The 115343-nt window shown below is 65.2% G+C and carries 104 protein-coding genes, 3 tRNA genes and 1 pseudogene (2 of these 108 only partly in view); 78 read left to right on the top strand and 30 right to left on the bottom strand.

The genetic code is table 11. The features are described from left to right. The 5 genes from BKA03_RS12655 to BKA03_RS12635 form a co-directional block, all read left to right on the top strand. Positions 1-935 carry the 3' portion of a carbohydrate ABC transporter permease gene (locus BKA03_RS12655; RefSeq protein WP_238579367.1) on the top strand. It extends 34 nt beyond the left edge of the window, so 935 of the gene's 969 nt are visible here — the last part of the coding sequence; the start codon falls outside the window, past its left edge; it ends in the stop codon at positions 933-935. After that, the gene (locus BKA03_RS12650; RefSeq protein WP_062074256.1) at positions 935-1789 is read left to right on the top strand and encodes a carbohydrate ABC transporter permease; all 855 of its coding nucleotides are present in this window, start codon (positions 935-937) and stop codon (positions 1787-1789) included. Before BKA03_RS12655 ends, BKA03_RS12650 begins: the two co-directional genes overlap by 1 nt. Then, a complete protein-coding gene (locus tag BKA03_RS12645; protein WP_062074255.1) occupies positions 1786-3795 on the top strand; it encodes a beta-galactosidase in 2010 nt (669 codons plus the stop codon). The genes BKA03_RS12650 and BKA03_RS12645 overlap by 4 nt, the downstream gene beginning before the upstream one ends. A 234-nt stretch (positions 3796-4029) precedes the next feature. Then, entirely contained in the window at positions 4030-4284 is a 255-nt protein-coding gene (locus tag BKA03_RS12640; RefSeq protein ID WP_152649468.1) for a hypothetical protein, read from the top strand. A 3-nt stretch (positions 4285-4287) separates the two neighbouring features. Next, entirely contained in the window at positions 4288-4560 is a 273-nt protein-coding gene (locus BKA03_RS12635) for a phosphoribosyltransferase family protein (protein ID WP_062074254.1), read from the top strand. Here the strand turns inward: BKA03_RS12635 and BKA03_RS12630 are convergent. After that, on the bottom strand, positions 4557-5291 hold the full coding sequence (locus tag BKA03_RS12630) for a hypothetical protein (RefSeq protein ID WP_062074253.1): 735 nt from the start codon (positions 5289-5291) through the stop codon (positions 4557-4559). The genes BKA03_RS12635 and BKA03_RS12630 overlap by 4 nt on opposite strands. 134 nt (positions 5292-5425) lie before the next feature. Here BKA03_RS12630 and BKA03_RS15390 point away from each other — a divergent pair, with 134 nt between their 5' ends. After that, positions 5426-5653: an FMN-binding negative transcriptional regulator gene (locus tag BKA03_RS15390; RefSeq protein WP_274518616.1), complete on the top strand. Its 228-nt coding sequence runs from the start codon at positions 5426-5428 to the stop codon at positions 5651-5653. After that, a complete protein-coding gene (locus BKA03_RS12625) occupies positions 5650-6099 on the top strand; it encodes an FMN-binding negative transcriptional regulator (RefSeq protein ID WP_274518615.1) in 450 nt (149 codons plus the stop codon). The genes BKA03_RS15390 and BKA03_RS12625 overlap by 4 nt, the downstream gene beginning before the upstream one ends. Here BKA03_RS12625 and BKA03_RS12620 read toward each other — a convergent pair. Together BKA03_RS12620 and BKA03_RS12615 are read right to left on the bottom strand one after the other, a co-directional pair. After that, complete coding sequence (locus BKA03_RS12620; RefSeq protein WP_062074252.1) at positions 6096-6758, bottom strand: potassium channel family protein; 663 nt, start codon at positions 6756-6758, stop codon at positions 6096-6098. The two genes, BKA03_RS12625 and BKA03_RS12620, sit on opposite strands and share 4 nt — an antisense overlap. Continuing rightward, entirely contained in the window at positions 6751-8133 is a 1383-nt protein-coding gene (locus BKA03_RS12615; RefSeq protein WP_062074251.1) for a TrkH family potassium uptake protein, read from the bottom strand. The genes BKA03_RS12620 and BKA03_RS12615 overlap by 8 nt, the downstream gene beginning before the upstream one ends. Positions 8134-8365: 232 nt before the next feature. Here BKA03_RS12615 and BKA03_RS12610 point away from each other — a divergent pair, with 232 nt between their 5' ends. The 3 genes from BKA03_RS12610 (at position 8366) to BKA03_RS12600 (ending at position 11543) form a co-directional block, all read left to right on the top strand. After that, positions 8366-8545: a helix-turn-helix domain-containing protein gene (locus BKA03_RS12610; RefSeq protein ID WP_238579383.1), complete on the top strand. Its 180-nt coding sequence runs from the start codon at positions 8366-8368 to the stop codon at positions 8543-8545. A 62-nt stretch (positions 8546-8607) separates the two neighbouring features. Next, the gene (locus BKA03_RS12605; RefSeq protein WP_005504750.1) at positions 8608-8706 is read left to right on the top strand and encodes a 30S ribosomal protein bS22; all 99 of its coding nucleotides are present in this window, start codon (positions 8608-8610) and stop codon (positions 8704-8706) included. A gap of 1316 nt (positions 8707-10022) precedes the next feature. Then, the gene (locus BKA03_RS12600; protein ID WP_306457110.1) at positions 10023-11543 is read left to right on the top strand and encodes a replication initiator; all 1521 of its coding nucleotides are present in this window, start codon (positions 10023-10025) and stop codon (positions 11541-11543) included. Positions 11544-11872: 329 nt separating this feature from the next. Here the strand turns inward: BKA03_RS12600 and BKA03_RS12595 are convergent, their stop codons facing one another. Continuing rightward, positions 11873-13975 (bottom strand): GmrSD restriction endonuclease domain-containing protein, encoded by a 2103-nt coding sequence (locus BKA03_RS12595; protein WP_062074248.1) that lies wholly within the window; start codon positions 13973-13975, stop codon positions 11873-11875. Positions 13976-14093: 118 nt separating this feature from the next. Between BKA03_RS12595 and BKA03_RS12590 the strand changes: the two genes are divergently transcribed. The 8 genes from BKA03_RS12590 (at position 14094) to BKA03_RS12555 (ending at position 22305) form a co-directional block, all read left to right on the top strand. Next, positions 14094-14167, top strand: a tRNA-Thr gene (locus tag BKA03_RS12590). 541 nt (positions 14168-14708) lie between these two features. After that, positions 14709-15284, top strand: a complete 576-nt coding sequence (locus BKA03_RS12585; protein ID WP_062074247.1) for a PadR family transcriptional regulator — start codon at positions 14709-14711, stop codon at positions 15282-15284. After that, positions 15284-16021 carry an ABC transporter ATP-binding protein gene (locus tag BKA03_RS12580; protein WP_062074246.1) on the top strand — a complete coding sequence of 246 codons (738 nt, stop codon included), beginning with the start codon at positions 15284-15286 and terminating at the stop codon, positions 16019-16021. The genes BKA03_RS12585 and BKA03_RS12580 overlap by 1 nt, the downstream gene beginning before the upstream one ends. A gap of 59 nt (positions 16022-16080) precedes the next feature. Beyond that, on the top strand, positions 16081-18774 hold the full coding sequence (locus tag BKA03_RS12575) for an ABC transporter permease (protein ID WP_062074245.1): 2694 nt from the start codon (positions 16081-16083) through the stop codon (positions 18772-18774). 297 nt (positions 18775-19071) lie between these two features. Next, the gene (locus tag BKA03_RS12570) at positions 19072-19383 is read left to right on the top strand and encodes a hypothetical protein (protein ID WP_062074244.1); all 312 of its coding nucleotides are present in this window, start codon (positions 19072-19074) and stop codon (positions 19381-19383) included. Continuing rightward, complete coding sequence (locus tag BKA03_RS12565; protein WP_062074243.1) at positions 19380-19916, top strand: hypothetical protein; 537 nt, start codon at positions 19380-19382, stop codon at positions 19914-19916. Before BKA03_RS12570 ends, BKA03_RS12565 begins: the two co-directional genes overlap by 4 nt. Then, entirely contained in the window at positions 19913-20725 is an 813-nt protein-coding gene (locus BKA03_RS12560) for a metallophosphoesterase family protein (protein ID WP_062074242.1), read from the top strand. Before BKA03_RS12565 ends, BKA03_RS12560 begins: the two co-directional genes overlap by 4 nt. Positions 20726-21228: 503 nt before the next feature. Further along, complete coding sequence (locus BKA03_RS12555; RefSeq protein ID WP_062074241.1) at positions 21229-22305, top strand: hypothetical protein; 1077 nt, start codon at positions 21229-21231, stop codon at positions 22303-22305. Here BKA03_RS12555 and BKA03_RS12550 read toward each other — a convergent pair. Further along, positions 22272-23852, bottom strand: a complete 1581-nt coding sequence (locus BKA03_RS12550) for a hypothetical protein (RefSeq protein ID WP_062074240.1) — start codon at positions 23850-23852, stop codon at positions 22272-22274. The genes BKA03_RS12555 and BKA03_RS12550 overlap by 34 nt on opposite strands. 319 nt (positions 23853-24171) lie before the next feature. Between BKA03_RS12550 and BKA03_RS12545 the strand changes: the two genes are divergently transcribed. The 5 genes from BKA03_RS12545 (at position 24172) to BKA03_RS12525 (ending at position 33632) form a co-directional block, all read left to right on the top strand. Next, entirely contained in the window at positions 24172-25248 is a 1077-nt protein-coding gene (locus BKA03_RS12545; RefSeq protein WP_062074239.1) for a DUF4062 domain-containing protein, read from the top strand. A gap of 1767 nt (positions 25249-27015) precedes the next feature. Continuing rightward, positions 27016-27627, top strand: coding sequence for a helix-turn-helix domain-containing protein (locus tag BKA03_RS15860; RefSeq protein ID WP_369345558.1), 612 nt, complete (start codon positions 27016-27018; stop codon positions 27625-27627). 639 nt (positions 27628-28266) lie between these two features. Next, positions 28267-30267 (top strand): site-specific DNA-methyltransferase, encoded by a 2001-nt coding sequence (locus BKA03_RS12535; RefSeq protein ID WP_193745829.1) that lies wholly within the window; start codon positions 28267-28269, stop codon positions 30265-30267. Beyond that, positions 30264-32849 carry a DEAD/DEAH box helicase gene (locus BKA03_RS12530; RefSeq protein ID WP_062074236.1) on the top strand — a complete coding sequence of 862 codons (2586 nt, stop codon included), beginning with the start codon at positions 30264-30266 and terminating at the stop codon, positions 32847-32849. The genes BKA03_RS12535 and BKA03_RS12530 overlap by 4 nt, the downstream gene beginning before the upstream one ends. 225 nt (positions 32850-33074) lie before the next feature. After that, positions 33075-33632: a hypothetical protein gene (locus tag BKA03_RS12525; RefSeq protein WP_062074235.1), complete on the top strand. Its 558-nt coding sequence runs from the start codon at positions 33075-33077 to the stop codon at positions 33630-33632. Positions 33633-34063: 431 nt separating this feature from the next. Here BKA03_RS12525 and BKA03_RS12520 read toward each other — a convergent pair whose 3' ends face one another. Beyond that, positions 34064-34930 (bottom strand): Ltp family lipoprotein, encoded by an 867-nt coding sequence (locus tag BKA03_RS12520; RefSeq protein ID WP_083971157.1) that lies wholly within the window; start codon positions 34928-34930, stop codon positions 34064-34066. A gap of 206 nt (positions 34931-35136) precedes the next feature. Here BKA03_RS12520 and BKA03_RS12515 point away from each other — a divergent pair, with 206 nt between their 5' ends. After that, positions 35137-35832: a hypothetical protein gene (locus tag BKA03_RS12515; protein WP_152649465.1), complete on the top strand. Its 696-nt coding sequence runs from the start codon at positions 35137-35139 to the stop codon at positions 35830-35832. On the opposite strand, the gene BKA03_RS12510 is transcribed toward BKA03_RS12515, so the two are convergent. After that, positions 35829-36341, bottom strand: coding sequence for a hypothetical protein (locus BKA03_RS12510; protein WP_062074232.1), 513 nt, complete (start codon positions 36339-36341; stop codon positions 35829-35831). The genes BKA03_RS12515 and BKA03_RS12510 overlap by 4 nt on opposite strands. Positions 36342-36409: 68 nt before the next feature. Between BKA03_RS12510 and BKA03_RS12505 the strand changes: the two genes are divergently transcribed. Continuing rightward, positions 36410-36838: a hypothetical protein gene (locus tag BKA03_RS12505; RefSeq protein WP_152649463.1), complete on the top strand. Its 429-nt coding sequence runs from the start codon at positions 36410-36412 to the stop codon at positions 36836-36838. Between the two features lie 16 nt (positions 36839-36854). Here the strand turns inward: BKA03_RS12505 and BKA03_RS12500 are convergent, their stop codons facing one another. Beyond that, entirely contained in the window at positions 36855-38291 is a 1437-nt protein-coding gene (locus BKA03_RS12500) for an ApeA N-terminal domain 1-containing protein (protein WP_062074230.1), read from the bottom strand. 286 nt (positions 38292-38577) lie between these two features. On the opposite strand from BKA03_RS12500, the gene BKA03_RS12495 reads away from it, so the two are divergent. The 3 genes and pseudogenes from BKA03_RS12495 to BKA03_RS15740 all read left to right on the top strand — a co-directional run bounded on the left by BKA03_RS12495 (position 38578) and on the right by BKA03_RS15740 (position 41478). Further along, on the top strand, positions 38578-39165 hold the full coding sequence (locus tag BKA03_RS12495) for a recombinase family protein (protein WP_062074229.1): 588 nt from the start codon (positions 38578-38580) through the stop codon (positions 39163-39165). A gap of 444 nt (positions 39166-39609) precedes the next feature. Further along, a pseudogene (locus BKA03_RS15855) lies at positions 39610-40374 on the top strand (zinc-ribbon domain-containing protein); the annotation flags it as partial. A 45-nt stretch (positions 40375-40419) separates the two neighbouring features. Next, positions 40420-41478 (top strand): zinc-ribbon domain-containing protein, encoded by a 1059-nt coding sequence (locus BKA03_RS15740; protein WP_238579366.1) that lies wholly within the window; start codon positions 40420-40422, stop codon positions 41476-41478. Positions 41479-41738: 260 nt separating this feature from the next. Here BKA03_RS15740 and BKA03_RS12485 read toward each other — a convergent pair whose 3' ends face one another. From BKA03_RS12485 to BKA03_RS12475, 3 genes are all read right to left on the bottom strand, one after another. After that, complete coding sequence (locus BKA03_RS12485) at positions 41739-42956, bottom strand: tyrosine-type recombinase/integrase (protein WP_062074227.1); 1218 nt, start codon at positions 42954-42956, stop codon at positions 41739-41741. A gap of 317 nt (positions 42957-43273) precedes the next feature. Next, the gene (locus tag BKA03_RS12480; protein WP_062074226.1) at positions 43274-44287 is read right to left on the bottom strand and encodes a zinc-dependent alcohol dehydrogenase; all 1014 of its coding nucleotides are present in this window, start codon (positions 44285-44287) and stop codon (positions 43274-43276) included. Between the two features lie 108 nt (positions 44288-44395). Next, positions 44396-45223, bottom strand: a complete 828-nt coding sequence (locus BKA03_RS12475; RefSeq protein WP_062074225.1) for an HAD family hydrolase — start codon at positions 45221-45223, stop codon at positions 44396-44398. A gap of 92 nt (positions 45224-45315) precedes the next feature. On the opposite strand from BKA03_RS12475, the gene BKA03_RS12470 reads away from it, so the two are divergent. From BKA03_RS12470 to BKA03_RS12435, 8 genes are all read left to right on the top strand, one after another. After that, positions 45316-45579, top strand: a complete 264-nt coding sequence (locus BKA03_RS12470) for a glutaredoxin family protein (protein ID WP_062074224.1) — start codon at positions 45316-45318, stop codon at positions 45577-45579. 10 nt (positions 45580-45589) lie between these two features. Continuing rightward, a complete protein-coding gene (locus BKA03_RS12465; RefSeq protein ID WP_062074223.1) occupies positions 45590-46207 on the top strand; it encodes a histidine phosphatase family protein in 618 nt (205 codons plus the stop codon). Then, positions 46204-46860: a TlpA family protein disulfide reductase gene (locus BKA03_RS12460; RefSeq protein WP_083971151.1), complete on the top strand. Its 657-nt coding sequence runs from the start codon at positions 46204-46206 to the stop codon at positions 46858-46860. The genes BKA03_RS12465 and BKA03_RS12460 overlap by 4 nt, the downstream gene beginning before the upstream one ends. After that, a complete protein-coding gene (locus tag BKA03_RS12455; protein ID WP_062074425.1) occupies positions 46860-47630 on the top strand; it encodes a cytochrome c biogenesis CcdA family protein in 771 nt (256 codons plus the stop codon). Before BKA03_RS12460 ends, BKA03_RS12455 begins: the two co-directional genes overlap by 1 nt. Further along, the gene (gene resB / locus BKA03_RS12450; protein ID WP_062074222.1) at positions 47627-49297 is read left to right on the top strand and encodes a cytochrome c biogenesis protein ResB; all 1671 of its coding nucleotides are present in this window, start codon (positions 47627-47629) and stop codon (positions 49295-49297) included. The genes BKA03_RS12455 and resB overlap by 4 nt, the downstream gene beginning before the upstream one ends. After that, on the top strand, positions 49294-50361 hold the full coding sequence (gene ccsB / locus BKA03_RS12445) for a c-type cytochrome biogenesis protein CcsB (protein ID WP_238579365.1): 1068 nt from the start codon (positions 49294-49296) through the stop codon (positions 50359-50361). Before resB ends, ccsB begins: the two co-directional genes overlap by 4 nt. Before the next feature lie 40 nt (positions 50362-50401). Beyond that, on the top strand, positions 50402-51538 hold the full coding sequence (locus BKA03_RS12440) for a glycosyltransferase family 4 protein (RefSeq protein WP_062074220.1): 1137 nt from the start codon (positions 50402-50404) through the stop codon (positions 51536-51538). A gap of 274 nt (positions 51539-51812) precedes the next feature. After that, the gene (locus BKA03_RS12435) at positions 51813-52064 is read left to right on the top strand and encodes a DUF4229 domain-containing protein (RefSeq protein WP_062074219.1); all 252 of its coding nucleotides are present in this window, start codon (positions 51813-51815) and stop codon (positions 52062-52064) included. A 66-nt stretch (positions 52065-52130) separates the two neighbouring features. On the opposite strand, the gene BKA03_RS12430 is transcribed toward BKA03_RS12435, so the two are convergent. Both BKA03_RS12430 and BKA03_RS12425 read right to left on the bottom strand, forming a co-directional pair. After that, the gene (locus BKA03_RS12430; protein WP_062074218.1) at positions 52131-53003 is read right to left on the bottom strand and encodes a 1,4-dihydroxy-2-naphthoate polyprenyltransferase; all 873 of its coding nucleotides are present in this window, start codon (positions 53001-53003) and stop codon (positions 52131-52133) included. Further along, complete coding sequence (locus tag BKA03_RS12425) at positions 53003-54046, bottom strand: AMP-binding enzyme (RefSeq protein WP_062074217.1); 1044 nt, start codon at positions 54044-54046, stop codon at positions 53003-53005. Before BKA03_RS12425 ends, BKA03_RS12430 begins: the two co-directional genes overlap by 1 nt. Positions 54047-54079: 33 nt before the next feature. Between BKA03_RS12425 and BKA03_RS12420 the strand changes: the two genes are divergently transcribed. Further along, entirely contained in the window at positions 54080-55144 is a 1065-nt protein-coding gene (locus BKA03_RS12420) for a DUF3048 domain-containing protein (protein ID WP_083971148.1), read from the top strand. Between the two features lie 55 nt (positions 55145-55199). Here BKA03_RS12420 and BKA03_RS12415 read toward each other — a convergent pair whose 3' ends face one another. Beyond that, positions 55200-56141 (bottom strand): 1,4-dihydroxy-2-naphthoyl-CoA synthase, encoded by a 942-nt coding sequence (locus BKA03_RS12415; RefSeq protein WP_062074215.1) that lies wholly within the window; start codon positions 56139-56141, stop codon positions 55200-55202. A gap of 55 nt (positions 56142-56196) precedes the next feature. On the opposite strand from BKA03_RS12415, the gene BKA03_RS12410 reads away from it, so the two are divergent. The 3 genes from BKA03_RS12410 (at position 56197) to BKA03_RS12400 (ending at position 59671) form a co-directional block, all read left to right on the top strand. Next, the gene (locus tag BKA03_RS12410) at positions 56197-57108 is read left to right on the top strand and encodes an o-succinylbenzoate synthase (protein ID WP_062074214.1); all 912 of its coding nucleotides are present in this window, start codon (positions 56197-56199) and stop codon (positions 57106-57108) included. Continuing rightward, complete coding sequence (gene menD / locus BKA03_RS12405) at positions 57105-58772, top strand: 2-succinyl-5-enolpyruvyl-6-hydroxy-3-cyclohexene-1-carboxylic-acid synthase (protein WP_062074213.1); 1668 nt, start codon at positions 57105-57107, stop codon at positions 58770-58772. Before BKA03_RS12410 ends, menD begins: the two co-directional genes overlap by 4 nt. A 122-nt stretch (positions 58773-58894) precedes the next feature. After that, the gene (locus tag BKA03_RS12400; RefSeq protein WP_062074212.1) at positions 58895-59671 is read left to right on the top strand and encodes a PDZ domain-containing protein; all 777 of its coding nucleotides are present in this window, start codon (positions 58895-58897) and stop codon (positions 59669-59671) included. Here the strand turns inward: BKA03_RS12400 and BKA03_RS12395 are convergent. Then, on the bottom strand, positions 59668-60933 hold the full coding sequence (locus BKA03_RS12395) for an isochorismate synthase (protein ID WP_062074211.1): 1266 nt from the start codon (positions 60931-60933) through the stop codon (positions 59668-59670). The two genes, BKA03_RS12400 and BKA03_RS12395, sit on opposite strands and share 4 nt — an antisense overlap. An 85-nt stretch (positions 60934-61018) precedes the next feature. Between BKA03_RS12395 and BKA03_RS12390 the strand changes: the two genes are divergently transcribed. The 17 genes from BKA03_RS12390 (at position 61019) to BKA03_RS12310 (ending at position 79806) form a co-directional block, all read left to right on the top strand. After that, the gene (locus BKA03_RS12390) at positions 61019-62314 is read left to right on the top strand and encodes a geranylgeranyl reductase family protein (RefSeq protein WP_308477979.1); all 1296 of its coding nucleotides are present in this window, start codon (positions 61019-61021) and stop codon (positions 62312-62314) included. Between the two features lie 19 nt (positions 62315-62333). Beyond that, positions 62334-62693, top strand: a complete 360-nt coding sequence (locus BKA03_RS12385; RefSeq protein WP_083971142.1) for an NADH-quinone oxidoreductase subunit A — start codon at positions 62334-62336, stop codon at positions 62691-62693. Between the two features lie 7 nt (positions 62694-62700). Beyond that, positions 62701-63252 (top strand): NADH-quinone oxidoreductase subunit B, encoded by a 552-nt coding sequence (locus tag BKA03_RS12380; protein WP_062074209.1) that lies wholly within the window; start codon positions 62701-62703, stop codon positions 63250-63252. Beyond that, positions 63249-63956: an NADH-quinone oxidoreductase subunit C gene (locus tag BKA03_RS12375; RefSeq protein WP_083971140.1), complete on the top strand. Its 708-nt coding sequence runs from the start codon at positions 63249-63251 to the stop codon at positions 63954-63956. Before BKA03_RS12380 ends, BKA03_RS12375 begins: the two co-directional genes overlap by 4 nt. Before the next feature lie 9 nt (positions 63957-63965). Beyond that, positions 63966-65318 (top strand): NADH-quinone oxidoreductase subunit D, encoded by a 1353-nt coding sequence (locus tag BKA03_RS12370; protein WP_062074208.1) that lies wholly within the window; start codon positions 63966-63968, stop codon positions 65316-65318. Beyond that, the gene (gene nuoE / locus BKA03_RS12365; RefSeq protein WP_083971138.1) at positions 65315-66022 is read left to right on the top strand and encodes an NADH-quinone oxidoreductase subunit NuoE; all 708 of its coding nucleotides are present in this window, start codon (positions 65315-65317) and stop codon (positions 66020-66022) included. Before BKA03_RS12370 ends, nuoE begins: the two co-directional genes overlap by 4 nt. Beyond that, positions 66019-67392: an NADH-quinone oxidoreductase subunit NuoF gene (gene nuoF, locus BKA03_RS12360; RefSeq protein WP_062074207.1), complete on the top strand. Its 1374-nt coding sequence runs from the start codon at positions 66019-66021 to the stop codon at positions 67390-67392. Before nuoE ends, nuoF begins: the two co-directional genes overlap by 4 nt. Continuing rightward, entirely contained in the window at positions 67389-69896 is a 2508-nt protein-coding gene (locus BKA03_RS12355; RefSeq protein ID WP_062074206.1) for an NADH-quinone oxidoreductase subunit G, read from the top strand. The genes nuoF and BKA03_RS12355 overlap by 4 nt, the downstream gene beginning before the upstream one ends. After that, positions 69893-71266: an NADH-quinone oxidoreductase subunit NuoH gene (gene nuoH, locus BKA03_RS12350; protein WP_062074205.1), complete on the top strand. Its 1374-nt coding sequence runs from the start codon at positions 69893-69895 to the stop codon at positions 71264-71266. The genes BKA03_RS12355 and nuoH overlap by 4 nt, the downstream gene beginning before the upstream one ends. Continuing rightward, positions 71259-72008, top strand: coding sequence for an NADH-quinone oxidoreductase subunit NuoI (nuoI, locus tag BKA03_RS12345; RefSeq protein ID WP_083971136.1), 750 nt, complete (start codon positions 71259-71261; stop codon positions 72006-72008). Before nuoH ends, nuoI begins: the two co-directional genes overlap by 8 nt. Beyond that, positions 72008-72757: an NADH-quinone oxidoreductase subunit J gene (locus tag BKA03_RS12340; protein WP_062074204.1), complete on the top strand. Its 750-nt coding sequence runs from the start codon at positions 72008-72010 to the stop codon at positions 72755-72757. Before nuoI ends, BKA03_RS12340 begins: the two co-directional genes overlap by 1 nt. Then, positions 72754-73053 carry an NADH-quinone oxidoreductase subunit NuoK gene (nuoK, locus tag BKA03_RS12335; protein WP_062074203.1) on the top strand — a complete coding sequence of 100 codons (300 nt, stop codon included), beginning with the start codon at positions 72754-72756 and terminating at the stop codon, positions 73051-73053. Before BKA03_RS12340 ends, nuoK begins: the two co-directional genes overlap by 4 nt. Positions 73054-73056: 3 nt before the next feature. Further along, positions 73057-74934, top strand: a complete 1878-nt coding sequence (gene nuoL, locus BKA03_RS12330) for an NADH-quinone oxidoreductase subunit L (RefSeq protein ID WP_062074202.1) — start codon at positions 73057-73059, stop codon at positions 74932-74934. A 3-nt stretch (positions 74935-74937) separates the two neighbouring features. Further along, entirely contained in the window at positions 74938-76422 is a 1485-nt protein-coding gene (locus BKA03_RS12325) for an NADH-quinone oxidoreductase subunit M (RefSeq protein WP_062074201.1), read from the top strand. Beyond that, entirely contained in the window at positions 76419-78005 is a 1587-nt protein-coding gene (nuoN, locus tag BKA03_RS12320) for an NADH-quinone oxidoreductase subunit NuoN (RefSeq protein ID WP_062074200.1), read from the top strand. The genes BKA03_RS12325 and nuoN overlap by 4 nt, the downstream gene beginning before the upstream one ends. A 5-nt stretch (positions 78006-78010) precedes the next feature. After that, positions 78011-79006, top strand: a complete 996-nt coding sequence (locus BKA03_RS12315; protein ID WP_062074199.1) for a polyprenyl synthetase family protein — start codon at positions 78011-78013, stop codon at positions 79004-79006. A 116-nt stretch (positions 79007-79122) separates the two neighbouring features. Then, positions 79123-79806 (top strand): O-methyltransferase, encoded by a 684-nt coding sequence (locus BKA03_RS12310; protein WP_062074198.1) that lies wholly within the window; start codon positions 79123-79125, stop codon positions 79804-79806. A 262-nt stretch (positions 79807-80068) separates the two neighbouring features. Here the strand turns inward: BKA03_RS12310 and rarD are convergent, their stop codons facing one another. The 8 genes from rarD to BKA03_RS12270 form a co-directional block, all read right to left on the bottom strand. Continuing rightward, complete coding sequence (gene rarD / locus BKA03_RS12305; protein ID WP_062074197.1) at positions 80069-81040, bottom strand: EamA family transporter RarD; 972 nt, start codon at positions 81038-81040, stop codon at positions 80069-80071. A gap of 78 nt (positions 81041-81118) precedes the next feature. Continuing rightward, complete coding sequence (locus BKA03_RS12300; protein ID WP_062074196.1) at positions 81119-81997, bottom strand: ABC transporter permease; 879 nt, start codon at positions 81995-81997, stop codon at positions 81119-81121. Then, positions 81984-82760: an ABC transporter ATP-binding protein gene (locus BKA03_RS12295; protein ID WP_202965706.1), complete on the bottom strand. Its 777-nt coding sequence runs from the start codon at positions 82758-82760 to the stop codon at positions 81984-81986. The genes BKA03_RS12300 and BKA03_RS12295 overlap by 14 nt, the downstream gene beginning before the upstream one ends. A gap of 26 nt (positions 82761-82786) precedes the next feature. After that, positions 82787-84232 carry a sulfate adenylyltransferase subunit 1 gene (locus BKA03_RS12290; protein WP_083971134.1) on the bottom strand — a complete coding sequence of 482 codons (1446 nt, stop codon included), beginning with the start codon at positions 84230-84232 and terminating at the stop codon, positions 82787-82789. Beyond that, positions 84232-85161, bottom strand: a complete 930-nt coding sequence (gene cysD / locus BKA03_RS12285; RefSeq protein WP_062074194.1) for a sulfate adenylyltransferase subunit CysD — start codon at positions 85159-85161, stop codon at positions 84232-84234. The genes BKA03_RS12290 and cysD overlap by 1 nt, the downstream gene beginning before the upstream one ends. Continuing rightward, positions 85143-85871, bottom strand: coding sequence for a phosphoadenylyl-sulfate reductase (locus BKA03_RS12280; protein WP_083971132.1), 729 nt, complete (start codon positions 85869-85871; stop codon positions 85143-85145). The genes cysD and BKA03_RS12280 overlap by 19 nt, the downstream gene beginning before the upstream one ends. Continuing rightward, on the bottom strand, positions 85868-87622 hold the full coding sequence (locus BKA03_RS12275) for a nitrite/sulfite reductase (protein ID WP_373366735.1): 1755 nt from the start codon (positions 87620-87622) through the stop codon (positions 85868-85870). The genes BKA03_RS12280 and BKA03_RS12275 overlap by 4 nt, the downstream gene beginning before the upstream one ends. Before the next feature lie 268 nt (positions 87623-87890). Further along, the gene (locus tag BKA03_RS12270; RefSeq protein WP_083971129.1) at positions 87891-88949 is read right to left on the bottom strand and encodes a phospholipase D-like domain-containing protein; all 1059 of its coding nucleotides are present in this window, start codon (positions 88947-88949) and stop codon (positions 87891-87893) included. Between the two features lie 352 nt (positions 88950-89301). Between BKA03_RS12270 and BKA03_RS12265 the strand changes: the two genes are divergently transcribed. From BKA03_RS12265 to BKA03_RS12230, 8 genes are all read left to right on the top strand, one after another. Then, positions 89302-90672, top strand: coding sequence for an FAD-dependent oxidoreductase (locus BKA03_RS12265; RefSeq protein ID WP_062074192.1), 1371 nt, complete (start codon positions 89302-89304; stop codon positions 90670-90672). Between the two features lie 216 nt (positions 90673-90888). Beyond that, positions 90889-91767 (top strand): zinc metalloprotease HtpX, encoded by an 879-nt coding sequence (gene htpX, locus BKA03_RS12260; RefSeq protein WP_062074191.1) that lies wholly within the window; start codon positions 90889-90891, stop codon positions 91765-91767. Positions 91768-92052: 285 nt separating this feature from the next. Next, positions 92053-93030 carry an FKBP-type peptidyl-prolyl cis-trans isomerase gene (locus tag BKA03_RS15600; protein ID WP_179398092.1) on the top strand — a complete coding sequence of 326 codons (978 nt, stop codon included), beginning with the start codon at positions 92053-92055 and terminating at the stop codon, positions 93028-93030. Between the two features lie 118 nt (positions 93031-93148). Continuing rightward, positions 93149-93224 (top strand) — tRNA-Ala (locus BKA03_RS12250). A 445-nt stretch (positions 93225-93669) separates the two neighbouring features. Further along, the gene (locus tag BKA03_RS12245) at positions 93670-94620 is read left to right on the top strand and encodes a hypothetical protein (protein WP_152649462.1); all 951 of its coding nucleotides are present in this window, start codon (positions 93670-93672) and stop codon (positions 94618-94620) included. A 130-nt stretch (positions 94621-94750) separates the two neighbouring features. Next, positions 94751-95767, top strand: a complete 1017-nt coding sequence (locus tag BKA03_RS12240; protein ID WP_062074188.1) for a DUF1648 domain-containing protein — start codon at positions 94751-94753, stop codon at positions 95765-95767. Between the two features lie 16 nt (positions 95768-95783). Further along, on the top strand, positions 95784-96143 hold the full coding sequence (locus BKA03_RS12235; RefSeq protein WP_062074187.1) for a GntR family transcriptional regulator: 360 nt from the start codon (positions 95784-95786) through the stop codon (positions 96141-96143). A gap of 130 nt (positions 96144-96273) precedes the next feature. Further along, positions 96274-97008 carry an SDR family NAD(P)-dependent oxidoreductase gene (locus BKA03_RS12230; RefSeq protein WP_238579364.1) on the top strand — a complete coding sequence of 245 codons (735 nt, stop codon included), beginning with the start codon at positions 96274-96276 and terminating at the stop codon, positions 97006-97008. Positions 97009-97024: 16 nt separating this feature from the next. Here the strand turns inward: BKA03_RS12230 and ocd are convergent, their stop codons facing one another. Together ocd and ddaH are read right to left on the bottom strand one after the other, a co-directional pair. Next, positions 97025-98059, bottom strand: a complete 1035-nt coding sequence (gene ocd, locus BKA03_RS12225; protein WP_062074186.1) for an ornithine cyclodeaminase — start codon at positions 98057-98059, stop codon at positions 97025-97027. Continuing rightward, positions 98059-98919 carry a dimethylargininase gene (ddaH, locus tag BKA03_RS12220; RefSeq protein ID WP_062074185.1) on the bottom strand — a complete coding sequence of 287 codons (861 nt, stop codon included), beginning with the start codon at positions 98917-98919 and terminating at the stop codon, positions 98059-98061. Before ddaH ends, ocd begins: the two co-directional genes overlap by 1 nt. Positions 98920-99041: 122 nt before the next feature. On the opposite strand from ddaH, the gene BKA03_RS12215 reads away from it, so the two are divergent. Further along, positions 99042-99479, top strand: coding sequence for an Lrp/AsnC family transcriptional regulator (locus BKA03_RS12215; RefSeq protein ID WP_062074419.1), 438 nt, complete (start codon positions 99042-99044; stop codon positions 99477-99479). Between the two features lie 28 nt (positions 99480-99507). Here BKA03_RS12215 and BKA03_RS12210 read toward each other — a convergent pair whose 3' ends face one another. Together BKA03_RS12210 and BKA03_RS12205 are read right to left on the bottom strand one after the other, a co-directional pair. After that, the gene (locus BKA03_RS12210) at positions 99508-99648 is read right to left on the bottom strand and encodes a hypothetical protein (RefSeq protein WP_179398091.1); all 141 of its coding nucleotides are present in this window, start codon (positions 99646-99648) and stop codon (positions 99508-99510) included. Between the two features lie 67 nt (positions 99649-99715). After that, a complete protein-coding gene (locus tag BKA03_RS12205) occupies positions 99716-101197 on the bottom strand; it encodes a dolichyl-phosphate-mannose--protein mannosyltransferase (protein WP_062074184.1) in 1482 nt (493 codons plus the stop codon). 68 nt (positions 101198-101265) lie between these two features. On the opposite strand from BKA03_RS12205, the gene rsmI reads away from it, so the two are divergent. After that, entirely contained in the window at positions 101266-102105 is an 840-nt protein-coding gene (gene rsmI, locus BKA03_RS12200; protein ID WP_062074183.1) for a 16S rRNA (cytidine(1402)-2'-O)-methyltransferase, read from the top strand. 6 nt (positions 102106-102111) lie between these two features. On the opposite strand, the gene BKA03_RS12195 is transcribed toward rsmI, so the two are convergent. Further along, on the bottom strand, positions 102112-104091 hold the full coding sequence (locus BKA03_RS12195; protein WP_062074182.1) for a DUF7937 domain-containing protein: 1980 nt from the start codon (positions 104089-104091) through the stop codon (positions 102112-102114). Positions 104092-104307: 216 nt separating this feature from the next. Between BKA03_RS12195 and metG the strand changes: the two genes are divergently transcribed. The 5 genes from metG to BKA03_RS12170 all read left to right on the top strand — a co-directional run bounded on the left by metG (position 104308) and on the right by BKA03_RS12170 (position 109760). After that, entirely contained in the window at positions 104308-106101 is a 1794-nt protein-coding gene (metG, locus tag BKA03_RS12190) for a methionine--tRNA ligase (protein WP_062074181.1), read from the top strand. 10 nt (positions 106102-106111) lie between these two features. Further along, the gene (locus BKA03_RS12185; RefSeq protein ID WP_062074180.1) at positions 106112-106963 is read left to right on the top strand and encodes a TatD family hydrolase; all 852 of its coding nucleotides are present in this window, start codon (positions 106112-106114) and stop codon (positions 106961-106963) included. Between the two features lie 168 nt (positions 106964-107131). Beyond that, entirely contained in the window at positions 107132-107923 is a 792-nt protein-coding gene (locus tag BKA03_RS12180; protein WP_062074179.1) for a G5 domain-containing protein, read from the top strand. Positions 107924-107928: 5 nt separating this feature from the next. Continuing rightward, complete coding sequence (gene rsmA / locus BKA03_RS12175) at positions 107929-108801, top strand: 16S rRNA (adenine(1518)-N(6)/adenine(1519)-N(6))-dimethyltransferase RsmA (protein ID WP_062074178.1); 873 nt, start codon at positions 107929-107931, stop codon at positions 108799-108801. Next, on the top strand, positions 108798-109760 hold the full coding sequence (locus BKA03_RS12170; RefSeq protein ID WP_062074177.1) for a 4-(cytidine 5'-diphospho)-2-C-methyl-D-erythritol kinase: 963 nt from the start codon (positions 108798-108800) through the stop codon (positions 109758-109760). Before rsmA ends, BKA03_RS12170 begins: the two co-directional genes overlap by 4 nt. Positions 109761-109776: 16 nt before the next feature. Here BKA03_RS12170 and mscL read toward each other — a convergent pair whose 3' ends face one another. Both mscL and BKA03_RS12160 read right to left on the bottom strand, forming a co-directional pair. After that, positions 109777-110145 (bottom strand): large conductance mechanosensitive channel protein MscL, encoded by a 369-nt coding sequence (gene mscL, locus BKA03_RS12165; protein WP_062074176.1) that lies wholly within the window; start codon positions 110143-110145, stop codon positions 109777-109779. Positions 110146-110241: 96 nt separating this feature from the next. After that, positions 110242-110844, bottom strand: a complete 603-nt coding sequence (locus BKA03_RS12160) for a TetR/AcrR family transcriptional regulator (protein ID WP_062074175.1) — start codon at positions 110842-110844, stop codon at positions 110242-110244. A 96-nt stretch (positions 110845-110940) separates the two neighbouring features. Between BKA03_RS12160 and BKA03_RS12155 the strand changes: the two genes are divergently transcribed. From BKA03_RS12155 to BKA03_RS12130, 6 genes are all read left to right on the top strand, one after another. After that, positions 110941-111012 (top strand) — tRNA-Gln (locus BKA03_RS12155). A 63-nt stretch (positions 111013-111075) separates the two neighbouring features. Beyond that, entirely contained in the window at positions 111076-112638 is a 1563-nt protein-coding gene (gene glmU, locus BKA03_RS12150; protein WP_062074174.1) for a bifunctional UDP-N-acetylglucosamine diphosphorylase/glucosamine-1-phosphate N-acetyltransferase GlmU, read from the top strand. After that, the gene (locus BKA03_RS12145) at positions 112635-113615 is read left to right on the top strand and encodes a ribose-phosphate diphosphokinase (protein WP_062074173.1); all 981 of its coding nucleotides are present in this window, start codon (positions 112635-112637) and stop codon (positions 113613-113615) included. The genes glmU and BKA03_RS12145 overlap by 4 nt, the downstream gene beginning before the upstream one ends. A 159-nt stretch (positions 113616-113774) precedes the next feature. Further along, entirely contained in the window at positions 113775-114377 is a 603-nt protein-coding gene (locus BKA03_RS12140) for a 50S ribosomal protein L25/general stress protein Ctc (RefSeq protein WP_062074172.1), read from the top strand. An 88-nt stretch (positions 114378-114465) separates the two neighbouring features. Continuing rightward, the gene (pth, locus tag BKA03_RS12135) at positions 114466-115053 is read left to right on the top strand and encodes an aminoacyl-tRNA hydrolase (RefSeq protein WP_062074418.1); all 588 of its coding nucleotides are present in this window, start codon (positions 114466-114468) and stop codon (positions 115051-115053) included. Between the two features lie 186 nt (positions 115054-115239). Further along, positions 115240-115343 carry the 5' end (the start) of an HAD family hydrolase gene (locus tag BKA03_RS12130; protein ID WP_257020135.1) on the top strand. It continues 649 nt past the right edge of the window, so 104 of the gene's 753 nt are visible here — the first part of the coding sequence; its start codon is at positions 115240-115242; its stop codon lies off the right edge, out of view.

Genomic DNA, 115343 nt, shown 5'->3' with positions numbered 1-115343 from the left:
GCACGAAGAATCAAGGTAGGGCCTTGGTGCGGCGGCGGCAACGCCGCCGCCGCACCAAGGCGCCCTACTTTCTCGTCGCTCCCGCGCTCATCCTGTTCATTCTGTTCACCGTGATCCCGATCGGATACGCGATCCGTGAGAGCCTCTACGCGCAACGCGTCACCGGGGGAGGCGTGCTCGGCACGCGTACGACGGTATTTGTCGGGTTCGAGAACTACATCAAGGTGCTGACCGATCCGCAGATGCTCTCGGGACTCAGGCACGTCCTCATTTTCGGCTTCATTGCCGTTCCGGCCACATTGGGGCTCGCGCTTCTCTTCGCACTCTTGCTTGACACTCCAGGAGTAAGGCTCACGCGCTTCGGGCGGACCAGCATCTTCGTGCCATATGCGGTGCCAGGAGTCGTTGCCGCCCTGCTGTGGGGATTCATGTATCTTCCGCGCACGAGTCCGTTTTCATACATCACAGAGCATCTGGGACTCGGGACCATCCCCTTTCTTGAATCGGGATACATCTACTTGTCCATGGCGAACATCTCCATCTGGGGCGGCGTCGGATTCAACATGCTCGTGATCTTCACGGCACTCCAGGGCCTGCCGCGAGAGCTCATCGAGGCTGCGCGTCTTGACGGCGCTACCGAGGTAGGCATCGCCTTTCGCGTCAAGATGCCGCTCGTTCGGCCAGCGCTGATCCTCACGAGCGTCTTTGCTTTGCTCGGCGCGATCCAACTGTATGGCGAGCCGATCATGCTGAAGCCACTCACCACGAGCATCAGCGATACGTGGACGCCCCTGCTGACCATCTACCGCAACGCCTTCCGGCTCGACAACCTCAACGAGGCCGCCGCCGCGTCGGTTGTGCTCGCCGTGGCCATCATCTTCGTGTCCATCGCGGTGCTCCAGGTCGTGCGCGTGAACGCTCGCAGGGGGATGTGATGGCCAACAACGAACCAGCGAGTCTCAGGCGCATCAAGATCATTCCGACCGGCATCCTCGTCATCGGCGCGATCTACTGCCTGATCCCCGTGGCATGGGTCTTCGTTGCCGCGTCGAAGGCGCCCAACGAGTTGTTCAACTCCTTCACGTTTGCACCAGGCTCCGGACTCGTCCACAACTTCAAGGCGCTCTTCGCCTTCAGCGACGGCGTCTATGGCAAGTGGGCGCTCAACTCCCTGCTGTACTCCGGAGTCGGCGGTGCCCTCTCGACCCTCATCTCGGCCGCCGCGGGATACGCCATGGCGAAGTTCAACTTTGTGCTGGGACGGGTCTTCCTTTTTACGCTCTTGGGCGGACTCCTTATTCCTGGTATTACCTTGGCGATTCCGCAGTACCTGCTCATGTCCGATCTGAACTTGGCCGGAACTCGTTTGGCGGTGCTGCTTCCCGTGCTTATCACGCCGTTCGGAATCTATCTGTGCAAGGTATACGCAGACGGCGCCGTTCAGCAGGAAGCGCTCGAGGCCGCGCGCATCGATGGCGCGTCAGAGTGGCGCATCTTCCGCAGCATCGCTATGCCGCTGATGCTTCCCGGCATGGTCACCGTGTTCCTCCTGCAATTCGTCGGAATCTGGAACAACTTCCTACTTCCGTACATCATGCTGTCGGATTCGTCGACATTCCCGCTCACCGTGGGACTGAACTCATTGCTCGAACGAGGGTCAGGTTCGCCCTCGCTGTACTCGCTCGCGATCATCGGCGCAGCCGTCGCGATCATTCCCCTCGTGGCGTTGGTGCTGTTCTTGCAGCGCTACTGGCGCCTCGATCTCATTGCCGGAGGAGTTAAAGGATGACCTGGTCGCACAGCGACAATGCATGGCCGACAAACGGATTGAGCTACGGAGGTGATTACAACCCAGAGCAATGGGACCGCGACACGTGGCGCGAAGACATGCGCCTCATGAAGGCTGCGGGAGTCACGATGGTGTCCCTGGGCATCTTCTCGTGGGGCCTCCTCGAGGTGGGCGAAGGGCACTACGACTGGGAGTCGATGGACGAGATCGTCGACCTCCTCGGCGAGCACGGCATCGCGATCGATATGGCGACCCCGACGGCCGCGCCTCCCGCGTGGCTTCTCGACAAGCACCCGGAGATCTTGCCGGTCGATCAGGACATGCAACAGCATTGGCCAGGCGCCAGGTTGGGGTGGTGCCCGTCAAGCCCCACCTTCCGCACCTACGCAAAGAGCATCGTCCGTGCCGTGGCGGAGCGCTACGGCAACCGCGGGCATGTAGTCATGTGGCACGCGAGCAACGAATACGGCGGTGGCAATGCCAGGTGCTACTGCGACGTGTCACAGGACGCGTTCCGGCAGTGGTTGAGTGCCAAATACGGTTCGATCGATGCGCTCAATGAGGCGTGGGGCTCCGCGTTCTGGGGCCATACGTTCAGGTCCTTCGATCAGGTCACGGCGCCCCGCGGAAACGACGCAAAGAATCCCGCGAGAGTTCTCGACTATGACCGCTTCTCTTCGGATGCTCTCCTCGACGTCTTCCTGATGGAGCGCGAGATTCTCAAGGAGGTCACTCCCGAACTTCCTGTCACGACGAATTTCATGGTGGGTGCCGAGCCCGACGTCGTGAATTACGCCAGGTGGGCGCCGCACATGGACATCGTGGCGAACGACCATTACACACGATCGCCGGACCCGTGTCCGCAGCAGGATGTCGCGTTCTCCGGCGACCGCATGCGCGCGATGACCACGGATCGCCGTCCATGGCTACTCATGGAGCACTCGACGTCGGCAGTCAACTGGCAGCCGCGTAACCGGGCCAAAGAACCGGGCGAGATGATCAGGAACTCGATCAGCCATGTGGCCCATGGTTCGGATGGGGCGATGTTCTTCCAATGGAGGGCTTCGCGTTCCGGAGCTGAGCAATTCCACTCCGCCATGGTGCCCCACGCGGGCGAGGATAGCGATCTGTTCCGCGAGGTGTGCCGTCTCGGCGGCTACCTGGAGAGACTCGCCCCTGTGGTGGGCTCCCGCACCTCAGCGCCACGCGTGGGGATCTTGTTTGACGACGAGTCCGGCTGGTCACTATCCAAGGGGATCAAACCCTGCAACGAGCTCAAGTACGGGCGCGCGGTACGTGACTGGCACCACGCGTTTTGGACCGGGAACGAGTCGATCGAGGTCGCATCGCCTTGGCAGGACTTCGCGGACTACGAGGTGTTGGTGGTACCCGCCCTCTATGTCGTTGAGGATGAGGTCGCGGAGCGGATTTCGCAGTTCGCCCTGGGCGGCGGAACTGTGGTGATTACGTACCTCTCGGGAATCGTCACACCGGACAGCGCGGTGCGCCTGGGGGGTTACCCCGGCGCCTTCCGTGACCTGCTTGGCGCGTGGTGCGAGGAGTTCCGACCGCTGCAGGCAGGCGAAACCTTCACGCTCGACAATGGCTGGACGGGCGCGGATTGGACCGAACTCGTTCGCGTAGCCGATGCCGAGATCGTCGCGCGCTATACCGGGGGAGCGCTGGACGGCCGCGCGGCCGTCACTCGCCGAACTCTCGATGGCGGCGGCAGGGTCTACTACGTGTCGGCGGGGCTGGATCGCGCCTCAATTGGGAACCTTGTGCGTCAGGAACTCGGGATTCGTGCAAACGGGCTTCCAGAAGGCCTCGAGGTCGCGGCACGGGAAAACGGCGAAGAGCGGTTCACGTTCTACATCAACCACAGTCGCGACGAGATGGGCATCCCTGCGCACGGGCACGACCTGATCACTGGCGAGGACGTTTCCCACACCCTCACGATTCCCGGAGGTGACGTTCGCGTGCTGCGGACGCCCATTTCCGCATAGGTAAGGCACCGCACGCGCCGTTGGTTGAGGCTGCTGCCCATTTTCTGAGGTACCGGGCCAACGGCGTGTGCGGTGGGCGTCTGGCGATTGTCTTGCGCCGCACGCTTTCGGTGGTGCCTGCGTAGACCGCGTGGGCGCGCGCGGAGCCGACGGCCGAACTGATCCTGCCTACCGCCCCGGGGCCTTGCTCAGGTGTACGGAGCATCTCGGGGTCGGGGGGCCGAGTGCCTGTGCGTGGCCCGGCAGCCCGGCGCCCGTCCAGGGGTCGTCCACTGCCGCTGGGCGGACCTTTCGAGCCGCTCTCTGTCCCCCGATGCCACCAACAGCGCGTCGGGGCGGACGACGGCTTCCTTGCCCGCGTACTCAAGGACCTCGCCGGGCGTTCCCGGCCGCGCAGGATTCGGGTTCGGGGCGATCGGCGAGGGCTGGGTTCGCATGCTTGATGTCGACGTCGTCGCCGGCCTCGGCCTCGAACCGGCGGCAATCTAGCGCGTGACGGAACGTGAACGCGCGGGACTTGAGCGCCGCGTGGCGCTGTACCTCCCGGGACGCCCGACGCTAGATCTTTCCGGCCGGACGGCGGTCACCGTCGACGACGGCGTCGCCATGGGAGGCACGATGCTCGCGACGATCGGTGTGGCTAGGGCCCTGGGCGCGGAACGCGTCCTGGTCGCGGTCGGAGCGGCCCCGCACGATTCCGTGGCCCGGCTGCGATGCTCCGCCGACGAGGCCGTGCGTCTCCTCGGTGAGCCATTCGTACCTTAGGGGTTCTCCATCCAGGACTTGAGATGCATGGCGGCGGGATTCACGACCTGGATCGAATCGATGATGTCGTGCAGCTCTGGGGCGGTCGACGTGGTGCCACGGGTGATGGCGCCACAGTGAATCCACACGTTGTCCTTGACGATGAAGGCACGCGGCTCCACCGTGGTCCCGTCGCCGAGGGTGACGTCGGCGCCCCACACGTTTCCGCCGTAGAACGTCTGGAAGCCGTACGCGTTCGCGGCGGCACCATGGCCAAACGTCGCGTTCCAGCGTGAGTTCGCGAGGTCGATGACGTTGGGTCCCTCGGGATTGAGCAGATCGGGGTCGCGCCAAGCGTCGCAGAAGATGTTGATGGTCCCGTCGGTCCAGGTTCCCACTTCGTTGTTATCGAAATACCACGTGTCCGGAATCGAGACGGAGATGCCGTAGAAGCCAAGCGTCTGGGCAGTCCAGCCTGGGCGTGGCCAGCCGAGTGGCGCGGGGTCAGGCTTGGGCGCCGGGGTGGATGTCGCGGTCGCCGTGGACGACGTCGCCGGAGAGGGCGTCGGTGGAGGGGACGAGGTCGCCGGGGTGTCCGCGGCTGTCGGGGTGGCCTTCGCGCCCGCAGAACTTTCCGTGGGAGAGGAAGTGCACGCCGCCGTGAAGCCGAGGGCGATGACGGCGAGGGTAGCCGACCGGGCAATCCTTGAGACCCGGCGGGCGTCCGTGGTGTGGTGATGAGAGAGGTTCATCGTGAGGCTCCTATGCCTTACACAAAGCCTAGCCGCAGGCCGTCGCCGTCCGCTAGGGATCGACCTCATCGCGCCGAACCACCGAGAGGCGGCTAGTCTGCTGCGAGCGGCGCCCTTCAATCCGAGGAGTTTCGGTGAGACCGAATCCCGACTATTCCATGGCCGACGAGGCCGAGGTTGCCGACCTGCTTCGTGAATACCCGTGGTGCGCGATCGTGTTGCACGTGCCCGGCCGCGGCATCGTCGCCTCGCACTACCCCGTCTTGGTGGATGAACAGGCCGACGTCCTCACCGTGTTTGGTCACGTGGGCAAGAGCCCGACCAAGATCTCCACGAACTCGGCAAGCAGGAACTCACCGTGATCGTGGAGGGACCCCAGGGCTACATCTCACCCGGCTGGTATGGCGTCTCGCCTGCCGTCCCCACGTGGAACTTCGTCGTTGCCCACCTCACGGGGACTCCCGAGGTGGTGTCCCAAGCAGAGAATCTGCGGCTTACGGACGTGCTGGTGGACTACTTCGAGGATCAAACGGACCAACCCGCGCGGCTGCACGCGAGCGCGGCGAACACCGAGTATGCGGAGCGCATCGTCGGCGGCACGGTGGCCTTTCGCATGAAGGTCGATCGCTTCGAGGCCAAGCGCAAGATGAGCCAAGACAAGCCCGACGCCGTGGCAGACCGCGTGATCGAGGGCTTGTCGGCCCTGGGGCCGTTCCACAACCCGCCGTTGGCGCGCTACATGCGAGAAATCCGCGGTCGTGACCGCGCGGGGCTAGGTGCGCCTCGCGCTCTCCAGTCGGGCGTCTAGGGCCTCTGAGCGAACCTTTCGAGCAATTCCCCGTCCCCGGCTACCACCAACAGCGCGTCGGGGTTGATGACGGTGTCCTTGCCCGCGTATTCGAAGTCCTCGCCTGGCGCCTTCACGCCGATCACCTGGATGCCGTACTTACTACGCAGGTCGAGTTGGTCAAGCCTGAAGTTGTGGGTCTCCTTGGGCGGGCGCATCTTGACGATCGTGAACCCGTCCTCGACCTCGATGTAGTCGAGCATCTTGCCGCCGACGGAGTGGGCCACGCGGGCGCCCGCATCGGACTCGGGAAGCACGACGTGATGCGCGCCGATGCGTTCCAGGATGCGCTTGTGCTCGGTCGATGTCGCCTTGGCCCAGATGTCCTTGATGCCCATGTCGACGAGGTTTCCCGTGATGAGCACCGAGGCCTCGAGCGCCGTGCCGACACCGACGACTGCGGCGCTGAAGTCCTTGGCACCGATCTGGTCGAGGGCGCGCGGATCGGTGGCGTCGGCCTCGACCACCGGAAGCCTGCGCGACCACTTCTCGACCAGTTGGGCGTCGCGGTCGACCGCGAGCACCTCGACGTCCATCAGGTCGAGCGTATCTGCGAGGGCAGAACCGAAGCGGCCCAGCCCGATGACGAGGATGGCTTGGTTCTGCGTGTCGTTAGCCAATGAGGGGCCTTTCCGAGGGATAGCGAATGACGCGTCGCTGCCGATTGAGCGCGAGCGCCGCGACCACGGTGATCGACCCGACGCGCCCTATGTACATGATGACGGTAATCGTGACTTTTGCGGCGGCGGGGAGGTGCGGAGTGATCCCCGTCGACAGGCCCACTGTGGCAAAACCCGAGGACACCTCGAACACCACCTGACCCAGGGTAAAGCCTTCGGCGGTGGTCTGGGCGAGCACGATTCCCGTACCAAGGATGACAAAGAAGAGAGACACGAGCGTCACGGCAACCGCGAGGCGGAGCACCTCAGTGCCGATGCGTTTGCCGAACGCCTCGATGTCGCGTCGGCCCCGCGCCTCGGCCCAGATCGCGAGCAGAAGCACCGCGAGCGTGGTGACCCTGATGCCTCCTGCAGTTCCTCCTGAGCCTGCACCGATGAACATGAGCACGTCCTCGAGCAGCCACGTCTGCTGGTGCATCAGGCTGTGATCGAGCCCGGCGAAGCCGCCGTGGCGCTGGTTGACCGACACAAATAGCGTCTGCCACACCTTGGCCCAACCGTGCGAGGCGCCAAGCGTCTCGGGGTTGTTCCACTCGAATAGGGCGAGCAGCGCGATCGAAGCCACTTGCAGCACCGCGATCGTGACAAGTGTGAGTTTGGTGTGGAGTGACCACTTGCGCGGGTGGCGCCAGGACCTCACGAGGTTGAAGTACACGGGAAACCCCGTCGCTCCGAGCAACAGCGCGGCCGCAATGGACATTCTGAAAATCGGGTCGTCGGCGTACGGCACAATCCCGCCGGGATCCGGCATGAAGCCGGCGTTATTGAATGCCGAGACCGCGTAGAACACCGAATGCCAGGCCGCACGGCCGAGCGGCACGTGGTGCGAGAGCAGGCGCCAGAACAGGATGGCCGAGATGCCGGCCTCGACGCTCGTCGAGACAACGAAGATGGTGCGCAGGAGCGTGCGCACGTCGCCGAGGGCGCCCGCTCGGGCCTCGTCTGCGGCGAGCATCCTGGTGGTGAGCCCGAGCCTTCTTGTCACCGCGAGGGCCACAAGCGAGGCCAGGGTCATGATCCCGAGGCCGCCGATCTTGATGGCCGCGAGGATCACCACTAGGCCGAACGCGGACCAGTGCACTCCGGTGTCGAGCGTGACGAGCCCGGTGACGGTGGACGCCGAGCTCGCGGTGAAGAGCGCGTCGACGAAGGGGGTGTGCGTGCCCGCCGCCGACGAGATGGGGAGCATCAGAAGGCTCCCCGTCCCCAGAATCAGGACCGCGAATGCTCCGAGCGCGAGTCGGGCGGGGTGCTGCAGCGCCACGTGGTCGATGTGCTCGTCGACCCAGTCACGCGCGGCACCAAGGACCGTCATCCCACTCCGTTCAGGGAACGCGTCTCGTATCGCGCACCCGAGGCATCACTTTGCCACGCTTACGGCGGGCCTATAGGTACATCGGCAGGTTCTCGTATCTTCACAACAGTCACATGTGCCCCTACAGTGAGAGGGGCATCGCGCCGATAGACACGGCGGATGCTTCCTAAGGAGACCTGGATTGGCCGAGAATCCCTCGCCTCGCTTCCTCACCGTTGCTGAGGTCGCTGAGATGTGCCGCGTGTCACGGATGACCGTGTACCGCTGGGTTCACGCTGGCGACCTCCCAGCCGTGCGATTCGGCAAGTCCTTCAGGGTGCCTCAAGACGCCGCGACGGCGTTCATGGAGCGCGCCGCACTGTCCTCCGAACTTGGCGAAGATGACGGAACGGGCGTCACGGCTGTAGGCTAGGTCCTCGTGTCACGCGCGTCGCGTGTCGACGCCGTTGTCAGCAATCGATCGAGGTAGGTTCCGTGGGATCCGTCATCAAGAAGCGTCGCAAGCGCATGTCGAAGAAGAAGCACCGCAAGTTGCTTCGGAAGACGCGCCACCAGCGCCGCAATAAGAAGTAATACCAGGGACTTTACTCGTCCTCCCGGTATGGGGCCGCCCGCGTCATGCACTAAGTATGCGTTAGCGGCCCCTTTTCTTATGCCCAAATGCGGCCATTTTGCGACAGTTGGGGGCACCTGTGGACATCGCTAGAGGGACAACTTCCGGCAACTGGGGACAGGTGAGGTGAGACGAGGACCGTGCCGGGCATGCCCGGTGCGCCCTATGTGGTCCGTTGCGATCGAGAGATGTCGAAGCGTCCGGTACGTTCTTCGACAGTGCGAGCCGTGCCGGGGATGCCATCAATCGCAAGCGGGGCGCTCGGCGTTTCCGAAGTGCTCGTGACATGACAGCAGGACTTCGCGCGACGGATGCTCGCGCTATTGGACAAGGCGGGCGGTCTGGGACGGTTTCGCGCCCGTCGATTCAATGACGACTCGGCTACTTAATGCTACTTATGGCTCGCCCCCCACGTGCCAGGCCAAACCTCGAAGTTCTCGCGGAGAAGAGCCCTTCGGCTGAGCGAAATTGGCCTGCAACTAGTGGGCTATCGTTCTTGCACGAGAGAGGGCCCCAGGCCCGTCCAGCACATAGGGAAATTTCACTCAGGGAAAACAGCGACGGCCTCCAAGAACGGGGTCCTTCCAATACTGGAAGGTTCAAGTCCCTATGTGCGCACGAGTCACCCACTTCTCAACCTGCGTCGTTCTTCAAACGTCGCCCCATCCTGACAGCCACCTGCCAGAGAACCGATCTCTCGCCCGGGCTGGGCGAAGTGATCGGTCGTTATTGATTCGCCAGGCTCTTGATGCAGCGCATCAGAGTTCACTACCTGGACGCATGCTTGAGGCGTCACTGTGAAGCGGGGTGCGAAGGGGGACTCCGGACGGCGTCCTGCATCTATTGCCGCGACAGGTCGTGGAACCGAATCGGCGGGCTACTGCTCCAAGGAGTTCGCGGCTGACTACATGGACATGTCCGTCAAGTCGATCGAACGGCGGATTAGCGATGGCGCCCTACCCGCCTTCAGGGTTGGAAACACCCGCACTGTTCGAATAAAAATATGCGACCTCGACGCCATGATGGTGCCGGTTCAGCCTTGATGCGAATGTCGGCTCAACGCGGGCGACCTTGCGTGTGCGGCAGGAATGACTCGCGCGCTTCACGCTATGGCGATGCCGTGTGGCGGTTGCTCCTCTATGCAAGTGAGGGCTCAGGAGTCGGTGTGACGGATGCAAACTGCGAAGTCCGCGTCGGTACGCCAACGCTGGCACTTGGCAAGGCGTGCAGCGAGTGCGCCGTCGTGCTCGCTCTGGCCAGCCGGCAGTAGCACGGTATGTCAGCCTCTGAAGGGTTGTCCTGCACCAACCCCAAGTTTGTGAACGGTGCGTATCACCCGTGCCGAAGCCGCGATGCGAGTGTTTGCAAGTCGTGTGCCAACAAGTACTGGACTGATGTCATCACGATCGCGCTGGACGGCGTCGAGCGAGGTTCAGGAAAATTCGACTACGTCAGAGTTACGGCCACCCTAAAGGGCACGGGGCTCGTCCATGGTCAGAGTGGAGGCGTCGATGGCCGGTGCCGCTGCGGGGCATTCCACACCGCGCGACAGGTTCGAGAACTCCAAGGCGTGCCGATCGACTTCGACGACTTCGACTTCGACCTCCTGTTCAAACTGAACTGTTCGATTCCTGCGCTCCTCAAGGCGACCAACGCGCGCTTGCGGAAAATCTGGCCCGAACTCGCCTACTTGGCCTTCCACGAGTTTCAGCGACGGATGGCCGTACACGTGAACTTGATCTACCGAGTTCCACACGACGACAAACTCGATGCCACCGTCCTGGAGGAGGTAATCAAAGGGGTCACTACCCGTGCCTACTGGGCTGGAAGCGAGCCCACCGACGATGTCGCGTGGGGTTCCGTGGAGGTCCAGACGCTTGAAACTGCAGAGGTCATCGACGGCAACTGGTTCGAGGCGCGCAAAGCCAGGCTGGCAACTGAGACGGGAAAGCCTGACAGGACTATCAAGACCGTTGACGACGCCATTGGCTACGGTGCGAAGGACCTGACGAGCGGGCGCCCCTGGGCCCGCGGTAAAGCCCGTGGTGCTTTCCTAGCCCGTCTCAGCGAGGTCGCCGAGTCGACGCCATGCCCCAATTGCTTTGAGAAAGGGCAGCCGGAGTTCTGCTCGTCGAATTTCCATCGAGAGTTCGGTCGTTCATCCAACACTTTCTCCTGCTCGGCGTTCCGCGGTAGGACCTCGGGCTGGTCTCCGCATCACCTGACCTTGGGAGCGTTGCGCGAGGAGAGGAAACTTCTCGGTCGAATGGCCGGCTCCGTCCGCAGAGGCGAGTGCGAACCTGACTTTAACCTTATAGAGCGCATCTTCCACGGCATCGCTAGTAGTGGGTCACTCGGTGGTGTGATGGGCATGCTCACTAAAGGTCCTGTCCGCGATCATGACCGGTGGCTCACGAGCAGTCGGGCCAGGCTGATCGAAGGTGTCGTCACTTACGATGACGATCCCGCCGAAGTCGCCGAGACCGCCGAAGTCGCCACGACAGCCGAGCCCGCCGAGACCGCCGTGGCCTCAGCGACAGCCGAGACCGCCGAGATTGAACGGCGGTGGGAGGCAACTGGCAAGTCGCCGCTGAACGGCGCGCTGGCGCACGCCAAAGGCAAACGTCGTGCCGTCGACTTACGAACCCTGGCGGAGGTGAATCGCAGGTTTGCGGGTTTGAAATCCCCGCGTGCGCCTCCCCGGACGCAAGCACCGGGCTTGGCACGCAACCCAGGCGGTGCGATAGGGCCAAAGGTGACGGTCGAGACGTGCGTGCGTGACGGGGCCCGGGAATGAGCCCTTCGGGCTTCTGCCGGTCCTAATGGAGCGTGGACCGCGCGCACCGCCCAGGAAGCCGACTCTTTCGTCATTCGGGAAACAGCCAGAAGCCGTCCTTGCGAGGAGTCTGCGTTGCGGTCTAACCAGAAGGACTCTCGGTTTGCTTCGGGTGAAGTTCGCGAATGCGGGCGAAGAGCACGGCGGCTTGGCGAGCCCGCCTCCTTGATCCCATAAGCAAATTCGTTACCAACGAGAGTTCTTGGGGGAGGCGCAGGCTCGCCGCGTCGGAGTCCCCTGAGGGTTGGAGTACTCGATCGTGCGCGGAATCTGGATTAGATTCCCGGACGTTACTGGCGCGCCGCCGACTCTCTGAGAGCCGCCAGCGGGACATCGCCGTTGTCGGTCGCGACAGTCCAGAACGCCCACGGATCTTCTACGTCGGGGTCGACTTCTCGGGTTGCTCGCTCCAGCGATTCGTAGAAGTGCTCGCCGATACGGATGGATCCATCCTCGGTGACCTCTGCGACCACATCGGTTTCGTCATTGACCGGCGACATGAGCATGTCCGCGGATAGAGCGCCCATGACGACTAGGCGTTCGAAGGACGGGAGTGCGGCCGCCGGCTGCGCGAGGTCGGCGGGGCGTGACAGATCTGGTTCGTAGTTGGGGTCAGTCAGGCGCTTGAATCCTTCGTGGGTCGCGCGTGCAATGAGACGCCGCCGCTCGACGAGGAAGGTGTTGTATTCCATCTCCGTCCACCCCGGAGGTAGTGCATGCCATTGTTCCTGCCGACGCCGACGTTGCTCTTCGATCGCCTTGTCTGCAACCTGCTGCGGCCAGTACTCGTGAGGTGGCCTGTCGGAGATGTCGATGTTGTCGCTCCACTCGACCATCGCCATGTTGGCTGCTTGGTTGATCTGCCGCGTGGACGTGATGCCCAGTCCGTGCTGTAGGTACTCTCGGGGAAATAGATGATGCTTCTCGATGCCCTTGATGGACGGCCGCGGCGTCGTCCAGTCCTTCAACTTGGAGGTCGACAGCAGAACATCTGCGTCGAGTACGTTCAGGGCGGCAACGTAGGACAGGTAGGCGGGCCCGTCGACGTTGGAAGTTTCGAGAAGGTTTGGAAGGGTAAGTTCCCACCAGTCGCGCGTGACGGACGTGGAGATTTGTCCGTCAAGGGCGGTTAGGAACGCGGCGGGCGTCTCGGATAGACCATCCAGGCGGTTGAGGTCCTCTTGGATGCGGGTCTCGGGTGACGAGGTGTAGCGCCCTGTGATCTGCGACATGAAGAACCAGCGGGCCATGATCTCGCGCAGTTGGTCGACCGGCACGTTGAAGGAGCGGCGTCCGATGAGCCAAAGCGCGTATGTGTACAGGATGTTCGACTTCGAGGAGATCATCTTTTCGGAGCGGAATCCTGCGCGTTCAAGTACTCGGAGAAATTCGTCCCAGTTCAGGGGATTGAGGACGAGCGACTGGCCCAGTTGGAGGCGGGCGAGTTCCTTCTCGCGCACCTCGGGCTCGATCTCGCGGGTGCGTGGGTTGCGTCCCCGCAGGCGGTTGTATGCGTCGCCAAGGCGTCCACGGCGTAGACCAACGGCAATCGCTACGCGGAGCAATTGGCCTGGGTCGAAATTGATGTACGGGTTGCGCGGAGTCCACCGCACGTGAGTACCGAGGATGGAGTTGAGGGCTTCGGGGGAGAAGCGGGAGTCCCGCGCCCAGGTCTCGAGTTCGTTGCGTCCGTCCTCCCAGAACACGCTCATCCACGTCAGGATGAAGTCCGCGGGTTTGAGCGAGACGCCTTCGGAGTTGGCGCGCACGAAGATGTCGGCGACGACCTCGCGCGAGACTTCCTCGTTTATCTGCACGACAGCGAAACCGTAATCGCGGAGGGACGCCAGGCGCTGTATGGCAACTTCGACCCGCCGCTCCACTTCGGTGTCGACTTGGGCCTCGTCGCTCTCTCGCAGTGCGGCAAGGTACGCGTAGCGCGCCTCAATGGGGTCGGCGAACACGCCACGGATGTCGTTGATCCATTGCGGCGAGCGTCCGGTGGCGTTGTCTGGCACCGCAAACCGCTCGGTAAGAGGGTTGAAGGCGATCTGGATGGTCTCGCGGGAGTAGTCCTCTCGCCATACCTCCACGCCCATCATCACCGCGTACAGGCTGGTGAGGCGTTGCTGCCCATCTACGACCTGGTAGGAGACGTTCTCCTGCTTGTCGTCGTCGACACCGAACACCCGGGTGTTGCCGGACTCAGCGCTCCTCCAGAACATCAGTTCACCCACGGGGTAGCCCCTGAACATGCTGTCGATGAGGTCACGCACCTTGGCGTTGCGCCACACGAATGGGCGCTGAATATCCGGCAGGCGGATAGAGCCTGTATCGAGGCCATCGACCAAGCGGGACACTGTCCATGGGTTGTGCGAGAAGTTCTGTGTCACGGCCGCGCCCTCCTGGGATTTGATGGCGCTTGCAGGCTAGCGCAACGTCCTGACTGCAGACCATTGCTGTGGTCGCGTGACTGCAGCCATGCGGTGGGCCGCGGACTGCGGGCAAGAGGCCAAGCGGGCAGTCGGCACCGACGATCACTCGTAATGAATAGGTCAAGAGTTCGATTCTCTTAGGCGGCTCCAAGGTTTACCAGGGGTTTTGCAGGATTGTGTGGCCCCTGGAACGCTCGAGGTCAGCCATCAGGGCAGCCATTCGGTTTCGAGACGCCTATATCCAGCGTCTCCGTGCCCAACCAGCGTCGGCTCGAATTCAACACGGCCCTCGACACGATGTTCGCCACCGACGACGCGACCGACATCATGGCGTTCCTCTCCACCTGCACCGTTTAGACGTAGCGGATCGAACGAGTCAGCCAAGCCCGCCGCGAGATGCTCGCCCTCGCACCCCCCACGGTAGAAGCCCTCCAGGGCGGCGCAGCAACCCAGTAGATCTGCCGGGCCGTCGTCGAGCAACAGCGGCCCCGGTGTTCTTGCCCGGGCTTGACGGGCCACGCCCCCCCTAGAGCAGTAGCGCCGTCGCTGCGCTTGCTGGCCCGAGGGTGGGATCTTCGTGAGAAGCGCCCTCGGTGAGTGCTGCGGCAAGTTTCGGACACGCCTCCTAGGTTGCTCACCATAGATACGGCGTATATAGTTGCCATAACATACCGCGTATGCAGGGGGAGTCATGTCGATTAGGCATTCATTGCTGGTGCTGCTCAGCGAGAGCGACAGGTACGGGTACGAGTTGCGTACCGAGTTCGAGGGGAGAACGGGCGGGGTGTGGCCGCTCAACGTCGGCCAGGTCTACAGCACTCTGGATCGCCTCGAACGGGACGGACTCGTGACGAGGGAAGACGTCGACGGTGAGCGTCAGGTGCGCTACAGCCTGTCCGATGCGGGGCGCGCGGCGCTGTCTGCATGGTGGGCCAGCCCGGTGCCCGTATCAAAGGTCGGGCGCGACGACGTGGCATTGAAGATCGCGTTGGCGGCGAGCACTGCCGGCGTGGACGTCGTGGATGTGATCCGCGCACAGCGCCGCTCGGTGATGTCCGCCTTGCAGGACCTCAACCGTGCCAAACGCGCCGGAAGCGATGAGGCGTGGGAACTCGTTGCTGATGCCCTGATCTTTCGCGCGGAGGCGGAGGTGCGCTGGCTCGACCACACCGCCGCTCGGCTGGCGCGACGACCGCGGCATCCCGTGTCCCAGCCTGCGACGGAGCCGTCGGAGCAACACTCAAGCCAGAGTGAGGAGGTTCGCTGATGAGCACCGTCAGCCCGGATGCACGTGTGCTTGAGATGCACGCCGTAACCAAGACCTACGTTGACGGTGCGAACACGGTGACGGCGCTCGACGCCGCGTCGCTGGCGGTGGACGCGGGGGAAATGGTTGCGATCATGGGTACCTCCGGCTCGGGCAAGTCGACGCTGCTGGCGATCGCCGGAGCGCTACTGGCCCCCACATCTGGCGAGGTTGCCGTGTGCGGCGAGGTGCTCGGCCAGATCGGTGTACGTGATCTGGCGCGGCTGCGAAGGCAGCGGATCGGCTTCGTCTTCCAAGACTTCAACCTTCTGCCGACTCTCACCGCGCTCGAGAACGTCGCGTTGCCCCTCGATCTTGACGGAGCCTCGAGCGCCACCGCGCGCTCTGAGGCCCGCCGTGCCCTGGCCGTCGTCGGTCTTCGTGAACGCGCCCGATCCTTTCCGGACGAACTCTCGGGAGGAGAGCGCCAGCGTGTGGCAATTGCTCGCGCAACCGTCGGGAGGCGTCGCCTGCTGCTCGCCGACGAACCGACCGGAGCGCTCGACTCTGTCACCGGGGAAGCCGTACTCAGGGGCTTGCGTGAGCGCGCTGACGATGGTGCGGCGGTCGTCGTGGTCACCCACGACGCCCGGCACGCAGCATGGGCCGACCGAATCGTGTATCTCAGCGACGGACAGGTCGTCGACGAGACCCGCGCGTCCGGACCCGAATCGCTGCTGAGTGGCGGGGCAGTGTGATCAGGTTGCCCAGGTCCATCCGCAGTGCCCGGACGGCGCTAACGCTCGCTGGGCGACAGGTGCGACGCAACCCCCGAGACGGGATTCTCGTCGCCGCGCTCGTGGCATTGCCATCGGCCGCGCTCATGCTGATCTCCACCGTGGCGGCTAGCCAGCAGGCGACGGTCGACGAGACGCTGGCCGCGGAGTTGGGACAGGCCGAGGCGTGGGTCATGGTTGGGGACCCGACCGGGGCGGGTGTGGTCCAGTCCCCAACGGACGCGCGGTACTACGAGCCTGCGAATGGCGCGGCTTCGGCACCGCAGTCGGACGCCACATCTCTGACGGCGTCCGACGTGGAGGCATTGCTTCCGGACGGGGCGCGCGTGGTCGCGTTGCAGCAGGGCGCGGTGGTGGTGTCCACTGGCGACGCTGCAACCCGTACAACGGCCGTCCAGGGCGGCGCGTGGGATCCAGCGCTTACGGGAATTTACCACGTTGTGAGCGGTGCGGTCCCGAACGCGGACACTGAGGTGATGGTCACGGCTACGCTCGCGGACACTCTGCGCGTCGGGGTCGGGGACACCGTGGCGGTCGAGGGTGTTGACGGCCCGCTCACGGTCTCCGGCGTCCTAGCCGGGCGCGTTGACTCCCCGGAGGGCACGATTTTCACTGCAACCGGCGCCATCGATCTCGGCGGTGACATCCAGTCCACCACCTGGTACGACACGAATGTCGCGATGTCCTGGGATCAGGTGCGGGCATTGAACGCTCATGGGCTCATCGCATACTCTCGCCGCGTCGCGCTAGACCCGCCACCCGACCCGGCGTTGACTCCCTACAAACAGCCGGTCGCGCCGACGCTCGTCGCCGCAGGGGCGGTCGGCTTGGTCGCCGCGTTGCTTCTTGCAGGCGCGGGCTTTGTCGTCACCTTCCGCCGGCAGCGACACCACCTCGCGCTCCTCGCGGCCACCGGAGCCACGCGAGGAACGCTCGCCGCGGTCGGCATCGCGCGCGGATGCTGGCTGGGCCTGGCCGGCGGCGTAGCCGGCGTGGTGCTCGGCCTAGCCGGAGGATTCGCATGGGTGAGTGTCTTGCTGCGGTGGGGTGGCGTCGATGCGCGAACGAGCACCTGGGGCTATCACGTCACCTGGTGGCACGCGGGCATTGTGGTCGCCTACGGAGTCACGGTCGGGATGCTCGCGTCATTGGTCCCCGCGCTGATGGCCGCGCGGCTCGACGTGATCGCTGTGCTGGGAGGAACCCGTCGTGCCACCCGGCCGCACAGATGGCCCACCATTGTCGGGGCTCTTGCGGGCGTGGTTGGTGTGTTTGCTTTGGTGCGCGCCGCGCACACCTTCGACGCCTCGCTCGACCTTGTAGGCGTCCCTGCCTACGACGCCGCGACCACGGCCTCCCGGCTCCTCGCCGCCGGAAGCCTCATAGTCTTCACGGGTGCGGTTTTCCTCGTGCCAGCCGTGCTGCGAGGCCTGTCGCGTATCGCGTTCCGAGCGTCGCTTGGCCTGCGCATCGCCGCACGGGACGCCACGCGCAACCTTGGCCGGACCGTGCCGGTGATCGCCGCGATCGCCATCACGGTTGCGATCGGCAGCGCAGTTCTCATGACGCTCGACCGGGACCAGCACTACCTCGCCGACAGGTGGGTGCCCATCGCGCCCAAAGGAGACGGAGTCGTCGCCCTAGCGCCCGGCCGCCCCGATGCGAACTTCGACGCAAGTGCCGCTGCCAAAGCGGTCCGAGTCGCCTTACCGGACGCGAATGTCACCGTGATCGACGGCTGGCAGTTCGAGATCCCCGACATGACCGGCACAACTGCGGTGCCGAGCATTATTGTCCCCGAGGCGAACTTGTGTCCGTATGGGGACCAGACAGAGCGCGAGCGCGCAGCGGATCCGCGCTGCGCCGGGGCGGCTTCAAATCTCGGCCCGTGGGTATTTCAGGTCGACGTCGGCGGCGTCGACGCGCTACGCGCGCTACTCGTAGGCGAACCCACGACCGCAGCGAAGGACACGCTCAATCATGGCGGCGTCGTCGTGTTCTCGAACGCGATGCTCAACGCCGACAAGGTCAAGATCGGTCTGTGGGATTACGCCCACGACAACTTCCCCGACCAAGGCGTCGAACCCTCAGCCACCATGCAGTTGCCGGCCGTCTACCAGCAGTATCCCTACGGCGAAAGGCGCGCCGCCATGGCGGTCCTCTCACCTGCTGCGGCAGCGGCCATCGGCTGGCCCGTGGTGCCCACCACGCTCATTGTGGACGCGACGAAGCCGATCGACTCAACACAGGCGGCGGCAGTCAACCGTGCACTCCAAACGGTCGCGGGCTCCGGGTTCCTGTGGCTTGACGTCGAGAACGGTCCACGCGAACAAGAGGCCCTCTTCACCGGAGCCTTGGCAATCCTCGGCGTGGCGCTGCTCATCATCACCGCGACCACGATCGCACTGGCGCTCGCGCGGTCCGACGCGCGCCGCGACGACTTCACCCTCGCATCGCTCGGGGCGTCGCCACGCACGGCAAAGGCGATCACCGCGTGGCAAGGAGCCCTCATCGTGGGATCGGCCACCACCATCGGTCTCGCCACCGCTCTTGCGTGGACCTGGGCCAATAACCACGCCCTCGCACAACGCGGCTACACCACACCGTGGCTATGGATCATCGCGGGCTGGGTCGCGCTCCCGGCAATCACAGGGGCGCTCTCGTGGCTTCTCACGCGGGCGGCACGAGCCATCCATTACAGGCTCGCTGCCTGACGGGAAATTTCACTTCGCGTGACTACCGCGATCGTCGGGTAAACGCCCCGCACTCACCGCTGCGCTGTCAACCCTCCAGGTGAGTTATCTCGATGTCGGATGTGGGTGGCGAGCCAGCGTGCCCGGCGACACGGTGTCGCTGGGGCGGGACATTGTCCAGATAGGGCAGTTGCTTCGCTGAACAACGTCGCGGTCGATGTGTGGCCGCCGCTGAAGCCCGCTACGTACCTCCCGCGGCGAGCAGCGCCGGCTGACTGTCAGCCCCACTGGATAACGTCGTTGCCAGGAGGTTTGATCATGGGGCGCTCCGTCACAAATCCACTGCTCGACGTGGATGAGGGTTCCATCACGCCGCATCTCGTGCGCGAATTGCCCGGGGCGTTGCCGTGGCCTCCAACGATGCCCTGGCACTGTGGCGAGTCCGCGCAGGTGGGCGGACTGGACGCATCGCCTGCGCAGGGGTTGGGCGCCGGACTTGTCCGCTCAATTGTCGTGGTCTGGTGCACCGCGGTGGAGCAAGGAAGCCGTGCCGGAACGACGGGCAGGCGAACGATGACGTGGATCGAGACGCTGGCACCGTCGCGCGGTGCCCGCTTGGGTGCGCTATGACAGTCGCCATCTTCGTGGATGTGGACGGAGTGATCAACGCGGGTCTCGACAGGGACGGCGATCTCGCTCACTGGCCTCAGGACACCTGGCGCAAGGAGCACGTGTGGAACGCTGAGCATCACGTCGCGTATTCGATCAACTGGTCGACGTGCGTCATCGACCGGCTGCGAGCGATGGAAGCCCTCGACGGTGTGGAGATGATCTGGTCGACGACGTGGACGACACGCGCAAGATCATCCCTCGCTCCACTGATCGGCATCGGGCACCACTGGAAGGTCGTCACCGATTTCGTGGCGAACGACGACCGGATGCTTGCTTGGTGGAAGGCGACACACGTGTATCAAGCGCTTCAGGTTCATGACCGGGTGGTGTGGATAGACGACGACATCGACGCCTGGATGGGCATGCATCGCATCGCAGGTCGACTCGACGCACTGGACTGGATTGACGACCGGGTCCTCACCGTGTGCCCGACTACTTCGCGGGGGCTCACCGATCAAGAACTTACGACCATCGAGGAGTTCCTACAATGAAGGTCGGCTTGCTAGGGGACATGCACGGGACAGAGTTTTGGCTCAATCGCGCCATTGACGAGTTCAGTGCCGCAAACTTGGACACGGTGATCCAAGTTGGCGATCTGGGGGTGTGGCCGGGCAACGTGGCGGCCGGCAAATGGGATCGCGTCAACAAGCGCCTGCGGGCCAACGGCGTCACGATCCTGTGTGCCCCTGGCAACCATGAGGACTACGACCAGATCGAGGCATTGGAGCCGCGTGACGACGGATGGCTCCCTTTCCGCAATAACATACTGTTGGCGCCCCGTGGCCATCGCACCGAGATGGGTGGGCGCACCTTTGTGTGGCTGGGAGGTGCGGGGTCGGTGGACCGCAAGCCGCGCCTCATCGCAGACTCAGCGTTCAACCGGCAGCGCGAGCACTACGGATCGTCCCAACGGCGCAAGTCTTGGTGGGAGCAGGAAGCCATCAGCGACGCTGATGTGGCCCGCACCGCGGCCGGAGGCCACGCCGACGTCATCGTCGCGCATGAAGCCCCCGCGCGCGTCGAGACGATCGCTTCACGACTGCGCGGAAACCCCGGCGGGTTCAGCAGGCACGACATCGAGTACGCCGACCGGGTGCGAAACAAGTACATGGAGGCGTTCATGGCGGTGGAACCTGCACTGGCGTTGCATGGTCACTATCACTTCGCGGTCAACGAGGAGGTCGACTTTGGCTCGGTCACCACGCGCGTGTTCGGCCTCGCCGCCGATGGTCAGCCGTCCTCGACAGGCGTCCTTGACCTCGACACCCTGACACCAACATTCACTACCGGGCGGCGATGACCGACAACAGCCTCTTCGCGATTGAGGGTGTAGATCGGGTGTGCGTCACGCGACCCTTGCCGCACCTGCCCTGGCCACGTTTTGCCGTCGCGACAGGCGGTCAAGTCCTGGGGGTAGTTTTGGCGCGCGTCGCGACGCAAGCGGGACAGGTCATGCGGGCGGCCCTGAAGGATCTGGCACTGCGCTTGCACGGTCGCTCTCGAGTCAAAGGCGGAGCGCCGGTCTGAAGGTGGGGCGAGCGAGCGAGAGTTCACGGGGTCTTGGAGAGTGCGCCAAGATCGCAGCCGAAATCCGCCACCGGCTCGGCGCGAACACCTCCCATGTCTGAGTGGCCGGCAACTCGAAGCGTCGAGGTCCAAGACCTGGGTCGATCAGCGTGCGCCACACCTCATAGCGGGAATTGACTCTTGTCGTGTCGGTACCCGGGCGTACTTTCGAACGCAGGGAGGCGATGTGCCGTGGGGCGAGTGATCGAGATCTCACCAAGTCCGTTGGATGCGGAAATGGGACCGACTGAACCGTATGTCGTGCCAGACCTCCCGTGGGAAGTGCCGGTGACCTCGGACGCTGTGGTGCTAGGCGCGCTGTCAAATGCTTCCCGTGCCATCGGCCGCCTGGAGGGCCAGTGGCGCTCTTGGTTGCCTTCGACGTACGGGCTTTGCGCTCTGGCGTCGATCGAGGCTTGGAGTTGCGTGCTGGCCGAGGGAGAGACCTTGCGTTGGGGTGCGTTCGCCAAGAAGTTCTCGGCCTCTGAGACCCCGTACGGGAGGCCCACCAACTCGGCCAGTACCGCGACGTGTCTCCTGGGTTTCCATCTCGGCCTGCAAGGGTATGCGGCTGCCAGTCACCATCCGATAGGGGCGATCCGCAACGAGTTTCTGGACGTCGTGGGATTACCACCACGATTGCGCAGCGACTTCGACGCCGGACTGCCCGACTGGTTGGCGGCCGGTCCCGTGGGTTCGGGCATCCTCAGGGCAATTCTCGCGATGATGTCCGTCGCCGCAAGTTGTCCAGACTCGCCGTCGGTCGCGATGGCGGCGCGTGCCAGTTTCCCCTGGATGTTAAGCGCCGCACATGGCGCTGACGTGCTCGTGCCCATCAGCGTCGGATTCGTTGACTACCGCGATGACTGGCAGAAAGTGGCTCGCGCGCTAGCCGGGCCCAACCCGTGCGACCCAGGCGAGGTCAACGAAGCGTTGGTGGCAGCCTTGCGTGCGGTGGAACGTGCCGCAGTGACCGCAACCTTCGAACTCGAAGTGCAGCGCTACCGGGAGCGAACGGTCCTCACGCCCGTGCAGCGCGAATGGTTCGAATCGGCCCGTCCGAGCACTCTTTTCGTCGCTCGCCTGATAGCCGCTCTCCCCAGCGCGTCGCGCAAACAACTTGATGAACTGACCGGCTTTACGACGAGGACGATCAACTCTGCGGTGCGCGCCCTCGAGGCACACGGACTGATCGCAGTGGATGGAGGTGTGCGTGGCGTCGGCGACTATGTGGTGGTTGCCAAGCAGCGATGGGTACCGATGATTGCGGCGGTAAACCACTATCCGTCAGTCAGCGGTGGCCACGACGGGTAGCGGTAAATCTTGCTCACGAGATTCATGAAGCGGCTGCCATCCGACCGCTCTTTCAGGTCCTCAATCGCCTGAGCGTAGTAGGCGCTGGCCAATGTGCGTGCCGGTCTGACCGTACGAACACCCATCGAGGGGCTCTCGCCGTGCCACGTGAGCGGAATCACGTCATACCCGTGCGCCACCACCATCGCGGTGGCCCACGTGCGGGCAACAATGTCGTCGACACCGCTCGCGATCGCTTGTCCTGCGAATTCGAACGCACGCTCGATCGGACATTCAATGCTCGGCAACGGGGCGGGGCGTCCTGGCAGTGTGGGGAATCCGCCGCTTTGTGCGAATGCGGACAGAAGTTGTCCGGCGTACTCGTAGGAACGGTCAGCGTGCCAGTACCGCCGTGCCACGTGTGACAGTGGCTCACCGTTGGCGATCTGCTTCATGATGGCGTGTGGGTCGAGGACCAGGTGCGTGTCTTGGATCCTGAGTCCGACCGCGATCATGTCTTTGTCGATCTCGAGGTCCGCCGCAACGTAGGACTTGTGGGAAAGCAAGCCATGTAGGTCGTGCGCCTTGGTCCACCGCCCCCTGGCGTCAGAGTCATGGATTTTCAACTTGCCCAACCGGTGCGCCTCAGCAATCCGGCGACGGAAAGTGACGGCGTCATAGGCGATGTCACGTCTGTTCTGAGCGGCCGGCAGCAACCGGTGTGGTGACAGCGGACTGGCGGGGTCGGGTGTGCTTGGTGGCTGCACGTCGACCAGGCCCGGTGAGGTGTCGACAGAACTTCCAGGGTGCGCGTCCTGCCGTGGCGAAACGTTGAAGTCGTCGTGCAGCAGCAACGCCAGTTTGATGAGTTCCGGCTCGAGAGGGGCAAAGGGTGCGTCGCCGGCGTCGCTGCCGTTGGTGCCGGCATCCAGGAACTCCATTGCTTCCTTGTTGTCGGCAGCAAACGGAGTGTGCGAGGCCACCCACCTGGCCCATACTTCTTGCCGACTCGACAGGTGTCCGTCGAGCGCGTACTCGTGAGACCGACCGCGATATATCCACGGGCGGTTCCTGGCGGCGGGTTTGATGAATCGTGCAGGGCCGTCTTCGCGATGCAGGCGACCGTCCGTCCACCAATCCTCGGTCTCCTCCCAATTCAGCGCGGGCCCGCCGACCCGATGGATCTTGCCGTGTTGGAACCATGCCCAGTACCCCTCACCCCACTCCAGGGCCGGCGCGCCCTCACGGTGACAAACCCCGTCGACGAACCAGCCCCGCACCTCCGCGGAGTCAATCGCTGGCTCACCGCCGCCGCGGTGCAACCCGACACCGGGCTTGAAGAACCGGGTGTGAGGCCACGGCTGCCCAAGTGGCATATGGAGCACCCCTAGCCGGTCGTCGTCCAGTGCGACCGAGTCGTCGGCGCCGTGACCTTGGTACTTGCCCGTCTCGACGTTGCAGGCCAGGCACCCTGTGCGCTCCTGATTGTCGACATGCAAACCTCGCTGTGGGCAACCAAATGCGTCGAATCGCTGGGACAGCAACTCACCCAGAAGCCTGTCGGTCACCCTGTCCAAAACAACCCCTCCGCTTCTCCATGGCTTCCCACTCAAGATCATGCACGCATCGTGGACTCGCTGATTCGATGAGTTTCGCAGAGCCGTCAGACACCGCTGCGGACTCTACGAGGACCAACACCGTGCGCGTGCGCCGTCCAGCGCGGCTGCCGCCGCTGGCGGGCAGCGCACTGCCCCACCCATCCTCAACCGATACCCACGAGGCCCCGCGACGAGGTCGCCGAACAGTCCAAGAACCCCTACGAGTTATGTTGCATATTCAAGTGAAGGCGTCGGGCACGCGCCCGACGACGCGCGCTACTGTGGGCGCATGCCATCAGAACGTCGAGAGCAGGTATTCGTCAGTTCGACGTACCTGGACCTCAAGAACGAGCGTCAGTCCGTAATTCAGGCACTTCTCACCGCTGGTTGTATTCCGGCGGGAATGGAACTTTTCGTCGCGGGCAACGAGCAGAAGTGGCGCCTCATCCAACGCATCATCTCTGAGTGTGACTATTACGTGCTGGTTGTGGGCGGCAAGTACGGATCTATCGATCCGGCGACCGAGTTGAGTTTCACGGAGATGGAATACGACTTCGCCGACTCAATTGGTAAGCCTGTAATGGCTTTCTTGCACGGCGAGCCGGGGCAGTTGAAGGGCGACCAAATCGAGTTGGAACGAGACCCGCGTCTGCGGCTCGAGGCGTTCCGAGCGAAGGTCGAGGCGGCCCGCGTAGTCCGCTACTGGACCTCACCCGACATGCTTCCTGGCGAAGTCGCGCTGGCGTTGATGGAAATGAGAGAGCAGTTTCCAGCGGAGGGGTGGATACGAGCAGCGAACGCACTTACACCGGAGACGCGGACGGAACTCGCCGAACTGCGAGCGAAGGTAGCAGAATTGACTCGCGAGGCTCAGTCGCGGAGAGCGGCGACTTTCGATGCGCCCGAGACACTCTCACAAGGTGACGATGAGTGCACGCTCAAGTTGACCCTCGTGGGCTACCTCAAGACGGACCTGTCTGAGAAAGGCCAACTCCGATACGACTCAAAGCGGCGACAATGGACCCTCACGATCAAGTTGACGTGGAATGAGGTGCTCGTAGCGGTCGGGCCCACGATGCTCCACGAGGCATCCGAGATTGAGGTTGCGAAGGCCCTCTCTGACCTACTGGCAAGCGTGATCACCCAAGACAAGACGCTCCTACCGACGGGCTTCGCCCAGTTGGCCGAGCCTCCAGAGGTGAATCCTCAATCCGTAAACGACGTGCTCGTTCAGTTTTTCGCACTCGACCTAATCGCACGTGGCGAGAAGCAGCGGACCGCGAGCGACACGAACAAATACTGGATTCTCACCGAATCTGGACAAGACCAGATGATGAGGCTTCGAGCAATTCGACGGGATCAGTAGCCACTACGCGGTTTGCCCGTCACGGCGTCGCTCGAGCCTCATACGCAGGTGGTCCTGACATGTCAGGGTGGATTGGCGATAGACCGGGTTGCCAACCTGCCTCAATCCCGACAATCTCTCCAGAGGGCCTGCGATCCATGGTGTTCTCGCGTCGCCGTTGCCGCCGTCGTTCCGATCCTTCAGCGCCGCCCTCTCGTGCCGCCCGTCAACCTGCGAGTTTCGGTGACCTTCGGGAAGACGCTCGATGCGACTGCGCGGGGCCGGGTGAGGTTATAGGCGCATGTTGACTGGCTCCTCGACGGCTGCTTGGGGGCAACCACGGCCGAACTGGCCAACGCAATGTTCGAGTGGAGCGAGGCGTTCTGCAACCCCGGACGCCGCCGGTCCGTGCTCGAATATCGCCCCCCTCGACTACGAAAACCTTCACCCGTCAGCACCCACTGCGGCGTGATCAACATGAAGAAGCCGTCCGGAAAAGCCGGGACAGGTCAGGCCTGCTTGGACTCTTGCGTGCGGTTTCGGCGGTCGGCGTCATCGCGGCCGGTCACGTTGACACGCGCACAGATCAGAGTTGCCCCAACTCCGATTCTTGGTCGGGCTTCCGGGTCCACGGATCGATGGGTTTCAAGGGGGAGTTGCAGCAACTCCGACTCCGTGTCAGATTCCCTGGGTCACGCCTCGCCGGGCTTCTTGGCGGAGTTGCCCCAACTCGAGCGGGCGGGCGATCGTGTACAGCAGCGCACCCGGTTGCGCCCAAGAACCCTATTTTGCGGTCGCCTCAACGCGGATTTTTTACTCCCGAAATCGACTCCACGAATCGGAGATTTTTGAGCGTGAGTTGCACCAACTCTGGCCCTTTTCTCAGCGTCGCCCGGTCCACCCCCTTTCCTCACACCTTGTTCGCCTCGAGGCATCATGGCTTTTCACCCGGCTCGTGTCGCCGTGCACATCTCAAAGACTGCTCCCGCACCTGGGTTTGGGCGGGCCCTGCCGGTCGACGTCTGCGTTGGCGGCACGATGCTGCGTGACCGCGCGTCCCGTGTGGCTCCTTAGCGCTCATGCCCACGCTTCGGTGAGGCACAGCCGCGGCTGTTGATTCCCCCAATTTCCCGTACAAGCGTGCTGGGCCGATGGCGCCGGTGAGCCTTGCTCGCCATGCTCGTGTGAGGAGTTCTCGCCGTGGCACGCACATAGGTGGTCGGTCGCCTGCTTGGTCGCCGGGCCAGTGAGCCTGTCCTGCCGTGGTTGGGGGCTGCTTGTCGCTGGTGCCGGATGCGTTCGGACGGTGTCCAACTCCGACAGAGAGTCTGATTCGCCGATCGTTGCCAGGGGAAGTCGCATTGGCGATGGTGCGTGGGCGGCTTGGCCGCTACGTCGAGACTCAGGTCGGTGACGGAGCGATGCTCGTGTGCTGGGAACTACGGCGGACGTTCTACATGATCGTGAGGGCCGAATCGTGCAGATGGCGCTGCAGACTGACCCCGAATGGTGCCCTGATTGCCTATGAGCGGTCGTAGGCGGGCCCTTGGCGTGACTGAGGGGCAATGTCGCTACTTGCCAGGCCGGATGCCCGCCTCGATGTCCTGGACGGCCTTGTGGTGCTTCCAGGGGCTATGTTGCCCAGGCGGTTTCCGGTCGGCTCCGGCTAGGCGGCTTTCGCACTGCAACCCGCACCTTCGCCAGCGCCCGGGTCCTCGGGTCGCTCTTGGTTGCTGCTAGGAGGCATGGCTCGCCCGCGCGGACGCGACCGCGATCGAGTGCACCGCGATGAGACCGAAAGAACGCGTCGACGACGAACAGTGTGAGGCGGCCGAAGCCGGTACGGATGGCCAGATGAGTCGCAAGCCGCCTGCGTCACTTGACCCTCTTGGAGTCCCGTCGTCTGGCAGGAAATGGACCACATTTTCTGATCTAGCCTGCTGGTGGACAGCCGCGGATGGTCCGTGCAACGTCCTATTTGGAGTCCTGATGAACACGTTTCCAGGAGTGAAAGTCTCGACCGCACCGAGACCATCTGTGCCAGCCTTTGAGTCATCGTCGTTCGTTTCACGGAGGCCTGTGAAGGCGCCAGCGAAGCGTTTGTCGATTTCCGCTGCTGTCGATGGGGACCCGAGAGTAGAGGCCGTCTTGGCTGTACTGAAGGGGGAGGTCACCGTGGTTGAGGCGGCACGTAAGGCGGGAGTTTCGGAACCCACTCTCAACCAAGATCGAGCGCTCTTTATCCAGGCCGGGCGTGAGGCTATTAGTCGGCACGATGGCAGGCGCACAGTGGGTAGTGAGCCGCTCGTGTGTACGAATATGGCGGTACATGCCCTTGGGGCGATGGCGGTCGAGCGCTTCGAGGCCACGCAGCGTGCCAGCCGCGGCGAGGTGCTGTAGTGGCGGCGAAGAGTCCTACTCCCAAGCGCAAGACGCCACCGGCCGGCGCCAAGAAATCAGCGGGAAACCAAGAGGAATTCGACTTGAAAGCCATGGCCCGGCAAGCGAGGGCGCAGACGCTCCAGAACAAGGCGCGGATCGAAGCGGGGGAGACGTTTGCTTCCGGCCGCCGAGGAGGCCGGGAGGGATCGCCGTCCGCCAATCGAAACCGCTGGTACGGCTAGTCCGTGTCCTGTGCGGCCGTGGTTGCCTGGTTCGACCTGCGGGGCCCTCTCCTAGCGCGAGGGCCCCGAAAGTCGCTGGGCCCGGAGTCCCAGCAACGGTTGACTTGAGGTCTCCGCGGATGGCGAAGGGGTGCCCGTGCATCGCCGGTGTTGCGTCCCGGCGACCGCGCTAATTGGTGCCCATTGCCCGTCGGCGCGAGCCAAAACCGAACGCGACGGCCAAGGCCCGATAGCCTCAACGGGAAGCGAGTTGTTCCATCAAGGAGAGCGTTGCACCTGTGAGTACCCTCAGCAGTGTCGTGTGGGCTGTCACAGATCCGGTGCGCGGCCCGTTTCACGACCCCGCGTACGGTGACCTGATGATGACCTTCGCAACGCGCGTTGACGACGTCAAGCGACGAATTTGGGGGAAGTGGTGACCCGCGTCTCGAACCTCGAGAGCATGCTCTCGCAACTCGATGGCGACCAATCCGTCAAGGACGGGATCCGGTCGTTGTTGAAGTTTGGCCTCGTCTTTGAGGACTCGCAGCCCGAGGTCCTGCGCCTGTACAGCGGTCGAGTCACTTCGGGCTGCCGCGTCGACAACCGCAGCCCCGACATCGACCGTTTCGGAACCGTCGAGCGCTCCCCCCGCGGAGTGACACTCGATGCGGGGGTTCGCCCGGTGCGCTGGGATGACGAGCCGGACACCATCGACTACGTGGCAGAGACGTCTCTCGTACCGATCGCCAAACCGGGGGAGTCTGTGTACCCCGGGCTTGACGTGATCGACACAGTCGAGCGCGGGGGTGGCAAGCCTCACCACGTCGTCATCGAAGGGGAGAACCTCCACGCATTGCAGGCTCTGAGATACACGCACGCCGGCAAGGTCGATTGCATCTACATCGATCCGCCCTACAACACCGGCGGCGACCTCATCTACAACGACAAGTACCTCGCGAAGGAGGACGCCTTCCGTCACTCGAAGTGGCTGTCATTCATGGACAGGCGGCTGCGGATCGCGCGCGAACTCCTCTCCGACACGGGTGTCATCATCGTGGCGATCGACGACAACGAACAGGCTCACCTGCGCCTACTGATGGACGAAGTCTTTGGAGCCAGCAACTTCCTCGCAAATGTTGTGTGGGAAGGCAGCGGCAAGAACCACGCTCGCTACACGTCGGGCGGACTCGACTACATGCTCGTCTATGGGCGCGACCGCACCGCACTTGACGCTGCGGATACAAGGTGGGTTGAAACGAAGCAGGGGTACGAGAAGTGCGTTACGGAGGCGGCAAGGATCTGGGCCGGTGCAAATGGTGACGTCGACGCTGCGACAGCCGCGTACCGCCGCTGGCTCCGCGGTCAAGACGGGATCGAGACGTCACTCCGCACGCATTACACCGAGATCGACGAAGAGGGGCGTGTCTATCAGCGAGACAACCTCGCTCAGCCCAGCCCCAATCGGCCAAACCTTCGGTACGACGTGCTGCATCCGACGACGGGGCTCCCTGTCAAGAGGCACCCCAATGGGTGGCGTCATGACCCGGCGCGCATGGCGAGGAACATCGCAGAGGGCAGGGTGCTGTTTGGCCCCGACCACACGACCACGCCACGCTACAAGCGCGTCCTCACAGATCAGGAAGCCCAAGCGATTCGCCCGAATTTCGAACAGTCCAGGATGCCGTCATCAGTGCGTCTTAACTCACTCTTGGGCGAGCAGAGATTTGATTACCCTAAGGACGAGGTTGTTCTCGCAAAGTGGATCCGCGCGGTTACGGGGCGCAAGGTCAACGCAACAGTCCTTGACTTCTTCGGTGGCTCGGGCTCCACGATGCATGCCGTGATGGAGATGAACGCCGCCGACGGTGGCTCCCGCCATTGCATCCTCGTGACCAACAACGAGGTCGAGGAGAGGCAGCGTGCGCGCCTCGTCGCGGCCGGCCACTTTCCGGGTGATCCCGAGTTCGACAAGCACGGCATCTTTCAGCACGTCACCCACCCGCGCATCAAGACGGTCGCCACTGGCATCCGCGAGGACGGCTCCGTCTACTCCGAAGGCGTAGCCGAGAATGTCACCTTCGCGCGCATGACTTACACATCGCGCCAATCCGTGAAGATCGGACGAGACTTCAACACGATCGCGCCTCTGCTTTGGCTGAAAGCGGGAGGCCATGGCGGCGTGCTGAGGGTCGACGGGACTAACCTTCCTCAATTTCTAGTGGGCGGGCACTACGGCGTGCTTTTCGAGTCCGGTGCCGGCGCGGTGTCAGCCTTCGCCATCGGCATCGAGGACGCCGGCCTCGAAGACGGCGCGGATGTGTTCGTCATCACGGATGATGACACCCGCTATGCCCACGCCTGCCAGCGCTTGACCAACTACACCGTCCACCGTCTTTACGAGGACTACCTGAGCAACTTCGAGGTACGCGCATGAACATCCTCCTAAAGCCCTACCAGGAGACCGCGGTCGAACGCTGCCTCAAAGGCGTCAGCCGATCCGCCGAAGACTGGGACGACTCCAAGCAGACGTCCGCCGTCTCGCTCGCCGCCTTCACCTCTGCAGGTAAGACCATCATCGCCACGGCCCTCATCGAGCGACTGCGGTTCGGCGACGGTGCAGAGTTGCGGGCTAACACCGATTTCACGGTGCTCTGGGTCACGAATTCTCCGTCCCTGAACGAGCAGACCACAAAGAAGATGGTGGCAACCTCGCGGCTCAAACGCGACGAAGACCTGGTCGAAATCGATGAAAACCTCACTGGCTCGGCACTCACGCCCGGCAAGGTGTATTTCCTCAACACCCAGAAGTTGGCAAAGACCGCCTCGAAGTACCAGCAATCCGAGTCACGACCAGTGTCGCTTGAACAGATGATTCGCAACACGGTGAACCACCTGGGTACGAACTTCCTTATGGTCATCGACGAGGCCCACATCGGGACCCGGAAAGACGAACGCGGCGGGCAGCCCATCGCGTATCGGCTCATGAACGGTGCCAACGGCGCCGGCATGTTCCCAATCGTGTTGGGCATTTCCGCCACCCCACAACGATTCCTTGACGGCATCAAGGGGACAGGGCGCGCTACTCACACGGTCGAAGTGCCCGTCAAGGACATTCGCGAGTCGGGACTGATCAAGGAGCGGCTCCTTGCGCACGTTCCAACCGATGGCGAGTACGTCGAATCGAAGTTGCTCAGGCAGGCGGTTGACATGTGGGTCGCGTCGGACGCCGCGTGGGAAGCACTCCACCAGTCGGACAAGCAGACCTACGCCGCCGTTAAACCGCTGCTGCTCATACAGGTCGAGCCGGGCATCAGCGATGGCCGCATCGGCGAGATTCTCGCAGACCTTCGCAAGCACGACGAGCGGCTCGACGGCATCGCAGTGGCTCACTCGTTTGGTGAGAAGAACGACATCACCACCGGGCCCGGCAGGCTGCGCCACATCGCCCCAGAAGACATCCAGGAAACGTCTTATGTCCGGGCTGTTCTGTTCAAGGATGCTCTCACGACCGGCTGGGACTGCCCGCGTGCCGAGGTGCTGATCTCACTGCGCACCGCGAACGACATGACCTACGTCAAGCAGATGATCGGTCGCATGGTGCGCACCCCGCTGGCGGAGAAGATCGAAGGACACCCGTTCCTCAACGACGTCACCATGTACCTACCGCACTACAACCTCGAAACCATTGAACAGGTGCGCAAAGACCTTCAAGGTGACAGTGACGACTCACTCACGACGGAGATAGTTACTCGCCCTGTTGATCTCGTACTAGTCGATGCCGTAGTCGGCGTCACAAGCGAAGGGGTGCTCGTCGAGGACGACACCCTGCTCGGCAGGATGCGACTTATCAAGACTCACAAGCGGCCCAGGCGTCGCCGCGGACCTATACCGCGGCTGGGTGAACTCGCCCGCCTATTGGAGTCGACCGGGCTGCTCCCCAACGCCGAGAGGTCTATGGATCGCACGCTCGCGGCGGTCATGATCGAAGCATACGAAGCCGACAAGGAGCGCATCGACGAATTGGTGCTGGGTAGCGCCGCCACCAAGGTGGCCGTCGTTGACCTTGGTGACGGCCTCGGCGGTATCAAGGACGTAAAGGCCGGAGATCTCGTCAGCGAATACAGCGTGGAGGGCTTCCCCAGCGGAGCCGAGGCACAACGTCGGTTTGAGGAAGCCAAGCGCGCGTGCGGTGCGGGGGCTGCGCTCGAACAAGTGTGGCAACAGGTGGCTGGAGAAGACCCCACCGAAGCGCGCTTCGACGACCCTGACGCACACGTCGAGTCACAACTCATCGCTACCGAGGTCGGTCTCATCGAAGGTACTCGGGACACCATCAACACGGCGGCCGAGGCAAAGTTCGACTCCTGGGTTAAGGCACACGGGGGCAAATTGCAGTTCGCCGCCAAGGCCGCATTCGTCGAACTAATGGCCGCCGCAGGCGTGTCCATCCCCGTGGAACTCACATGGCCAGCGGTGCTGCACGGGGAACGGGACTCGGATACCCTCGCCCCGGACGGCCACATCTATGTCCGAGCCGACCGCCAGTACCCCGTGCCGAAGCCACTGAACCCGTGGGAGACGGGGACAATCGCTGCGATGGCGACCCTTCCCGGCTTCGTCGGATGGTGGCGCAACCCCACCGGAGGCGACAACGCTCTCGGGGTTCGGTATGCCTCAACCACGGGCGAAGAGCGAACGCTCTACCCCGACTTTCTCGGAATCTACCGCGACGGCGAAGGCGTGCGGTTCGTCGTGTTTGACCCCCACGAAGATTTCTTTGACGGCCAGTCGCGAAAGAAGTGGATTGGTCTCGCGGAGTACTTACGCGCGGAGTACAACCTCGACGACGCCGGCAACCGCATCGTCGACACTGCCTGGGCGATCATTCGTCCCACGCCGGAGGCGGCTTTGCAGGCAGTCGACCTCGGAGACGATGAGGTCGTGGCGATGCTCCAAGACGCCAACATCGACCTCGCGAGTCAGGTATTCGGTAGCAAGGGCTTCGCGATCGCGTAGGCGATTGCGCGGGAGGAGTACGTTCGTTTAGCACTGGCATTCGACCGCACCGCCGCGTGCGCACCGGCGACCCCCGGGACTGTCTGCGCTCCTCCCCGAAAGGCGGCGTCGACGGGATGTGTCGGCGAGCAGTGAGGTTTGCCGTTTGATGGAAGCCGTACAGACACGCGGCGGGTCAGAATCGGCGACCTCCATGACGCTGTCACCGCGCACGCGTAGCCTTGCATGGACCTCGAGGTGAAGGCGGGAAGCATGGCGGGCAAGGGGTTTGAGATCAACCATCGTGGCATCGAGCAGATCACGAGCGAACTCGAACGGGCGTTCGCCAAGCACCCGATCCGCATTCCACTCGAGGCCGATGCGACGGGACTCGTGAGCGAAGGCGGGCTCGGTCTTGGCAACGTAACGAACCACTATTATGGCCCGACGGTCCACGTCGTTGGGGATCGCGCACAGATTGCCTGGGGTCCATCAAGTGCTCAGAACCAGGACGGCACGCAGGCTGTCGCCTCTGGATATGAGGACCTCGCAGCCACGGTCGCGGAAGTGCGCCGCCGTCTTGCAGATGCCGGGCTCACCCCGGAGGATCAGCGCGAGGCGGAGGCAACGACCGACGAACTGTTGCGTGAGTTGACGCTACCCGTGCCAGACGAAGCCCAAGTTCGAAGGGGAGCCCGACTCCTTACCGGATTTCTCGCCCCAATCCTCCTTCACGTCGGTGAGGCCGTCGCCACAGACTGGATCACGGACGCGATCGAGCGGCTCCAACACATCCACAGTTGACCCGATGAGTCGACACCAAGGCGGGGTAGATTAACGACAGGCCGGGTTGCCAACGTGTCTCTATCCCGACAATCTCTCCAGAGGGCTTGCCGCCCTTCGCGGTCTCGTAGCCGCTGTCGTCGTCGTTCCGATCCTTAAGCGTCGCACTCTGGTGCCGCCCGTCAACCCGCGAGTTTCGTTGACCTTCGGGAAGGCGCTCGATGTATCTGCGCGGGGCCGGGTGAGGCTATCGGCGCATGTTGACTGGCTCCTCGACGGGCGCTCCCGGGCAACCACGGCCGAACTGGCAAGCGCGATGGTCGTGCGGTTGCAACTGGGCCGACAGGGACCCACAGGTCAACTGAAGCCGGTCGTCATACGCAGAGACCGCCACACCTGGCGTTACGCGGCGAGGGCTTTCTCCGCTGGTCGTCGACGCGTCGGGTGTTCTGCTAGAAGTCCCAAACCGCGCCACAATTCCCGCACTTTGCCTGAGTGCCCTTGACCTTCTGCGACAGTCCTGTGGCAAGGAGTGACCACCCCAAAGTCAAGACAGCACCGGTTGCTTTGCCTCCGCTGATGCCCTGCTTGCGCTTGACGATCGAGGTAGACACCTGCCCTTGTGCGTGGCAATGCGGGCAGATCATCTGCGAGTTAGGGCTCGGAAGTTTGCCCACGTCACGACGTTTCGGTGCTGCGCGTTCCTCCTTCGCCATAGCGGCGAGGGGGGTCTCGTTGACCCCATAGGTTGCCTGCTCGGTCGTGAACCCCACGAACTCCAATTGTGTGATGAGGCTAGAGCGGGAGAAAGACAACGATTCGATTCCGAGCAACCACTTGGCGCGCTTCGCCGCCTGCTCGTTCCAGCGGTCCGCCTTCACGGTGTCGGCGCCATACTCCGCGTCAGCGGCGGTGAACCCCTCGGACTCCAACAACTCGATGATTTCGGAGCGGGAGTACGCGAAGGAACCGAAGTCGATGTAGTACTGGGCACTCTTTGGCGCCTGCTCGGTCCAGTCCACTTTCAAAGTGTCGACGCCATACTCCGCGTCAGCGGCGGTGAAGCCCACGCTCTCCAACACCTCGATGAGTAGGGTGCGGGAGCACGGCGCGGAATCAAGTTCGTTCTTGGCTCTCTCGACGGCGTTCTTCTGCCCGTCCGTTTCAGCGGGGGTCTCGGCGGCGGCTGGGGCGGGTGGGACGCTCGCCGGTCTCGTCGACGGAGTCCACCCTGTCCCATCCCACCAACGAGACAGGCCGGAGTCCGACATGTCCGGGTACCAGCCTGCTGGCATGGGGGCGGGCGGAACTTCTGACATGACGTTCTCCTTCGTCGCGCGTAGTTATCTCGTCACCGTCAGCGAGACATCAAGTCCCAGGTGGCAACTGGGTCGACAGTGACCCATATCTCAACTTAGGTGTCACGAATGGCGGAACTCGACCACGTTTCGTTGAAACCAATATCTCGTGCTCGACGTTCCTGAGCCACTCCCCTTGGGAAGTTGCCATGCTCCATAATGGCATCGTGACGATGGTAATGACCGCTGCACAACTCAGTCGCTTGCTCTACGTCGACTACCCCGACTGGGCCAGCGAGGTTTCCTTCAGCGATATGACCATGGTTGTGGGCACAGAGTATGAGAGGGGTCGACGTCGGCAGTACCGAGAGTGCTCGGTCAACGCGCTTCACCGTGGTCTTGGGGACCCAGTAACGATTAGCGCTCGCACTCCCCAAGGACTTGCGAACCGTCTCGATCGCCAGTTTGCCGCCTGGGACAAGCAATGGCGCGTGGCAAAGCGATTGGGCAGCCCAGGTGCCGTGAAGACGGCGCAACGGGGTGAGAGCCGCGGCTCCATGTATGTGCAGGTCGTCTACATCGACGACGAGCGCGACGCCGCCGAGATCGACGTTTCAGCGACCATCCGGCACAACGGCCTACGGAAACCGCACCGTGGCGAACGCAACCTCCAGCGCGCCTATGTCTATCGCTGGCCATTTCAAAACAAGCCCGAGCGGGGCCACCTCGTGATCGGCACCAGCACGCTCGCGCTTGTCACCCGCCTGAGCAAGTCGGGGTCGAACTACAACGGCTACACCGTCGAGTTGGACGCATTCCTAAGCCTGAACGCACTCACCCTGAACGCTGACGAACTGGTAGACCTCGTTCAAAAGTACCCGCGCGGGTCACTCGATGACACGTACTACTCGGCAAGGCTCTAGGTCACGAGCAGCAGCGGAACGACCATGTGATGGGGTGTGCCGTGGCGTTGGTGCTCCATGATGCTGCCGTCGACCTGGTAGTCGTACGCCTGCCACCGGATGCGGCAGACGTTGGGGTCGAAGTCGTAGGTGGCAACTGGGTCGATCGTGTCCCAGATGTCAACCGACGCCCGCCCGCTGAAGGATGATCTCGCGCACGCGGCCCCGTGGAGGTCCGTGACGGGGTCGGGCCTCTGGCGCGCAACGCCAGCGAGCACGAGCGAACACTCGATCGCAAGTTTGGTGTGTCCGCTGATCGCCCGTCCGACCGCCATCCCCCAACTCACTTGAGCAGGAGCCAACAGGGTGAGCAGGCAGTCCGTAGTCTCCGTGAAAGCGGGTAACGGCACCGCGAGGGCGCCGACGTCTTCTGCGTCAACAGCGTCGCTGCTGCGGCACAGAGACCAGTGCGCGGGTTCGGCGACTGGGCCTTCGTTGCCCGGTTCCGAGAAGGTGTTGCCCCCGCGCATCTCGTTCGCCTGTGCTCAGATCTTCAACACCGCCAACCGCGGCAACGTCGACCTGTAAGTTGTTGAACGTGAACGAGTTGATGCGTGAACTTCTAGCATGGGTCGAAGAAAATCCTGGTGTTCAATTCGCCGTGTGGGAAAACGACGTCGTCGCGAGGGGTGTCCGCGCTGAGGATGCCTTGCGGGCGGCTCAATGGCTATATGAGCGCGAGAGTGTGAACACCGAAATGTCGTTCTGGGACGGCGGCACGCCATTCACGCCACTCACGTTGACGGCTCAAGGTGTCGCGGAGTTGGAAGATATCCGAAATCCAGCACCCTCGCCCGTGGGCAACGTCGTGAACTACTTGGGCAACAACAATCAGACGCACACTGGCGTCGGCGACATCAACCCCAACGATGGGCGTGCGAACGGCCTTAGGTTGGCGATCATTCCCGCTGTAATCGGAGCGATCGCAATACTCATCTCCGCTGTGTTGACGATCCTGTTCAGATAGACGCACCTGCTCGCCGCTATTGGGTGAGGCCCTCCCAGGTCTGCCAGTCCGCACGGAACCTGCGTACGTCGTGCAGGTGATGAGCGAGGGCGGAATTGCGATGAGCGATTACCTCGTGCCCATCCGAGTCCACGAGCAATTCGGCATCGCTATCCCCGCGACCGTTGTCGAAACCCGCCAAGCGCAGCATCGCGAGCCACTGAACTGCGCGCACACTCTGTAGCACCGCGATGAGCACTGTGGGTTTGTCCGCAAGCCCTCCCCGTGGCGGCAGGCCATGAGCCAAGTCGTTTCGGGCGCGTGCTACCACCGTGGCCCAGTGGCCTATTCCGTCGCCCAGAAGCCATACGGCTGATGCCTCGCCAAGGAGGAGTGCGGCGCCTGTCAGCCGCTTGTCGAGCGTCGTGCGGTGCATGTCCAGCAGGTCTTTCAGGTGGCGTCTTGCCTTGGACTTCAACTGCGGCGCAAGAGAGAGAATCTCGGACTCAAGTTTGGATATTGGCCCTTCGAGTTGAAGGTGTTCTCGGGTAAGGGCCTCGACTGCATTCACGCTTTCGACGACTTGGGTTTGGACCCACCCAGCATGGCCGCGCGGAGGGGCTACTGTGGGCCATCTCTTCGCGGCAAGATGCAAGTCGATCCATCGGGGCAAGAAAGCCTCGAAGTCCACGTTGTCGGTGCTGATATACGGATCGGCGAGGCTCGGCATCGGAACGGTCGCTCCTCGTCCATCAACCTTGAACACTTGCGGAAGTGCGTCGTCGCCATCAGGACTCGAGAGGCGCCAGGTGTCAGCCGACATCGGCTCCTTGAAAAGGACGTAATGGAGGTTTTCGATGGCGAGAAGTCGTTGCGCCACTTCCTCGGTCGTGATCCCTCCTTCTTTGCGAAAGGAGTAGCCGCCGATACCCTCTACCGAAGTCGACTTGCGGCCGGTGGTGCTGGATGTGCTACGCCAGAGTGCGATGGCCACCCCGTCGCTGTCGCAATCGAGCGATTCGTAGCGCTGATCCTCCAAGCCAGTGCGAACAGGCTCGAGGACAGTCGGAGAGAACCATTCCCACGCCAGAGGCACGTCGACATCAATGGAGTCCCACCGTGTGTCATGGGCGACATGCGCTCCGAGAATCGCATCGAAAGCGTGCCAAACCTCCGACGTGTATTTGACGGCTTTCAACGGGCCTGTTGCCTGGCGGCTGAACTCGGATGACTTGTTCGCCGCAAGGAGAGTGGCCGGACCCGCAGACGTCGTCCCGAAAAACGTCTCCCCGCTGAGCGCCACCCCGTGAGTCCATTCGCCGATCGACTCACCCTCGTGGAAGAGGGTCAACTCCCACCAGCCGGCCGCTTGGTCTCGTCGCAATACGCCGGGCCAGCGTTGATCTGGGTTGTCGGCATTCCGCCACTCGCCAACACAGTCTTCGTATCGTTGGACGTAGTCTCGATCGGTCACACTACACACCTTGGCATGTCCCTCCGGCATGAGCGGGCTTATCGCGAAGGTCTCGCGAGAAGCACGGCGACCGCAGCCCCGGGCCCGAGCCGTTGCGCACAGCAGCGCCCTCTCTCTGTGTCCCGCGATCACGGCGCCTGCTGCTCGTGTCCGAAATCAAGAAATCGGACACAACCACGGAGTGACCGAGATCTGGCCTTTGAGAGGTCGGATTCTGTCGCATAAATATGTACGAAACGCGAGTGTCCGATATTGTGCTGTGCGACGACTTATGAGACCATGCTTCATGGTCAAACAGCAGCACGACAACGCAAAATGGTTTGGATACGTCCGGGTATCGACTCGCAAGCAGTCGACCGATCAACAGTTCGATGCTCTCCTCGCGGCGGGTGTCCCGCTCGCGAACGTCTACGGTGACGTGCGATCGGGCGCGAACTGGGATCGCGAGGGCCTCGACGCTCTCCGCAAGGTTCTCCGACGCGGCGACACGCTCGTCGTCGTCGCGCTCGATCGACTCGGGCGCTCGCTCTCGGCGATGGTGAAACTCCTGGACTGGATCGTTGCTGAGGGAATCGAACTCCGATCACTCCGCGAAGGGATCGACCTCTCAACGCCTACCGGACGGATGCTCGCGGGCATCTTTGCGAGCCTCGCCGAGTACGAGAGGGAACTCATCATCGAACGCGCCGACGCTGCCCGCGAGGCTGCTCGGGCCCGGGGCCTTCAGGTTGGGCGACCGAAGTCGACGACGGGCTCGCAACTCGACAAGGCGCGGGCGCTCCTCGGCGCAGGGTGGAGCCGCTCGCAGGTAGCGAAGGAACTCGGGATTAGCCGAGCGACGCTCTACCGGGAGATCCCCGCGGAGAGTGCCTGAAAGAGCAATCCCGTGGACGGTGCGGAAGTGCTGCTCGGGGCGCGACCGCAACGCCTGCCCGATATGCGCGAAGGCGCCCACTCGGCGCACCGATAGTCCGTACTTGCCGGGCATCGTCCTCGGCGGGGAGGCTCACGTGGTGGCGAAGCGTCCGGACGGCCCCCGAGGCGACGGCGACCCCTCCGACGTCGGCGGGTCTTGGCGCGGTGGGAGCCGTGTGCCGCCGTCGTCCGGGGACTGACGAACGCGGTCACGGTACATGCGTGGGCCCCGGGTGATTCCCGCAGGTGTCGCATTGGGCAGGCTCTGGGTCCGTGAGTCAGGCGCGCCACGGTGTACCGCGAGATTGAACGAGTTCCCGTGACGACCTGACCGTTTGACGGGCCCTTACCGGACAATCCACCGGACGGGTCTACCGGACACCCTCCGTAGGTGTGCGGGTCCATGGCCCCCAGTGTGTCCGCTGGCCGGACGCGTTACGGTCGTGTCGTGAGCACCAAACAGAACCAGCCATGTAGCACGGACGGGTGCAGCGAGCCTGCGCTTTTTCGTGCCCGTTCTAGGAGCGCGTGGTGTCATCAGCACACGCGAGAGGTGTTCAGAAGCGCTGGCGTCGAGGCGCTCGAACTTCCCACCAAGCGCCAACAACATGTGCTCACCCGCTGCCTCACGTGCGACTGCGACGCGCACTACCGACTCGACTACGCGGTCGAGAAGTCTGATGAGGGCGTGTGCCGCGCGTGCTTCTGGACCAAATGGGCTCAATGGCAGCGCGACCTACTCAGTGGATACGAGGACATCGTGCCTGCGAACATCGAGGCTGCCCGCGCTCTTGCGGACGAAAACGACTACGACTATCTTGAACCGCTCACTTCTCCGTCGCTACCACACGATCCACACCACGTCCGTTGTAGATACTGTCAGCGGCTGAGCGCACAAAGACTCGGCGATATTGCCTGGGGTTGTTCGTGCCAGGTTAATGCGACGCGCAGCGGGACCACGCCAGTCGAGAGGGACCGAGCGAAGCGCTACTTGAAGGACTCCAGCCTGCCGATCGTCTCTTGGTGGGACCACGAGCGGAATGATGCCCAGTTGTGGGAGACGCTCACGGAACGAGCACGACGCGAGGTCGCCTGGCGCTGTCCTACTTGTGGGCTGCGCTTTGTGGAGCGCGTTGACCAAATGGCCGGAGGTCTCGCAGGGTGTCCGGAGTGTACGGAGCGATGGAGGTCCGAGCGCGCGGCGCGGCAAGCAGTGCTTTCCGCCACCGCGGTGGCGGATGTACCGGAACTGCTCTCCGACTGGGATAGTCCTGATGACCCGGCGATGTTGGCTGTCACCACCCACCGCACGTTCCGGTTCCGATGTGCCAACGGGCACCATCCAAACGTCACGCCCCAGAGATACCTCGACGACGGGTGCTACATCTGCAGACAGCGCGGGCTTCGCACGGGACCCAACCCGGACGTTCTCGAGGAACTTGACGAGTCCTACACGCCCCTGCAGGACTCTGGGGTTCCGAGTCTTGACGAATTGTGGCGTGCGTCCGAAATTGCGAGTCAGTGGCACCCGACGCGCAACCTGCCGCTAACCCTGAAAGACGTGGGACCGCGATCGCGCCGGGCTGTGTGGTGGCGCGCACAAGAATGCGGACACGAATGGCTCGCAACTCCCGGTGAGCGCCAGAAGAGGCAGCGGCGCCGTTGTCCCGAGTGCCGGACAGTCCTTGACTCTCTCGGCTACCACTATCCCGATCTTGAGGCCGAATGGGCCGACACCAACCCCGTCAGCGCATGGTTCGTGCGCCCCACCGGCCACACGGACTTTGTCCCTGAGTGGCGATGCTCCCTCAATCCATCCCACCGCTGGCGAATGTCCAGCGTGGCACGAGTTAATGGCGCCGGTTGCCCCGAGTGTCAGCCGTCAGGGAAGTCACAGATCGAACTGCTCTACTTTGACGCCGCAGAGCGGACCTTTGGCATCGCGTCCTCCGGACGACTGCTCACCTCGCCAACCTTCGAGTCTCGCGCAAGTTGGCGTGTTGACATAGCGGTCCCCCTTCCGGAAGACCAACTACTCATCATTGAGTACGACGGAGCGTATTGGCACAGCGCTGACGAGAAGCAGGCAGTCGACAAGCGCAAGTCGGTGGACCTGCTCGCTAGCGGAGCGTATGTCGTGCGACTTCGTGAGGCACCGCTTGGCTCGCTTGAGGTCATCAACGATCGATACCTAGAAATCGTGGTCTACTCGCAGGCACCACACCCACTTGAGACACTCGCGTCCGTTAGGGAGTGGCTGGACAAGAACTAGCCCAAGTCGGTGCGGGTTCCCCGGCCTCGGGATCGTGAAGTGTGGGATGGCAGCGTTGCTCGGGAGGCGCTGCATGAGGTGCACGCTTCCGCTGTTGGCCGGGCAAAACGCCTCCGATCACTCTGTAGTGCGGGCTGTTGCATTGGCGATCGACATTGTGGTGCACTTCGAACTCGATGGGCACGGCAAATGCTGCGTTGTCAGCCTTATTGCAGGGGCTCCACGCTAGGGCTGATCTCGTCCCTCATGGTCCGGAACTACTACCGCTTTAGGCCCGGGTCCTCGCGCAGCGCGGACGCACTAAGTGCGTTCGCGATGCCTCGTTGCCGCGTGCCAGTCGAATGCTGGTATATGGCAGCCGTTCTTGGGGACTTGTGCCCGAGCCGTGCCATCACATCGAAGCCGGAGGCTTGACCCGTCTGCATCGCAAGGGTCGCAGCCGTGTGGCGCAACTCATGGAAGCGCATGTCGGCGACGCCGGCTTCCTTGAGCGCTCTCTTGAACCACTTGTGGAAGGTCGATCCACTCACCGGGTACTTCTTGGGCATGTCCGAGGACTTCTTCTTTGACCTGACTGAGGGAAAGAGGAGTGCGTCAAGGCTTTGCCCCACGTGCGAATTGAGGTGATGTGTGAGGGCTGGGACGACGTGCGGGGGAATCTCGACGTCCCGAATGGACCCGTCAGTCTTGACGTTACCCCGCACGAAGATGGCTGGGGAGTGGGACCGACCAACGCGGGGCGCACCGGTTTCCCGGGGGCCACGCTGAACACTGAACGCTTGGTAGACCATGAGCACGCCATCCTGGAGGTTAACGTCGCACCGCCGGAGCGCGACAACCTCGCCCCAACGAAGTCCACACCACCCGGCGATCAAGATGGCGGCCTCATAACCCGGTGGCATCGATTCAGCGATCAGTCGCAGTTCAGTGGCGGTCACGGCGCGGGTCGGTCTCTTTGGGATGGTGCTGTAGACGCCCCTGATTGAACAGGGGTTGCGATCGATGATCTCGTCCTCGACGGCCGTCGAAAGCATGGCACTCAGCGCTGTATAGGCGGTCTCAAGAGACCTCTGAGCGGCTACACGTTTGCGACTTCGGTGCCACACACGAATATCGGAAGTAGTCAGGCTGTTCAACCGCCGGTTGCCGAGGTGCGGATATACATGGTCTTCGAGGCGGTCCCGGTAGAGAGCGCGTGTTGACTCCCTTACCGGGTGGTCCTTGAGCCAGTCGCGACCGTACTCGCTAAGGGTTTTCGAGTCGATCGCGCGTTGCTTTGGGTCCTTCCAAGTCCCCATCTCTATCGAGCGCCGCTCGTCGTTGAGCCACGCCTCGGCGCGGTCCTTCTTCGCGTAGGTTGTGGGGCCGTTGATGCGACGGCTCTTGTCCTGCGGGTTCGGGTAACTCGCCTGCCAGCGCGCCGAAGAGGCCACCTGTCGGATGCAACCGAAATCGCGGCGCCCTTCCTTGATCTCCATGACTGCTCTCCCTCGCGTTTGGCTTGCCACAAGTTTACCGTTCGGGCAATGCCACTTCTCCTGTCACGTGCAATCCGTATGCAATAAGAGGAGGCCGCTGCTGTCTACCGCTGTCCCCAGTTGTCCACGCCCCGCTTGAGTGTCATACCTGGTAAAATAGCAAAAGGCCTGGTACGCCAGGGTCGCCATTGTCATAAAGAAGAAGCACCGCAAGTTGCTTCGGAAGACGCGCCACCAGCGCCGCAATAAGAAGTAGTTCCGCACTTACGCTGAGCCCGCGCCCTTCGGGGTGCGGGCTTTGTCGTGATCCGGCCTGACTACGGTTGCACGATGACCTTCAGGCCGGAGCGCGACGAGGCGTGCACGAAAGCGTCTTCGACCTGGTCGAGCGGGAAGCGGCGGGTCACGATGGACAACGCATCCACTCGGCCCTGTTCGACCAACCGAATCCCTCGTGGGTAGACGTCTTCCTTCATCCGGCGCACCATCATGATGGTGAGACCTTTCCTGCGCGCGGCAGAGGCGCAGAAGGATGTTCGGTCATCCTCGGGTATGCCGACGAGGACAACGCGCCCACCGGGCATAGTCACGGCGATAGCCTGCTCGACTGCGTCGTTCACACCGGCGACCTCGAAGGCGACGTCGACGCCGAGCGGACCGACCGCATCGACGACGGCTTGGTGATCGGGCAGATCCTCGGGGGCCAGGGCGAGGTCCGCGCCGTAACCGAGGGCTGCATGCCGCCGATGCTCGAGCGGGTCGACCGCGACCACCCTCGCGGCTCCCGCGACCAAAGCCAACTGCACCAGCAGCAGACCGATCGGGCCGCAGCCGATGACGGCAACCGTGCTGCCGGTGCGCAGGCCACTGAGGTCGAGCGCGTGTAGGGCGACCCCCAGCGGCTCAAGAACGGCACCCTCGGTCGTCGTGATGGAGCTGGGAAGTGGATGTAGTAGTTCGGTCGGCCACGTCATGTATTCACGAAGCCCGCCGTCGTTCTCGCCGTGTCCGGCGAAACGCACCGTCGGGCAAAGGTTGCGGTGACCCTGGAGGCACAAGGTGCAGTGGCCGCAAGGGATGGCGGGGTCGACTGCGACCTGCGCCCCCTTGAGAGGGCCAGCCTCGACTACTCCTGCGATTTCGTGGCCCAACACGAGCGGGCGCTGGCCAATTTGAGCGTCCCCGATGCCGCCCTCGGCGAACCAGTGCAGGTCGGACCCGCATAGTCCCACGTCGGTGACGCGCACGAGCGACATCCCGTCGGCCAGCTCCGGGCGCGCCTCGTCGTGCACCTGGATGTTGCCTTTGCTGTGTAAGCGCGCTGCTCTCACTAGCTCCTCCTTCGCTTGTCAGTGACTCATCCGGTTGTTTCCTCGGGAGCCCTGGGCCAGTCGATAGTACGTCTGGTTCCAGGGCCGTGGATAAGACGGCGCGATGCGCTAAGAGTCCTTCTTGCGCTTGAGCGCCCGCAGGGGCGACGACAGCGTGTGCCCGATCGACCGGATCACCTTGATGACGATCCACACGAAACCAGTGACGGAGGCGCGCACGATGCTGCGCCTGCCATTGGGGTTGCGGCCCCTGAAGTCCTGGATGGGCCAGCCGAGGCGCTTGGCCTGCCTGCGCAGGCGGCTGTCGGGGTTAATCGCGCACGGGTGCCCGACTGCCGACAGCATCGGCGCATCGTTCATCGAGTCGCCGTAGGCGAAGCAATCGTCGAGCTTCAGGTCGATGCGGGTGGCGAGTTCTCGAACCGCGACCGCCTTGGCCTCGCCGTGAAGCAAGTCGCCGATCAGGCGCCCCGTGTAGTAACCGCCCTTGTGTTCGGGAACGGTGCCGAGGGCACCGGTGGCCCTCAGCCTGCGGGCGATGAGCCGGCCGACTTCGACGGGAGAGGCGGTCACGAACCACACTTGGTGGCCCTGAGCCCTGTGCTCATCGATGAGGGCCTTGGTTTCTGGGAAGACGCGCATCGCCAGGATTTCGTCGTAGACCTCTTCGGCGATCTGGGCCATCTCGGCGACCGACCAGCCCTTGATGATCGACAGCGCCTCGGAACGCACGGCCTTCATCTGCTCTTGAGATTCACCCAGAACGAGGTATTTCACCTGTTCCCAACCAAAGCGGAGGATATCTCGCGTGCGAAAATAGCCTCGCTGCTTGAGGCCTCGCGCGATGTGAAACGCGCTGGCGCCGCGGATGACGGTGTTGTCCACATCGAAGAACGCGGCAACAGTCACTGGCGCGGCCTGCTCTTGACGCGTCATTCCTCAACAGTACCGGGGTCGAGGAGCAACTCGACTCAGCGGATGCTGTGAGTTTCCCGACACTTCATGTACCAGGGGCCTAGGGTTGCGGTGTGGAACCAAGGGTTATTCTTTACACGCGCTCCGGCTGCCATTTGTGTCATGACGCACGTCAGGTATTGCTCGAGGTCTGTGCCGAAGAAGGCGTCGGTTGGGCGGAAATCGACATTGACGCCGCGGGCGACCCTCGCGTCGATGCTCAGTCGCGCGCGAGGCTGAGCGACCTCGTGCCCGTGGTGGAGGTCGACGGCGTCCAGGTGGGGTATTGGCACATCAAGGAAGGCAACGTGCGCATGGCGCTCGCGCTCGGCGGGTGACAATAGACCCATGCCGACTGTTCACCTCGTCCGTCACGGCCAGGTCCACAATCCAGACAGGGTCCTCTATGGACGTCTACCTCAGTTTCGCCTCTCCGAGGCGGGTGAAATGATGGCGCAATCCGTCGCCGACTATCTGGTGGCCGAGAAGGTGCCCGTGAAGCGAGTCATCGCGTCCCCGCTCGAGAGGGCGCGGCAGACCGCGGCTCCGATTGCCGCCGCCTTCGGCCTGCCCGTCGACACCGAGCCGCGCATCATCGAGGCGGGAAATGTGTACGAGGGTGAGCGCCTCCAATCCGGCGTCAAGGACTTTATTCACCCCCGGAACTGGTGGCGACTGCGCAACCCGTGGAAGCCGTCGTGGGGAGAGCCGTTCACGGAGCAGGCCGACCGCATGTGGGCGGCCATTCGTGAGGCCGCGGCGGCGACCCCCGACGGTGACACCGTCATGGTGAGCCACCAATTGCCGATCTGGGTGGCGCGACTGTCCTTTGAGGGCCGCTCGTTTCTTCACGACCCGCGCAAGCGCGAGTGTGCCCTTGCGTCGGTGACGTCGTTCGTGTTTGAGGACGGCGAGCCAGTTTCGATGACGTACGCGAGCCCTGCCGCGCACGTGGCGCGGTCATGACGCGCAAAGCGAGGCTCGCGGTGCTCCTCGCGATCGTGATCGCGGTGGTGCTGTGGCTCGCCGCGTGCGCCCCTCCCGACGCGGCCACGTCTCCAGGGTATGTATCGGGGGACGGAGCCGTCACCGAGTGGGCAGTGGGATCCCGGCCGGGTCCGCTCAAGCTCAGCGGCGTGGATCTCAACGGCAACGCGGTCAACCTCGCGGACTTCCGTGGACAGGTGGTGGTGGTCACCACGTGGTACGCCGGCTGCCCGCCGTGCCGCGCCGAGGCGCCCGACCTGGTCAAGCTCGACGCGCTCGCCGGCGTCAGCGTCCTGGGCGTCAACACGCGCGACGACGTCGATACCGCCAAGGCATTCGAGCGCACGTTCGGCGTGACCTACCCGTCGCTCAACGGCGCCGACGGAACCGCCATCGCCGCGCTCCAGGGGCTCGTGGCCGTTCGCGCGGTTCCCACGGCGCTCATCATCGATCCGGACGGGTACGTGGCCGCCCGCTCGGTGGGCCGCATCGAGCCCTCGACGCTGCGCTCGCTCGTTGACGCCGCGGGTAATGTTTCCGGCGAGTCGGCCAGCCCCACGACCGGCGCAGCAAGTGCCGGTGCGACTGCTGCCCGCACCGCAGGGGCCAGCACGTCTGGGGCCTCCGAGTGATCCAAGGACTCGGGGGAACGTTCGCAGACACGGTCCTCAGCGGGTCGCTGCTGGCGGCGATCCCCGTGGCGCTGCTCGCGGGGCTCATCAGCTTTGTGAGCCCGTGCGTCGTGCCGCTCGTGCCCGGCTACCTGGGCTACGTGTCCGGCATGGCGGGGGCGGGTGCGGTGGGAGGTTCGACCCGGCGAGCGTCGAGGCCGCGGCTGGTCCTTGGCGTCGCCATGTTCGTGGCGGGGTTCACCGCGGTCTTCGTGGTCTTGGGGGTTGCGTTCGCTTCCCTGGGAGCTCGCGTCGGCGGCCAACTCGACACCATCACCCGGCTGCTGGGGGTGCTCGTGGTGGTGATGGGCTTCGTCTTCCTTGGCTCGGTGCCCTTCATGCAGCGCGAGAGGCGCGTGCATGTCTCACCGAAGGCAGGCATGTGGGGTGCACCGCTCCTCGGCGTGGTCTTCGGTCTTGGCTGGACCCCGTGCATCGGCCCGACTCTCGCGGCGGTACTGACCCTGTCGCTCAGTGAGGCCACCGCAACCCGCGGCGTGATCCTCGCCGTGGTCTATTCGCTCGGGCTGGGCATCCCGTTCCTGGTGCTCGCCCTGTGGATTGAGCGCTCGCGGGCAATTCTTGGCTGGCTGCGGCGGCATCGGCTGGCCCTGATGCGCACCGGTGGCGCGGTGCTGGTGGTGCTCGGGCTCTTGCTCGTGACGGGACTGTGGGGCCAGATCACCACGCAGATGCAGCAGTGGATCGACGGCTTCTGGGTGGCGGTATGAGCGAGCCCGAACAGACGCCGCTCGATCAGGCCAAGCGCTTCTCGGTCGACAACTATGCGTACCGGTCGGCGCCGCGACTCGGCGTGCGAGGCTGGCTCCGATGGGGCTGGCGGCAGGTCACGTCGATGCGCCTCGCGCTCGTGCTGCTGCTCATGCTTGGCCTCGCGGCGATCCCCGGCTCGTTGCTGCCCCAGTGGCCGACGAACGGCGCGAAGACCCAGTCCTTCATCGACAACAACCCCGGCATCGGCCCGTGGCTTGACCACGTTGGCCTGCTCGACGTGTTCGGCTCCGCGTGGTTCACCTCGATCTACGTGCTGCTATTCCTCTCTCTCATCGGCTGCATCATTCCCCGCGCCGTGGCGCACGGGAAGGCGGCGCGGGTACCGGTCGCGTCGGCTCCGAGTTCGCTCGCGCGCTACGACGGCAGGCTTGAGGCATCGTCGCCGCTGTCGCAGGCCGAAGCCGTGGCCGCCGTGCGCGCGTGGGGCAGGGGACACCTGGTGTGGGGCTGGCTCACCGGCTACCGGGTGCGCGTCGACGAGCGCACCGCTCGCGATGGCACGCCCCAGGTGGCGGTGGCGCTCGAGCAGGGGAGTCTGCGCGAGTGGGGGAACCTCGTGTTCCACACGGCGCTCGTGGGGTTGCTGTGCGCGCTCGCGTTTGGCTCGGCCTATACGTATCGCGGCCAGGCCATCGTCGTCGAGGGGCAGACCTTCACCAATGCGGCCGTTGAATACGACAGCTTCTCTGCGGGCCGGTTGTTCGACCCCGCCTGGCTCAAGCCGTTCACGCTGACGCTCGACAAGTTCGTCCCCGTGTTCGACCTCACGGGCCGCCCCGTGTCGTTCACCGCGCACGTGACGTACGCCAAACCCGGCAAGGCGGCCGAGGATGCGACGATCAAAGTCAACCACCCGCTCGGGATTGACGGCGGCAACATCTACCTCCAAGGCAATGGCTACGCCCCGATGCTCACCGTGAGGGACGCCGCGGGCAACGTCGCCTTCTCCGGGCCCACGCCCTTCTTGCCCCAAGACGGCGTCTACACGTCCACCGGCGTCGTCAAGGTGCCCGACGTCACCTCTGGGCCGCAGATCGGCCTGGTCGGCACCCTGTACCCGACCGCGGCACAGGCCGCCGACGGCACCGTGTCCTCGGTCAACCCGCAAGCGGTCAACCCTGTCATGCTGCTCACCGCCTACAAGGGCGACCTGGGCCTCGACACCGGAATCCCCCAGAACGTCTACCAGCTCGATCAGACCAAACTCACTCAAGTACTCGGCGACGACGGCAAGCCCCTCGTGATCGACATCACCCTCGGCCAGACCGTCACGCTTCCTGACGGCCTCGGCACCGTGACGTGGGACTCGCTGCCGCGTTTTGTCGCGCTGGACCTGCGCGCGGACCCGTCGCTGCCGTGGGTGCTCGGCATGGCGCTCGCTGTACTGCTTGGCATCGCCGTCTCGCTCTTCGCTCCTCGGCGCAGGCTGTGGCTCGTGTTCACACATAGTGAGGACGGCGATGTTCCAGGCGGCCGTACACTCGTGGAGGCCGCCGCTCTTGCCCCCCCGCATGACGAGGCGGCCGCCCGCGCGCTCGCGTCGGCCCTGGCAGTCTCCGCAGGGCTGCCGGTCCCCCGTCCCAGCGCGCGGCAGGAGGAATGATGACAGTGACCGATGTGAGCGTCATGGCGCTCTGGACCGCGGCGACGCTCTACGCGATCGCCATGGTGGCCTACAGCGTGCGACTCGCGCGAGTGGCCGAGGCCAAACTCAACACCAAGAACGCGGCGCTGATTCCCGTCGCCGCAGGTGCCGCGGGTGCGGGTGCTGTGGGCGTGGGTGCCGCCGGAGCGATTGATGCGGAAACTGTTGCCGCCGACGCCGCGCCGGCCACTTCCCCCGCCGCCTCCGCCCGTGCTCCCGGCGCGAGGGCAAAGGGCATCGGCCGCTCGACGATGTTGGTTGGCTTCGTCCTGCACTTGGTGGGCGTCGTCACGCGTGGAATCGACGCGGGCCACCCGCCGTGGTCGAGCATGTACGAGTTCACCATCACCGGGACGATGGTTGCGGTTGCGGTGTTCCTGCTCGTGCAGCGCAAGCGCGACATCACCTACATCGCTCCCGCGGTAGCGGGCTTCGCCGCCTTTGCCGTGGTGACCGGGCTGCGAGTTTGGTATCGCGACGCAGTGGGCCTGCAGCCTGCGCTCGACAGCTACTGGCTCGTCATTCACGTGCCCATTGCGATCACCGCCTCGGGAATCTTTGGGGTCTCCGGTGCGGCATCGGTCCTGCAGGTCATGCGCATCGACCGCGCGAGTGAGTTGAAGAAGCGCCGCCGCTTCTTCGGATGGCTGAACCTCCCGCATCGGCTGGTGAAGAGCAAGGTCGCGCGTGCGCTCGAGGCTGTGCCCTCGCCGCAAGTGCTGGAGTCGCTCACGTTCCGACTCAACGCGGTGGGCTTCGTGCTGTGGACGTTCACCGTCATGTCGGGCGCGATGTGGGCCGAGCACGCTTGGGGCCGCTACTGGGGCTGGGACCCCAAGGAGGTCTGGTCCTTCGTGGTCTGGACCATCTACGCCGCGTACTTGCACTCCCGCACCACCCAGGGTTGGGCCGGTCGCCGTGCTGCGTTGCTCGCGATCGCAGGCTTCATCGCGATCGTGCTGAACTTCACCGTCGTCAACCTGTATGTGCAGGGGTTGCACTCGTACTCGGGGGTCAAGTAGGGGCGGGGGCGCACTGCCAAACGCGGACTAGGCTCGCCACGTGAAGATCGCCCTCGTCATCGACGACGCCCTGGCCCGCCCCGACGGGGTCCAGGAGTACGTGCGGACCATCGGCCGGGCGATGGGCGAGCGGGGCCACGAGGTCCACGTACTGTGTTCGGGCGACGCAGGGGAGGCCCCCGCTGGCATCGCGCGCGTGGTGAGCCTGACCGACAACGTCGGCGTCACGTTCAACGGAAACGGGTTGCGCACGCCCCGCCCCGCGTCGCGCCGCCGCCTGCGCGAGCACCTGGCCGCCGAGCGCTACGACGTGATCCACGTCCAGACCCCCCACTCGCCGTTCTTTGCCGCCCGCGTGGTCCGCCAGGCCCGTCGCATGCAGGGCACAGCCGTGCGCATCGTCGCCACGTTCCACATCCTTCCCGACGGCGCGGTGAGCGAGTGGGCCACCCGCGCCCTGGGGCTGACGCTGCGCCGCAACCTGCGGCTCTTCGATGCTTTCGCCGCCGTGTCCGCGCCCGCCGCCGCGTTCGCGAAGAGGGCCTTCGGCATCGACGCGGCCGTGATCCCCAACGCGGTGCGCGTCGACGACATCGCTGCCCAGGCATCGGCCAAGCCGTGGCCCGCCGACCCGGCCGGGCGCACGATTATCGCGTTCCTCGGTCGGTTGGTGGAGCGCAAGGGCGCGGTCGAACTGGTCGAGGCGTTCGCGATGCTCCCCCCCAGGGTGCGCGGAAAGGTGGCGCTGCGCATCGGCGGCCGCGGGCCCCTCGCGAGCCGCATCGAGGGGCTCATCGCGCAACACGAACTCGAAGGCTCCGTGACCCTCGAGGGCTTCATCTCCGACGAGGACAAGCCCGGATTCATGGCCGCCGCGGACCTGGCCGTCTTCCCCGCGATCGGTGGCGAGAGCTTCGGCATCGTGCTCACCGAGGCGATGGCCGCCGGGTCGGGAGCGGTGCTCGGCGGCGACAACCCCGGCTATGCGTGGACGCTCGACAACCCGGACGCCGTCGTGAACCCGCGTGACACGGGCGCCTTCGCGGCAAGGCTCGGGGCGCTCCTCACAGACTCCGACGCCCGCGCTGTGCTACACGCGCAGCAGACCGAGCGCGTCAAGGACTTCGATGTCGCCGTCGTTGCCGAGCGGGTAGCCGCGCTTTACGCGCGCGGCTAGGGGCCGATGTAAGCCGCGGGCTTCACGGGTCGTCGCGGTGCCTAAGTGCCGGGCGGAGTTGAGGAGCGGGTGCGTCGCGGGCGTGCTCGCGGTAGGGCACCCGGTGTTCATCCGGCACTTTGGTACCGGTACTTTGATATCGGGAGCGCAGGTGGCTGCGGGCGCACCGGCGTTGCCGAGCGCGTCAGGGACTTTGATGTCGCCCTCGTTGCCGAGCGGGTAGCCGCGCTATACGCCGTCGCCCCCTAGCCTTCAGCCGGGTAGCGTGGTGTCCATGCAGGTACTCATCTATTGGCTCATGAGAACCGCCGTGTTCTTGGGCGTCTACGGGCTGCTGTGGGCCCTCAAGTGGTTCGACATCTGGGCCGTCCTCGTCGCGTTCATCGTGGGCTGGGCCGCAAGCTACGTCGCCTTCCCTGGCATGCGCAAGCGCGCGGCTCTGGAGATGGACGGCTGGATCAGTCGCTCTCGCCGCGGCACCGTGATCGACGACGCCGTCGAGGACGCCGAGGCCGAGGCGGAGTAGGGGCGAGTCCCTACGAACCCGCGATTACGAGGCTGCGGCTACGAACCTGCGGCTACGAGACCGCGATTATGAAACCGCGATGCCAAACGCCAACAGCAGCGCGTACGCCATGCCGATGCCGCCCAACCCAATGAACACGGGCTTGAGCGCAATGCCCGACGCGCCCAAAGACACGGTCACCGCTACCAACACGGCGGGCAGCGTCACCAGCGCGGCGAGAAGCGCCCACGGCAATGCGAGCCCAATGACGAGCGCGCCGATGATGGGAAAGATCACCACGCCTACGAAGAGCCTGCGCGTGTTCCGGTTGCCGAGTCGCACCGCGAGCGTCCGCTTGCCTGCGAGCTCGTCGCCATCCCTGTCCCTGATGTTGTTCACCATGAGGAGGGCCACCGCGTAGAGGCCCACACCGGTGGCCGCGACGATCGCCCACCAGGTCACGGTGCCCGCCTGGGTCACCATGGTGCCAAGAGTGGCGACGGGGCCAAAGAAGACCCAGACCATGAGCTCGCCCCAGCCCTTGTAGCCGTACGGGTTGGCCGTGGCGGTGTACGCCCAGGCCGCGACGACGGCGAGCGCGCCAACGATGAGCAGCCACCACTGTCCGCTCACGAGGCACAGCAGGACCCCCGCGACGCCGCCGGTGGCCGAGGCGATGATGGCCGCGCGCTTGACCGCGCTCGGCCGCGCGCGCCCCGAAGCCACGAGCCGTGACGGGCCGATGCGATTCATGTCCGTGCCGCGTACCCCGTCGGCGTAGTCGTTCGCGTAGTTGGATGCGATCTGCAACGCGAGGCCGACCACGAGCGCCAGGAGCGCGGCCACCGGACTGAACAAACCGAGCTGGGCGGCCGCGGCCGTGCCGACGAGCACGGGAGCAATCGAGGTCCACAGGGTGCGCGGGCGCGCGCCATCAATCCAATCGCGAGAGGTGGGCATCAGGCATTCCGTTCGAAGTCGGCCGCGAGGGTGCGCAGCGCGGGATAGTTGACCTTGCCTGATGCCAGTCGGGGGAGTGATTCGACGACGACGAGTTCGGTGGGCAACGCGTGCTTAGGTAGAGAAGGCTCAAGGGCCCCTCGCAATTCCCACAGGCGCTTGATCGCGCCGCGATCCTTGGGGACGACGAACGCGACCACGACCTGCCCCCACTCGGGGTTCTCGGCGCCAACCACCGCCACCTCCGCGACCCAGTCCATCGCGTCGACCGCCTGTTCCACCGTGCGCGGGTGAACCTTGAAGCCGCCCGTCGTGATGACGTCATCGACGCGGCCAAGGATGGCCAGTCGCCCGTCGGCCGTCCACTCGCCAAGATCCGACGTGACGAGCCACCTGCGCCCGTCCCACTGCTCCCACGCGTGGGGCTGAGCGGGCCTGTATTCCTCCGCGAGTGAAGAGGTGGCGATCAGCACCCTGCCATCGGCGTGGAGGCGCACGGCGGTGTCCCCGATCGCGTGGCCGTTGTACACGCATCCGCCGGCCGTCTCCGTGAGCCCGTACGTGCGGACCACGTTGCCGGGGAGATCGGCGGCGCCAGCGGCGGCGCCTCCCACAAGCACGGCGTCGAAGGAGGACAGGGCGTCGCGGCCGATGGGGGAGGCGAGCACGCGTCGAAGTTGGGTGGGAACGAGGGACACGAAGCGAGGTGCGTTTGGGGGAAGCCTGTCCGTCGCGGCCGCGAAGGTCTCGGGAGTGAAGGAGCCCGAGGCGACCCCCGTGACGGCAGAACCAGCAAGAGCCGCGCGCACGACGACCATGGCGCCGGCAATTCTGTCGGTGGGCAAGGCGAGCAACCAGTGTCCCGCGGAACCCAACTCCGCGGCCGTCGCTGCCGCGGAGGCGCGCAGCGCGTCGGCGGTCAGCAAGACCTCGAGAGGCTCTCCCGTCGAACCCGAGGTGGACACAGCGATTCCCCGCGCGCGCCCGGCCAAGGCATCGGCCACCGCATCCGCCGCCCCATCGATCAAACGAGCAAATTCCATGGTTCCACCCTAAGTGCCGCTTACACTTTCTCCATGCGAGTTCGAGTGGGGGCGGTCGTCGTCGGTGTGGCCGTGTTGGTAGTTGCGGCGTGTGCGCCCGTTCAGATCACTCCGGCGGCGGTGACGTTTACGCCGGATCCGGTCGTGACGCGATCGCCCGCGCCGACCCCGCCCCCCGATCCGATCCCAGCAGTCGCGTGGCCGTTCACGGGAGTCGACGCCTCGGGTGCCACCGCGGCGCAGTTAGCACAGCCAGCGATCTCAATCAAGATTCCCAATGACCCCGGCGGGCACTCGCGGCCGCAAAAGAACCTGGAGTACGCCGACCTCGTGATCGAGGAGTACGTCGAGGCGGGGATCCCGCGCCTCATCGGTGTCTTCCAGTCGGACTACCCCGACGAGGTGGGCCCCGTGCGGTCGATGCGGGAGATGGACCCGAACATCGTCGGCTCCTTTGGCGGGCCCCTAGTGTTCTCTGGGGCCAACAGCTACGTCATCAGCTACGCCAAGAGCACGGGTCAAAAGCTCATTGCGCAGGACCTTGGCGGCGCGGGCTTCTTCCGAACGAAGGACAGGTACGCGCCATACAACCTGCATGTGAGGATCGCGGACGTCCTTGCTCAGTCCCAGGGTCTCGTCGCGCCGCCCGCCCAGTTCTCTTTTGCCCATCCCTCCTCGTTGGCGACGGCCGCGGCGACAGGGACGCCCACCACCCACATCTCCCTCAAGATGTCGGGCTACGGCGAGCCGAAGTGGGACTGGGACGCGGCGTCGGCGACGTTCCTGCGTTCCGAGTTCACCACTCCTGACGTCACGGTCGACGGCACGCGACTGGCAGCCACCAACGTCCTCGTGATGTTTGTGAAGATCAACATCAGTCACACACTGCCCGTGTCGCAAATGATCGTGAGCAACAGCCCAGGATTTCTCGCGACGGGTGGAAAGTACATCCCGATCCTGTGGAGCAAGGCGGGCCGCACCGACCCGTACGTGCTGACGACGACGGACGGCAAGCCGGTCACGCTCGCTCCTGGCAAGACGTGGATGGAACTTATCCCGAATGGCGGCATTGCGGTCGGTAGCGCCGACTTCTCTTGACCTGCGCCACGTAATGGCTTGATCTGTACCGGTTGCGGCCTAGAACGCGGGTTCCTTAGAACGCGTACGGGAAGTCCCGCCAATCGGGTGCCCGGTGTTCAAGAAATGCGTCGCGCCCCTCTTGGGCCTCGTCCGTCATGTACGCCATGCGCGTGGCCTCGCCAGCGAAAACCTGCTGGCCCGCGAGGCCGTCGTCCGCGAGGTTGAAGGCGAACTTCAGCATGCGGATGGCCTGGGGCGACTTGGCGGCGACGATGCGCGCGTAGTCGAGGGCCCTGGCCTCGAGTTGTGCGTGGGGAACGGACTCGTTGACGACGCCCCAGCGCTCGGCGTCGTCGGCTGAGTACTCGCGGGCAAGGAAGAAGATCTCGCGGGCGCGCTTGTCGCCCACCTGGCGGGCGAGCAGCGTCGAGCCGTAGCCCGCGTCGAACGAGCCGACGTTGGCGTCCGTCTGCTTGAAGCGCGCGTGTTCGCGGCTCGCGATCGAGAGGTCGGCCACCACGTTGAGCGAGTGCCCGCCGCCCGCAGCCCAGCCGTTGACGGCCGCGACGATCACCTTGGGGCTGGTGCGCATGAGGCGCTGCACCTCGAGGATGTGCAGGCGCCCGCCGTGAGCGGGGGCGTCGGCGGCCGAGCCCTCGTACAGGTAGCCGTCGCGGCCCCTGATGCGCTGGTCGCCGCCGGAACAGAAGGCGTGAACCCCATCGGCCGCGGGCCCGTTGCCCGTGAGGACGATGGTGCCGACGTCGGCCGTCATCCTGGCGTGGTCGAGGGCGCGATAGAGCTGGTCGACCGTCTGGGGGCGGAAGGCGTTGCGCACCTCGGGACGGTTGAACGCGATGCGCACGGCAGGTAGGTCGCGCTCGCCATCCGCGCCCCGCTCGACCCAGCGGTGATAGGTGACATCGTCGTCTGCAAAGCCGTCGATGGCCCGCCACTGGGTGGCGTCCATGAGGTCGGAGACCTGCGCGGGGACGGGAGAGTGAAGCTCGCTCATGTTCCGAGCGTAGCCGGGGGCAGGCGTGCGTCGGGAGCGGCCGTACGCTGACCCCATGGAGTTTCGCCCGTTCAGCGTGAGACTCACGACGCGCTTTCGCGGGCTCACCGAACGCTCGGGCGTCCTCATCCGCGGCGTCGGCCCCGATGGCGCCGATGCTTGGGGCGAGTTCTCGCCCTTCGCGGACTACGGCCCCGAGCAGCGCGGACGCTGGTGGGCGGCCGCGATGGAGGCCGCGCATGGCTTGCTCCCCGCCCCGCTCCAGTCCGATGTCGAGTGCGCCGCGATCATCCCCGAGCTCGACCCGGTACCTGCCGCCGCACTCGCGTCGGCGTACGGCTGTCGCACCGCCAAGGTCAAGGTGGGCGGACCTCGCGGGAGAGACCCGGACCCCGCCGCGACGCTGCGTGCGGACTGCGCCAGGGTTGAAGCGGTCGCCGCGGCACTAGGAAGCGGCGGCCACATCAGGGTTGACGTTAACGGCGCCTGGCCGCTCTCGGCGGCCGTTGCCTCCATCGCCGCCCTCGAGTCCGCCGCCCGCGCGGGAGGCATCGACGGGATCGAGTACGTCGAGCAGCCTTGCGCGTCCATCGGTGACCTGGCCGCATTGCGAAGGCGCGTCGACGTGCGCATCGCCGCGGACGAGTCGATCCGGCTTACGGGCGACGTCGACGCCGTCGTGAGGGCCGAGGCCGCCGACATCTTGGTACTCAAGCCCTCGCCTCTTGGCGGCGCGCGAGCGGTCGTCGAGATGGTCGAGCGCTATGGATTGCCCGTCGTCGTCTCGTCGGCAATGGAGTCCTCGGTGGGACTCGCCACGGCGCTCGCGGCCGCTCTCGCGCTGTCGGAACAGCCCTTTGCCCACGGACTGGGAACGGGCACCCTGCTGGCCACCGACACCGTCGCGCACACGCTTGCGCCCGTGGCGGGGCGGCTCGCTCCCATTCCGCTTAGAGTGACGGCATGATCCACCCGGCGGCGGCCTTCGCCCGAGAACTCGTGGCCGCGCTTTCCGCACACGGAGTGGGGGACTTCGTCCTGTGCCCCGGATCTCGCTCGGGACCGCTCGCTCACGCGCTCGCCGAGGCCTCGGCGGAGACGCCCCCGGTCGGCGCGCCGCACGTCAACCTCCACGTGCGCATCGACGAGCGCTCGGCCGCGTTCCTCGCTCTCGGCATCGCCAGGGCGAGGGCCCTCGACGGCAAGCCCCGGCCCGTCGCGCTCGTCACCACGTCGGGAACTGCCGTCGGCAACCTCCTGCCCGCAGTGATGGAGGCACACCACTCGGGAATTCCGCTCATCCTGCTCACCGCCGACCGTCCCAGCGAGCTCCGCGGAATCGGCGCAAATCAGACCACCGACCAAGAGGGAATCTTCGGCCAGTTCGTGCGGTGGGAGGCCGAGGCCACAACGCCCGAAAAGAACGGAAGGTCTGGCAGGGCCACCTTGATCGCCGCGCGTGCCGTCCACTGGGCGCTTGGGGTTCCTGATCGCGAGGACATGGCCTCGGCGCCGGGGCCCGTGCACCTCAACGTGGAGTTCCGCGACCCCCTCGGCCCCGATGCGGGCCCGTGGCCCCTCGTCGACCCCGAGAAGGCGACTCTGCTCGACCGCACGCGCTCGCGGCTGCGCGGAATCACGCTGACGTCTCGCGGTTTGCCCAGCGCGGAGCGAGGCATCGTCATCGCGGGCGACGGCGCCGGTGATGTGGCACGCAAGGTCGCCGAGGCGCACGGCTGGCCCCTGCTCGCCGAGCCGACCTCGGGCGCGCGTTCCGGAGACAACGCGTTGTGTCGTTACGTCGCGATGCTCACCACACACGAGGGTCAGGAACTCGCGGCAAAGGTCAACCAAGTGGTCGTCATCGGGCGACCGACGCTGTCGCGGCCTGTGCAGCGTCTCATCGACAATGCCCCCATGCTCTTCGTCGCCGCTCATGGTGCCCGCTGGCGCGAGGCGCCCCGGCACGCGGAGAGAGTCCTGCCCGTCGTGCCTGACGAATGGCTCGCTCCCGGCAAGGTCGACACGGCGTGGCTCGCGTCGTGGCGTTCGGCGTGCGAAGAGGTCATCAAGAGCGATGACTCCGCGAGCGACGACTCATGGGATGCGAGCGCGGTCGCGCGCGCGTTTGTCCAGTCTTTGAGTGCGACCGACGTCGCGATGCTCGGGGCCTCCGGCCCCATTCGCATGGTCGACGCGGTCGCTCCCGCGTGGCCCGTCGATCAGGTGCCCACTCTCGTGGCGAACAGGGGGCTTGCGGGGATCGACGGCACCACATCGACAGCCATGGGGCTCGCGCTTGGGCTCGGCCAGCCGGTGAGTGTCTTGCTCGGCGACGTGACGTTCCTTCATGACGTGGGGGGCCTCCTCATCGGCCCGGAGGAGCGCAGACCCAACGTCCGCTTCGTCGTCGTCAACGACGGTGGCGGCACGATCTTCACCAACCTCGAACACGCGCACGCCCCGGCCGAGGTGATGCGCCGCGTCTTCATAACGCCGCATGGGGTCGACTTCAGTGCTCTCGCCATGGCCTACGGCGCGCGCCACGTGCACGCATCGTCCCGCGGGGCGCTCGCGGAGATTCTGTCCAAGCCGATCGATGGCATCGAAGTGGTCGAGGCGCTCGTCTAGGCAGCAGGGGCGGACGCAGTCCCAACGCGTCTGCAGTCTCAGGGCTTTCACAGGCTTCGCGAAGGAGCCTCCAAGGTCCACGGGGTGAGATCGGAATACCCGATCAACCCCAGGAGGACACCATGATCCACTCACGACGCGGCCGGGGGCTGGCGCTCGGCGCCGGAGTTCTCGCCGCCGGAGCCATTGCACTCGCCGCCGCCCCCACTGCAATGGCCGCGGAAACCCCGAACGCCTCCACGCCCACGACCGCGACCGCGGCCGGCCAGGGCGCCCGCCCCGGCCCCAAGCCGGACGGACCCTACGTCGGTGCCCGATTGGTTCCCACCAAGGACGGAGCAACCGTGGCGCGAGTGGTGGATGGAAGCCCCGCAGACACTGCGGGACTCGTTGAGGGAGACGTCGTGAAGAGCGTCGACGGCGTCGCCGTCGACCACCGCGGAGCGTTGCGAGAGGCTCTCTCTGCAGCCAAGGCCGGTGACGAAATCACCGTCGTCGTCGATCACAACAGCGCTCAAGAGACGGTAGTGATCACGCTCGGCGCCCAAGGGGACCGCCCGGCGCCGCCAGCCCCGGCAGACGTGGCCTGGGCAGGCGCACGTTTGGCGCACTTCGAGAAGAAAGACGGCGTATTGGTCCGATCCGTCGCTGCCGACGGCCCAGCCGCCACCGCGGGGATCGCCGCAGGGGACGTCGTGACGTCCATCGACGGCCAGACGGTCACCGACTGGTGGCAAGCGCGCGAGATCGTCGCAAGCCATGCCCCCGGAGACAAGATCCAGGTGGTCGTTGACCGTGACGGCGCGTCAAGGACGCTCACGGTGACCCTCGGTTCGCTCGACGAGGCGCCCGCGAGGTCGCACGCGAACGGTTCCAAGACCGCCGCCGTCGGCGCCTAGTTCAAGCTCGCCCTTAGGGCCCCTCGCATCGGCTCGAGTTTGGCCTCCGATTCCGCCCATTCAGAGGCGGGGTCGGAGGCCGCGACTATTCCGCAGCCCGCGAAGAGCCTGAGCTTTGACGGGTCGTCGCGGGACATCTCTGCGGACCGCAAGGCGATGCACCACTCTCCCTCGCCCGCGGCGTCGACCCAGCCAACGGGGCCCGCGTAGCGGGCGCGATCCAGGCCCTCGAGTTCATCGATCACCCGCGCCGCGGCCAGCGTCGGTGTGCCGCACACGGCCGCCGACGGGTGGAGTTCGCGCACCAGGTCGAGCACACCGACCGGCGTCGACAGGGCACCCGTGATGTCCGTCGCAAGATGCATCACGTTGGGCAAGTGCAGCACGCTGGGTTCGTCGGGCACGTTGACGGATGCGCAATGCGCGGCGAGCACCTGGGTGACCGAGTGCACCGCATACGAATGTTCCTCGCGGTCCTTGGACGAGCGCGCGAGCTGGGCGGCGCGGGCGAGGTCGCCCATGTCGTCGCCGGTAATGCGGATCGTGCCCGCGAGAACCCGTGACGTCACCAGCCCGTGGTCGACGCGAGCCAGCAGTTCCGGGGTGGCGCCGACCATCCCGTCCACGTGGAACGTCCAGCACGTGTCGTAGTCGGCGGCGAGGTTGGCGAGTACCGAGCGCACGTCCACGGGGCCGTCCGCGCGCGCCTCCACGGCGCGGGCGAGAACCACCTTGTCGACCTCTTCGGCGCCGATGCGCGCGACCGCCGCAGCCACGGCGGAGGTCCAGCGAGGCTCGTCACCACGGTCGACCGTGACAGGGGGCAGGGGCGCAACTGGGGTGGCCCCGACAAGGGCGTCTGCGAGGCTCGTGGGAGGGGTGGAGGCGTCGCCCACCACGGTGAAGAAGCTCTTTCCATCCACGCGACCAAGGACGTAGCGAGGGATGATGAGCGTTCCGCCGCGGGGCGAGTCGTCGGCAAATGAGAAGGAACCGAACGCGACAAGACCGGTGCCTCGGGCCCTTACCTCGTCGCGAACCTCCGCGTGGCGAGTGATCCGGCGCCACCACAGCAACGCCTCGTCCATGCGCTCCGCGCCCACGGTATTGCGCCTCGCCACCTCACCCCACGCGACCATCCCATCGCCGCGTCGCACCCAAGAGATTCCTTGCTCCGGAAGTGCGGCGAGAAGGTCTCCAGGGTCGGGTACCTCGACCGTGTGGACCGTTAGGGGGCCAGGGGCGGCCGCATCGATGCTCACCCAGACAGCGTAGGCGAGCGGAAACCATGCTCGGAAACATCGACCCCGACAGGACCACCGTCCCACTCCGCTTAGGGTGGAGGGCGTGAAGACCGAAGCCGACGTCATCGTCGTGGGAGCTGGCCCCGGTGGGGCCGCGGCGGCCCGCTACCTCGCGACAGAGGGCTTCGATGTTATCGCCCTGGAAAAGGCCCACTATCCGCGCGAGAAGGTGTGCGGCGACGGGCTCACCCCGCGTGCGGTCAAGGAGCTTCAGCTCATTGGCCTGCCCACGCCTCGTGACGAGGGCTGGATCCCCAACCAGGGACTGCGCATGGTCGGTGGCGGTCACCGCCTCGAGTTTCCTTGGCATGACCTCGACTCGTTCCCCCAGTACGGACTGAGCCTGCCGCGCGCGCAATTCGACCACCGCCTGGCCAACCATGCTCGCGCCGCCGGTGCGGACATCCGCGAGGGCTGGCACGTCGACGCGGCGTTGCGCGACGAGAGTCGCGTTGGCTTCAACGGTGGCGGCAGGGTCGTCGGCGTGACCGCGCGCCAGACCGATGAGAAGGGCCGCAAGATTGGCGAGCCCGTCGAATATCGCGCACCCTTGGTGATCGCGGCCGATGGCGTGAGTGCCAGGATCGCCCTTGGCCTCGGCATCGAACGTAAGAAGAACCGCCCCATGGGCGTGGCCGTGCGCACCTACTTTGAGACCGATCGGCATGCCGAGGAGTGGATGGAGGGCCACCTCGAAATCTGGGATGGGGAACGCGGAAACTCGAAGTTGCTCCCCGGCTATGGCTGGATTTTTCCGCTCGGCGACGGCACGGCAAACGTGGGTCTCGGCACGCTTAGTGCCAGGGGCACGCCACCCAAGCTCGACCACAAGGCGCTGCTCAAGGACTGGCTCGATCACTCGGCCAAGGACTGGAACTTCGGCGCCCAGGTTGGCGAGATCAAGGGCGCCGCAATCCCCATGGCGTTCAACCGCCAGCCGCACTATGTGCCAGGGATGATGTTGGTGGGTGACAGCGGCGGGATGGTCAATCCGTTCAACGGTGAGGGCATCGCCTACGCCATGCAGGCGGCACGCAGGGCCACCGAGGCTGCCGTCGCCTGGCGCGGCGCCACCGGCGCCACGGATCAAGAACGAGCGCTCGCGTCCTACGCCAGAATGATGAAGGACGATCTGGGCGGCTACTACTCCTTGGGGCGGGTCTTTGCCGCCCTGATCGAACGCCCAACGGTGATGAAACTGTGTACGCGATACGGATTGCCTCGTCCGCTCATCATGGAATTTGTCTCTAGACTGCTGGCAGATGTCTACGAGCCGCGCGGCGGCAACTGGTCCGACAAACTGCTTGCGGCGTTGACCAAAGTCGCGCCGGCGGCATAGCGATGGGAAGGACACGAACGTGAACCCCTATGTGCCGATCATCGTCATGATCGTCATCGCTGGCGCGTTGGCCGTCGTTGGCCTCGTGGCGAGCGCCTTCCTCGGCCCCAAGCGCTACAACTCCGCCAAGCTTGACCGTTATGAGTCCGGACTCATGCCTACGCCTGAGGCTGCCGGCGGCGGTCGAGTGCCCATCAAGTACTACCTCGTGGCCATGACGTTCATCATCTTCGATATCGAGGTGGTGTTCCTGTATCCGTGGGCGGTCGCCTACGGTTCTCTCGCGCTGTTTGGTTTCATCGCGGTCATGACCTTCCTTGCCCTCATCACCATTCCGTTCATCTACGAATGGCGCCGCGGCGGATTCGATTGGGAGTGACGCTTACATGACCGACTCTGCCCCCACACCACCCTTCATCGTTGGCAAGCTCGAGGACTTCGCGGGCTGGGCCCGCGCCGGTTCGATGTGGCCCGCCACTTTTGGATTGGCCTGCTGTGCCATCGAGATGATGGGCACCGGCACGCCCCGCTTCGACATTGCCCGGTTCGGCATGGAGGTCTTCCGCGGCTCCCCGCGTCAGGCCGACATCATGATCGTCGCCGGTCGCGTGTCGCAGAAGATGGCGCCGATCCTCCGCCAGGTGTACGACCAGATGGCAGAGCCGAAGTGGGTTCTCGCCATGGGCGTGTGCGCCTCATCGGGAGGCATGTTCAACAACTATGCGATCGTCCAGGGCGTCGACCACGTCGTTCCCGTGGATATCTACTTGCCCGGCTGCCCTCCGCGCCCCGAGATGCTGATTCACGCACTGCTCAAGGTGCAGGAGCTTGCGAGGGAGAAGCCGATGCTTCGCCACCGCAAGGAGATCGCCGCGGCCGCGGAAGCAGCGGCACTGGCGGCCACCCCCACCTCCGACATGAAGGGTCTGCTCAGGTGAGCGACGCGAAAGAGTTGTCGACAACGGGCGCTGAGCTCGATGCGGTACGGCCCGAGGGGCGCACCCTCATCAACGTGCGCAAGGGTGCGTTTGGGGCGAGAGGCGATACGTCTGGTTATGACGGCCTCACTCGCTTCGTGTACTCACCCGCCGCGGCGCAGCGCCCCTACGGGAGCTGGTTCGACCAGGTGGTCGACGTTCTCGAGGAGCTCCTCGGAGACAACGCCGAGGCCGCCATCGAGGTCGTCGTCGTTGACCGCGATCAACTCACGTTGCACATCGCCCGCGAGCACATCGTCGAGGTCTGCAAGCACTTGCGCGACGACCAGGACCTGCGTTTCGAGTTCTGTCTGGGCGTGAGCGGCGTCCACTACCCGGCCGACGCAGGGCGCGAGCTCCACGCGGTCTACCCGATCCAGTCGATCACGCACAACCGGCGACTGTGCATCGAGGTCTCCGTGAGCGACGCAGATCCGCACATTCCTTCGATCACCTCGGTGTACCCGGCCAACAACTGGCACGAGCGCGAGACGTGGGACTTCTTCGGCATCATCTTCGACGGCCACCCGGGCCTTGCCCGCATCGAGATGCCGGACGACTGGGTAGGACACCCGCAGCGCAAGGACTACCCGCTGGGCGGCATTCCTATCGAATACAAGGGCGCGGAGATTCCCAGCCCCGACGAGCGTCGGCAGTACAGGTAGGAGGCGGACATGACGACGGAAGACACCGCACCCCACGCCACCTCTGGTCTGGGCGACGACGACGGCACCGCACCCGAGTTCACGGTCTACGGCGGCGACTGGTCGGAGGTGGCCGAGGAGGCCGCTCGCCTGGGCGGACAGCGCCTCGTGTTCAACATGGGCCCCCAACACCCGTCGACGCACGGCGTGCTACGCATCATGCTCGAGGTCGAGGGTGAGCGTGTCACCGAGTTGCGTGCCGGCATCGGCTACCTGCACACGGGCATCGAGAAGAACATGGAGTTCAGGACGTGGACGCAGGGCGTCACGTTCTGCACCCGCATGGACTACGTTGCGGCAATGTTTAACGAGGCCGTGTATTGCCTGGGCGTCGAAAAGTTGCTTGGCATCACCGACGACATCCCCGACCGCGCGAACGTGTTGCGGGTGCTCATGATGGAACTGACCCGGATCGGTTCACACCTGGTTGCCATCGGCAGCGGTGGAAACGAGATGGGCGCGACCACGCTCATGACCACGAGTTTCGTCGGCCGTGAGGAGACCCTGAAGGTCATCGAGCACATCACCGGCCTGCGCACCAACAACGGGTACATCCGCCCGGGTGGCGTGGCGACCGATGCGCCCGACGACTCGGTCGAGATGATTCGCGCCATGATCCCCAAGGTCAAGGCCCGCCTCGACGAGCTCGCGTACCTCCAGCTCGAGAACCCGATCTTCAAGGGCCGCATGCAGGGCGTCGCGGTCCTCGACCTCGCCGGATGCATGGCGCTCGGCGTCACGGGCCCGATCCTGCGCTCGGTCGGCGTCCCCTATGACCTCCGCAAGTCCGAGCCCTACGCGGGCTACGAGACGTACGACTTCCAGGTGCCCACCTCGACGGATGCAGACGCCTACAGCCGCGTCGTGCTTCGTCTTGAGGAGTGCTACGAGTCGCTCAAGATCGTCGAGCAGTGCGCCGACCGCCTCGAGGCGAGCATGGGCGAGCCGATCATGGTGGCCGACAAGAAGATCGCCTGGCCCGCTCAGCTCTCCATCGGCAGCGATGGTCAGGGCAACTCGTTCGAGCACATTCGCCACATCATGGGCGAGTCGATGGAGGCCCTCATTCACCACTTCAAGCTCGTGACCGAGGGCTTCCCCGTGCCCGCTGGGCAGGCGTATGTGGCCGTCGAGAACCCCAAGGGGACACTCGGATGTCACGTGGTCTCCGATGGGGGCACCAGGCCGTGGAGATCGCACTTCCGTGATCCCGGTTTCAACAATCTGCAGGCGTTGTCCATGCTCACGGAGGGCGGCCAAGTGGCCGACGTCGTGGTCGCCATCGCCACCATCGACATGGTCCTGGGAGGCGTCGACCGATGACGTACGACGAAGCGACGTCAGCCAAGCTGGCGAAGGAAACGACGGCCATCATGGCCCGCTACCCCGTGAAGCGTTCGGGCCTGCTGCCGATGCTGCACCTCGTGCAGTCGGTCGACGGCTACGTGAGCCCTGATGGGATTCAGTTCTGCGCCGACCGGCTCGGGCTCACAACCGCGGAAATCAGTGCGGTCGCGACGTTCTACACCCAGTACAAGCGCCGGCCCAACGGCGAGTACCAGGTGGGCGTCTGCACCAACACGCTGTGCGCGGTGATGGGCGGCGACGAGATCTGGCGCCAGGTGAGCGAGCGAATCGGCATCGGTCACGACGAGACGAACGAGGACGGCACCATCACGCTCGAGCGCCTCGAGTGCAACGCCGCTTGCGACTACGCGCCGGTGATGATGGTCAACTGGGAGTTCTTCGACAACATGACGCCTGAGAAGGCGCTGACGTTGGTCGACGACATCCTGGCAGGCAAGGAAGTCAAGCCCAGTCGCGGCGCCGACACCGTCGCTTCTTTCAAGGAAGTCTCGAGAGTCCTCGCGGGCTTCACCGATGGCAGGGCCGACGAGGACCAAGGTGCGGGCGTGGCGACGCTCGCCGGCGTCGAGTACGCCAAGGGTGAGGGCGAATCCCCCCATGGCGTCGCGGCCGCCGTGGTCTCCCTGGTGAAAACCGTGACGGGAAGGGGCAAGAAGTGACCGACCTGACCCCGGTACTCAGCGCCACATGGGGCCTCGAGCGCTCGTGGAACCTCGACACCTATGTCGCCAATGGCGGCTATAAGGGCGCAACCAAGGCGATGGCGATGCCCCCGGGCGACATCATTCAGGCCATCAAGGACTCTGGGCTGCGCGGGCGCGGGGGCGCGGGCTTCCCCACCGGGATGAAGTGGGGATTCCTTCCTGCCCCCGACGGCGGCCCCCGCTACCTGGTGGTCAACGCCGATGAGTCCGAGCCGGGCACGTGCAAGGACATGCCCACCTTGCTCAACGCTCCTCACACGGTTATCGAGGGGATGATTATTACGTCGTTCGCGGTCGGTTGCGAGCACGCGTTCATCTACGTGCGCGGCGAGGTGATCCACGTGTTGCGACGCGTCATGAAGGCCGTTCAGGAGGCGTACGACGCCGGCTGGCTGGGCCAGAACATCCAGGGCACCGATTTCTGCCTCGATATCACCGTCCATGCTGGTGCGGGCGCCTACATTGTTGGCGAGGAGACCGCCCTCCTCGATTCGCTTGAGGGCCGACGCGGTCAGCCTCGCCTGAAGCCGCCGTTTCCCGCCGTCGAGGGTCTCTACGCGCGCCCCACCGTCGTGAACAACGTCGAAACGATCGCATCGGTGCCCTCGATCATCGACAAGGGTGTCGACTGGTTTACGTCGATGGGAACCGAGAAGAGCAAGGGCATGGGCTTCTTCTCTCTCTCGGGACACGTCAAGCGCCCGGGCCAGTACGAGGCCCCGCTTGGGATCACGCTGCGCGAGTTGCTCGAGATGGCGGGCGGAATGCGCGATGGCCACGAACTCAAGTTTTGGACTCCAGGCGGCTCATCCACCCCGATGTTTACCCAGGATCAACTTGACACCCCGCTTGACTACGAGAGCGTCGGCGCCGCGGGCTCGATGCTCGGCACGCGTGCGCTCCAAATCTTCGACGAGACCACGTGCGTTGTCCGCGCCGTCGAGCGCTGGACCGAGTTCTACAAGCACGAGTCATGCGGCAAATGCACCCCGTGCCGCGAGGGCACCTATTGGCTCGAACTGATCCTGCGTAGGCTCGAGGCAGGACACGGCACGATGGCCGACATCGACCAGTTGCTCGCCACGTGCGACTCGATCGCCGGACGCGCCTTCTGTGCGCTCGGTGACGGAGCGACGTCGCCGGTCGTCTCGTCGGTGAAGCTGTTCCGCGAGGAATTCGAGCGTCACGTCGACGAGGCCGGTTGCCCGTTCGACCACGCCAAGTCCGCCCTCTTCGAATACTCGACGTCCGCTGATTCATTGACAGGCGCTGATCCTTTGACAGGCACAGATCCTTTGACAGACGCAGAGGAGGCCCACGCATGACCACCACTGCGGACAAGACGCCCGTGAAGACCGACCTGGTCACCGTCACGATCGACGGCATCGAGACCAAGGTCGAAAAGGGCACGCTGATCATTCGCGCCGCAGAGCAGGTGGGGATTGAGATCCCGCGCTTCTGCGACCACCCGGCGCTCAAGCCGGTCGGTGCCTGCAGGCAGTGCCTCGTCGATGTGGCCAGCCCCGCCGGTCCCGAGGGCAAGCTGCGCGCCTTCCCCAAGCCCCAGCCGTCGTGCACCATGTCGGTGACCGAGGGCATGGTCGTCCACACGCAGCAGACGTCCGAAGAGGCCGAGCGTGCCCAAAAGGGCGTGATGGAGCTCTTGCTCATCAACCACCCCCTCGACTGCCCGGTGTGCGACAAGGGCGGCGAATGCCCCCTGCAAAACCAGGCGATGAGCAACGGCTATGGCGAGTCGCGGTTCGTCGACACCAAGCGCGTCTTCGAGAAGCCGCTCGCGCTGAGCAGCGAGATACTGCTCGACCGCGAGCGGTGCGTCATGTGTCAGCGTTGCACTCGCTTCTCCAAGGAGATCGCGGGCGACGCGTTCATCGATTTGCAGAACCGCGGCGCAATGCAGCAGATCGGCACGTTCAACGAAGACGTGCTTGGCTTTGGCGGCTACGGACCTATCGGCGTCGCCGCCGAGGACGAGTCAGGCAACGCCTTCAGTTCGTACTACTCGGGCAACACCGTGCAGATCTGCCCCGTGGGTGCGCTCACGAGCGCGGCATACCGCTTCCGTTCGCGCCCCTTCGACTTGGTGTCGAGCCCCGGCATTTCCGAGCACGATTCGTCGGGCAGCGCCATCCGCACGGACCACCGTCGCGGCAAGATCCTGCGCAGGCTTGCTGACAACGACGCCGTGGTCAACGAGTACTGGATTACCGACAAGGACCGTTTCGCCTTCGCGTGGCAGAACCAGCCCGACCGCCTGACCGGGCCCCTCGTCCGCAAGGACGGCGAGCTCGTCGAGGTGTCGTGGCCGGAGGCCCTCGAGGCGGCGGCTGCGGGCCTCAAGGCCGCCGCGGGCAAGACCGGAACGGTGGAGGACAAGAAGGCCAAGGGGGTCGGAGTCCTTCCAGGCGGTCGCGTCACGATGGAGGACGCCTACGCGTACCAAAAGTTCGCTCGCGTGGTGCTTGGCACTCACGACGTCGACGCCCGCACTCGTGTGGCATCCGACGAAGAGCAGGCGTTCCTTGGCGCGAACGTTGCGGGCAGCGGCATCGGCGTGACCTTCGCCGAGTTGGAGAAGGCGCCCGCCGTGTTGCTCGTCGGCTTCGAGCCAGAGGACGAGGGCGGTGTCGTGTTCTTGCGTCTGCGCAAGTCGCTCGGCAAGCAGCGCGTCTTCACGGTCGCCCCGTACCTATCCCGCGGAGCCGAAAAGCTCGACGCAACCCTCCTTCCGACCGTGCCCGGACGCGAGGCCGCAGTTCTGGATTCGCTCAAGGCCGCGAAGGACTCCTTCAAGGCGCTCAAGGAACCAGGCGCCGTGATCGTCGTGGGAGAGCGCCTTGCCGGAGTCGAGGGTGGCTTCACGGCCGTCGCCGATCTGGCCCGACGCTCGAAGGCCAAGGTCGCGTGGATTCCACGCAGGGCCGGAGAACGTGGCGCACTCGAGGCGGGCGCGCTTCCCGGCCTCCTGCCGGGCGGCCGCGACGCCGCATCGGCCGCCGCGCGCAAGAAGATCGAGGCCGTGTGGGGCGTCGAGTTGCCGCACGGCAAGGGTCGAGACGCGGACGGCATCATCGCCGCGGCGGCCATCAAGAGCATCGATGCGCTCGTCATTGGCGGCGTGGACCACTCAGATCTTGACGCGAACCTTCTCGCGGCCATCAAGACGGCGAAGTTCACGGTGAGTCTCGAGGTGCGTCGCACGTCAGTGACCGATGGCGCCGACGTTGTCCTGCCCGTCGCCCCTCCTTCGGAGAAGTCCGGAACGTTCGTCAACTGGGAGGGTCGCTTGCGCGCCTTCGCCACGGCGATTCCCACCGACGCAATGTCCGATCACCGTGTCCTGGATCTCCTCGCCCGTGAGATGGGCGTCGACCTTGGTACGGGGACCATCGAGTCGGTGAACGCCGAACTCGCGTCCTTCCCCGCCGTGGCCGCCGAGGAACGCCCCGCGGCGCCCAAGGTGGCCGCGCCGAAGGCCAAGGCAACCGCCTCGGACGCGCTCGTGCTGGCGACGTGGCATCAACTCGTTGACGAGGGATCGCTGCAACACGGTGAGCCTCACCTCGCGGGAACCGGCAGGATCGCGGTCGCAAGGGTGTCGCCCTCTACCGCAAAGAAGTTTGCGCTGAGCGGCGTCGTGTCGATCACCGGAAACCGCAGGGCGTCGCTGGATCTGCCCGTCGTGGTCACCGAGGGTATGACCGATGGCGTGGTGTGGGTGCCGATGAAGTCGCCAAATTCGCGGGTAGCCGAACAGCTCGGCGCCAATGCGGGAGACACCGTTGTGGTGAAGGGAGTGTCCGCATGAGCCTGCTCGCTCTCGCGAAGGGTGCCAACACCCACGATTACTCGCTTGCGGGCGACTCGATCTGGATTGTCATCATCAAGGCCGTCCTGATCCTGGTCTTCCTGCTCACTTCCGTGCTGTTCGCGGTGTGGTTCGAGCGTCGCGTCATCGGTCGCCTCCAGGAGCGCCCCGGGCCAAATAGGCACGGCCCGTTCGGCCTGTTGCAGTCGGTCATGGACGCGATGAAGCTGCTGTTCAAGGAGGACATCACCGTCCGCGCCTCGGAGAAGCTGCTCTACATCCTGGCGCCCATGATTTCCGTGTTCGCGGCGCTTCTCACCTTCGCGGTCATCCCGTTCGGGCCCGCCACGCGCATCCCGTTCACGATGGAGGTCACGCCTCTCCAGCTCACGGACTTCCCGGTGGCGATGCTGTACGTGCTCGCGTGTTCCGCGATTGGCGTCTACGGCATCGTGCTTGGTGGTTGGGCGTCTGGCTCGACCTACCCGCTCATGGGCGCGGTTCGGTCTACGGCGCAGGTCATCTCTTACGAGCTCGCCATGGGCCTGTCGCTCGTGACGGTGTTCATGTTCGCCGGGTCGATGTCGCTTACCGACATCGTCAACGCCCAACACAACGTGTGGTGGGTTCTGCCCCTCCTTCCCGCTTTCGTGCTCTTCGTCATCTCGATGGTGGGCGAGACTAACCGCCTCCCGTTCGACCTCCCCGAGGCCGAGGGCGAGCTCGTCGCGGGATTCATGACCGAGTACTCGTCCATGAAGTTCGCGTGGTTCTTCCTGGCCGAATACATGAACATGATCAACGTGTCGGCGATTGCGTCCACGCTGTTCCTGGGCGGCTGGCGCCCCCTGTGGGCCGAGAGCTGGCCAGGCTACGAGATGCTCTCGAACGGCATCTTCCCGCCGCTGTGGCTCATCGCCAAGATCTGGTTCCTCATGTTCGTGTTCGTGTGGATCCGCGGCTCCCTCTTGCGCTTCCGCTACGAACAGTTCATGCGCTTCGGATGGAAGGTGCTGATTCCCGTCGGCCTTGGCTGGATCGTGCTGTGGAGCGCGGGAATGGTGCTCCTGCCGCACTTCCACTACTCCACAAGCCGATTCACGTGGCTTGCGCCCGCGATAGCGCTCATCTTGGCGTGGCTCGTATTTTCTTCGGTGATCGAGTACAGACGCGAGAAGCGTCTCAAGGCGGCCGAGGCTCTCCACGAGGAGCTGGAGGACCAGGAGTTCGACGCCTTCGCGGGCGGCTACCCCGTGCCGCCGTTGCCGGGTCAGAAGCTTCCACGCTCGCCCCGCGCTGGCCGCACTGTCGAAGCGGCGACCATGCATGTTCCGACTCCCGACACCACGAAGGAGGCTCAGGATGACTGACCACGAGTGGAACGTCGCCGACGAGCAGGAGGAGTACGTCTCCAACTTGCCCAACCCGGGCGGGATCGTCGGCGCGCTCATGCCCGTTGCGGGCTTCGGCGTGACCCTGCGCAACTTCTTTAGGCCCACCGTCACGGAGCAGTACCCGACGACGCCCGCAAACATCCAACCCAAGTACCACGGCAGGCACCAACTCAACCGCTACGCCGACGGCCTGGAGAAGTGCATCGGTTGCGAGTTGTGTGCGTGGGCGTGCCCAGCCGACGCGATCCTGGTCGAGGCGGATTCCAACACGATCGACGCCCAGTTCAGCCCCGGCGAGCGCTACGGCCGCGTCTACCAGATCAACTACTTGCGCTGCATCTTCTGCGGACTGTGCATCGAGGCGTGCCCCACGCGGGCGCTCACGATGACAAATGAGTTCGAGCTCGCGGGCCCCACCCGCGAGGGACTCATCTACGAGAAGCAGGACCTGCTCGCGCCGATGGAGGGCCGGATGCTCGCCGCTCCTCACCCCATGGTCGAGGGCACGACGGACACCGACTACTACATGGGCTCGGTCAAGGCGCCGACCTCGGAGCAGCAGGCCTGGGTGCGCGCCCATCGTCCCGATGATGCGACGCTTCCCGAAAACAGCCTCGTCGCCGAGGAACATGTGCCGCGCACGGTGCCCACGGCGCAGGATACGGTGACACCGACGGCTGCTTTGGCCCACACCACGCAGGGCAGGGTTGGTATCTGATGATCTCGCCGATTCTCTTCTGGTTCATCGCCATCATCACGGTCCTCCCCGCACTCTCGTTGCTGTTCGCCCGTAAGGCCGTTTACGTCGCGATGGCGGTCATTCTCGTCATGGTGGGCCTTGCGATCTCGTACGTCGCGCTTGGCGCACCCTTCCTCGGCGTCGTCCAGATCGTGGTGTACACGGGCGCCGTCATGATGCTCTTCCTCTTCGTCCTCATGCTCGTCGGTGTCGATCAGCGCGAGAGCCTCAAGGAGACCATCGCCGGGCAGCGCTGGATCGCGATCGCGCTTGCGATCGGGGTGGCGACGTTGCTGATCTCGGCGGTTTCCCGCGTGAAGTTTGGGGTCTTCACGAACATGCAAGACGGCGGACCCGCGCAGGTCGCGCCGTTGCTCTTTGGGAATTACGTGCTTGTCGTCGAGACCCTGGGCTTCCTGCTCATCACCGCCGCGGTGGGAGCGCTCGTGCTCACCCACGTGCCACGGCTCTTCCCGCGTCGCACTCAAAGCGAGCTGCAGGCGGAGCGCGTCGCCGCCGGAGCCAACCCGGTCAACAAGACCTTCCCCGGTTACTACGCGCGTCACAATGCGCTTGACGCTCCCGCGCTCGATCCAGAGGGCAAGCCCATCGAAGAATCGGTTTCGCGTGTGCTCAAGATCCGTCACCAGACCAACGACGGCCTCGAGTTCAAGGACGAGAACCGATCCAGGAGGCGCGAATTGGGCGCCAAGGAGGGTGACGCGTGAGCCCCATCAATTTCGTGTATCTCGCATCGGTGCTCTTCGCGATTGGTGCCGCGGCCGTGTTGCTGCGGCGCAACGCGATCATCGCCTTCATGGGCGTGGAGCTCATGCTCAACGCCGCTAACCTCACCCTCGTCTCGTTCTCGCGGATGCAGGGATACCTGGAGGGCCAGGTCATGGCGTTCTTCGTCATGGTGGTCGCCGCCGCGGAAGTCGTGGTGGGCCTTGCGATTATCATCACGGTGTTCCGATCGAGGCAGACCATCTCGCTTGACGAGCCCACAGAGCTGAAGGGTTAGACAATGCTCTCCGTCTCTTGGCTGCTTATCGCCCTGCCGCTTCTCAGCTTCTTCGTTCTCATGCTCGCCGGTCGCCGCGCCGACGCTTGGGGCCACTGGGCTGGCGTCGGCGTCTCCGGGGCGACGGCCGTCATCGGCATCGTCGCCTTCTTCGAAATGATCGGCCGCAGTGCCTCCGATCGCGCCGAGTCGGTGCACCTCTTCACGTGGTTCTCGGGTGGCGAGTTCCACCTGGACGCCGGACTGCTCCTCGACCCGCTGTCTCTCACGTTCGTGCTGCTCATCACGGTGGTTGGCACGCTCATCCACGTGTACTCGGTCGCGTACATGGAGCACGACCCGCGCAGGCGAATGTTCTTCGCCTACCTCAACCTGTTCATCGGCGCGATGCTGCTGCTCGTCACGGCCGATTCGTACCTCTTGCTCTTCGTCGGCTGGGAGGGCGTCGGCCTCGCGTCGTACCTGCTCATTGGCTTCTGGAACCACAAGCCCGAATTTGCCAGCGCCGCCAATAAGGCGTTCATCGTCAACCGCATCGGCGACATGGGCCTGATCCTGGCGATGGCGCTGATGTTTGCGCACTTCGGCTCGGTGACCTTCGCAGGCGTCTTCGCGGGCGCAGGCAGCGCGTCGCCCGCCGTCCTGACGGGGATAGGCCTGATGCTGCTGCTCGCGGCCACTGGAAAGTCGGCGCAGTTCCCACTGCAGTCGTGGCTCGGTGACGCGATGGCGGGCCCCACGCCGGTTTCGGCGCTCATCCACGCGGCCACCATGGTGACCGCGGGCGTGTACCTGGTGGTGCGTTCGGGAGTGATCTTCGACGGAGCTCCAGATGCCCGCCTCGTCGTGGCGATCGTCGGCGCCATCACGCTCATCATGGGTGCGCTCATCGGTAGCGCGAAGGACGACATCAAGAAGGCGCTTGCCGCATCCACGATGTCGCAAATCGGCTACATGATGCTCGCGGCGGGACTGGGGCCCATCGGCTACGTCTTCGCGATCTTCCACCTGGTGACCCACGGCTTCTTCAAGGCCGGGATGTTCCTGGGTGCGGGTTCGGTCATGCATGGCATGAACGACCAGGTCAACATGCGCCGCTACGGCGCGCTGCGCTCGGCGATGGTGATCACGTGGGTGACCTTCGGTTTCGGTTGGCTCGCGATCCTGGGCGTCCCGCCGTTCTCGGGCTACTGGTCCAAGGACAAGATCATCGAGGTCGCGTTCATTGGCGAGGGCTGGCAGCCGTGGGTGTTTGGGCTGACCGCTCTCATCGGTGCGGGGATCACCGCGTTCTACATGTCGCGACTGTTCTTCATGACCTTCCACGGCAAGCAGCGGTGGACGGACGGGCAGCACCCGCACGAGTCGTCTCTGCTGATGACCGTGCCGATGATGATCCTCGCCGCGGGTTCCGCGCTCATCGGCGCGATTCTGGGCATCGGCAACCGTTTCCAGCACTGGCTTGAGCCGGTGACGGGGGCGCATGGGCCAGGGGAGCCCGTGCTTGCGGTGCCCGTGCTCACGACGCTGACGCTCCTGCTCGTGGCCGCGGGCGTTGCCCTCGCCTACTGGATGTATTTGCGCAAGCCGGTGCCCATCGAGCCACCTCCCGCGTCGCTCGCGGTCCTCGCCGCGCGCAACGACATGTTCCAGGACTCGGTCAACCGCGCCGTGTTCCAGCTTCCAGGCACTCACCTGACCCGCACGCTCGTGTACGCCGATGCCACGCTCGTCGACGGCGCCGTCAACAAGCAGGCGAGCGGTATTGCCGCGTTCGGTGAGGCCACCCGTCGATTCCAGTCAGGGCGCGTGCGTTCCTACTCCCTGCTCATGTTGCTGGGGTTTGTCGTGATCGCCGCCATCCTCGTTATGGGGGGTTAGACCGTGCCCATCTTGACCATCCTGATCGCCTGGCCCGCAGTGACGGGCCTCCTGCTGCTGGTCGTCCCGCAGTTGCGGGCCTGGGCCCGCGAGTTCGCTATTGGCGCGTCCGTCGTCGAGCTCGCGCTCGTCGTCGCCCTCGTTGCGGCATTCGACCGATCTCAAGCCGGTGCCATCCAGTTCTCCGAGATCCACTCGTGGATTCCGCAGATCGGCGCGAGCTGGGCGCTCGGCGTCAACGGCATCGGCCTGAGCCTCATCGTTCTGTCTGCCTTGCTTGTGCCGATCGTCATCGCGGCCGGCTGGAAGGAAGACGATGCGGCCCCCCGCCGGGCCCAATACTTGGGGCTAGTGCTCGTCTCAGAGTCGTTCATGGTGGGCATCTTCGCCGCCAGGGATGTCTTCCTCTTCTACGTGCTCTTCGAGGCGATGCTCATCCCGCTGTACTTCCTCATCGGCTCCTTCGGTGGTCAGCAGCGCCGCTACGCCGCGGTGAAATTCCTCATCTACTCGCTCGTCGGCGGACTCGTGATGCTCGTCGCCGTCATTGCCCTGTACTTCCAGGGCCCGGGTGGCGACCACGCCTTCCTGACGATGAACCTCACGGGGCTGACCTTCGATCCGTGGGTGGGGAGGCTCCTGTTCCTCGGCTTCTTTGTCGCGTTCGCGATCAAGGCGCCTCTCGTCCCGGTGCACACGTGGCTGCCGTCGGTTGCCGAGTCGGCGCGCGTGGGGACGACGACGCTGCTGGTGGCAATCCTCGACAAGGTCGGCACCTTCGGGATGCTGACGCTCTGCCTGACCCTGTTCCCGGCAGCGTCACGCTGGGCGGCGCCCTTCATCATCGTGCTGGCCGTCATCTCGGTGCTCTATGGGGCCTTCGCCGCGATCGGCCAGGACAACATGTACCGGCTGGTGGCGTTCACGTCGGTGAGCCACTTCGGCATGATCGTGCTCGGCATCTTCGCCTTCCGCCAGACCTCGATCGAGGGCGCTACCTTCTACATGGTGAGCCACGGACTGTCGACGGGGGCGCTGTTCCTCATGGTCGGCTTCCTCGAGGCCAGGCATGGCACCGTGTCGGTCAAGGCGTTTGGCGGCCTCCAGAAGGTGGTGCCTGTTCTCGCGGGCACGTTCCTCATCGTTGGCCTCTCGGCGCTCGCACTGCCTGGGATGTCGCCCTTCGCCTCGGAGATCATGGTGTTCATCGGCGCCTACCCTGCGGCCAAGGTGGCGACCATTGTCGCCATCCTTGGCGTGGTGCTCGCAGCCCTGTACATCCTGTTGACGTACCAGAAGCTGTTCACCGGTCCCACGCCCAAGGCGATGGAGTCCACCAAGGACCTCAACCTGCGCGAACGGCTGGTCGTGTGGCCACTGATCGTCGCCATGTTGGTTCTCGGCATCGTTCCCGCGCTCGCCCTTGACTATCTCAAGGGGCCGAGCGCCGGCATCGTCGCCATCGTGTCCCAGGAGGCCGGAAAGTGACTTACCCCGCTCCCGATATTGCGTGGGCATCCCTCACGCCGATTCTCATCGTGTTGGGCGCCGCGGCGCTCGGCGTGCTCCTTGAGGCCTTCGTGCGCGTGCCCGCCGCACGCAGGATCTACCAATTCCAGTTGTCGATCATCGCCGTGGTCGCCGCACTGCTCGCCGTCGTGTGGCGCTGGGTCGCGCTCCAGGGCGACGGCGTCGTCGTGCTCAAGAGCATGATCATGCTCGACCGCCAGGCGCTCGCATGGCAATTCCTCATTCTCATCTTCGCCTTGGGCGGCGTCTTGCTTTTCGCCGACAAGGGCCGCGAGGGTGAGGATGCGTTCACGCCGCTCGGTTCGGTTGCTCCAGGTTCGGCGGAGGAGACCGTCGCGCGCGCCAAGGGCATGTACCTCACCGAGGCCTTCCCCCTCGTGCTCTTCGCCACCGGCGGCATGATGCTCTTCGCCACCGTGAACGACCTGCTCTTTCTGTTTGTCGCTCTCGAACTGTTCTCGCTCCCGCTCTACATCCTCGTGGCGCTGTCGCGCCGCCGCAGGTTGCTGAGCCAAGAAGCCTCACTGAAGTACTTCCTCCTCGGTGCCTTCTCATCCGCGATCTTCCTGTTCGGCGTCGCGCTACTTTACGGCGCTACGGGCAAGACGGGCATGTACGAGCTCGGCGGGGTACTCGCGACGTACATGCCCCAGCGCTCCGTGCTCATCCTGCTCGGCGTGTTCATGGTCGTCGTCGGATTGCTCTTCAAGATTGGTGCAGTCCCGTTCCACTTCTGGGTTCCCGATGCCTACCAAGGGGCACCCTCGCCCGTGACGGCCTTCATGGCTGCGGCAACGAAGGCTGCCGCGGTCGCCGCGCTTGCCCGCCTGTCATACCTGGTGCTGTTCCGGCTCGCGTGGGAACTCAACTGGATCATTTGGACCGTCGCGATCGCGTCGATGGTGTTCGGCACGGTGCTTGCGATCGTCCAGACCGACGTCAAGCGCATGCTCGCGTACTCGTCGATCGCCCACGCGGGATTCATTCTGGTTGCTTTCGCGGGCTTCTCCCCGTCGGCGCTGTCCGCGCTGCCCTTCTACATGGCCACCTACGGACTGGCGACGCTCGGCGCGTTCGCGGTGATCACCCAGGTGCGCGAGGTCACTCCCGACGGTGCCATCGGTGCGGAGGCGACACGCCTCGGTCAGTGGGCGGGTCTTGGCAAGCGCAGCCCGTTGCTCGCGGTGTCGATGATGATCTTCTTGCTGTCTTTCGCTGGCATTCCGCTGACGGCGGGCTTCATCGGTAAGTTCGTCGCGTTCCGCGCGGCGATCGAGGCGGGTGCGTGGCCACTCGTTCTTGTGGCCGTTCTTGCGTCCGCGGCGGCCGCGTTCTTCTACATTCGCCTGGCGGTGCTCATGTTCTTCACGGATGCGCCCACGGATGTCGCGCCCCACGTCGTGATCCGCTCGACGACTCTCGGCCGGGGGGTCGCGATTGCCATGGCGATCGCCGTCATCGTCCTGGGTGTGTTCCCCTCGTGGGCGCTCGAGCTCGCTCACAGCGCGGGCGTGTTGTTGGCACCCGCGATCGGGGGGTAGGCCGGATGGCCCTCCCACTGGGAAATGCCGCGCTCGAGGCGGCCATCACGCCGCGACTCGCCCTTGTCGAGGAGCGACTCCGGGATGCTGTCGCCCAGTCAGACCGGCTCGCGGACGCGACATCGCGTCACTTGGTCGATGCGGGCGGAAAGCGATTGAGGCCGGTGCTGGCGCTCCTCACGGCGCAGTTGGGTGACGGGAACCGTCCCGAGGTGGTCGATGCCGCAGTCGTCGCGGAGCTGACGCACCTCGCAACGCTGTACCACGACGACGTCATGGACGACGCGCCCACCAGGCGCGGCGCCCCTAGCGCTCACGAGGTGTGGGGCAACTCCGTCGCCATTCTCACCGGTGACCTGCTGTTTGCGAGGGCCTCCATGGTGGTGGCCGGACTCGGCCCCGCCGCGGTGCGCATTCAGGCGGAGACCTTCGAACGGCTGTGCCTCGGTCAACTTCACGAGACCGTGGGGCCGGATGTGGGCGAGGACGCCGTCGATCACTACCTGATGGTCTTGGCCGACAAGACGGGATCCCTTGTCGCAACATCGGCTCGCTTCGGCGCGATGTTCGCCGGTTGCGACCGCGATACCGTCGCCGCCGTCACCCAGTTCGGCGAACTCGCCGGTGTGGCCTTCCAACTCGCGGACGACGTGCTCGATATTCGCTCGGAATCCGACGTGAGCGGCAAGACCCCTGGCACCGACCTGCGCGAGGGCGTCTCGACGATGCCCGTGCTGTTGCTGCGCAGGCGCATCGCGGAGGGCGCGGCGTCCGATGCCGACGTGGCGCTCTTGAGCCTCATCGATGGGGATCTGAGTTCCGACAAGGCCATCGCCGACGTCTTGGCGGGCCTCCGCGCTCACGTGGTCGTCGACGAAACGGCGGCGCTTGCTCGCGAGTGGGCCGACCGTGCAAAGGCCGCTATTGCGGGCCTGCGCGACGGTGATGTCAAGGACGCGCTTCTCGGATTTGCCGACGCCCTGGTTGCCCGCGCGACGTAGCCGCCGCCCCTGCCTGCAAAGTGGCTCAATCTGTACCGCTCAGAGGCAGTTGCATGCCGCCAATGGCTCAATCCGTACCCTCGACCCATCGCGGGGCGCCGGGTTAGGCTCGTCGCATGAGCATCGACCTACCCCACGACGGTCCTTCACGCTGGCTCGCAGTCGACGAGTTCCTGGAGTCGCACTACGCGTCGAGCGACGCCGAGCAGGCCCACGTGCTCGCCGCCCAGCGTGCCGCCGACCTTCCCGACATCGCGGTGAGCGCGATGCACGCCAGGCTGCTGGGGATACTCGCGCGCAGCATCGGCGCCCAGACGGTGGTCGAATTTGGCACGCTCGGCGGCTATTCGACGCTGCATCTGGCGCGATCCGTACCGGATGACGGGAGGGTGATTACTCACGAGCGCGACCCGCGTCACGCCGACGTCGCCCGCGCGAGCCTCGACGCCGCCGGGGTGGGTCACAAGGTCACCATCCGCATCGGCACCGCACTCGAGATGCTCCCCATCTTGGCGGACGATGCCCCCGTCGACTTCACGTTCATCGACGCGGACAAGCCGAACAACACCAACTACTACGAGGCCGCAGTCGCGATCTCCAGGCGCGGCGCGCTCATCGTGATCGACAACGTGGTGAGGGACGGTGCCATCGCCGATGCTAGCGACGACGACCCGAAGGTCGTGGGTTCGCGCGACGTCGTCGAGCACGTGACCAGGGACTTCCGCGTGGAGGCAACCGTGATCCAGACCGTGGGCCGCAAGGGATACGACGGGATGCTGGTCGCGACGGTTTTGTGGTAGCACCGTCCTGTAGCCCGGCGGAGTAGCGAAAGTAGATCCCCGCGGCGGGCTAGATCGCCTTGGCGGCACAGGTGGCACCTCACGGCTGTACCGAAGTGCCGGGTCAGGGTCATCTACACGGCCTTGCTAGGCGGCCGACTCCGGAATACGGGGTTGCTGGTCCGGCACTTGTGCGCGGTGCGTCCGGGGTGCGCGGGGCGTCCGGGGTGCGCGGGGCGTCCGGGGCGAGGCGCCTGCCAGGCGTGCCGACGGAGGGCTGTGGCTAGATCGCCTCGGCGGCGATCGCGGCGGTATCCCGGGCACGCTCTTCGCGAGCCAGCTGCGCCCGCGCCCCGCCAGGCCGGATGCGCCACGCGTCGATCGAGAACAGAACCAGCGCGATCCACACAAACCCGAACCCAATCCACCTCACCGCGGGCATCGACTCGTGGAAGTACCACACGGCCAGCACGAATGTCATGGTGGGGGCGATGTACTGCAGCATGCCGGTGACGTTGAGTGGGAGGCGCCGCGCGCCCGCCGCGAAGATCAGCAAAGCGCCCGCGGTCCACGTTCCTGTGCCGGCGAGCATGGTGTCGTGCCACCAGCCCAGCCCGGGCGCCCCGCGCGTGCCAAACGTCGTGTCGCCTGCGGCGTGCACCATGAAGAGCACGACCACCGCCACGGGAGCGATCGCCGCCGTTTCGATCGTCAGGCCCGTGAGGGCGTCGACCTTGCCGCCCACGCCCTTCTTGATGAGCGAATACGTCCCGAACGAACCGGCGAGAGCCAGGGAGATCCAGGGAATGCCGCCCATCTCCCACGCCACCACGGCGACGGCGACGAGCGCGACGAAGATGGCGGCGATCTGGAGGCGGCGCAAGCGCTCGCCAAGGAACACCACAGCCAAGGTCACCGTGACGAGCGGGTTGATGTAATAGCCGAGCGAGGTGGCCGCGACCCGTTCGGTCACCACGGCGTAGACAAACACGCCCCAGTTGACCGCGATCAGCGCGCCCGCCGCGACGAGCCGCAGCGTGGTGCGCCTGTCGCGAAGCACGGCCGCGATCCGAGGCCAGCCGCGCATGGCCGTGAAGATGAGCACACAGACCACCAGAGAAGACAGCGCACGCCAGGCCACGATCTCGAAGGCGGCGGCGGGTTCGAGGGCCGCCATGATGATGGGGAACAGTCCCCAGATGACGTAGGCGGCGACGCCGTAACCTAGTCCGTTACGGTCGAGGGTGTCTGTCATGCGCCTAGTCTCGCACCGGGCGCTGAGTCCGCACTGCCATCAACTGGCATCCTCCCATGGGGGCCAGGGGTCCCGAACCTAGCCGCGAGACGCTGCTCCCTCGAGACCGCGCGGACCTCGCAGCCGTGCCTGGGCGGGCGCAAACACGAATCGATCGACGACCACAGAGAAGAGCAACACGATCACGATGGTCGCCATCATCTCGGTCAGGTCGCCGCTCGTGCGGGCTCGGCCGATGACCTCGCCGATGCCGGTTCCCGACAGGGCGCCCGAAAAGATCTCGCCCGCGACGAGGCACCGGAACGCGATCGACCAGCCGAGCTCGAGCCCCGACATGATTCCGGGAAAAGCCGCGGGAAGGATGACGCGGCGAGTGAGCGACCAACCGGACTCGCCGAGCGTGCGCCCCGCCCGCACCAGCAATGGCGGCACGTTGCGCACCGAGTTGCGCGTGCTGAGCACGATGGCCGGAACCGCGCCGAGCGCCACCACCGCGCCGAGCGACCACACGTCGGTACCGAGCACGATCGCGGCAACCGGGATCCACATCGACGTGGGCATGCCCTGCAGCGCAGCCAGGTAGGCGGACAGGCCGCGATCGAGCGACCGGTTCATGCCAATCGCGAGACCGCCGCCGATGCCGAGCACCACGGCGACCGCGAAACACACGGCCATGAACGCCGCGGTGCGCCACAGGATCGAGACAAGAGATCCCGACAGCGCCATGTCCCACAGCTGGGCGGCGGTCGCACGCGGACCCGGAAGCGACGGGGCGAGGGTAGAGGTGAGCCACCAAGCCAGACCGAGCATCCCACCGGTGACCACCATGGGGGCCGTGTCCCACCGTCGGCGGCGGGCAACGCCGGTCGTGACGGGATCAGCGGGATATGCGGGCCCGGCGGGTGCGCCGTGTGCGTCGGCCAGCAGCGAATGGGCGGGGGCCTCAGATGCTGACATAGCCGTCCTTGCCTTCGCGAGGCGCGGTGATGCCCAGTTGGTCCGCCTCGTCAAGCAAGCCTCGCACGTGTTGGGCGAGGGCGACCACGCTGCCAGATTCGACGACGCGGGGGCGAGAAAGCGTCACGGGGACCCAGCCAATGACGCGGCCGGGGCCGGACGACATGACGACGACGCGGTCGCCGAGCACCACGGCCTCGCGCACGTTGTGGGTGACGAAGATGATGGTCGTGCCCGTCTCGCGCCACAGGCCCTGGAGCTCGACGTGGAGTCGGTCGCGGCTGGGTGCGTCGAGGGCTGAGAACGGCTCATCCATGAGGAGCACTTGAGGGGCGAGCGCGAAGGCGCGGGCCAGGGCCGCCCGCTGACGCATGCCTCCCGACAACTCGTGCGGGTGAAGGCCGACGGCGTCGGCAAGTCCCACGCGCGCGATCCACTCCGAGGCGGTCGCCGAGCGCAGTGCGGCATCCATGCCCGCAGACCTCAAGCCGAATTCGACGTTTTCCTGCACGGTGAGCCACGGGAAGAGCGCGTGCTCCTGGAACACGAGCATGCGGTCGGGGCCAGGCCCGGTGACCGGCGTCCCGCCGACCGTGACGGAACCGGTGGCGGGTTGAGCGTGGCCTGCGACGAGGTCGAGAAGAGTGGACTTTCCGCAACCGGAAGGGCCGACGATGGCGACGAATTCTCCCGCGGCGACGTCCAGGTCCACCGAGGCAAGCGCGGATCGGTGTGCACCGCGGCGCGAAAACGACTGGGTCACACCTGTAAAGCGAACGGCCGCGCTCATCAGATGCTCAGGTACCCGTCCGGGCCCGTGCCTGGAGTGGCCGCACGTGCGGTTCCCGCGGCGAGGGTCGCGCCATCCTGCGGGTCCACCAGCACGAACGCTCCTGTGCGCCGGTGGAGGCTGTAGTCCTCGATGGCGAGGGGCGAGGCGAGGAGAAGTGACACCACGCCGATGTCGTTGAGTGCCAGGCTGTCTCCATGCACGATGCTCGAGTCGAGGGTCCCGCCCGGCAGCGAGATGTCGAGCACCCCCGAGATCCGGACGACCAGGGCCTGCACGAGCGCGGTGCCGTGTTGCACAAGCACCCTGTCGCGCACCCGCAGTGGCCGGTCGGCGAGCCACGCCACGTGGGCGTCGATGTTCTTGACGGCACGCGCCGCGTCGGGCACTGAAGACAGCAGGTCCCCGCGCGCCACGTCGACGTCGTCCGCGAGCCGTACCGCAATGGATTGGCCGGTGCGCGCGGAGTCGAGCGGGCCGTCGGCGGTGTCGAGTCCGGCGACGGCGGTGCGTCTTCCCGACGGTTGGACCACCACCTCGTCGCCCACATGGATGATCCCTTGAGACACCTGGCCCGCATAGCCGCGATACTCGCGGTACTCGTCGCTGATCGCCGCGCCCTGAGGACGGAGCACGTTCTGCACGGGGAGCCGCCATCCTGCGACGTTCTCGCCGGTTTCGAGGTGAGCGGTGTCGATCTGGTCCGCGGAGGGCAGGGACTCGAGGAGCTCAAGAACGGTGGGGCCCGTGTACCAGGGGGTGCGGCGCGAGTGTGAGGCGACATTGTCGCCGAGCAGAGCGCTCACCGGCACCACCGAGACCTCGATTCCCAGGCCTGAGCCGTGTTCGGCCGCGTCGGCGGCAATCGCGTCGTAGGGCGCACGCTCCCAACCGAGAAGGTCGATCTTGTTGACCGCGACGATGACGTGGGGGACGCGCAACAGCGCGGCGACGGCGAGGTGGCGGCGCGTCTGGTCCGCCACCCCCGTCCTCACATCCACGAGGACCACGAGGGCGTCGGCCGTCGAGGCGCCCGTGACGGTGTTGCGCGTGTACTGCACGTGCCCGGGGCAATCCGCGAGGATGAAGGTGCGCCGTGGGGTAGCGAAATAGCGATAGGCGACGTCGATCGTGATGCCCTGCTCGCGCTCGGCGCGCAGGCCGTCGGTGAGCAGGGCGAGGTCTATGCCCTCGCCGCCGCGTTCGCGAGTGACGCGCTCGACCGCCTCGTAGGCGTCGGCCAGGATGGATTTGGTGTCATGCAGCAGCCTGCCCACGAGCGTGGACTTGCCGTCGTCGACGGAACCGGCGGTGGCAAAACGTAGCAAGGAGGTCTGGCGCGAGTCGGGTGCCGCGTTTTCAAGCGCGGGGGTTGCCGATGCGGGGGTTGCCGATGCGGGTGCCGCGTTTTCAAGCGCGGGGGTTGCCGATGCGGTGGCGGTCATTAGAAGTAGCCCTCCTTCTTGCGGTCTTCCATGGCGGCCTCGCTGGCCCTGTCGTCGGCGCGTGTGGCCCCGCGTTCGGTGATGCGGGTCGCGGCGACCTCGGCGATGACGTCTGCGACCGATGCCGCGGCGGATTCGACCGCCCCCGTGCAGCTCGCGTCGCCCACGGTTCGGTACCTGACGACGCGCCGCTTGAGAGGCTCCGACTCCTTGCGCGCGAGTGCGGGGTGGGGCGCGAGGAGCATTCCGTCGCGCTCGAAGACCTCGCGCTCGTGGGCGTAGTACAGGTCCGGCAACTCCAAAGCCTCGCGGTCGATGTAGCGCCAGACGTCCAGCTCGGTCCAGTTGCTCAGGGGGAAGACCCTGACGTGCTGGCCGGGCAGGTGGCGCGTGTTGTAGAGGTTCCAGAGCTCGGGCCGCTGGTTGCGGGGGTCCCAGGCGCCAAATTCGTCGCGCAACGACACCACGCGCTCCTTGGCGCGCGCCTTTTCCTCGTCGCGCCTGGCGCCTCCAAAGACCACGTCGTAGTCGCCATCGGCGATCGCGCCCAGGAGCGGCACTGTCTGCAACGCGTTGCGGGTGCCGTCGGGGCGCTCGCGCAACCGGCCGTCGTCGATGTAGTCCTGCACCTTCGCGACCTTGAGGCGCAATCCCAGCCGCTCGACGGTCGCGTCGCGGAAGGCGATCACCTCGTCAAAGTTGTGACCGGTGTCCACGTGCAGGAGTTCGATCGGCACGCGGCCCGGCCAGAAGGCCTTCGTGGCCAGGTGGAGCACGGCCACCGAGTCCTTGCCTCCGCTGAACAGGATGACCGGCTTGCGGGCGGTCGCGACCGCCTCGCGCAGGATGTGGATGCCCTCTGACTCGAGGGCCTCAAGCGTGCTCAGTCCCGTTGTGGTGGGTGTGGCGCTCATTCGTGGATCCCGCATTCGGTCTTGTCTTGTCCTGCCCAGCGGCCGGCGCGGGGATCTTCGCCGGGAGCAACGGCCCTGGTGCAGGGCGCGCAGCCGATGCTGGGGTAGCCCTGTGCCACGAGCGGGTGGCGGGGGAGGTCGTTGTTGGCCTGGTACGCCTCGACCTGCTCGTCGGACCACAGCGCCAACGGGTTGACCTTGACGAGGCCGTGCTTCGCGTCCCACTGGACGACGGGCAACTTGGCGCGAGTGGCGGCGTCGGCCCGACGCGTGCCGGTGACCCACGCGTCGTAACCGTTGAGCGCCTGGCCGAGGGGTTCGACCTTGCGCATCGCGCAGCACAGGTTCGGGTCGCGGCCGAAGAGGTCCTTGCCATACTCGGCGTCTTGCTGTGCGACGGTGAGCCGTGGCGTGGCGTCGACCACGGTGATCGGCAGGCGCCGCGCGGCCTCGTCGCGCGTGGCAAGGGTCTCGGGAAAGTGATAGCCGGTCTCGAGGAACAGCACGTCAACACCCTCGAGCCTGGTGCCGAACAGGTGCGGGAGGATCGTGTCTTGCATCGAGGCGGCGACGATCAGGCGGGCGCCGAACGTCGCGACCGCCCAGTCGGCAATGTGCGCGGCGGATGCCGTCTCAAGCCTGAGGTTGGCATCGGCGGCGGTCTGCTCGGTCCACTCGGTGGGATTGAAAAGGGTCAGGAGCGGCGTCAGCGCAGGAGTTGTCATCGCAGCGACTCCTCGTCTACCCGGAACGCCCAGCGGGCGAACGGCTCGTCCTGCTCGCGCGTCGCGAGGTAGTTCCTGGTGACCCGCTCGATGTATTCGGGCATGCCGTCTGCCTTGACCTTGTGGCCTCGCAGCTTGCGGCCGAAGTCGTTGTCCTCGCCCCGACCGAGGCGCCCGCCCAGATGCACCTGGAACCCGGGGACCTGCTCGCCCGTCTCGTCGTCGAGCACGAGCTGTCCCTTGAAGCCGATGTCCGCCACCTGGATGCGGGCGCAAGAGTTGGGGCAACCGTTGACGTGTACGGAGATGGGCACGTCGAGGTCGGGGAAGGCGCGGTCGAGCATCTGCACCACCTCGCGAGCGGTCGCCTTCGTCTCGACGATCGCGAGCTTGCAGTATTCGATTCCGGTGCAGGCGATGGCGTTGCGGTGAAACTCGCCTGGGCTCGACTCGAGTTCAAGTGCACGCAGGCCGTTCACCACGTCGCTGACCTTGTCGCGCGGCACGTCCAGGATGAGGATCTTCTGAAGCGGCGTGAGGCGGATGCGGTCCGAGCCAGCCGCCTCCGCGATGTCCGCGATCGCCGCGAGCGTGTCCCCGGAGATGCGGCCGGCAATGGGAGCGGCACCGATGTAGAACCTGCCATCGCGTTGCTCGTTGATTCCGACGTGGTCGCCGCGGTCGCCCGGACCGCCCACCTCGGGGCCGGGCCCATCGGGAAGATGCCAGCCGAGGTAGTCGTCCTCGAGCACCTGGCGGAACTTGTCCGCACCCCACGCCTTGACCAGGAACTTGAGGCGGGCGCGGGTGCGCAGGCGGCGGTAGCCGTGGTCGCGGAAGATGCCGATCACCCCTGCCCAGACCTCCGGCACCTTGGCGGGTTCGACGAACGCGCCGAGGCGCACCCCCAGGTGGGGGTTGATCGACAGTCCGCCGCCCACCCACAGGTCATAGCCGACGCCCAGCTCGGGGTGTTCGACGGCGACGAACGCGACGTCCTGGACCTCGTGCAGGATGTCGGGGATGCGGGTGCCGGTGATTGCTGACTTGAACTTGCGCGGCAAGTTGGAGAACTCGGGAGAGCCGATGCCGCGCTCGATGATTGCCTGGATTTGCGGAGTGGGGTCGATCAGTTCGTCCTTGGCAACGCCCGCGACGGGGGAGCCCAGGATGACGCGGGGCGCGTCGCCGCAGGCCTCCGTGGTGAAGAGCCCCGCGTCCTCGACGCGGCGGAAGATCTCGGGCACATCCTCGATGCGAATCCAGTGGAGCTGAATGTTTTGGCGGTCCGAGACATCGGCCGTGTTGCGCCCAAAGTCGCGCGAGACGTCGGCGATCATTCGCGCCTGCTTGACCGAGAGCTGGCCGCCGTCGGAGCGCACCCTGAGCATGAAGAATTCGTCATCCAACTGGTGAGACTCGAGCTGGGCCGTGCGCCCGCCGTCGATGCCTGGCCGGCGTTGAGTGTAGAGACCCCACCAGCGCATGCGGCCGCGCAGGTCGCCGGGGGGGATCGACCAGAAGCCCCACTTGGAGTACATCGTCTCGATGCGGTGGCGCACGTCGAGTGGGTCGGAGACGGACTTGAACTCCTCTGCGGGGTTCAAAGCCGTGCGGTCACCCGCTGCCCACTGGCCATCCTTGGACACGGTGTGCTTGCGCGCCGATGCCTCGCGGGTGCGGATGAGGCGAGCCTCGTCGCGGTGGCGGCGACGCTCGTCGGCATCGGTTGTGTCGGTTGTGATGCTCACCGATTCTCCTTGTGGGGATATCGGGAACTCGTCCGCGAGCGCGATCCAGCAGCGCTCGGAGGCCGAGCGCCCAGGGCTGCAGGGGGGTCTGCGTCTGGGCGGCTAGGCCGACAGACACATGGCGCAGCACATCACGCGGCAAGAGCGCGCGGTCGTGTGCTGGAGGGCCATGGCGCAGAGTGTGGCACGGGACATTGGTCCCAAGCAAACTGTCCGGCGTGTCTCCGGGGGGCGTTGTACCAGGGGTGATACCCCTAGGGGCATCGCGTTAGTGCCGCACGTGCGACTCGATGAAGGCCTCGATCTGGTCGATCACCAGGGGGTTCTTGGTCTGCAGGGCAATCTCCCGCGTGCCGAGCGTCACGCCGCCGCGCACGAAATTGTGCGAACCCGTGATCGCGAGGCGCTCGCCGGATTTCAGGTAGAAGACGATCACCTTGGCGTGCAGGTATTGGCGCTTGCGGTACAGCGTGTGGTGGCGAGTGACCGCCATCGACGCGGCGATCAGGGCGCGGTTGAAGTGGCTCGCGTTGCGCGGCGGGTTGAACCACATCTCGTGGTTCTTGGCCGCGATGACCTTGCCCAGCTCGCCCGTGGGGCAGTACTGGGAGACCAGCACGATGCGCTCGGACTGGCGCGCGTACTTGAGTGCCTGGCGGTAGATGATCGAGTCGCCGGGGATCCCGCCGTCGACCAGCACGAGATCCTCGCCGTACCTGAGCGAGGAGGAGTGGAAGCCGGAGAAGAATGAGTTGGCATGGCGGGTGCGTTCGTAGACCCGCACCAGGTCCTCGGCCAGGCGGTGGTCGGTGATCCGCAGCATGTAGTCGCCACTGGTCGCACCGCGATCGTCCATGTTGACCCCGCCAAAGCTGTAGATCGTGTCGTCAACCACGCAGAACTTGGTGTGCGTTCGCCCGCGCCACGGCAACCCGCCCTCTTGACCCAGCCAGTCGAACGTCACCCCTGCATCGGTCAGCTTCGTGGCCATGGCCATCGAAGCGCGCCGACGCTTCGTCAGGTAGCTCTTCGGCACGAAGCGTCCGGCGGCGTCAACATAGGTGAAGGTGTCCGCGGCAACGTGGACGTCCACGCCCCGTCGCGCGGCCGCGACCAGGGCGTCGAGCAGGGCCTCGGTCTCGGCCTCATCGGCGATCGTGAGCGCGATGACCCGAACGCGGCGCGAGGCGTCATGGATGGCACGGGTGGCGTCGGCGATGTACTCCTGGGGCAGCAACAAGTCCGCGCGCTCCAGGAGGCGGTCGTCCCCGATGCGTGCGGGCCCCGGGCCCGGCTTGGGCAACTTGGTGAGGTGCACAGTTTCCATACCCTTACGGTGACATTTTACGGCGCCGATGGGTGCCGGAGCCACATATCTTCACTGGGAATTCAGGGAAGGTTCACCTCCGGCGCGGCCCCTCGTTCGCCCCCACCGAGGCGTGGATCCCCAGGTAGGCTGGATGCGCGGCAAGTCCCCGTGCCGTCGCGGCGCTGTGCCGCATGGTGACACGGGAGGATGCGCCGATGACCACGCCCGACGCACACACTGCGGGAGACCCAGAGGCGGTGACCAGGCATGACCCACGTGGCGGTTCGCCCCACGGAGGTGTCTATACTGGCGCCCGTTGCCGCCTGCGGGTCACCCCGCGCGCCCCAGTCCCAGACGTTGGAGTAGTCCAGTGACCTCATCCCGCCCCTTGCGCGTCGCCATCATCGGCGCAGGCCCCGCTGGCACGTACGCGGCCGACATCCTGTCGAAGACGGACATTGAGACCTCGATTGACATCATCGAACGGCTCCCCGCGCCCTTTGGCTTGGTCCGCTACGGAGTGGCTCCCGACCACCCGCGTATCAAGCAAATCATCGTGGCGCTCGCGAATGTTTTGGGGCGCGGCGACATCCGCCTGCTCGCCAACGTGAACATCGGCACCGACCTCACGCTGAAGGACCTCGGCGAGCACTATGACGCGGTCATCTTTGCTACCGGATCGTTCCGCGATGCCGACCTCAACATTCCTGGTATTGACCTGGATGGCTCTTTTGGCGCCGCCGACTTTGTGAGCTGGTATGACGGCCACCCTGATGTGCCTCGCACCTGGCCGTTGACGGCCAAGGAGGTCGCGATCTTCGGTGTGGGAAACGTGGCGCTCGACGTGGCTCGCATGCTCTCGAAGCACCCCAAGGATCTGCTCCCGACGGACGTCCCCGCGAACGTGCTGGAGGTGCTCGAGGGCTCTCCGGTGACCGACGTCCACCTCTTTGGCAGGCGCGGTCCTGCTCAGGTGAAATTCTCCCCCCTCGAGCTGCGCGAGCTGGCTCAGGTTCCCGATGTCGACGTCATCGTCTACCCCGAGGACTACGACTACGACGAGGGTTCGCTCGCCGCGATCGACGGGCATCACCAGACCAAACAGGTCGTGAAGACCCTCAACGACTGGACGCTGCGCGAGCCCACCGGCGCCTCACGACGCATTCACCTGCACTTTCTCCAGGCGCCACACGAGGTGCTCGGCCAGGATGGCAAGGTGACCGGCGTGCGCGTCGAGCGCACCGCGCTCAACGGCGACGGCACCGCGAGCGGCACGGGCGTGTTCATCGACTACCCGGTCCAGGCGGTGTACCGCGCCGTCGGTTACTACGGCACGCCCATCGAGGGGATCCCCTTCGATGACTCGAAGGGCACCATCGCCAACGAGGGCGGCCGCGTGGTCGACGGTGGGGATGTGGTTCCGGGTTACTACACGACCGGCTGGATCAAGCGCGGCCCCGTTGGCCTCATCGGCTCCACCAAGTCCGACGCCGCGGAGACGATCCAGCACCTCGTGGACGACTCCGAGCGCCTGTTCGCCGAGTCGAAGGCGGGGCCCGAACAGCTCAGCCCCGACAACGTCTTCCAGCTACTGAAGTCGCGCGGCGTGCCCGTGGTCGAGTGGAAGGACTGGGAAGTCCTCGACGCCCATGAGAAGGACACCGGCGAGGTTCAGGGCCGCGAGCGCGTCAAGGTCGTTCCCCGCGAGGAGATGACCGACATCGCCTTGCGCCGCGACTAGCGACCCCCACCCCACCCCCCAGCAAATGGCTTGATTTGTACCGCCTTGGGCACCCCATCGTCCGCAAATGGCTTGATTTGTACCGCTCTCCTTGGTAGTTGGCGGCGTGATCACTGGATCGGCCCGGCGGTGCGTTCCCACGCTCATGTCGAACCTCCTGGCATCCTGGAACGCGGACGGCCGCCTGCCCGTTTTTAGGGCACAAGGAGGAACACCGTGGGATCCCGACGCTATTTCAATGGAGCCAAGACGCTTGGCCTATTCGTGCTGCTCTGGGCAGTCATGCTTGGCGTCGGCAGCGTCGTGTCTGGCGGCCGCTTCTTTTGGGCCTTCGCGGCGTTCTCGGTGATCGGCACGACGATCGGGTACTGGAACTCGGCGACGCTCGCGATCAGGGCGATGCACGCCTTCCCCGTGACCGAGGTCGAACAGCCAGGGATGTATCGCATCGTGCGGGAGCTCAGCCGTGAGGCAAATCAGCCGATGCCGCAGCTCTACGTCTCGCCCACCCAGGCGCCCAATGCCTTCGCGACCGGCCGCAATCCCGCCAACGCCGCGGTGTGTTGCACGGAGGGCATCCTCGCTCTTCTCGATGAGCGTGAACTGCGCGGGGTGCTCGGCCACGAGCTCATGCACGTGTACAACCGCGACATCCTCATCGGCTCCGTCGCGGCGGCGCTCGCGGGCATTGTGACGGCGGTGGCGCACATTTCCTTGTGGTTCGGCGGCGGCCGCAACAGCCGCGACAACCCGTTCGGCATCCTGGGCTTCGTCGCGATGCTGATCCTGGCGCCGCTCGCGGCCACCCTGATCCGCATGTCGATTTCGCGCACGCGAGAGTATGACGCCGACGAGGACGGCTCGACCCTCACGGGCGACCCGGCCTCCCTCGCGTCGGCGCTGCGCAAGCTCGAGGCCGGCACGGCCGCCCACCCGTTGCAGCAGACCTCTCAACTGGAGAACGTCAGCCACCTCTTTATTGCCAACCCGTTCAGCAGCGTGGGCCTCGCCAGGATGTTCTCGACGCATCCTCCGATGGAGGACCGGATCGCTCGCCTCGAGGCCATGACAAGCGGCCGACGCTACATGGGCTAACAGTCGCGCCCAGGTGTTGTGGCTCAGGACGTTGGTGCCACGGGTTCGGACCATGGCCGTGACGACGGCAGACATCGTATGGATGGCGAGTCATTCGCGGTAGCGTCGTTCTCGGCGGCGCGACGGCCTCCCCGTCGGCGCGCCTCAAGCCGCACGCGGGCGCTGAAGGGAACCTTCACCGCTGCCGGTCGTTGTGTGAAGAATGTAAGGACCTTGGCTCACGTCGTCGTACATGGTTCGCGGCGTGGGAGACTTGGACGTCACCGATCCAATGGAGTTGCCCTCGTGAAGCATCGTTTCATCCTGCCTGCCGCCGTCGCGGTAGCCGTACTTTCCCTTGCCGCCTGCACCCCAGCCTCTGTGGTCAGCCCTTCGTCGGGAGCGAGTGCGGCGCCAGCCACATCAGTCCCGTCACCCACTGCCGCTGCGCACGTTGCGCTCCCGGGGGTTGATCCCACGGCGGCGCTCGCGGACATGAAGTGGGTCGACAACGGCTCGGGCTCAGCGCCTGGCCTGACGTTCACCTATCCCATCAACTTCACCGCGAGTGGTGGCAGGGTCATCAAGGACGGCACCGGAGCCGCTCTCAAGGATGGCCAGATTCTTTCTCTCGACGTCGTGCAGTTCTCCGGCGACGATGGAACCGTCCAGAATTCCACGTACAAGGACGGCAAGGCCATTCCCGTCACGCTCAGTTCATCGTCTCTCGACCCGGTGCTCTACGGCATCTTGTCGAAGGCACACATCGGCGCGCAGGTTCTCTTCGCGGTTCCCGATGCGGGCCAGGGTGCTGTCGTCGTCGCGTTCGACGTGATGGGAGCGACCGATGTTCTCGCCAAGCCGACCGGCGCGACCGTGGCGCCGGTTGCGGGGTTGCCGACGGTGACGCTTGACGGGACCGGTAAGCCTTCCGTGTCCTTCACCGGTGCGACGAAGCCGACCGCTCTGGTATCTCAGGACCTCATCACCGGTACTGGCCCAGCGATCGCTGAGGGTCAATCCGTGACGGTCAACTACACCGGTTGGTTGTGGGATGGAAAGCAGTTCGATTCGTCCTGGGACAGGGGCTCAACGGCCACCTTCACCATTGCGACCGGTTCGCTGATTGATGGTTGGGTCAAGGGAATGGTCGGCAAGACCGTCGGAAGCCAGGTTCTCTTGGTCGTGCCGCCGGCGCTCGGATATGGAGCAGCAGGCCAGGGCACCACGATCCCTGGTGATTCCACTCTCGTGTTCGTCGTGGACATCCTCGCGGCAAACTAAGTTCCGCTGGCGCTTCGGCGGGGGCCTACCGCCCCTGCCGAAGCCTCTTGCGGTGAGCGTGCATTTCGGGGCCAAGCGCCCCAAGTGATACTCTGTTCGTCGCTTCACGAGAAGCGATGGGGCTATGGCGCAGTTGGTAGCGCGTCTCGTTCGCAATGAGAAGGTCAGGGGTTCGAATCCCCTTAGCTCCACCAGGAAGGGCCGCCCGCGAGGGCGGCCCTTTTTCGTGCCGCGGGCACCCGTTTGACAGGCTCGAGACGGGCCCCCGGGCCTCTCGACGCGGGCCTCATGAGGGTCCACGATGGAGTGAAAAGTCCCTTGAAACCCGTTTTGTGCACTCTCGCTGGACCCAAATTGGGGCCCCTATTTGCATGAAAACGCCGGTGTGACAGACGTCACAATTCGCCACACGCACCGGCTCGCAAAGGGAGACTCGCAGGTGTGATGAATGTCACCGGCAGCGATAGCCCCTCTGAGGACACAAAATACCTAATAACTACGGGTTTAGCGCATCGGCTATTCACATTTCTGTGAAAGTGTGACCGACCTCACAGGGTGGCCAATTCGTCCGTTTCAGGGGCATTGTTGCCTTGCTCACAGACCCGGTTCTTTGGACCATATCTGACCGATGCTTTATTCATGGTTCAGATGAAATTGAGGCACGTGGCCGGGGCTGTTTGCCTCGCACTCAGCGTTGCCATTGCGCCCGTGCCCGCCGACACTGCGGCCGCCGCGGGCTTGTCCGTGTCCGTCAAGGAAACCTCGTGGACCCACGCGATCAACCAGTTGCCCGAATTGGCAAAAGTGGTGGAAGCGCGCCACGTGGTGGCACTGGCCGACGCGAAGACCTCGCTCGCCGCGGATGTCAGGACGGCCGAAGACCTCTTCACGTCATCGAAGGGCAAGGCAGCCGATGCGAGCCGCAGGGCGCTTGCGGTGGAGACCAACCGCGCCTACTCGCTCGTGATCCTGTCCGATGATGAGAAGGCCCCGCTTGTCGAGCAAGTTCAACTCAGGGCGGATATCGAAAGCGTCAAGGGCGAAGTCGCCGCTTGGGAAGTGGCTGAGGCGGCGAGGGTTGCTGCAGAAGCCGCCAAGGCCGCAGAAGCCGCCAAGGCCGCAGAAGCCGCCAGGGCCGCGGCGAGCCGCCCGAGCGTGCACAAGACGTCGGGGGGTGCCTCGTCTTCATCGGGTGCTGCCGCGTCTAGTCAGACGCCGAAGCAGTATCTCGAGGCAATCGCCAGGTCTTACGGCGGAACGATCTCGTGGTCAGATGCGCCATGCGGCCGGTTTGCCGGCGGCTCGATCGGCGGCTGCTTCCAGGGCGGGTCCACCATCTACGTTTCCAACGCCGCCTACAGCACGTGGTCCTCGGCGTCGGGTCGGGGTCGCAACGTTGTCCTCCATGAGTCGAGTCACATGATCATTCTCCGGACGTGTGGCACCGTCGGGATTGGCGGCTCGCGTTTTGAGAACGTGACGGACGCATACTCGATTCTTCTCGGAGGCGGTGGAACCAACTACGGGTACAACGCCAACGACATGGCGATCGCAAAGGCCGCGGTCGGCGGCACGTGCCTCATGGGCTAGAGGCACTTCGCGCCTTGCCTTTGGCGGCGTGACAGTGTCGTCCTCCCCCCGCAGAGAGATCCGAACGGTATGACCAGTCTCCATAGTGTTATAGTGATTCTATAACAGTGCTATTGGAGAGGTAGGTGTCATGTCCGAAGCGACACAGACGCCGGTGGTCCGTCGATTCATCCTCGTGGCGCTCGTCGCCCCGGCATTCTTGACCATCGTTGCCATTGCGCTTCAGCTCTCGTGGCGCCACGATCTTCCTGACCCCATCGCGACGCACTGGGGGCCATTGGGCGCGGCAGACGGTTTTGGCGGGCTCGCCACGATTCTCATCGTTGCCGCCGTCCTTGGGCTCGGGTTGCCCGCACTCATCGCCGCGACCACGCTTCCGCTCCTGATGCGCGGTGCCCGCGGGGCGAACTTTCGGTTCATGGCCGCGCTTGCGGTCGGCCTGTCGGCGCTATCGGCGGTGCTGAATACCTGGACGGTGGACCTGCAGCGGGGGCTGGCCGACGCGCACAACGCCCCCAGCGTCTTCCCCGCGCTCGTAGCGGGCTTTGGGGCGGCCGCCGTCGCCGGGGTCACAGGGTGGCTGTTTCAGCCCCGCCAGCAGGCAGTGGTGCCCGGACTCACGCACGCGGTCCCCTTGGGTCTCGCGCCCGGAGAGCGGGCGGTATGGATGCGCACGGCGGCGATGGCGCGACCGTTCAGGATCCTGTTGTTTGTGATCGTGGCGGGACTCGGCCTCGCAACAGCGGGCCTGTGGATCGCTGGGCAGACCGCCGCCGCGTGGATCTACCTGGGCACCACGGCTCTCGTGGCGCTTGCATTCGCGGCGGCAACCACCTTTCACGTGCGGGTCGACGAAACCGGTGTCACCGCCGTTTCCGCCCTGGGTGTACCCAGGTTCGGCGTCGCCATCGCGGACGTGGCCGATGCAGGCGTGGCACGAGTCAATGGCTTCGCCGAATTCGGTGGATGGGGCATCCGGCAGCGTCCAGGCGCGCTCGGGATCATCCTGCGCAACGGGGAGTCTCTGCAAGTGACCCGGCGCAATGGCAGGCGCCTGGTCATTACGGTCGACGATGCGGAGACCGCCGCCGCGCTCCTCCTGGCATTCGCCAAAAGGGCGAGCACCATGCCACCCGCCGCACCGTGAGCGGCAAGGAGAAGTCATGCTGATTCGAGTCGACTCCTCGAGCGACATCTCGATCTTTGAGCAGGTCGCCGCCGCCATTCGAACCGACATGGCGGCCGGCCGCGTTCGCCCCGACGACAAACTTCCCTCCGCCCGGGATGTGGCCGCATCACTGGGCATCAACCTGCACACGGTGCTACGCGCCTACCAGGTGCTACGCGACGAGGGCCTCGTCGACATGAGAAGGGGGCGAGGGGCCGTCGTCACATCGGCCGCTGGCGATCTGACGGAACTCACGGAAGACATCCGCGAGCTCGGTGCGAAGGCCGCCGCCCTCGGGATGACGGCGGACGCGCTGGCGTCCCTCGTTCGCGACAGTCTCAAGGCAATGCCCTAGGTCCCTCCAAGCCGATGCGGATGCGGGTGCCAGCGCACCGCGCGGTGGCATGGTTCTGCGGCGCGGCGAGGGATGCGTCGGTGGCACGATGGTTACGTGGCCGCAACGCCCGTCCGAGAGAGGAAACACCGTGAGCCAGCGCACCGCCGTCGTCACCGGAGCATCGAGCGGGATTGGCGCCGCCAGCGCGCGCGCCCTCGCCTCCCAAGGATGGAATGTCGTCCTGGGTGCGCGTCGCGTCGATCGGCTCGAGGCCCTCGCCGCGGAGATCGGTGGCGCCGCGCATCATCTGGATGTGACCGATCCCGCGTCGACCGCAGAATTTTGCGCTCAAGTGGAGACGTGCCACCTGCTCGTGAACAACGCGGGAGGGGCGCTCGGGGTGTCATCCATTGCGGAGTCCGATGACGCCGAGTGGCTGCGCATGTTCGAGATGAACGTGATGAGCACGCTGCGCATGACGCGCGGCCTCTTGCCCAAGCTCATCGCTTCCGGTGATGGCCAGGTCATCACGATTGGCTCGATCGCGGCGCGTGAGTCGTATCGCGGCGGGGGTGGTTACAACGCGGCCAAGCATGCCGTTGCGTCCCTCACTCGAGTGTTGCGCATCGAGATGCTCGGCCTGCCTGTGCGGGTGAGCGAGATTGATCCCGGTATGGTCGCGACCGAGTTTTCCGTCGTGCGCTTTGGGGGCGATCAAGAACGTGCCGATTCGGTCTACGCGGGGATGACGCCGCTCACCGCGGAGGACATCGCCGAAACGGTCACGTGGATCGCCTCGCGACCTTCCCACGTGAACATCGACCAGGTACTGATGATGCCGCGGGACCAGTCCTCCGCTCAAGTGGTGAATCGGACCTCATAGCCGCTCGCTTCGAGCCCTAGTGAGCAACCGCCAGCGCAGGGGAGGCCACGAGGGAGAACAGGTCCTTCGGGTCCTCGGGCGACGTGATGAGGTCGATCTCCCCCGCAAAACGCGTGCCTCGGACCTGCTCGTTGAGGTACTCGAGCGCAACGAAGTCCTCGATCGCGAAGCCCACGGAGTCGAAGAGCGTGAGCTCGCCGTCCATGAGGCGTCCGGGGGCGAGGCCCGCGATGACCCGCCAGAGAGGCTCGACGGGGTGGTCGGCGGGCAGCAATTGGATTTCGCCCTCAATACGGGTCTGCTCTTCGTGCTCGACAAAGATGCGGGCGCGGCACGTGATTGCGGAATCGAGTTCGGTCTTGCCTGGCGAGTCCCCTCCTATCGCGTTGAGGTGCATTCCCGCCGTCACCATGTCGTCCGTGAGGACGACGGCATTCACCTTGTCGGCGGTGCAGGTGGTGACGATGTCTGCCCCGCGGCACGCATCGGCCGCGCTTGAGGCCCGATAGATGTCGAGCCCCCAGTCGGCCATGTTCCGCTCGAACTTGTCCATCGCGGCGGGGTCGATGTCCCAGATGCGAACGTGGGTGATTCCGACAACCGCCCGCATGGCCAGGGCCTGGAATTCCGACTGGCTGCCGGTGCCGATCAGCGCAAGGACGCGCGCGTCGCGGCGGGCAAGGCGCTTCGCCGCCATCGCCGACGTCGCGGAAGTGCGCAGGGCCGTCAGCAGGTTCATTTCCGCGATGAGCACGGGATATCCGGTCCCGACGTCGGCCAGCACGCCGAACCCGGTGACGGTCTGTAGCCCGCTCGCGGGGTTCGCGGGGTGGCCGTTGACGTACTTGAACGCGTAGTGGTTTCCGTCGGAGGTGGGCATCAATTCGATGACGCCAAGCGGCGAATGCGATGGAATGCGAGGCGCGCGTTCGAAGTCGAGCCAGCGCGTGAACGCGGCCTCCATGCGTTCCACCAAGTCCACGATGATGGGCTCGATGCCGCGCTCTGAAATCCACTCGCGCATGCGAGGAGTGTCAACACAGGCAACCATCAGAACTCCCTTTCCGGCCCGCGCAACGCGAGCGTGCAGCACTTGACGCCTCCGCCACCGAGCAGTAGCTCGGAAAGGTCGACGCCGATGGGCTCGTAGCCGTGCTCCCGCAACTGGGCATGGAAGCCCGTCGCGCGCTCGGCGGTGACGACGTGAAGGCCGTCGGAGACCGCATTGAGGCCGAACACGGCCGCGTCCTCCTCAGACACCTCGATCGCATCGGGGAACCGGTCGCGCAGGAGGGCAAGGCTGTCGGCATCGAACGCGCCGGGTAGGTATGCGACGTGTTCGTGTCCGACTCGGCCGTCGAGCACAGCGAGCGCGGTGTCGAGGTGGTAGAACTCGGGCCTGACGAGGCGCAGAGCGATGACCTCGCGACCGAACACGCGGGCGGCCTCATCGTGGCTCGCGGGGTCGGTGCGGAACCCGTGGCCAGCAAGGATGACGTCTCCCACGGCGAGGAAGTCGCCCTCACCCTCGTTGACGACGCTCGCGTGGCGAACGTCGTAGCCTGCGACTCCGAGCCAACTGGCGTATGCGGGGCCCTCCGGTTGGCGTTGTGGGTAGTGGAAGCTGGCCGTGTAGGCAACCCCGTCGATCACCAGGCCACCGTTCGCCGCGAAGACCATGTCGGGGAGCCCATGGATCGGATCGATCTCGTGCACCTCAAAGTCGAGGCGCTTGTAAGCGTCGCGAAGCGCCTCCCACTGGGCGACCGCACGCGGGGTGTCGGTGGGGGAGTCTGGGTTCATCCAGGGGTTGATCCGGTAGGTCACCGTGAAGTGAGAAGGGCGGCACATGAGAACGGTCAATGGGGTGGCCACGCGAGTGGCGCGCTGGGACGGCGCGGTGATGGTCATTGTTCCTCCTAGGCCATAAGGATCGCAAAGAAAGCGTGCAAAAGTACGGCCCTGAGCGCTCAATACGTGCAAACACATCGCGCGTCGTGCGAGAATCAAGCGTCTAAGGAGAGAGTATGACGATCGACGATCTCGACCACCGGATCATCGATGAGTTGCGTGTTGACGGAAGGGCGAGTTTCGCGGACCTCGGTTTGCGGGTGGGTCTGTCCGCGTCGGCCGTCAAACGCCGTGTCGACAGGCTTGTCGATACGGGGGTGATTCGCGGTTTTGGCGTCCGCCTTGATCCCGACGTCGACGGCCAGAAGATCGAGTCGTACGTGGAGCTCTTTTGCAGGGGGACGGTCGCCCCTCATGAACTCACGCGCATCCTCGGCGCGATCCCGAACGTGGTCGAGGCCCTGACGGTGACGGGTCAGGCCGACGCGATCGTCCGTCTTCGCGCGGCGACGATGCCCGACCTCGAGGTCGCTCTTGAGAAGATCCGTGATGCCGCGCAAGTCGACAAGACCCGCAGCGCCATCGTGCTCTCTCGGCTCGTCGACGAGAGGCTTCGCTGACGGATGAGGGAGATTGGCTGGCGGCGGCCTACCTCCACAGGAGGCGCGCGAAGGCGAAGCCAGCGAGGGCTCCAAGCGTCCCCATGAGAACGATGCCGAGCGTGGTGCGGCGGGCGAGAGTCCAACCGCCGCCAATGGTTGCGGCCTCTTCGGTCGTCGTGGTCTCCATACCCACATAACGTCCGGAGGCGAAGTTCCGTTGGGTCGACGCCGCACATTTTGGCGGCGAAGCTCACCTACCAGGTGGGAAGCCAGACGTGGATCGTTTGGTACCACGCAGGAATCGGCTGGCCGGTCCACACGGGGTAGAAGAAGGCCGAGACCACAAGGACAGCGACGAGGAACCACCCGACGGCGAGCCCACGGACTCGCGAATATCGGCTCTCGAGGTGGTCAAGTCTAGCGAATCTCTCGAGCGCCCACGCGAGCATCATGACAACGAATGGCGCCATCGCGACCGAATAGAACGTGAAGATCGTGCGGTGGGCGTACGGCTCCCACGGGAGCCAGCCGATGAGCACGCCGGCGCCGAAGATTATGCCGATGCTGTCGTTCTTGACGACCAGCCTCCAGATCGCGAAGCACAACGCCGCGAGCCCCACCCACCAGATGAGTGGGTTTCCGATCGACGTGATGTCCTCGACGCAATTGCCGCCGCGGCACGTGGACGGATCCGCCTTCTCGAAGAAGAACGCGGTCGGTCTGAACTGGATGATCCAGCCGGCAGGGTGCGACTCCCACGGATGGGGGGTGTCAAGGTGCTTGTGGTAGTTGTACATGCTCACGTGGTATTCCCACAGCGACCGGAGCGCAGGGGGAAGCCACGTCACACCCTGGCCGGGGTGCAACTGAGCCCAGTCGCGATCGTAGGAGCCCTTGGTGAGGAACCAGTTCGCCCACTGCGCGATGTAGGTCGCAGGCATCAGGATCACGGTCGCAAGTGCGCCAGGCAACCCTGACCGCAAAGCGGCTCCCGGCAGCCAATGCTTGTAGCCGGCCGCGCGCCTGTCGGAGGCATCCAGGAGGACAAATACCAAGAGGAACGCCGCGGCAAAGGTTGCCCCCGACCACTTCACGCCCGACGCGAGGCCGAAGGTGACGATCGCCGCGAGACGCCACCAGCGGATGCCTACTCGCGGGCCGAAGGCGCCAGTGGTGTCAGGAGGATGTTCCGCGTAGATGCGTTGCGCTCGCCATCTATCGAGCCACAGCAGCGCGAAACCTGCCACCACAAAGAACGTGAGAAAGATGTCGAGAATCGCGGTGCGGGACAAGACGATGTGTTCGCCGTCGACCGCGAGCAGCACACCGGCAACGCCTCCCCACACGGTGGATTTCATGATGCGCCGCACGAGCAGGGCGACGATGAGGACCGTCATCGTGCCCAAGAAGGCGCCCGCGAAGCGGTATCCAAAGGGGCCGTTTCCAGCGATTTTCATACCCGCGGCGATGAGGAGCTTTCCCACCATTGGGTGCACCACATAATCGCCGTCGGTGGTCAGATCCGAGAAGTTGCCCATCGCAAAGTGCCCGCCGTCGTGGCCCCACTTGCCCTCGTATCCCATTTGCAGGAGCGAGTACGCGCCACGCGCGTAGTACACCTCGTCAAAGACGAGGGCACGTGGGTGGCCCAGGTCGGCGAAGCGCAACACGGCCGCGAGCGCGGTCACCGACGCGGCCATGACGGTGGCACGCCAGCGCCAGAGGGTCACAATCACAAAGAGAGCCTAAGCCCTCGCGCGGGGGGCGTCCGTGCCGGCGTCGCGCCGTGTGTCACGCTTGGTACATGACCGGGCGAATTCTCTTGGCGGCCACACCCATCGGAAATGTGGGCGATGGGTCGGCTCGCCTCTGGGAGGCACTCGCATCCGCCGACGTCGTGGCGGCAGAGGACACCCGCGTGACGCGGGACCTCGCCGCGCGCGCTGGGATATCGATCACCGGCGAACTTGTCGCTCTTCACGATCACAACGAGGCCCGCACGGGCGCCTGGCTGATCGACAGGGCGCTGGCGGGTGAAACGATCGTGGTAGTGTCCGATGCCGGAATGCCGCTCGTGTCGGATCCCGGATATCGCATGGTGACTGCGGCGATTGCGGCCGGCGTTGATCTAGGAATTCTCCCTGGACCGTCGGCACCGCTCGCGGCGCTAGCCCTCTCGGGCCTCCCGACTGATCGCTTTGCCTTTGAGGGTTTTCTGCCTCGCAAGGAGGGCGAGCGCTCCGCCGCCCTCGCAGGTCTCGCCGCTGAAGAGCGAACGCTCATCTTCTTCGAGGCGCCTCATCGCGTCGCGGTGACACTCGCATCCATGGCCATTGCCTTTGGCGCCGATCGACGGGCCTCCCTATCCCGCGAGATCACCAAGAGGTACGAAGAGACCCTTAGGGGCACGCTCGCCGACCTCGCCGCCTGGGCGGCAGCGTCCGAGGTTCGCGGCGAGATTGTCGTGGTGGTCGCGGGCCGCGCGCGTGAGGCGCCGCCCCTGGCCTCTATCGTGGCCGAGGCGTTGCGGAGGGTTGCCGTGGGCGAACGCGCCAAGGCCGTAGTGGCGGATCTTGCCGCAACGTTCGGCGTGCCGCAACGAGACCTCTACGCCGCAGTCGTCGAGGCGCGCTCCTCCACCTAGCGGCGTCTAGGCGCCCCTAGCCTTCAGTGCGGCATCCACGGCGGGATCACCCAACTTGCCGAGCCACGTCAGCAGGTCGGGGTATGTGGATGGATTCGCGGCGACGGCGGCGCGCAGTTCTGGGACTTTTGCGGCAATCTCGAAGAGTGCCTGCAACGGCGTTTCGGGGGCCGATGCCTCTGCCGCCCTGGGATGGACAGATTCGGGGGCGGGCGCCTCGGGTTCGAGGATGGGTGCCTCGGGTTCGAGGATGGGGGCGTCGGGTTCGAGGATGGGGGCGTCGGGCTCGACGAACGGGGTCTCTGGCTCGGGCTCCTCGATGGGGGTCTCGGGCTCGAGGATGGGGGCGTCGGGCTCGAGGATGGGGGCGTCGGGTTCGAGGATGGGGGCGTCGGGTTCGAGGATGGGTGCCTCGGGCTCGTCGAACGGGGCCTTGGCTTCGAGAGCGGGGGTCTCGGACTCGTCGAAGGCAACCTCGGACTCGTCGAAGGCAACCTCGGGCTCGTCGAAGGCAACCTCGGGCTCGTCGTAGGTGGCCTCGGGCTCGTCGTAGCTGGCCTCGGCTTCGAGAGCGGGGGTCTCGGGCTCGTCGAACGGGGCCTTGGCTTCGAGAGCGGGGGTCTCGGGCTCGTCGAACGGGGCCTTGGCTTCGAGAGCGGGGGTCTCGGGCTCGTCGGTGGGGGCCGTAGCAATGGGCGCGCCACTTGCACGCAAGAGCGAGCCGTAGTGCGCCCTCATGCTCGTCGGCGCGGCAAGCAAGACGAGGGTCGCGGTGGGCAGACCGAAGGTGTAGATGAGGTCGACGATGCCAAGCTGCGACAGGCTCTCCACCAGGCTCACGGCCACGACTCCGACGACCACGGTTCCTGCAGTCAGTGCCAGAGCAAGAGGCCGGGTGGCGGCCTCGCCGGTGCGCACGAGCGCAAAGGCTCCCGTCGCCATAGCGGCGATGATCACAAGGGCGAAAATGTATTCGACCGCCTTGCCATTGGAAGCGACGGTGTTCGAGGTGATCGTCAAGACCGTGATGATGGCGCTGGCGACGACCCCGCTGGCCTGTGCCAAGAGCAGGATCCCGGCCGAGCGCACATACCGCTGGACATCTTCGATGTGCCGCATGGAGTCACGGATCAGGTGCGAAGAGGCCAGCGCGCCCAGGGTGATCAAGGCGATGATTCCGAACCCGGGCCGGTGGGCGGACTCCACGCCTGTCATCGAGATCTTCCAGTCGGAGAACCAGTCGATGATGATCGCCCCGAAGACGACGACGCCACCCGTCACCGTCACGGTGCGCGTCACGGCCGACCGGCGGATCAGTCCCGCTGTGATCAGGACGAGCGGCACGAGAACGAGGAGCACGGTGACGAGGAGGGCGATGGTGGACGCCGCGCCGTTGACGACGGGCGCCCACTCGACGAAGACGTTGATGAAGTTGATCAGGGACATCGCGACCCACAGTCCGCCGAGGCCAATGACGGACAGTTGCATGATCTTCGCCTGGAGCGCGCCGACCGGCGAGTTTTCGGACTCGACCTGGCGAGGCATGCCCGCAAGCGCCGCGCCCGTGAGACCCGTCGCCGCAGCCCAGCCGATGCCGCCAGCCAGGTACCAGCTATCGCCGATCTTGGAGACATCGAGAATCAGGTAAATCGCGACGACCACCGCGTACGGCGCGTTGGCGGCCGCGCGAATGAGACCCACTTGGGCGGCGGAGACCCCCGCGCCAAACACCTTGGCCCGTGCGAGGTACGTCAGCGACAAAGAGGCCACCGACACCAGTGTCACGAGCACGACCTCGAGGTGGTCGGTTGCGTGCTTCACGCCGCTCGTCGAGTCCACGTTCCATCGCATAGCCAAGGACATGAGCAGCAGCAGCAGAGCCAGCGCATCCCGGACCAGGTCGGGAGTGGGGACGCCCGCGAATGGGTTGGAGGTGGGGGCGGCTCCGCCTTGGTTTGTGGGCATCGATGTGGGTTCTGCTGTCATGGTGCCGTACCTTCCGTTGTTCTAGTGACCGCCGCAATGCGATGTCGTCACAAGCTACGAGTGCCCGCCGTCCGCGGCAGCCAACACTTACCCTAGCGAGGGGAATACCGTGTGAGCCAGGGTGGGTGTGGCGTGGCAGGGACCGTGGCCCTGAGAGCGCCTCGTTGCCGCGGAAGTCGGCAGGTCGAGAACCCACGCCTCGCTAGGATGAACCCCATGTCACGCATCCTCTCCGCTGTCGCTTGGCCGTACGCCAACGGTCCCCGCCACATCGGACACGTGGCGGGTTTCGGTGTGCCATCTGATGTATTCAGCCGGTACATGCGCATGGCCGGCCACGACGTCCTGATGGTGTCGGGAACGGACGAGCACGGCACGCCCATCCTGGTCCAGTCGGAGAGGGAAGGGGTGAGCCCCCAGGCACTCGCTGACCGCTACAACAGGGTCATCGTGGAGGATCTCGTCCAGTTGGGACTCACGTACGACCTGTTCACGAGGACAACGACGGCCAACCACTACGCCGTGGCGCAAGAGTTGTTTCGCTCGGTGCACGCCAACGGCTACATGGTGGCTCAGACGACGCGCGGAGCAATCTCGCCCTCGACCGGCCGCACCCTTCCCGACCGCTACATCGAGGGCACGTGTCCCATCTGTGGTGACGACGGCGCCCGCGGCGATCAGTGCGACAACTGCGGCAACCAGCTCGACCCGATGGACCTCATCAACCCGGTCTCCAAGATCAATGGCGAGACTCCCAAGTTCGTCGAGACCGAACACTTCTTCCTCGACCTTCCCGCTCTCGCAAACGAGCTCGCGGAGTGGCTTGGTGCGCGCAACGGTTGGCGACCCAACGTCCTCAACTTCTCGCTCAACCTGCTCAAGGACGTGCGTCCGCGTGCGATGACTCGCGACATCGACTGGGGCATCCCCGTCCCGCTCATGGGCTGGGAAGACAACCCCTCCAAGCGTCTGTACGTGTGGTTCGATGCGGTGATCGGCTATCTCAGCGCGTCGATCGAGTGGGCCCGCCGCCAAGGAGACCCAGAGATGTGGCGCCTGTGGTGGAACGACCCGGCGGCCCTTTCCTATTACTTCATGGGCAAAGACAACATCACCTTCCACTCGCAGATTTGGCCCGCGGAACTCCTTGCGGCCAACGGCAAGGGGTCCCGCGGCGGCAGCCCTGGTTCTTTCGGAGTATTGAACCTGCCCACGGAGGTCGTGTCGAGCGAGTACCTGACGATGGAGTCGAACAAGTTTTCGTCATCGCGCGGCCACGTCATCTACGTGCGGGACATGATGGCCCGCTACCAGCCCGACGCGCTGCGCTACTTCATCGCTGTCGCTGGCCCAGAGACGTCCGACGCCGACTTCACGTGGGCGGAGTTCAAACGCCGCACGAATGACGAGCTCGTCGCCGGGTGGGGAAACCTGGTCAATCGCACGGCCTCGCTTCTGCACAATAATGTCGGCTCTCTGCCGGCCAGGGACAACCTGGAAGACATCGACCGGGCCGCGCTCGAGCGCTCGAGCAACGGTTTCGACGAGGTCGGCAGGCTCATCGGCATCCAACGGCAGCGCCAGGCCATCGGCGAGGCGATGCACGTCGTCGGTGACGCCAACAAGTACCTTGCCGACACCGCGCCATGGAAGCTGAAGACGACCGATCCCGAGCGCATGAAGACCGTGTTGGGCGTCGCGGCTCAGTTGGTTTCCGATGCAAATACCCTGTTGGCGCCCTTCTTGCCGCACAGCGCGCAAAAGGTGCACGAGGCCCTCGGTGGAACGGGAATCTTCTCGCCGATGCCGCATATCAGCGAAGTCGAGGATCTTGACCGCCCCGACAGGGGCTACCCGATCATCGAGGGCGACTACTCGGCGCAGCACGGCACGTGGAAGCGGTTGGACCTTGTTGCGGGAACCCCGGTTCCTCCTCCGGTGCCCGTCTTCACCAAGCTCGACGACGACATCGTCGAACAGGAACTTGAGCGGATGCGTTCCGAGTCGTGAGCACGGTCGCGTGAGCACGGTCGCGTGGGCCACGCCGCCCGAGGCGCTTCCCTCGCCGGTCGTGGACAACCATTGCCACCTCGATTTCCCGTACCGCGGCGCGGTTGAACGCACCGCCGCACAGATCCTCGACGAGGCGGGGGCCGTGGGTGTCACGCGCGCCGTCCAGATCGGTTGCGACATCGGCTCCGCGAGGTGGACGGCCGATGCCATTCAGGCCGACAGACGGCTTGTCGGAGGCGTCGCGCTGCATCCCAATGAGGCGCCGATACACGCAGCGGGGGAGCATCCCAGTGGACTCGATTACCGCGAAGCACTCGCGGAGATCTCGCGGCTGGCACGCTTGCCGCGCATGCGGGTGATTGGCGAGACGGGGCTCGACTACCACCACACGGGGCCCGAGGGTCGCGACGCGCAGATTCGGTCCTTTCGGGACCACATTGCCTTGGCCAAGGAGCTCGGCCTGGTGCTCCAAATCCACGATCGGGACGCCCACGCGGACGTTCTTGACGTCTTGGACCGCGACGGCGCCCCCGAGCGGACGGTCTTTCATTGCTTTTCCGGAGATGCGGCGATGGCTCGGGTGTGTGTCTCCCGCGGCTACTACGTGAGTTTCGCGGGCAATGTCACGTTCAAGAACGCGGCGGGGTTGCGCGCGGCACTCGCCGTCACGCCGCTCGAGAACGTGCTCGTAGAGACGGACGCCCCCTTTCTCACGCCTCACCCGCAGCGAGGCCGGGTCAATTCGCCGTCCCAAGTGGCGGCGACGATGCGCACCATTTCTGAGGTGCTTGGGGTCGACCTCGCCGATGCTTGTGCGGCGATCAATGACACCTCAGAGGCCTTGTACGGCCCTTGGTAACCACGAGCGCAGAGTTGACCAGCTGGCGCGGCGTGGGATTGGCCAAGGGCCTCCCGGCGGGCGATCCGCACGAGAATTTCCTTTGCACGAATCGGGTTGAATTTGCGTAGTGACACGCCGATATGAGACAAATGATGGTTGTCTTGTCCGCCCACACAGAGAGAATGCATGACCTATAAGAACCTGCCACCCGCACCGGGCGGTCGCCGAGAGCGCCGCCTGCAGGCTCGTGCGCGCCTGCGGATCTACCGGCAGGTGGGCAGTTCGCTCGCCGTCGTAGCGATCGCGGCGACGAGTTTCTCGACTGCGGGAGCGGCAGATATCGCCCATCGGTCGCTATCGCAGCGCGACAACACGGTCGAAGCGGTCGCTCCCGTGATAGCGGGCGACGGCAGTGTCGAGGTCAAGACCGTGACGTCGCAGCTCGCGATCGCGAATGGCACGGTTGAGCAGCCCGACACGAGTGCCAGGGTTGGGACCCGTCGGGTGGTGCAGACCGGCGCTCCCGGAGTGGAGTTGGTGAGCTACATCGTGACGACGATCAATGGCGTCGAGGTGGGTCGCACGCCGGGCCTTTCGGTCGTCGTGAGCGCTCCAACGGACGAGATCGTGGCAGTGGGGGCCCTGAGAATTCCGCCCGCCACCAATGTTCAGAGGGGCTCCAATCAAGCGCTCGGCCAACAGATGGCGGCCGACCTCTTCGGTTGGACCGGAGACCAGTGGTCGTGCCTCGACACGCTGTGGCAGCACGAGTCGGGTTGGTCTCAGACGAGTGGCAACCAGACCAGCGGCGCTTACGGCATTCCCCAGGCCCTGCCCGGCAACAAGATGGCGGTCTACGGCGCCGACTGGCAGACCAACCCTGCCACCCAGATCACGTGGGGACTCCACTACATCCAGGACCGCTATGCCACTCCGTGCGGCGCGTGGGGCCACTTCACTTCGCACAACTGGTACTAACCCCGGTGGCCGATCTTCTGGGACCGAGCGATGTCCGCACACTTGCCGAGTCGCTCGGTGCGTCCCCCACCAAGAAGTGGGGACAGAACTTCGTGGTCGATGCCGGCACGGTAAGGCGCATCGTGCGCATTGCAGGAGTCGCGCCAGGCGACCACGTCGTGGAAGTGGGCCCGGGCCTTGGCTCACTCACCCTCGCCTTGCTGGAGGCCGATGCGCGGGTGACGGCGATCGAGATCGATCCCATTCTCGCGTCCGCGTTGCCGGCGACGGTGGCCCTGCGTGCCCCTGAACAGGCGGCCGCTCTCACGGTCATTCAGGACGATGCTCTGCGGGTGCGCGGGCTCGGCGACGGCGCGAGCGGGACGCCGCCCACACTGCTTGTCGCCAACCTTCCGTACAACGTGTCGGTCCCCGTCATCCTCCATTTTCTGGAGACGTTTCCCACACTCGAGCGCGTTCTCGTGATGGTCCAGTCCGAGGTGGCCGACCGCCTCGCCGCGCCGCCGGGGTCGCGCACGTATGGCATTCCTAGCGCCAAGGCGGCGTGGTACTGCGACGTGAGAAGAGCGGGCAACGTGGGGCGGTCGGTTTTTTGGCCCGTCCCGCGCGTCGACTCCGCCCTCGTATTGATGCAGCGGCGTGACGTGCCGCTCACCGCAGCACCGCGCGAGACCGTCTTTGCCGTGATCGACGCGGCGTTCTCCCAACGGCGCAAGGCCCTGCGGGGAGCGCTTGCGAGCGTCGCGGGGTCCGCGGCGGCGGCCGAGGCCGCCCTACGCACGGCGGGCATCGAGCCGCTTACCCGCGGTGAGCAGCTCGGAATCGAGGGCTTTGTGCGCATCGCGGAGGCCCTGCCGGGGATCAAGGCGTCGCGATGACGTCGGGGCTGGCGTTTCGGTCCGAGGTGATGCGGCGCGTGCGCGCCAGGGCCTCGGCAAAGGTTAACCTCCAGCTCTCGGTAGGGCCCCGGGGTGAGGACGGGTATCACCCACTCGTGACGGTATTCCAGGCGGTTTCCCTGTACGAGACGGTGACCGCGGAGGTGCGCGACGACGCGCTCATCACGTTGCGCGTGGTCGCGGGACCGGAATTCCCTGGCGATATCGGCGGAGTGCCGCTTGATGACACGAACCTTGCGTGGCGCGCGGCGGAGGCCGTGAGGAACGAGTTTGGCGTCTCCGACGGCATCGATCTCAGCATCCTCAAGGGGGTCCCAGTAGCTGGGGGCATGGCCGGGGGGAGCGCCGACGCGGCCGCGGCTCTCGTCGCTTGCTCGGAGGCTTGGCATTGTGGCGCCACCCGCGAGGATCTCCACCGGCTTGCGGCCGCTCTGGGCGCCGATGTCCCTTTCGCTCTGCTTGGTCACACGGCTGTGGGGCTCGGAAGGGGCGACGAACTGTCTCCCGCGATGACCAGGGGAGAATTCCACTGGGTCTTCGCCATGCAGCGCGAGGGGCTGTCAACGCCCGAGGTCTTCGCTCGCTTTGACGATCAAGTCGCGGCGGGCCAACGCGCGCCCGATGCGCCTCATGTGGACACCGAGGTGATGGGCGCGTTGATGGCTGGCGACGCCGCGTGGCTAGGTCGGGCGCTCTCCAACGACCTCCAGGACGCCGCGCTGTCGCTCGCTCCGCGTCTGCATGGGGTGATGGAGACGATGTACGACGCGGACGCTCTCGGCGTCGTCGTCTCCGGCTCGGGACCGACGATCGCCGCCCTCGCAGGGAGCGCGCAGCACGCGTTGAGCATCGCCACGCGAGTTCGGGCCGCGGGCGTCGCCGACGTCGTCTTGACCGCCAGCGGCCCCGCAACGGGGACCGTGATTCTCGAAGGCTAGTCAGTCGTGACGCGCGCTACTTCTTGACGGAGTCGCGGATTTCGGCGAGCAGCTGAATCTCGGTGGGACCGGACTCTACCTCGACCGCCGGCTTCTTGAACTTGTTCATCGGAACAACGATGAGGAAGTAGATGGCGGCGGCCACCGCCAGGAAGTTCAGAATCGCGGTGAACACCGGACCGAACGCAAGCCACGCGCCCTTGCCGATGTCGATGTTGCCCACGCTGTCAAGGTTGGGCTGGCCGAAGATTCGCGAGATGAGAGGCGTAATCAGCCCGTCGACGATCTTGGTGACGATCGGTGCGAATGCGAGGCCAATCACGAAGGCGACGGCCAAGTCGATGACGTTGCCGCGCATGATGAATTCTTTGAATCCCTTGAGCATGACGTTCCTCCTCGTCGGGGGGCGACCTGCCGCGCCCTCAGCGCTCAATCTAGGGCAGGAGACCCCGACGTGTCAGATGAGCGAGCGACCTCGCCGCTAGGCGGTGGGTCCGGTCATTTCCGGCGAGCGTTCGAGCGCACTCAGCCCGTTCCACGCCAGGTTGACGAGGTGCGCGGCAATGACGTTCTTGGGGGGTTCGCGTACTTCCGCCCAGTGTTGGCCCGCGAGGGCGACCTGCCCCACGAGCATCTGCGCGTAGAAGGGCGCCACGAGCGGGTTGAGCCCACGCCGGGAAAATTGGTCTCCCAGGAGAACCTCCACCTGGGCCGCGACGTCGCCAAGGAGTGAGGAGAAGGTGCCGCCAGCCTGCGCCACTGGCGAGTCTCGAACCAAGATGCGAAATCCGTCTGGTGACTCCTCGATGTAACCCAGGAGCGCGAGCGCGGCCCTTTCGACCAGCTGTTTTGGGTGCGCCCTGCTCGCCAGCGCGCCCGAGAGCGCGCCGAGGAGAGCCTCCACCTCGCGGTCGACAATGACCGCGTAGAGCCCCTCCTTGCCGCCGAAGTGTTCGTACACCACCGGCTTGGACACATCAGCCCTCGCCGCGATTTCCTCGACCGAGGTGCCCTCGAAGCCCTTTTCCGCAAAGAGCGCTTTGGCCACTACGATGAGTTGCTCGCGGCGTTGGCGTGCGGTCATTCGTGCACGTGGAACCCGCTTCGCCTCGTCTGTCACAGTCCTAGTGTGCACGGATTCCTGGCAGAATTGAGCGCTTGGGGTCCCGAGGGACTTCTTTCCGCCCTTGTGTAATGGCAGCATGCAGGCCTTTGGAGCCTTGCGGTCCAGGTTCGAATCCTGGGGGCGGAACTCGCGACGGTAGACTTCGTGGCGTAAACCCTTCGGGGTCGGGAACCAGGCCAAAGGGGTGCGATGAGCGCAACGCGACCGGCCGCAGTGATGATCCTTGCGGCAGGCGAGGGCACCCGGATGCGTTCGTCAACTCCCAAGGTGATGCATTCGATCGGTGGGCGTTCGCTCCTTCACCACGCGATTGCCGCCGCCCAGGGCCTCGACCCTGAACGCCTCGTCGTCGTCGTGAGGCACGCCAGGGACCTCGTGGCAGGCCACGCAAAAGAGGCCGCACCCGAGGCCCTCATGGCGGATCAGGACGACACTCCGGGAACGGGACGCGCCGTGTGGTGTGGTCTCACCGCGCTCGACGCGAAGGCCCAGGCGTCCGCCACGAACGACGGTCACGGTCGGGAAGTCGTGATGGCGAGCCAGGTGTCGGGCCCCATCGTCGTCACCTCGGCCGACGTTCCTCTCGTCGACACCGAATTGCTTTCCGCCATGCTCGACGACCACATCGCCGGCGGGCGTGCGGTGACGGTGATGACCACACGCGTGGCGAACCCGGGTGGGTATGGACGCATCGTGCGCGATCCCGATGGTTCGCTTGCCGCGATCGTCGAACACAAGGACGCGACAGACGAGCAACGGGCAATCGACGAGATCAACGCGGGCATCTATGTCTTCGACGCGGAGGTCCTGAGAGAGACTCTCGCATCGCTCTCGACAGACAACGCCCAGGGTGAGCTCTACCTGACCGACGTGGTCGCGCTGGCGAGGACGGCGCTTCACGGCGTGGGTGCGTTCCTCGCGCCCGATGCGGCGGCGGTGGAGGGCGTCAACGATCGCGTTCAGCTCGCGGCCGCAGGCGCGAACCTGCGGACGCGCGTCCTCGAGCGGTGGATGCGTGAGGGCGTCACCATCGCGGACCCCTCGACCACGTGGGTCGACGTGACGGTCACCCTTGCGCCCGACTCAACGATTCTTCCCGGCACGCAGCTTCACGGCGAGACCTCGGTCGCCGCAGGTGCCGTCGTGGGGCCAGATACGACCCTCACCAACGTCATAGTGGGCGAGGGCGCGACGGTAACTCGGGTCCATGGTTCCGACTCGGTGATCGGGCCAGGCGCCTCCGTCGGGCCGTTCTCCTACTTGCGGCCCGGAACCGTTCTGGGCGAGGGTGGGAAGATCGGCGGGTTCGTCGAGACCAAGAACGCGCGCATCGGCGACCACTCCAAGGTGCCGCACCTGAGCTATGTGGGCGACGCGACGATCGGCGAGCATTCGAACATCGGAGCCGCCACGATCTTCGTGAATTACGACGGGGTGCATAAGTGGCACACGTTCATCGGCGATCACGTCCGCATTGGCTCGGACAACTCGCTGATCGCACCGGTCACGATCGGCGATGGCGCCTATACGGGCGCGGGCGCAACGATCCGCAGGGACGTTCCCGCCGGTGCGCTATCGCGAAACAGTGCGCCGCAACAGACCATCGAGGGCTGGGTGGAGTCACGCAGGCCCGGCACTGAATCGGCCGACGCGGCCGCAAGGGCACGCTTAACGGGAGGCGCGCCGGGCATCGCCGACGCCGTCGACCCGATATCGTTGGGTCAAGACAGCGCGAACAAGGGTGAACAATGACGTCGGTGATCTCGGACACGAGTGAGCGCAGGATGGTCTTCGTGAGCGGTCGCGCTCACCCCGAATTGGCCGACCAGGTGGCCCAAGAGCTCGGCATCGAGGCGGTGCCCACTACCGCGTACACCTTCGCCAACGGCGAGCTCTATGTGCGTTTCGGTGAGAGCGTGCGAGGGGCAAACGCGTTCGTCTTGCAGTCGCACGCGGCTCCCATCAACGAGTCGATCATGGAGCAACTCATCATGGTGGACGCGCTCAAGCGCGCCTCCGCGAAGAACATCACCGTGATCATGCCGTGCTACGGCTATGCGCGTCAGGACAAGAAGCACAAGGGCCGCGAGCCGATCTCGGCCCGCCTGATGGCGGACCTGTTCAAGACCGCTGGCGCGGATCGCATCATGTCGATCGACCTGCACACCGCGCAGATCCAGGGCTTCTTCGACGGCCCGGTTGACCACCTGTGGGCCATGCCGCTGCTCGCCCAGTACGTGCGCACCCGCGTGGCACCAGGCAACCTCACGATCGTCTCTCCCGATGCGGGCCGCGTGCGCCTGGCCGACCAGTGGTCGGACCACATGGGCGCGCCGCTGGCGATCATCCACAAGCGTCGCGACCCATCGATCCCCAATCAGGTCAAGGTGCACGAGCTCGTGGGTGAGGTCGAGGGCCGCACGTGTGTGCTCGTCGACGACATGATCGACACGGGTGGCACCATCGTCCAGGCGGCGAACGCCCTGTTCGAGAACGGCGCCAAGGACGTGATCGTGGCCTCAACTCACGGTCTGTTGTCTGGTCCCGCCGTCGAGCGGTTGCGCGACTCCGCCATCTCAGAGGTCATCGTCACGGACACCCTGCCTATCTCCGACGAGAAGCGCTTTGACAAGCTCACCGTGCTCTCGATCGCGCCGCTCATCGCCCGCGCCGTGCGCGAGGTCTTCGACGACGGATCGGTGACCAGCCTGTTCAACGGCGGCGTCTAGACCGTCGCTGCGCGCGGTCGCTTTATGGCGCCAAATCCCGCTACACTAGACGGGTTCCTCGGCGAGGCTAGCTCTCCATCGGGTTAGCGTGATCGACGCGGCAGATGGCCGTAGGCCTGCCTCGCTGTGGCCCCCATCTGACGTATATGAGGAGAAACCATGTCCGACGTTCTGACCCTCGCTGCCGAGATGCGCACCGAGTTCGGCAAGGGCTTCGCCCGCCGTGCTCGCGTCGCCGGCAAGATCCCCGCCGTGCTCTACGGCCACGGCTCGGACCCCGTTCACGTGTTCCTTCCCGGTCACGAGACGATGATGGCGCTCAAGCATTCGAACGCGCTGCTGACGATCGTGGTCGAAGGCAAGCCCGAGCTTACGATCGCGAAGGACATTCAGAAGGACTACGTCCGCCGCACGATCGCCCACGTCGATCTGCTGATCGTCAAGAAGGGCGAGAAGATCACGGTCGACGTTCCCTTGCACCTCACGGGCGACCCGTTCCCCGGTTGCGTCGCGGTACTCGAGCACAACACGGTGTCGGTTTCGGCCGAGGCGACTCACCTGCCCGAGCGCTTCGAGATCTCGGTCGAGGGCCTCACCGATGGCCAGCACGTCACGGCGGGCGACGTGAAGCTCCCCGCAGGTTCGACGCTGCTGACCGACCCCCACCTCACGGTCCTCTTCGTGAGCGAGACCCGCGCTGCTGCGGCCGAGGACGAAGAAGGCACCGAGTTGGCCCCCGTCGCGGAAGCGTCTGCAGAGTAGTTTCATGGTGTTCGCCCGGCTCGCACGCTTCCGTGCGGCCGGGCGTTCGCTTTTTTCGGCCGATGACGCCACGCGACAGGAGGAACAGATGACTACCGTCGTCGTTGGCCTCGGAAATCCGGGGCCCGAGTATGCGCAGACCCGCCACAACGTCGGCCAGATGGTGATCGACGAACTGGCCCGCCGCTACCACGGGTCGCTCTCGCGCAACAAGAAGACGAACGCCTCAGAGGCGAGCGTGCGCATCGGCGGAGCGGGCCCCTCCGGGGTGGCCGTCGCCCTGGCCAAACCGCTGTCGTACATGAACCTGTCCGGCGGTCCGGTGAGTTCGCTCGTGAAGTACTACTCGGTAGAGCCCAGCGCCATCGTGGTGATTCACGATGAACTGGACGTTCCCTTTGGCGCGATTCGCCTCAAGAGTGGTGGGGGTTCCGCGGGCCACAATGGCCTCAAGGACATCACCAAGGCGATAGCGACTCCCGATTTTGTGAGGGTTCGCGTGGGAGTGGGGCGGCCGCCGGGACGCCAGGACGCCGCCGACTACGTCCTCAGGCCCTTTTCGGCGACCGAGCGCAAGGAGCTCGACCTCGTGATTGCCCTTGCGGCCGATGCCGTGGAAGACCTCGTCACGAAGGGCCTTGGCGAAGCGCAGCAGCGTTTTCACTCGGCGGGATGACGCGGCACGAGCGCGCCTGGCCGGGAGCCGCTGGGGAGATTCGCCGTCCTACGTGCACGGGGCAGCGGTGGACACACGAGGGGGATGCCCGACTACGATCAAATGAGTCACCACGCGCCCTCTTCCCCAGCCATTCGAGGGCCGCTCCCCCAGCGGCCCCCACGAACTCGTCCTAGGGAGTCCCCGTTGCCCTCACGTCACTTTGATTGGACCATTCCGCAGGTCACCACACGCGGCTTCGGCGCCGCCCTCTTTGACCTTGATGGAGTGCTCACGCCGACGGCTGACGT

This window comes from Demequina lutea (assembly GCF_013409005.1).
In the GTDB taxonomy this organism is placed as follows: domain Bacteria; phylum Actinomycetota; class Actinomycetes; order Actinomycetales; family Demequinaceae; genus Demequina; species Demequina lutea.
This window is presented reverse-complemented; position numbering and strand designations above follow the sequence as displayed.

Excerpts from the sequence above, each read along its gene's own strand:
- BKA03_RS12650 (WP_062074256.1), top strand. The coding sequence starts at position 935 with ATGGCCAACAACGAACCAGCGAGTCTCAGGCGCATCAAGATCATTCCG.
- BKA03_RS12645 (WP_062074255.1), top strand. The coding sequence starts at position 1,786 with ATGACCTGGTCGCACAGCGACAATGCATGGCCGACAAACGGATTGAGC.
- BKA03_RS12630 (WP_062074253.1), bottom strand. The coding sequence starts at position 5,291 with ATGAACCTCTCTCATCACCACACCACGGACGCCCGCCGGGTCTCAAGG.
- BKA03_RS12615 (WP_062074251.1), bottom strand. The coding sequence starts at position 8,133 with ATGACGGTCCTTGGTGCCGCGCGTGACTGGGTCGACGAGCACATCGAC.
- BKA03_RS12610 (WP_238579383.1), top strand. The coding sequence starts at position 8,366 with ATGTGCCGCGTGTCACGGATGACCGTGTACCGCTGGGTTCACGCTGGC.
- BKA03_RS12600 (WP_306457110.1), top strand. The coding sequence starts at position 10,023 with ATGTCAGCCTCTGAAGGGTTGTCCTGCACCAACCCCAAGTTTGTGAAC.
- BKA03_RS12585 (WP_062074247.1), top strand. The coding sequence starts at position 14,709 with ATGTCGATTAGGCATTCATTGCTGGTGCTGCTCAGCGAGAGCGACAGG.
- BKA03_RS12580 (WP_062074246.1), top strand. The coding sequence starts at position 15,284 with ATGAGCACCGTCAGCCCGGATGCACGTGTGCTTGAGATGCACGCCGTA.
- BKA03_RS12570 (WP_062074244.1), top strand. The coding sequence starts at position 19,072 with ATGGGGCGCTCCGTCACAAATCCACTGCTCGACGTGGATGAGGGTTCC.
- BKA03_RS12565 (WP_062074243.1), top strand. The coding sequence starts at position 19,380 with ATGACAGTCGCCATCTTCGTGGATGTGGACGGAGTGATCAACGCGGGT.
- BKA03_RS12560 (WP_062074242.1), top strand. The coding sequence starts at position 19,913 with ATGAAGGTCGGCTTGCTAGGGGACATGCACGGGACAGAGTTTTGGCTC.
- BKA03_RS12555 (WP_062074241.1), top strand. The coding sequence starts at position 21,229 with ATGGGACCGACTGAACCGTATGTCGTGCCAGACCTCCCGTGGGAAGTG.
- BKA03_RS12545 (WP_062074239.1), top strand. The coding sequence starts at position 24,172 with ATGCCATCAGAACGTCGAGAGCAGGTATTCGTCAGTTCGACGTACCTG.
- BKA03_RS15860 (WP_369345558.1), top strand. The coding sequence starts at position 27,016 with ATGAGACCGAAAGAACGCGTCGACGACGAACAGTGTGAGGCGGCCGAA.
- BKA03_RS12530 (WP_062074236.1), top strand. The coding sequence starts at position 30,264 with ATGAACATCCTCCTAAAGCCCTACCAGGAGACCGCGGTCGAACGCTGC.
- BKA03_RS12525 (WP_062074235.1), top strand. The coding sequence starts at position 33,075 with ATGGACCTCGAGGTGAAGGCGGGAAGCATGGCGGGCAAGGGGTTTGAG.
- BKA03_RS12520 (WP_083971157.1), bottom strand. The coding sequence starts at position 34,930 with ATGTCAGAAGTTCCGCCCGCCCCCATGCCAGCAGGCTGGTACCCGGAC.
- BKA03_RS12510 (WP_062074232.1), bottom strand. The coding sequence starts at position 36,341 with ATGCGCGGGGGCAACACCTTCTCGGAACCGGGCAACGAAGGCCCAGTC.
- BKA03_RS12495 (WP_062074229.1), top strand. The coding sequence starts at position 38,578 with ATGGTCAAACAGCAGCACGACAACGCAAAATGGTTTGGATACGTCCGG.
- BKA03_RS12485 (WP_062074227.1), bottom strand. The coding sequence starts at position 42,956 with ATGGAGATCAAGGAAGGGCGCCGCGATTTCGGTTGCATCCGACAGGTG.
- BKA03_RS12475 (WP_062074225.1), bottom strand. The coding sequence starts at position 45,223 with ATGACGCGTCAAGAGCAGGCCGCGCCAGTGACTGTTGCCGCGTTCTTC.
- BKA03_RS12465 (WP_062074223.1), top strand. The coding sequence starts at position 45,590 with ATGCCGACTGTTCACCTCGTCCGTCACGGCCAGGTCCACAATCCAGAC.
- BKA03_RS12460 (WP_083971151.1), top strand. The coding sequence starts at position 46,204 with ATGACGCGCAAAGCGAGGCTCGCGGTGCTCCTCGCGATCGTGATCGCG.
- resB (WP_062074222.1), top strand. The coding sequence starts at position 47,627 with ATGAGCGAGCCCGAACAGACGCCGCTCGATCAGGCCAAGCGCTTCTCG.
- ccsB (WP_238579365.1), top strand. The coding sequence starts at position 49,294 with ATGATGACAGTGACCGATGTGAGCGTCATGGCGCTCTGGACCGCGGCG.
- BKA03_RS12435 (WP_062074219.1), top strand. The coding sequence starts at position 51,813 with ATGCAGGTACTCATCTATTGGCTCATGAGAACCGCCGTGTTCTTGGGC.
- BKA03_RS12430 (WP_062074218.1), bottom strand. The coding sequence starts at position 53,003 with ATGCCCACCTCTCGCGATTGGATTGATGGCGCGCGCCCGCGCACCCTG.
- BKA03_RS12425 (WP_062074217.1), bottom strand. The coding sequence starts at position 54,046 with ATGGAATTTGCTCGTTTGATCGATGGGGCGGCGGATGCGGTGGCCGAT.
- BKA03_RS12420 (WP_083971148.1), top strand. The coding sequence starts at position 54,080 with ATGCGAGTTCGAGTGGGGGCGGTCGTCGTCGGTGTGGCCGTGTTGGTA.
- BKA03_RS12415 (WP_062074215.1), bottom strand. The coding sequence starts at position 56,141 with ATGAGCGAGCTTCACTCTCCCGTCCCCGCGCAGGTCTCCGACCTCATG.
- BKA03_RS12410 (WP_062074214.1), top strand. The coding sequence starts at position 56,197 with ATGGAGTTTCGCCCGTTCAGCGTGAGACTCACGACGCGCTTTCGCGGG.
- menD (WP_062074213.1), top strand. The coding sequence starts at position 57,105 with ATGATCCACCCGGCGGCGGCCTTCGCCCGAGAACTCGTGGCCGCGCTT.
- BKA03_RS12400 (WP_062074212.1), top strand. The coding sequence starts at position 58,895 with ATGATCCACTCACGACGCGGCCGGGGGCTGGCGCTCGGCGCCGGAGTT.
- BKA03_RS12380 (WP_062074209.1), top strand. The coding sequence starts at position 62,701 with ATGACCGACTCTGCCCCCACACCACCCTTCATCGTTGGCAAGCTCGAG.
- BKA03_RS12370 (WP_062074208.1), top strand. The coding sequence starts at position 63,966 with ATGACGACGGAAGACACCGCACCCCACGCCACCTCTGGTCTGGGCGAC.
- nuoE (WP_083971138.1), top strand. The coding sequence starts at position 65,315 with ATGACGTACGACGAAGCGACGTCAGCCAAGCTGGCGAAGGAAACGACG.
- BKA03_RS12355 (WP_062074206.1), top strand. The coding sequence starts at position 67,389 with ATGACCACCACTGCGGACAAGACGCCCGTGAAGACCGACCTGGTCACC.
- nuoH (WP_062074205.1), top strand. The coding sequence starts at position 69,893 with ATGAGCCTGCTCGCTCTCGCGAAGGGTGCCAACACCCACGATTACTCG.
- nuoI (WP_083971136.1), top strand. The coding sequence starts at position 71,259 with ATGACTGACCACGAGTGGAACGTCGCCGACGAGCAGGAGGAGTACGTC.
- BKA03_RS12340 (WP_062074204.1), top strand. The coding sequence starts at position 72,008 with ATGATCTCGCCGATTCTCTTCTGGTTCATCGCCATCATCACGGTCCTC.
- nuoL (WP_062074202.1), top strand. The coding sequence starts at position 73,057 with ATGCTCTCCGTCTCTTGGCTGCTTATCGCCCTGCCGCTTCTCAGCTTC.
- BKA03_RS12315 (WP_062074199.1), top strand. The coding sequence starts at position 78,011 with ATGGCCCTCCCACTGGGAAATGCCGCGCTCGAGGCGGCCATCACGCCG.
- BKA03_RS12310 (WP_062074198.1), top strand. The coding sequence starts at position 79,123 with ATGAGCATCGACCTACCCCACGACGGTCCTTCACGCTGGCTCGCAGTC.
- rarD (WP_062074197.1), bottom strand. The coding sequence starts at position 81,040 with ATGACAGACACCCTCGACCGTAACGGACTAGGTTACGGCGTCGCCGCC.
- BKA03_RS12300 (WP_062074196.1), bottom strand. The coding sequence starts at position 81,997 with ATGTCAGCATCTGAGGCCCCCGCCCATTCGCTGCTGGCCGACGCACAC.
- BKA03_RS12290 (WP_083971134.1), bottom strand. The coding sequence starts at position 84,232 with ATGACCGCCACCGCATCGGCAACCCCCGCGCTTGAAAACGCGGCACCC.
- cysD (WP_062074194.1), bottom strand. The coding sequence starts at position 85,161 with ATGCGGGATCCACGAATGAGCGCCACACCCACCACAACGGGACTGAGC.
- BKA03_RS12280 (WP_083971132.1), bottom strand. The coding sequence starts at position 85,871 with ATGACAACTCCTGCGCTGACGCCGCTCCTGACCCTTTTCAATCCCACC.
- BKA03_RS12270 (WP_083971129.1), bottom strand. The coding sequence starts at position 88,949 with ATGGAAACTGTGCACCTCACCAAGTTGCCCAAGCCGGGCCCGGGGCCC.
- BKA03_RS12245 (WP_152649462.1), top strand. The coding sequence starts at position 93,670 with ATGGTTCAGATGAAATTGAGGCACGTGGCCGGGGCTGTTTGCCTCGCA.
- BKA03_RS12240 (WP_062074188.1), top strand. The coding sequence starts at position 94,751 with ATGTCCGAAGCGACACAGACGCCGGTGGTCCGTCGATTCATCCTCGTG.
- BKA03_RS12235 (WP_062074187.1), top strand. The coding sequence starts at position 95,784 with ATGCTGATTCGAGTCGACTCCTCGAGCGACATCTCGATCTTTGAGCAG.
- ocd (WP_062074186.1), bottom strand. The coding sequence starts at position 98,059 with ATGGTTGCCTGTGTTGACACTCCTCGCATGCGCGAGTGGATTTCAGAG.
- ddaH (WP_062074185.1), bottom strand. The coding sequence starts at position 98,919 with ATGACCATCACCGCGCCGTCCCAGCGCGCCACTCGCGTGGCCACCCCA.
- BKA03_RS12210 (WP_179398091.1), bottom strand. The coding sequence starts at position 99,648 with ATGGAGACCACGACGACCGAAGAGGCCGCAACCATTGGCGGCGGTTGG.
- rsmI (WP_062074183.1), top strand. The coding sequence starts at position 101,266 with ATGACCGGGCGAATTCTCTTGGCGGCCACACCCATCGGAAATGTGGGC.
- BKA03_RS12195 (WP_062074182.1), bottom strand. The coding sequence starts at position 104,091 with ATGACAGCAGAACCCACATCGATGCCCACAAACCAAGGCGGAGCCGCC.
- metG (WP_062074181.1), top strand. The coding sequence starts at position 104,308 with ATGTCACGCATCCTCTCCGCTGTCGCTTGGCCGTACGCCAACGGTCCC.
- BKA03_RS12180 (WP_062074179.1), top strand. The coding sequence starts at position 107,132 with ATGACCTATAAGAACCTGCCACCCGCACCGGGCGGTCGCCGAGAGCGC.
- BKA03_RS12170 (WP_062074177.1), top strand. The coding sequence starts at position 108,798 with ATGACGTCGGGGCTGGCGTTTCGGTCCGAGGTGATGCGGCGCGTGCGC.
- mscL (WP_062074176.1), bottom strand. The coding sequence starts at position 110,145 with ATGCTCAAGGGATTCAAAGAATTCATCATGCGCGGCAACGTCATCGAC.
- BKA03_RS12160 (WP_062074175.1), bottom strand. The coding sequence starts at position 110,844 with ATGACCGCACGCCAACGCCGCGAGCAACTCATCGTAGTGGCCAAAGCG.
- glmU (WP_062074174.1), top strand. The coding sequence starts at position 111,076 with ATGAGCGCAACGCGACCGGCCGCAGTGATGATCCTTGCGGCAGGCGAG.
- BKA03_RS12145 (WP_062074173.1), top strand. The coding sequence starts at position 112,635 with ATGACGTCGGTGATCTCGGACACGAGTGAGCGCAGGATGGTCTTCGTG.
- BKA03_RS12140 (WP_062074172.1), top strand. The coding sequence starts at position 113,775 with ATGTCCGACGTTCTGACCCTCGCTGCCGAGATGCGCACCGAGTTCGGC.
- pth (WP_062074418.1), top strand. The coding sequence starts at position 114,466 with ATGACTACCGTCGTCGTTGGCCTCGGAAATCCGGGGCCCGAGTATGCG.